Raw genomic sequence first — 107,509 nt, 5'->3', positions numbered from 1 at the left:
CGAGATCGGCGACGGCACCGTGTGCAAGGGGGCGGATGACTGGGAGGTGCGGGGGCGTTTTGCCCAGCATCTGTTTGGATTCGTGCCCGATACAGACGGTTTTCCCGCTGCTTTTGTTGACCGTGATGCAGGTCGGCTCGTTGAAGATAATTCCCCGTGACGGTTCATAGACGATGGTATTGTCCGTACCGAGATCGATGGCGTAGCGCCTTCGTGCAAACATGTTCTTCCCCCCAAGGTTTGAAGACATTGTACTGCACGCCCGTAAATGCTTGGCCATGAGGTCGGAAGCGATGCGTCTAGACGGAAAATTTAGATTTTGGGAGATACTCCCGTACGGGGGAGCATTGGAAAGGATTACGCTTCGGCGCTCTCTTTTTCCTCTTTTTTGAAGGTGTAGATCGGTTCGGTCATCGGGTCGCTGACGACTCCCTCGGTGATCGTGACGCTCTCGAGGTCTTCGCGGGAAGGGCAGCTGTACTGCAGCGGCAGCATCACCTCTTCGATGATACCGCGCAGACCGCGGGCACCGACGCCTTTGTCGATCGCCTGCTGGGCGATCGCCTCAAGGGCTTTGGCCTCGAATTCAAGGGAAATGCCGTCCATCTCGAAGAGCGCCTGGAACTGCTTGATCAGGGCGTTGTCAGGTTCCTGGAGAATCTGGACCATCTGGTCTTTGGTCAGTTCGCGCAGCTGGGCGATGACCGGGATACGGCCGATGAACTCGGGGATGATACCGTAGTGGACCAGGGCGCGCTGGTCGACTTTGAAATCAGCCGCCATCTCGCTTTTCTGGACCTTTGCGAAGCCGACCTTGTTGGTGCGCTTGGTGTGCTTGTCCGGGACGAGGCCGACAAAGGCGCCCCCACAGACGAAGAGGACATGCGTGGTATCGAAAAGGACGGTCTCCGTCGTGGAGTTCTTGCGGCTCCCTTTGACCGGGACGTAGACTTCGCTGCCCTCCAGGATCTTGAGCAGACCCTGCTGGACCCCTTCACCGGAGACGTCTCTGCCCATCGTGGCGCTCTCGCTTTTGCGGGCGATCTTGTCGATCTCGTCGATGTAGATGATGCCGCGCTGGGCCGCTTCGATGTCGTAGTTGGCCGCGGCGAGGAGGCGGGAGAGGATACTCTCGACGTCTTCGCCGACGTAGCCGGCTTCGGTCAGTGCTGTCGCATCGGCGACGGCAAATGGCACGTTCATGATTTTCGCCAGGGATTTGGCGAGCAGGGTCTTACCGCTCCCTGTCGGTCCGAGCAGCATAATGTTCGATTTTTCCAGCTCGACATTATTGTAGATCGGGTTTTCGATCCGTTTGTAGTGGTTGTAAAGGGCGACGGCGAGAACCTTTTTCGCGTCCTCCTGTCCGATGATGTATTTGTCGAGGAACTCGACGATCTTCGAGGGCTTCGGCAGCTCCTGGTGCATCTTCTCCTGCTGCTCGTAACGGACCTCCTTCTGGAGGATGTTTGAACAGGTCGTGACACACTCGTTACAGATATTGGTGTTCTCGGAGGAGAACATTTTTTTCACTTCGCTCTGCTTACGCCCGCAGAACGAACATGTTTTTTCTTCTTTGGTACTCATCAGACTTCCTTTTTCGTAATAGCATTGAGGATCTGGTCCGCCAGACCGAACTTGATGGCGTCTTCGGCGACAAAATAGTTGTCGCGGTCGCTGGCTTTCTCAATGGTTTTGACCGGTGCACCGGTGGCTTCGGAGAGGATCTTGTAGAGGCGCTTTTTGAGGCTGATAATGTGGTTGGCCTGGATCTCGATATCACTGGCCTGGCCCTGTGCGCCGCCGAGCGGCTGGTGGATCATCACTTCGGCGTTGGGGAGCACGTAGCGGTGTCCCGGCTCGCCGCAGGTGAAGAGGACGGCGGCCATTGATGCGACCATGCCCAGACCGTAGGTGTAGACCGGGGCGCTGATCAGCTGCATGGTGTCCAGGATGGCGAGACCCGCCATCACCGAACCGCCCGGAGAACTGATATACATATGGATCGGCTCTTCGGAATCTTCGGCTTCGAGATAAAGCAGCTGGGAGACGATGATCCCCATCATGTGGTCGTCGATCGGTTCGGTGATCATGATGACACGGTCACCCATCAGTTTGGAAAAAAGGTCAAAATAGCGTTCGCCCCGTGGGGTTCTGTCTTTTACGGTAGGTATGTATGGCATAAGTTTCCTTTGTGTGGCTTCGCCGCGTCATCCCGCTAAGCGATCGCTCAAGATTGCGTATCGTTTGCCCCGATTGGGGCAGGTGTATTGGGTTTTAGATAAACGCCTCGGTGAAGGCTTCGAGCGACATCTTGATCAGTTCGAGATTGTGCTTCTCGACGAATTTCTTCTCTTTTTTACCGAGTTCCTGGTCGGTGATGAAGTAACCCCCTTCGAGGTCGTGCGTCAGTTCGTTGGCGACCATACGGTCGGTATCGCGGTCGAAATAGGTCCCCATGAAGAGGTACTTTTTCGTCTTGCGGTAGGTTTTGAGGACGGACGGGACGGCATAGCCGCCCATCGCTTCGGTCAGCCAGTCGACATAGTCGGCGTCGGAGATAACGAAGCTCGGGTCCGGCAGCGGGGAACCCATTGGTTTGAAGAGAATCTTCTGGGCGTCGTCGAGGGCCTCTTCGTCGACCTGGAAGTACTTCTTGTTCTCGACATCCCACTCGTAGATCTCGTAGCGGTAGTCATTGTCGAGGATGCGCGACTTGCCGATGATAAACGTATGCGGTTCGAAGGCGAGCATCTCCTGCAGCTTGGCATCGCGGTTGGTGTCGATGATGTAGCGCGGCGACATGTTCAGGATCGCCTTGTGCAGCGGCGTCGGTTCGAACTCCTTGGTGTAGATCCAGTTGGTCATCTGCTGGATGTAGTCCACGCCGCGGCGCTGCTCGAGGTGCATGGCGGCCCGGGAGTATTCGAACATCAGGCGCGGGCTCATGGCACGGCCGTTGTTCATCATCAAAATCATCGAATCCGAGTCAAAAGGCATCTGTTCGCCCTCTTTGGTCGTAATCCCTTTGAAGATTCCCAGCCCGAAGTAGGGGACGGTCGTCTGGTTGCGGATCTCTTTCTTGATCGTTTCGATCAGTTCACTGTAGTCTTTGGTCTCTGTTGTCGTCATTGTTTCACTCATTAGTGGCATCCTTTCCCGGTATAGCATTCTTGCGCAGCGTAGACTTTCCGTACGGCCGTTTCGGCGTTGAACGGATCATGCAGGTTCCTGGCAAATTCATCATAGTAGAGTGCACCATCCTTGGAGATGATGAACAGGGCCTTGGTCAGCTCCCCGTCAAGGGGCTCACCGCTGAGGCGCACACCGTACCAGTCGGCGAACTCTTCGTCGCTGTCAAGCAGGAAGCGGAACCCTTCGACTTTGGGGTCCTCGTGGGAGGTCGCGGCGACGATCAGTGACGCGGTGACATCGTCGGCTTTCGGAAGGGCCTTGCCGATGGCTTGCAGTTCGGCGATGCAGTTGTCATCTATAAAAGGGACGGTAACGATCAGATGGGTCTTACCGTCCTGTCCCCCGACACTCTGTGACGTACCGTCCGGGGCTTTGAGCGTGACCTTTTCGGAAGCGTATCCGATGTCAAGCGGCTGCTCTTCAAGACGCATAGTAGACGTGTTCAACTGTATTTGCAAGCGAAGCTCCTATGATGAAATTTTTGATGGCATTCTCCGTCGTGCGGATGACGGAGGGGAATTTGAACAGATGGATGCCGCCGTTGGTCAGTGCGCGTTTGGTGTTGTCGCAGAAACGGTCGGCCAGCAGGTAGCTGCAGCCGGCGAGCACTTCAAGCAGGGCATAGTGCTCGGTGATGTGGCGGATGTCTTTTTGACGCTCTTCGTCGCAGGTGCAGGTGGTCGAGGAGGTGTCAAAGAGACCGCACGCCGTTTTGCACCAGGGGTTCATCTCAACGCTCAGCAGTGAGATACCGACCCGGCTCTTTTCCATAACAATTTCATAAATGCCGAATTTCGGGGCGGTCGAAGGGTTATCGCGATAGAGCTCGAGCTGTTGACTGAACGGGACAGCGATCTTCATAGAGTTTCCTTTACCGTCGCCCGGAATCAGGCGTACTTGACGGCTAAAATGCAAGATGCGTTCCAGTGAAGAGCTGCCCGACTGTCGGGCGTTGGCGGAGAATGGGAGGTTTTACATGAGATACTAATTAATAATGTTGCCGTGGTCTCAAAGAGGTCATCGGGGGACAAAATTGTAAGAATTGTCGGAGGTGGTAGCGCTCTGGGCCGGAAAATGGCTGGAATGGGGTTTGCATCATTGGCAGCAGAATATGATTGTAGCTACATGATGCAAGGTCAGGTTCGTCAAACCTATACATCTATTAAAGGAGCTAAAATGAGCTGCGGTTCAAGCCCAACAGAATCAGCATTGCCAGCTGATATTGCAGAAAAGGTCCACGATCACCCATGTTACTCTGAAGGAGCCCACCACCACTACGCACGTATCCACGTTGCGGTTGCACCTGCATGTAATATCCAGTGTAACTACTGTAACCGTAAATACGACTGTTCCAACGAGAGCCGTCCGGGGGTTACCAGCGAACGCCTGACACCGGAAGAATCCGTCAAGAAGGTCATGTTCGTCGGCGGTGAAGTTCAGCGTATGAGTGTTCTTGGTATTGCCGGACCGGGAGATGCCCTCGCCAACCCGGAAAAAACATTCAAGACATTTGCAATGGTCCGCGAAAAAGCGCCAGACCTGAAACTCTGTCTCTCTACGAACGGCCTTGCACTGCCGAACTTCGTTGATGAAATGGTGAAATACGACATCGACCACATTACGGTCACGATCAACTCTGTAGACGAAACAGGCGAGATCGGTTCGAAAATCTATCCGTGGATCTACCACAACAACAAACGCATCTACGGTAAAGAGGCGTCCCGTATCCTCCTCGAGAACCAGCTCGAAGGGATGAAGAAGTGTGTCGAGCACGGTATCCTGATCAAAGCGAACTCCGTTCTGATCCCGGGCATCAACGACAAGCACCTGCCGGAAGTTTCCAAGAAACTCAAAGAGATCGGTGTCTTCCTCCACAACATCATGCCGATCATCTCCGAGCCGGAGTTCGGTACGAAATTCGCCCTTGACGGTGTACCGTCTGCGACGGATCAGCAGCAGATGGAAGTCCAGGAAGCATGCGGTATGGATATGAAACTGATGCAGCACTGCCGCCAGTGCCGCGCCGACGCCGTCGGTCTGATCGGTGAGGACCGCGGTGCGGAATTCACGAAAGACCGCTTCAAAGAGATGAGTTTCGATGCCCTCGAAGCACACTACAATGTTGAAGGCCGTAAAGAAGCGCATGCGAAGATCGAAGAGTTCCGTTTCTTCCTCGACCGTGCAAACGAGCGTGTCCGCAAAGAGAAGGCAGACCTCAGCTCCGACGGTCAGACCATCCTTGTCGCGGTAACGACGGCGGGCGAAGGGATGATCAACCAGCACTTCGGTTCGGTCAAAGAGTTCCTTATCTACGAAGCAGGCGACCGCGGTATCCGCTTCATCCACCACCGTAAACTCGACTACGAGTACTGTGCGGGACCGGACGGCACGAACCCGATCGATGCGATCCTTGAGAAACTCAAAGACTGCAAGCTGATCCTGACAGCGAAGATCGGCGGCTGTCCGCAGGACGACCTCGCGAAAGCGGGACTGATTGCAGACATGAGCTATGCGTATCAGCCGATGGAGGCTTCCGTCCTCAAGGCGACACGCAAATACTTCAATCTCCCCGAGGAGATGGAAGCGAACTAAGATCGGTACGCTCCGGGATCTCCCGGAACTTCCGGAAGGCCGCTAAACAGCAGACAAATGCTTTCGCATTTTGCGTCAGATGAGACGAATTGACGAAGGTGAAGGATGGAAATGGCTTTGATCAACGACACGACGTTACGTGACGGTGAACAGGCGCCCTATGTGGCGTTCAACACCGGTGAAAAAATAGCGATCGCCCGCGCGCTTGATGCCTGCGGTGCCGATGAACTCGAGATCGGCATTCCCGCAATGGGAACGCGCGAACAGGATGACATCCGCGAACTGCTGGCCCTCGGGCTGGAGGCGCGGATGATGACCTGGAACCGTGCGACGATGCGCGATCTCGAGGCGTCGCTTGAGTGTGGCGTGAAAGCCGTTGACCTTTCCATCCCCGTTTCGGATATTCTGATTGACGTTAAATTCGGCGGTGATAAAAGCCGGATGCTTTCGCAGCTCGAGGCAGTCATTATGGCCGCGAAACGCGAAGGACTCTATGTCTGTATCGGGGCCGAAGACAGCTCCCGTGCCGATCTTGGCTTTATTGCCGACGTAATGCAGCTGGGCCACACGCTCGGCGCTGACCGTTTCCGCTACTGCGATACCGTCGGGATTCTGACACCGACACGAACCTACGAAGCCATCAAGGCATTGGTTTCCCTCAATCTCCTTCCGATCGAAATGCATACGCACAATGATTTCGGTCTTGCCAATGCCAATGCGCTCAGCGGGTTGGATGCAGGTGCGCTCAGCGTCAATACGACGGTCATTGGTCTGGGCGAACGGGCGGGCAACGCTTCGTTCGAACAGATCTCCATGGCGCTCAAACACCTCTACGGCGACACGCGCCGCATCGATGCGATGCAGATGCGTTCGCTCATTGCCATCGTCGCCGAGGCGGCGGGCGTAACGATTGCGCCGAACGCCCCTATTGTCGGGGAGCGTCTTTTTGCCCACGAGAGCGGTATCCATGCTGACGGTATGATGAAGAACAGCCGCGCCTACGAACCCTTCGATGCCGAAGAGGTCGGGGGGCTGCGCGCTTTCCCTATCGGCAAGCATTCGGGAACCGGAACGGTCATGTACCATCTCAAACAGCTCGGCATCAGCGCCGAAAAAAGTGCACTGCAGTCTCTGCTGCCGCGCATTCGCGAAATCGTGACCTCGCGTAAGCAGGTCCTAGACGACATGGAGCTCGTATCTCTTTACAGGCAGAGCCTATGTTCATAGGATGGCTTAAATTTGCAGACGTCGCTGAACTGGTCAAGATTGCTGATACGGTGGGCTGGCTTGCCGACGGTTACCATATCAAGCTGATGATGATGCACTCGCCCAACCTCTGCTACGGTGCGTACGAAGACGGCAAACTGGTGGGCGCGATCATGTCGATCGGCTTTACCGAAACGGCACAGATGAAATATTTTATGGTACGACCGGAGTACCAGAAGAAGGGAATAGGCAAACGCCTTTTCCAAACGCTTCTGGGGGTACTGGAGAACGATTTCCGCAAAATTTACCTCCATGCCAACCCGGACCTCGTACCGTTTTTCGAAGCCCACGGTTTTGAATCCAACATGGAAGTGGGCCGTTTCATCAATGTCGGCAAAGTGCCGCCGTTCAATTTTACCAATGCGCATGCCAAAGAACTGGACGGCGGGAACTTCGAATCCGCCATCCATGCCATCGATCATGAAACGTTCGGCGAGAACCGCCTTGCGTTCCTGCTCGATGAGATGGAACGCACCAGTTCGCTCAAATTCACGCTGCCCAATGCCTTTCAGCACTCCAGCGTCGTGAATGCCCGCCATGTCTATCTGGGCCCCTGGCAGGTACGCGAGGGGCATGAGGACGAAGCGGAGAAGATGATGAAAGGGGTCCTCTATTTCCGGGGGCTCAAAAAGGTTTTCGCCGACGTCCCCCTCGGGGTGAAGCCGGTTGTCGATCTTTACGAGAAGTACCACTTCAAACAGCAGCAGAAGTTCGTCCACATGAGCAAGGGCGGCAATTCGATTAAGTTCGAAAACATTTACGCATTTTCACTTTAAAGGAGCCCGAAATGTGTTTATTGCAGATGAAAGTCGGTGAAATAGCAGCGGTGGACGCCATCAATGTCCACGGTGCGCTTCGCGCACGCCTGCTGGCGATGGGCCTGATGCCGAATGCACAGATCAGCATTAAGCATTTCGGCTGGTTCAAAAGTACCGTCCAGGTGATGATCAACCGTACCCTGGTAGGCCTCCGCAAAGAGGAAGCCGCCCTCATCGAGGTGCATAAAGTGGCCTGAGGGCCTCTTTGCAAAGACGATTTCGGTCGTGTTTGCAGAGGGGCCTGAACCACCTCGAACAAGGAGATAGAATGTCAGCTGATGCAAAAGAACTGAAAAAAGAGTTGGCCAAGCGCAAACGTCTGGCGGTCGAGATCGCTTCGGAGATCCACGACATCGTCGAAGACACACTCTGGACCGACTACGTCAAAATGCCGGAACTGAGTGAAAAACTTCGCGCTGCAGTCGAAGACGCCAACACGTTCAAGACTGATAACGGCCTTTGATCCTCCCCGCCATGGACGCCCGTCCTGCGGAGGCTAATCATGCGCAGTAAAGAAGAGATTCTCCAGATGGAGATCTGCGAATGCGGCGAAAAAAATGTCGCCGAGGCTATCGACATCTTTCAAAACACCTCCCTCCCATTTAAAAAAGCGAAAAAACTGGTGACCGAATGCAATAAGAGCTGCTGCCGTGCGGCACTGGTAAAATTGTACGACATGAACCAGTTCGGTACGTACGATTTTGAAGAGATTGAACACCTGATCGAACAGCGCCTCGAGCGGCTACGCCGTCTGGCGGAAGGAGAGTAACTATGTCCGAACCGCAATGGGAGTCCCTGCGTGCCTGGCTGATGGCGCAGCGGGCCATCGTACCGGAAGTCAAAACGCCTGCCGAGGTGAAACGTCTCGATCTGAGCAACCGCGCGCTGCAGAGTCTGCCCGAGAGTTTCGGCCTGCTCACCGAACTGGTCGCGCTCAACCTGGGCAACAACAAACTTTCCGTGCTGCCCGAGTCCATGGCGTCGATGATGAGACTGAGCAACGTGGACCTTCGTCGTAACGCCTTCACGGCCGTCCCGGCACTGTTGGGGGCACTGCCGATCCGTTCACTCAACCTCAGCGGCAACCGTATCAGCGCCGTCAGTGAGCTGGTCCGTTTCACGATGCTGCGTGTGCTTGATCTCAGCGGCAACGTGCTCGAGGGCTTCGACAACTGCCTGAGCGTTCCCAATGAGCTGCGCACCCTCAACCTCGCCGGCAATTACATTAAAGATATTGCCGCCATGCTGGCCCAGCTCACGTCGGTCGAGCGGCTGAACCTGGAGGGGAACCTGATCACAAGGATCCCCCCGGAGGCGACATACCTCAGTTCGCTGTTGGAACTGGAGCTCTCGGACAACCGTATCGAAACGATCGACAAAGCCTTTTTCACCCTCGGGGTCGAATCGGTCAACCTCGCCTCGAACCGCATCAAGGAGGTGACGCTGCACGGGTTGGAGGAGCTTGAAGTGCTGACGCTGGACGACAACGCGCTTTCATCACTGCAAATTGCGGATGATTTCGCCCCCTATCTTCGCGCCTTCTCCTGTGACGGCTGCGGGCTGACGGCGTTTCCGATGCTGCCATCGACCTCCCTGGGGTCACTGTGCTACTCCTCCAACGCGATTGCCGACGTGCCGGAGACGATCAGCCGCTATACGGAGCTGTACGAACTCGATATCGACGGCAACGCCATTGTCGACCTGCCGGAGGAGCTGGCGAACATGAAGAGCCTGAACTCCCTCTATATCGGTGACAACCCGCTCAATGAGCATGCGAAACTGGTCATCGAAGTGCTCCACCCGGAGATCTGCGACATCAATATGAAGACAGGCATCACTATCGAGGCTGCCACGGAGGAGGATCTGCCGCACATGGCCGGACTGCTGGGGGTGCTCTTCGCCATCGAGCAGGATTTCGAGATCGACTTCGACAAGCAGCTCTCCGGGATTACGAAACTCTACGGCCATGAGGGTACCGACCTGCTCGTCGCGCGGCACGAGGGGAAAGTGGTCGGGATGCTGACGATGCAGCGCCTCATCTCCAGTGCCGAAGGCGACTATGTCGGCCAGATCGAAGACCTGGTCGTCCGCCAGGAGTACCGCAAGATGGGGGTGGGCAGCCGGCTCATCAACAAAATGCGCTTTATGGCACAGTCATACGGCTACAAACGGATTCAGCTTGCCGCGGATATCGACAATGAAAACGCCCATAACTTCTACACCCGCCGCGGCTTCCGCCGCACCAATCTCACCGTCTTTCATTTTAAAAATAATTTTTAAGCTTCAAAGCCCCTGTTTTGGGGCCTTTCATGCTTTTTGTCGCACCTGCGACAATTTTTATCCTATTTGCGACAATTTTGAAGCCCGTATCTCCTTCCTGATTTTGAGAATTCCTTTCAGTAGTAAATCCCCTCAAAGCCCCATGAATAGGTGCTTTGCAGCGTTTTGCGACAAAATGTCGGGGCTGCTGCAAATCCTATTCTTACAAATTTGTACATTTTTCCGATTGTTGTCAGACTTTTTTAGAAATGTCAGGAATTGTCACTCAAAAAACCGGGAACGCATCATGCATCAACTACGGCGAAGTACATCTACAAGGAGAAAAAAATGGCTGAACTTCGTCAAATCGCATTCTATGGTAAAGGTGGGATTGGTAAATCTACTACTTCCCAAAACACGCTGGCTTCTATGGCTCACTACTTTGATAAGAACATCCTGATCGTTGGTTGTGACCCGAAAGCGGACTCAACTCGTCTGATCCTGCACGAGAAAGCACAGTCTACTATTCTGCAGCTTGCTGCTGAAATGGGTACTGTTGAGGACCTCGAACTCGAAGATGCAATGAAACCGGGTGCAGGTATTTTTGCTCCTGATGCACCGGGCGGCTGGATTAACTGTACTGAGTCTGGCGGACCAGAGCCGGGTGTTGGATGTGCAGGTCGCGGTGTTATTACTGCAATTAACTTCCTTGAGGAAGAAGGCGCTTACGAAGAAGAAGGTCTCGACTTCGTTTCTTACGACGTTCTCGGTGACGTTGTTTGTGGTGGTTTCGCTATGCCGATCCGCGAAGGTAAAGCTCAGGAAATCTACATCGTTATGTCTGGTGAGATGATGGCAATGTACGCTGCCAACAACATCTCCAAAGGTATTCTGAAGTATGCAAACACTGGTGGGGTTCGCCTTGCAGGTCTGGTTTGTAATGCACGTATGACTGACAAAGAGTATGACCTGGCGATCGCGCTGGCAAAAGACCTCGGCACTCAGATGATCCACTTCGTACCGCGTAACAACATCGTTCAGCACGCTGAACTTCGCCGTATGACAGTTGTTGAGTACAGCCCGTCTTCTGACCAGGCTCTCGAGTACAAAGAACTTGCTCGCAAGATCATCAGCAACGACATGAAAATCATCCCGACTCCGCTCGAGATGGACGACCTCGAAGACCTTCTCATGAAGTACGGTCTTGAAGACGAGGCTGACGAAGACAACATCGGTAAGGCTGCAGAAGCGTAATTGCCCTTGCTTTCCCTTGGTTGAAAGATGCGTTTTCCCCTTCGGGGGAATAAAAATTCTCATAATGAAAAGAAAAAAACAGACAAAGAAGGAGAATTATTATGTTTATTCTTGGTTTCCACTTCCCGGCAGATATGGGGAATACAATCCCGGACGAAAAAGTTGTTGAAAAACTGGAAAATGCAGGCGTCGATTTCGACAGCGTCAGCGAAATTAAAATGCTCATGGAAAGCCGCGAAGGCCAAAAAGAAGAGCTTTCTTATACGAACAAAGATACGTTCATGTTCAAAGCGCTTGTGCACTATGCCAAGACGGCTGAGTCTGATTACATGATCTATACAAACCGCTATCAAATTGCAGAGCTCTCCAAGCGTCTCGATGCTGCAGACGACGAGACTATGGCCCTTTGTAAGAAATTCGACTCTATGGCTCAGTTCCGCATTACGGCAGCGTAAGCAAACTAAAAATTATAGATTCTTTAATAAGACATAGAGGAGGATATTATGGGTCCAGAATCATTGGAAGCAAAACAAAAAGCAGCGATCGAAGAGGTACTCAAAGCGTACCCGGCAAAAGCTGCGAAAAACCGTGCTAAGCACCTCGGTGTAGGTTCACCAGAGGATGAAAGCCAAAAAACGTGCGGTAACGTCCGTTCGAATAAGAAAACTGTTCCGGGTGTCATGAGCCAGCGCGGCTGTGCCTATGCCGGTTCAAAAGGTGTTGTCTGGGGTCCGGTCAAAGATATGGTTCATATCTCTCACGGTCCGATCGGCTGTGGTCAGTATTCACGTGCCGGCCGTCGTAACTACTACATCGGTACAACCGGTGTCGATACATTCGTTACGATGAACTTCTCTTCAGATTTCCAGGAAAAAGACATCGTCTTCGGCGGTGACAAGAAACTGGCTGTCTGTTTCGAAGAGATCGACGCGCTGTTCCCGCTGAACAACGGTATCACTGTCCAGTCTGAGTGTCCGATCGGTCTGATCGGTGACGACATCAACGCGACTTCTAAAGTGTATGCGAAGAAAACTGGTAACACGATCGTTCCGGTTAACTGTGAAGGTTTCCGCGGTGTTTCTCAGTCTCTGGGTCACCACATCGCGAACGACACTGTCCGTGACTACGTCTTCGACGGTAACGTTGAGACTCTGGGTGACGCTATCGAGCCGACTGAGTACGACGTTGCGATCATCGGTGACTACAACATCGGTGGTGACGCATGGTCAAGCCGTATCCTTCTCGAAGAGATGGGTCTGCGTGTAACGGCTCAGTGGTCAGGCGATGCTACGCTCAAAGAAATGGCACAGACGCCGAAGGTTAAACTGAACCTCCTGCACTGCTACCGTTCTATGAACTACATCTCCCGTCACATGGAGAAAGAGTTCGGTATCCCTTGGGTTGAATACAACTTCTTCGGACCGTCTCAGACTTACAAATCTCTGCGCAAGATCGCTGCATTCTTCGACGAGAAGATCCAGGCGAAATGTGAAGAGGTTATCGCGAAATACGAGCCGATGATCAATGCGGTTGTCGACAAGTACAAGCCGCGCCTCGAAGGCAAGCAAGTAATGCTGTTCGTCGGTGGTCTCCGCCCGCGTCACGTTATCGGTGCCTACGAAGACCTCGGTATGGAAGTTATCGGTACGGGTTACGAATTCGCACACGACGACGACTACAAACGTACGAAAGACGAGATCATGCGTTCTACTGTCATCTACGATGACGTCAACGAATACGAGCTCGAAGCGTTCGTCAAGAAACTTGAGCCGGACCTCGTTGCTTCTGGTATCAAAGAGAAATACGTCTTCCAGAAAATGGGTCTGCCGTATCGCCAGATGCACTCTTGGGACTACAGCGGTCCGTACCACGGATTCGACGGTTTCGCGATCTTCGCAGCCGACATGGACCTCGCGATCAACTCTCCGGTATGGGGATATAGCAAAGCACCTTGGGAAACGGAAGGAGAAGCGTAATGCAGAACGTAGATAAAATCGACAACGGTAAAAACCTCTTCCAGCATCCTGAGTACCGGGATGTCCTGGCAAACAAAAAACAGTTCGAGGGTGCCTGGGGCGCCATCGACAAAGAAAAAGTCGCTGAAATCGCTGAGTGGACGACGACGTGGGATTACCGCGAAAAGAACCTGGCTCGTGAAGCGATCACTGTCAACCCGGCAAAAGCATGTCAGCCCCTCGGTGCTGTCATGGTCGCTCTCGGTTTCGAGAACTGTATGCCGTACGTTCACGGTTCACACGGTTGTGTTGCTTACTTCCGTTCTTACTTTACGCGCCACTTCAAAGAGCCGACACCTTGTGTATCCGACTCTATGACAGAAGACGCGGCGGTATTCGGTGGTCTGACCAACATGAAAGACGGTCTGAAAAACTGTGCAGCAGTCTACAAGCCGGACATGATCATGGTTTCCACTACTTGTATGGCGGAAGTCATCGGTGACGACCTCTATGCGTTCATTACAGCTGCGAAAGAGGAAGACGGTGGTGTTGACCTTCCGGAATCTTTCCCGATCCCGTATGCACACACTCCGTCATTCGTCGGTAGCCACATCACTGGTTACGACAACATGATGCACGGTACGATGCAGCAGCTCACTGAAGACCAAAAAGGTGAGACGAAAGAGCGCATCAACATCATCCCGGGCTTCGAAACCTACATCGGTTCACTCCGTGCGGTTAAGACGATCGTTGAGAAGATGGGTGCAGACTACATCATGCTCGGCGACCACTCTGACCAGTGGGATATGCCTGCAGGTGAATACAACATGTTCGCCGGCGGTACGAAGCTTGAAGACGCTAAAGACTGTATCAACTCTAAAGCGACGATCTCTCTGCAGAAATACGCTACACCGAAAACCATGAAAATGGTCGAGAAGCGCTGGAAGCAGAAAGGCAGCACAACGTGTAACCCGATCGGTCTGAAAGGCACTGACGAGTTCATCATGAAGCTTGCCGAACTGACTGGTAACGAGATCCCGAAAGAGCTGAAAGTAGAGCGCCAGCGCCTGGTCGATGCTATGCAGGACTCCTACCCGTACATGCACGGTAAGAAATTCGCGATCTGGGGCGACCCTGACTTCCTGATCGGTGTTGTTTCCTTCCTGCTCGAAATGGGTGCGGAACCGACACACGTACTGTGCCACAATGCACCGCGCGGCTGGGAAGACGAGATGCGTGCGCTTCTCGACACGTCACCGGCAAAAGACACACTGAACGTCTGGGCAGGTAAAGACCTGTGGCACATGCGTTCATTCCTCTTTACTGAGCCTGTCGATTTCATGATCGGTAACTCTTACGGTAAAGAGCTGATGCGTGATACGGGTACTCCGCTCATCTACATGGGCTTCCCGATCTTTGACCGTCACCACCTGCACCGCTACTCTCTGAGCGGTTACGAAGGTGCGCTCAACATGCTCACTCAGATCACGAACAAAGTTCTTGATCAGCTCGACGAAGAGACGAAGGGTATCGCTACGACGGACTACTTCTTCGACCTTATCCGCTAAATCTCTTCCCCCGGGGAGAGGGATACCTGTTTTTTTTGAGTTTCGCCGCGGCCCCACGGCCGGTTCGGACCGCTGGGGCGGCACCGGGGCGTCTTCTTCGGACCCCCGACTTTCTCTCTCCTCAATTCATGTTGTCCCCTTCGGGGGGCACTCCCTTTCACGACTTTCAAGCACGGTTTTTGCAATAGATGCGGAAAAAAGGACAATACCCATGGCCGTTTCCGACAAGATCAAGGAAAATCTGATGAAAGAGATCTACACCAACATCGATAAACTCTACGATTTTATGGAGCAGCACTACGCGCTCAGCGAAGAACACCACGATCTTGTTATCCGCGAACTCAACAAACTCAAAGACCAGTTCTACCTGATCTCCAGCAACAGCAAACTCTCCTAAGGCTTCCCATGCCGTCGCAATACCACGTCGTCGTCGAAAAACTGTGCGGCTGTGCACAAAAAAGGGGCCTGGAGCAGATCCGTACCTTTTACAGCCGTGATGAGGCCGAAGAGCACGCCTACGAGTGGGCCGATACGCTCAACAACAGTTTCTGCGGCAAACACGGGTTTGATGTGAAAGAGGTGGACGACAACTTCGTCATCTCCGTCGAAGAGGGCGGGTTCGTCGAGGCGTGCGAACTTTACTAGCCCGGTCAATTTTCGTGTACCGCATTTTCACGATTTTAAATGCTTTTTCGATACGATAGGGCGCTTGTAACGTTGCGTAGTCATTGTACGAGCAGAGATTATCCAGGAGCCCACCAGTATGGAAAACCACCCGAATACGCAGGCGTCAGAAACGGCAGAGCCGTCCGATACTGCCGAAAACACCGCGGAAGTGCAGACGCAATACGAGGACGCGATGCTCGACGCGTTTGTACAGAAACCCGAGAAGTTTTCGTGGTACAAGCGTACCTTTGCAAAGTTCAGCCAGAACGGTGTCGACAGTTTCGCCTGGAGCTGGTCCTGGTGGGCTTTCTTTGTGACGTTCTGGTTCCTGCTCTACCGCAAATCCTATCTGGCGGCGCTGGGCTATTTCGGTGCGGCGGTCGTCTTCTCGCTTCTGCCGCTCGGGCTCATCGGTTCGCTGATCTTCATGGTCCTGGCGGGCGGTACCGCGCCTTATTTCGTCTACAAGACCTACAAAGAGCTGAAGCAAAAGGCGGAAGCCGCTTCGACGGATGACGAGATGCGTATTGCGACAATGAAACAGCTCGGCGGCTACCATACCTGGGTCGTGGTCGTCGCCGCGATCATCAATGTATTGATGCTCATCGGCGTCGTGATCGGTTTCCTGGCACTCGGCGTCGTCCTCAGCCAGCATCAGTAACGACGCTTAAAACGATTTTTATATCAAAGTCCCCGTTGGGCGAAGAGGGGGATCGCCATCTGCTGTGCAGCGAGGATCGCGCCCTGAACGGCGGCGATATTGATGTTCATCGACTGCTGTGTGGATACGATCTGGTCGGCCTGCAGCCCGATATTGTCCGCCATCGCGAGGATGACGTCCGCCTCTTCGAGGATACGGTTCGCCATGACGCCGATATCGGCGGAGAGCTGCAGCATGCTTTTGAGCGAGGCATAGAGTGTCGGGTCGGAGGTCATGGACGCCATGCCGCCGATCGCGGTGACATAGCCGTCGACAGCCGTCGAAAGCGAACGGAGCATCACGGCTAGGTTGCCGAGATCCGTCAGCGTATCGGCACTGATGTAAAGGCTGTTATGCACCGTATTTGCCGTGACGTTGGCGTAGACGGATTCGACTTCGCCCCGGTATTGATGCACATCCCAGGAGACCGCTTCGAGTTCCATGGACATCGTCCACGGCGTCAGGCTGACGGCCTCCATACGCTGCGCCAGGAAGTCACCGCTCGATTTCAGCCCCTCCAGTTCGTTGTTGAAACTGTCGGATTGCATCACCGAGACGAGTGCGAGCATATTCTTCTGTGTCTGCAGGAGGGTGGACTGGGTGAGCGCGACGTTGTCGTTTTGCAGCTGCTGGGTCTCGAGGATGCGGTCGGCCATCAGGCCGATGTTGTCCGACATGATCAGAATCTTGTCCGCCATCTCGCCGATGCGGTCCGCCATCGTCCCGATATCGTCCGAGAGCCTGAGCATCGCCGTGATGCCGTCACCGAGGGTCGCAGCGTTCATGGATGAAGAGAGCATCTGGAGGTCTGTGGAGAGGTGCAGTGCTTCATTGGCGAGGCCCAGGACCGTCAGGGTGTACTGATCCAGCGCCGTCAGCACGTCTGCATCCACCTGCAGCGGGGCGGCAAGGCTTGCGTCGATACGGCTGATTTCGTTGACGAGGTCACGCGCCGCATTGTTTGCCTGCAGCAGCGGTGCGCAGACGCTGTCGCTGCCGAGGTTGATCGCTTCAAGCTGGCTCTTGAAGCTTCCGGCATTCGTGTTGGCGGTCTGCAGGTCGGTCAGCAGCGCCGCATGGAGCGGGAGCGATACGGCAAGCAGGGCGCCGAGGAGCATCAGGGGTTTAAACGGGTTTTTGAATGTCTTCACGGTGCCTCCTTAGGGATTCATGGACTGGAAAAGGGTGATCATGGAACTCTGTGCGCTGAACATGGAGTGAAACATCGTCTCAAAACTCCCCTGCTGCAGCTCCTGGGTCTGACGGATACGGTCGCTCATGATACCGATGTTGTCGGCCATCACGATGATCTTGTCCGACATCTCCATGATACGGTTTGACATGGTGCCGATGTCGTAGCTGAGCTTCAGCATGCTGGCGATCGCCGCTTTCAGAACGTCCGAATCGGTCTGATCGGAGAGGTTTTCGATGGAAGCGGCGAACGTCTGAAGACTGCTGCCCATGTTCTGGTGGATCTGGGAGAGGTCGCCGAACATCGTCAGGGTCTCTGCGCTGGGTTCGATCACCGCGACCTGGTTGTTCTTGGCGGACCATTCGTAGAGGTTCTTTGTAGAGATCATGAGCCTGGAGGCGTTGACTTCAAGCTGTTGCAGCTGGACGTCCATCGTCGACTCCGTCAGGGTCGTTCCGGCCATGGCATCCGCCAGGACCTGGCTCTTCGTGATCAGTTCGGAAAGCTTGGCGTCATAGAGGTCCGGTGCGAGTGCATCACTGAGACCGACCATATTGTTCTGTGTCTGCAGCACGGACTCCTGTGTCAGGAGGACATTGCTGTTCTGCAGCTGCTGGGTAATGAGGATACGGTCCGCCATCATGCCGATATTGTCAGCCATGACGAGGATGCGGTCGGCCATCTCGAGGATGCGGTCGGCCATCGTCCCGATATCGTCGGAGAGGCGCAGCATCGCCGCCATCAGGACTTCGTAGTTGGAACGGTCATAACAGCTGCCGGTCGTTTGGAGACCCGTGGAGATGCGGAAGGTGTTCCTTGCCATCTGAAGGGCAATCGCGGAAAGGCTGTCGAGTGAGTCGAGGTCGTCAACACTGACAGAGTAGGGAGAGGGGATATGGGTGTACACCATCTGAATCGAGGCGATATACTCCTTGATAGAGGTATTGAGTGTTCCGAGCTCGCTGCAGGATCCTTCCTGGGCAAAGCTGAACGCCGCAAGTTCGCCGTTGAGGGTTTGGCCCTGCGTGACGAGTCCCTGCAGGTCTGTTGTCGTCGACGCCTGGGCGCCCTGCCATAACAGGAAAAAAATCATAAGAAGAGTGTTGCGAATCAAACGTATTCCTTTAAAAGATGGTTTTTAGGGGCGGAATATTACCAAACATTATATTACTTATACATATCACTCCCGGACTAAATCATATATTCAAGAATAGAGTGTTACCGGAAGAAGATATTTCTCCCCAAAAAGGCCTTCTGGAACGGGGTATGCAGAACAACGGGAGCTCTAAAAAAGGATTGCAGATGGAATACCATGTTGTAGTAGAAAAAATGTGTAAATGTGCCAGACGTCAGAACATGCCGCAGATCAAAACCTTTGATGACAAGGAGAATGCTCTGATGGTTGCCCGCGCCTGGGCGCAGCAGCTCAACGAATCTTTCTGCGGCAGTCATGAGTTCAATGTCGTGCCTGTCGATGACAACTTTGTCATTACCGTCGGCGAAGGCAGCTTCTGATGGAAGAGGAGACTTTCTTCTACTGCCAGGAGTGCAACGGGAAGATCACCCTGGATCAGCTGGCACTTCTCAATGAGGGCAAATGCCCCCACTGCGGCTCGCTCGCAGGTTTTTCCACCAATCCCAAAGGGACCGAGGACGGCTTCGAGAAAGCGAGAGTCCTCAACGATTCGGATTTTCTCAACGGGAACTTCTGATACGGCGGTTCGGGAGTGTGGTACCCGTTAGGGGCGGGCACGCTCCCATCCGCCCCCCAAGGCTTTGTAGAGTGAGATCTGGTTCGTGATCCTTGCGGCACTCAGCTGCACCAGGTTCAACCGCGACGCAAGCAGGAGGCGCTTGGCGTCGATGACTTCCAGATAGGTTCCGTACCCGCTGTCAAAACGGCGCTGCGAGAGGCTCAGGACTTTCTCCAGTGCCGTATTCGCTTCCTCCTGCGCGGTGAGCTTCTCATCGGCCGCGCGGATCTTCGCCAACGCATCATACACCTCTTTGAACGCCACTTTTACCGTCTTAGCATAGACCGTGACGGCCTCATCCTTCTTCGCTTCCGCCTCCCTGACGCTGTTCTCGATCCGCCCGAAATCGAACAGGGGAACATAGAGCGCGGCGCCGAGGCCCCACATCTGGGCCGAGGCATTGAGGAGGTTGTCCAGCTCGCTGCTGCTGTAGCCGGCGGTGCCGGTCAGTGAAATGGTCGGGAAGTAGGCGGCCTTCGCCACGCCGATCGTCGCGTTGGCCGTGCGCAGGCGCGATTCGGCGGCCAGGATGTCGGGGCGGCGCTCAAGCAGGCGCGAGGTGAGGTCGGCCGGAACAGACTGCGGTTCGGGCAGCGCGTTCACTGTCTCATAGGCCGCTTCGAGCAGGGCTTTGGGCGAACGCCCCAGCAGGATGCCCATCGCGTTTTCGGCGAGGGCATGCTCCTCGCGCAGCGAAGCAAGGGCGACCTTTGCCGTCGCATAGAGAGCATGGGACTGCTGCAAAGTGAGTTCGTCGATCGCACCGTGCTGGAACTGGCGCGCACGGTACTCGTAACTCTCCTTGTAAGCCTGGACCGTCTCCTCGGTGACCGTGATCTGACGCCGCAGGGAGACGAGGTTGAAGTAGAGCTCCGCGACACCGGCAATAAGACCGATCCGCACGGTTTCCCGGTCGGCATCGGTCGCGATCAGCTGGCCGCGCGCCGCCGCTTCGAGGTTTTTGTATTTGCCCCAGAAGTCCAGCTCGTAGGCCGCCGTGACGGAGAGGTCGTAACTGTTGTAGATAAACCCGGAGAAGGGAGAGAGCGTCTCCCCGCTCGTCTTCTGGCGGTTTGCCGATGCCCCGCCGTCCAGTGTCGGGTAGCGTTCGGCACGGCTGAAGCCGAGCGACGCCGCCGCCTGGGCGACACGGCTCGCGGCGATTTTCAGGTCGTCATTGTTTTGCAGCGCCTCTTCGACGAGGGCATCGAGCGTCGCGTCGTTGAAGGCTTTCCACCACGTCGCACCGATCGTGCTGGCATTGGTGTCGGCCGAAGCCGTGCTTTGGTCCGGCAGTTCGGGCGGCGTAACGGTGAGCTTCGGCGCCATGGAACATCCGCCGAGCAGCCAGAGGGCCGCCGCGAGGGAGAGGAGCTTATGCGCGTTCATCTTCGCCTCCTTTGTCGGTGTAGAATTTGGCCCGCAGGCGCATGATCAGGTAGTAAAAGAGCGGGATGAAAAAGATCGCGACCACGGTCAGCATCACCATCCCGCCGACGACGGTCGTCCCGATGATATGGCGGCTGTTCGCCCCGGCACCGGTGCTCAGCGCCAACGGCAGCGTCCCGCCGATAAAGGCGAGCGACGTCATGACGATGGGGCGGAAACGGATCCGCGCCCCTTCCAAAGTCGCCTGGTAGAGGTCGAGCCCCTCGCGCAGTTTCTGCTGCGCGAACTCGACGATCAGGATCGCGTTTTTCGCGGTGAGGCCGACCAGGGTGACGAGCCCGACCTGGAAATAGATGTCGTTCTCGAGCCCGCGGAAGTAGACCGCCAGCGTCGCGCCGAGCAGGGCGAACGGGACCGTCATCAGGATCGTGAACGGGATCATCCAGCTCTCGTAAAGCGCCGCCAGGATCAGGAAGATAAAGACGATGGCAAAGATGAAGGCGTTGTTGCCTTTGCCAGCCACCTGCTGCTCCTGGTAGGAAGTACCGGCCCAGGCGATGGTATAGCCCTCGGGCAGGACCTCTGACGCCACTTCCTGGATGGCGCGCATCGCGTCGCCCGAACTGTGGCCCGGGGAGGGCTGTCCGGAGAGCTGTGCCGCCGTAAACATGTTGAAGCGCTGCACGACGCTCGGCCCCACGATGCGTTTGGCCTCGACGAGGGAACTGATCGGGATCAGCGCACCGCTGGTTGAACGGACGAACACGTCGCGGTAATCCTCGACGCTCTCCCGGTAGGAGGGCTCGAGCTGGACATTGACGTGGTAGGTACGCCCGTAGAGGTTGAAGTCATTGGCGTACCCGGTACCGAAGGTCGAGCCCAGCGTCGTATAGATGTCGGAGATCTGGACCCCCAGCGCCTTGGCCTTGTCCTCGTCGACGGTGATGTGGTACTGCGGCACACCGGCGTTGAAGGTCGTACGGACCCGGGTAAGTTCCGGCCGCGCGTTGGCTTTCTCGACCAGCTGTTTCATCAGCCCGTCAAAGGCCAGCAGGTCGCCGCCGGTGCGGTCCTGGACATAGAGCTCAAAACCGCCCGTGGCGCTCATACCGCGGATCGGCGGCGGGTTGACCGGGATGATCATCGCCTCTTTGTTCTGCATCATCTGCATCATGAACTTGCCGGCCATCGCGTCGGCGCTCTGGCTCGGGTCGGGGCGTTCGGACCAGTCGGTAAGGTGCGCAAAGGCGACCCCCGCGTCGGACTTGAACGCGAAGGTAGCGAGGTCGATCCCGCTCATGGCTCCCAGCGACTCGATCAGCGGGTCGGCGAGCAGCGCGTCGGCCACCTGGCTCTGGACCTCGACGGTACGCTCAAGCGACGCACCCGGCATAAGGTAGGTGAGGACCATCAGGACCCCTTTGTCCTCACCGGGGACCAGGCCCGTCGGCAGTTTCTGCGACATCCAGGCACCGGCCCCGATAAGGACACCGAAGATCAGCAGGTTCATGACCGCCAGTTTGATCGTCATGCGTACCCCGCGGTTAAAGCCGGAGGTGAGGCGCTCGAAGAAGGCGTTGAAGATCCGGATCGGGAGGATCGGGCGCGGTTCCTCGCGGCGCAGGAAGACTTTACAGAGCGCCGGCGTCAGGCTGAGCGCGACGATCCCCGAGATGACGACGGAGATGACGATGGTCATCGCGAACTGCTGGTACATCACCCCGCTGAAACCGCCCATGAGCGAGGCGGGGATGAAGACGGCCGAGAGAACGAAAACGATCGCGATGACCGGTCCCGTGATCTCGCGCATCGCCTCGATCGTCGCTTCGCGAACCGTGAGCTCCTTACGCTCGTGCAGCAGGCGTTCGACGTTCTCGATGACGATGATGGCGTCGTCGACGACGAGCCCGATCGCGAGGATCAGGGCAAAGAGCGTCAGCAGGTTGATGGAGAAACCGGCAATGTAGAGCCCGGCGAAGGTCCCCACGATGGAGACCGGGATCGCCAGGACCGGGATGATCGTCGCACGGACGTTGCCGAGGAAGAAGTAGATGATCAATACGACCATCACGATCGCCTCGGCCAGGGTCATCAGTACCTCTTCGATGGAGGTCTTGACGAAGGTCGTCGTGTCATAGAGCGTATGGTAGCGGACATCCTCGGGGAACTTCTGCGAGACCTCCGCGAGCACCTTTGTCAGTGCGGCATCGACCTCGAGCGCGTTGGCACCGGGGGCCAGGAAGACCCCGGCCACGGCCATCGGCTCCTTGTTGCGGGTGCCCTTGAGCATATAGCGTTCGGCGCCGAGTTCGACACGGGCGACGTCTTTGAGGCGCAGCGAAGAGCCGTCGGGGTTGGTGCGCACAAGGATGTTGCCGAATTCATCGGCGGTCTTGAGGCGGCCCGGAGTCGTGACCGTGTAGGTATAGGCCATCTTCTCCACGGCAGGCTCGCCGCCGATCTGTCCCGCAGCGAGCTGGACGTTCTGGCTGCGGATGACGCCCAGCACATCGCTCACGGTCAGGTCGTAGGCCGCGAGGCTGTCGGGTTTGAGCCAGACGCGCAGGGCGTACTCTTTCGACCCGAACAAAAAGGCATCCCCGACGCCGGGAATACGCTTGATGTCGTCGATGACGTTGATGAGGGCGTAGTTGTTCAGCCACAGGGCGTCATGGACGCGCTCTTCCGAGGTGAAGGCGATGACGCGCAGCATGTCCGGGGAGCGTTCGCGTACGCTGACCCCCTGGCGGCGTACCTCTTCGGGCAGTTTGTTCAGGGCCACCTGGACGCGGTTGTTGACGTCGACGTTGGCGGCGGAAGGGTCCGTGCCCGTGGCGAAGGTGATGCTCATGGTCAGGATCCCGCTCGGTGAAGCGGTCGAGGTCATGTAGATCATATCCTTCGCACCGTTGATGGCATCTTCGAGCGGGGCCGCGACGGTGTTGGCGAGGGTTTCGGCATCTGCGCCCGGGTAGACCGCCTGGACGTTGATCTGCGGCGGCACGATGCTGGGGTACTCCTGGACCGGCAGTCCCTTGATCGCTACGACCCCCGCCAGAATGACAATGATGGAGAGGACCGAGGCAAAGATGGGCCGGTCGATGAAAAATTTCGAAAACATAGACGTTTACCTTTATTTGCCTTCCGCATCGACGGTTTTGTCGATGATGACAGGGGCGCCGGGTTTGACACGGAAGAAGTTGTTCACGATGACCTTATCCCCTTCGGCAAGCCCTTTGCGTACGACGAAACTGTTGCCGACGGGGTCGCCGAGAACGACGGGACGGACGGCGGCCTGCCCCTCCTGCTCAACAAAGACGATGGTGCCCATCGGGTTCTGCAAAACGGCCTTCTGCGGGATCATGATGACGTTTTCGCGGCGGATACCCTCGATCGTGATGCGCCCGAAGGCACCCGGCAGCAGGAGGTTGTCGCTGTTTTTGAAACGTGCCCGGGCGCTGACGCTGCCCGTCTGCGTATCCGCGTCCGGAGCGATATAGTCGATCTCGCCGCTCACCTTGATGCCGTCGACGTCCAGCGTCGCCTTGAGATTGCCCGTTTTGGCCCAGCTCCAGCGCCCCTCTTTGTTGGAAACACGTGCTTTTTGCAGGTCACCCGAAGGGATGGAAAAGAGGGCGTAAATCGGGTCGGTCTGGGTGATGGTCACGAGCGGCGTTCCGGCGTTGACGACGTTACCGACGTCGGTCTGCTTGATGCCGGCGATCCCGCTGATGGGGGCGGTGACGTCGGTATAGCCCAGCTCCAGCTCCCTGGTCTGCAGCTGCGCCTTTGCCGCGTTCACCTGCGCGCGTGCCGTTTCAAAGGCCGAGAGCGCGGCATCGTGCTCCTGGACGCTGATGGCGTTGTCCTTGTAGAGGGACTGTGCCCGTGCCCAGTCGCGTTCGGCTTTCGTATAGAGCGCCTCCTGGAGGATGACGGAGGCTTTCTGCTCGTTGACCGCCGCCTGGTAAAGGTCAGGTTCGATCTGGTAGAGGCGGGTGCCTTTCTTGACGTAGTCGCCCTCTTTGAAGCGCTTCTCCAGTAGTACGCCCGTCACACGGGAGACGACGGTGGCACTGCGGATGCTCTTGAGCCGGGCAGGGTAGCTCAGGACGACGTCGCTGGTCGCGAGTGCCTTGACGACATAGGCATCGGCGTGCGGTGCCGGGTTAGCGGGAGCTGCCGATTCGGCCAAAAGGCTGTTTCCGAACAGCAGTGATGCCGCGAAAACGAGCGGGGCGTAGGGGTGTCGTTTCATAGGGATGCTCCTAGTTGCTTGGTATGGGTTTCGGAGGTGTCGACGATGGTATCGAGGACACGGTAAAAAGTTTTGATCTCATCCGGGGTGAGTTGGGCTTTGATGGCATTGTTGAACGTCAGGGCTTTGGGGATGACCAGGTCAAGGATCTCCTGCCCCCTGTCGGTGAGACGGATCGGTTTGATGCGCCGGTCTTCGCTTTTGCGCTCGCGGACGATCAACCCCTTTTTTTCGAGGGCGTCAAGGGCCCGGCTCACGGTCGGTTTTCCCTTCGCAAGCATCTCGGCGATCTCGGACTGCGTGATCTCGCCGTCCTCGCTGATGATCTTCAGTGTCGCGAACTGTTCGGGTGCGATCCCGAAGAGTTCGATACATTTTGAAAATCCGGCGTGAATGATGTTTGCCGTGCGGTTGAGACGAAAACCGATTGAATCATCCAGAAGATATTCCATGGGGCTCCTTTAATTACCTATGCAACTATTGCATAGACAATCTTTTTATTTGCTTAGGCAAAAAAGCAGATCGGATTTAAAAAGATCGGGACGGTTTCCGGGAGGGTAGGAAGCGGCGGGCCGGGAGAGCCCGGGGGGGTTAAATCAGCGCAACTGCGCTTTGGAGGGAGGGGGCGAAGTCGACGTTCTCGAACCGTTTTTCGTGGTTGAAGCGCATCAGTTTTCCGGCAAACGCTTCGGGCGCGGCGATAATGACCCTGACCTCGTCCGTTTTGAGCTTTTCGATGAGGTCTTTGAGGGTGAAAATCGCCGTAATATCCATAAACGGTACATTCATAATGTCGATGATGACCGTTTTCGTATCGAGCAGGTTGTTCGCCTGGCGCTCGAAAAAGGTACTGGAGCCGAAGAAGAAAGCGCCGTTGATCCGGATGATGCGCGCATTTTTTGCTTCCAGGTCAGGCTGCTGTGTACCGGCACCGGCAGTCTCGAGCACGATCTGCGTCTCCTTGGTGATGCGGTAGACGATAAGCAGCGACGCCAGGACAATGCCGAGGCCCACGGCGGTGATGAGGTCGACGAAGACGGTGACGAAGAAGACGGTCAGCATCGTCATGAGGTCGCTGCGGGGGCTCTCCTTCCAGACCTTCAGGAAACGGTAGTCCAGGATGTCGACACCGACCTTGATAAGGATACCGGCCAGTACCGCCAGCGGGATCTTGGAGGCGAGCGGTGCGAGAAAGAGGACGATGAGCAGCAGCACCACGGCATGGGTCATACCCGATAGGTTGCTGGTACCGCCGCTCTTGACGTTGATGACGGTCCGCATCGTCGCCCCGGCACCCGGGACGGCCCCGACGAGGGCGCACAGCGTATTGCCCAGCCCCTGGCCGAAGAGTTCACGGTCGGGGTTGTGCTTGGTACGGGTGATGGAGTCGGCGACGATGGAGGTCAGCAGGGTGTCAATGGTCCCCAGGACGGCCAGCGTGAAGGCCAGCGAAATGATGACCGTATAGTGTTCCAGTTTGAAGTCCGGCAGGACAAGGGCCGGGAGCTCGGCGGGGATCGTGCCGATCGTCTCGACGGGCAGCTGCAGGAGTGCGGAGAACGGGGTGAGTACGACGAGGGCGATCAGCGGGGAGGGGACGACCCTGGCCAGCCGCGCCGGCGTGAAAAAGACAATGGCCAGGGCGGCGAGTGCCAGCAGAAGCGCCCAGAAGTTGGTCTGGGGCAGCAGCGAGGGCAGGGTCACAAGCAGGTGCAGCACCGCGGCGTCCGAGGGGAGCCCCAGCAGGGGGTTGAGCTGCAGCAGGATGATGATGACGCCGATCCCGCTCATAAAGCCCGAGATGACCGGGTAGGGGATAAAGCGGACGAAGCGGCCGACACGGGTGAAACCGAAAACGAGCTGGAAGATCCCCGCCAGGAGGACGACGGTGGCGACCAGGCCGATATCGCCGCCGAGCGTTGCGACGGCCGCAGCCACGACGACGGTCATCGGACCGGTCGGGCCGGAGATCTGCGTGGGGGTGCCGCCGAACAGTGCGGCGAAGAAACCGAGGATGATGGCGCCGTAGAGCCCTGCCGCCGCGCCGAGACCGCTGGCGACACCGAAGGCAAGCGCGAGCGGCAGCGCGATGACGGCGGCCGTCAGACCGCCGAAAAGATTGCCGCGAAAGTTGGAAAAGAGTGACACTGGGGGCCTTTGCATGGCGGCCCCGGGGCCGCCGGTAGATTACGTGGCATTGTATAGCAGATCGGGAAAAAAGCAGTTGACAATTTTGTCGGGCTCTTGGAGGGGAGCGGCGGACCGACCGGAACGATCAGCCTTTGAACGCCTTGACGGGGAACTCTTTGACGCCAACGTAGGGGGGCGTGGCTGTTGGGTAGATGACGACGTCGTAAACGCCCCCGTTCTGCGGCAGGTCGACCGTGTAGGTTTGCCCGTCGACGTCGACACTGATACTGCTCTGATCAGAAAGCGCTGCACCGTCAAACTCTCTGACGGCACAGGCACCGAAGTACTGCTGACCCGTCGTGCCGCCGAAGTCTATGTTGAAATTGGTATTGGTCGTATTAACGACATTGAGCGAACCGGGGTTGGGGGTGTGATAGAGATGGTTGTGATAACCTGAAACGTCATCCGTACAGTCGGTGGCGATGTAGGCGTTGATGAGGTGGCCCTGGGAGATGGTTACTTTGCCCACTTTCGTGTCAGGGGCAGCGGGCAGCGTGTACCAGATGCTGGGGGCTTCGGAGACGTCTTCGAAGTCGTCGTCGAGGGATGTCTTGGGCGCCAGCGGCGTGATGTCGCCGTAGAAGTGGTGGGCGGAGATATTGCCGTCGAGGGCATTGATCATCGTCAGCAGGTGGACGCGCAGTTCGGTGGAGCTGTCCTCGCCGCAGCCGGAAAACGACAGCGCGGCCGCGGCCGATGCCGCCAAAAGCAGTGGGCGTATTTTCATATTCTTCCTTCGTCAAAGCAATCGGTTTGGGCCATTGTACTGTATGGGGACAAACGGGTCAACATCCCCGTTCAGGGACGTTTGTCCGCCTCGAGCCAGTGGACGAACTCGTCGCGGCTGTTGTAACCGGCGACCGTGTGGTAGGCTTTTTGCGTCGCGGGGTCGACAAAGTGGACGACGGGGGTGAAGGAGATGTTGAATGCCGGCGGGAAGGCGTCTTTCTCCTTGTTGAGGATCACCGGGACGTATTTGCTGTGCACGAGGGCGTTGACATCCTCCTTGCGCAACACGAGCTCTTCGAACTTCCGGCACCAGGGACAGTAGTTCGCGACGAGGACGAGCATGACGTTTTTGTGCTCTTTTTTGGCCCGTGCAACGGCCGTTTTGTAGTCCGTTTCATACCCCAGCGACGCCGCGAGCGATCCTTTTTCCTTGACACGTTTGAGCGTGCCGCGCTCCTGGGCGTACTGGTCGGCAAATTTGGCCAGCAGCTCGTCGACACTGTCTTCGAGCTTCTCTTCGACGCTCTCCTTGTCATAGGCAAAGGCGAGTGCGTTCTGGTAGGTCAGTGCAAAGACTTTATCGTCGGAGCCCATGCGCTTCACCTGCTCGCCGATGACGAGGCGGACGTTGATCAGCACGGTTTTCCCGACATACTCTTCTGCGACAAGGATGGCGAGGGAACGGTCGCTGTAGCCGGCAGTATCGATGCCCAGTTCACTGATGGTGGCATCAAGGGCCTCGCGGATGGCGGGTTTGCTGCTCTTGGGGACCTTCTCGCCCGAGATGTCGACGACAGGGTAGACCTTGTCGACGCCGCGCAGGGTAAAGATCGATTCGGCGCAGAGGGTGGCCGCCGCGAAGAAGAGGAGTAAAAGGATTCGGTACATTGTTGTTGTCTCCATGGGTTAAACTGAACGCCATTCTAGGCGCTTTTTGCTCTGATGCAGATAAGAGGCGGGTGGGAAGGGCGCGCCGGTGCGGCTTATGCGAGTTTGCGGCACTCCTGGCTGATCTCCCGGGTATCGCCTTTTTTCAGATCGGACGGCGGGATCCCGAAATGGTGCTTGAATTCGCGGCTGAACTGGGCCGGACTCTCATAACCGACCTTCGTGGCGGCATCCACGATTTTCATCTTGTCGAAGAGGATATATTGTCTGGCCTTGTTGAGGCGTATTTTTTTGATGTACTGCAGCGGCGAATCGTTGAAGATCTCCTTGAATTTCTTGTGGAAATTGGCCTTGCTCATTTTCGCTTTTTTGGCCAGTTCATCGATATTGATCTCTTCGTCCAGTTGGTTCTGGATTTCGTCGACGATGTGGGAGATGCGTGCAAAATGGGTCAGCTGGCAGCAGAGCTGGATCAGGTGTTCCCCCGCCGTGCTTTTGATGATCCGGTAGTAGATCTCGTCGAGGACCTGGTCCCCCAGTATCTTGGAATCCTCCGGGTTGAGCAGGATCTTCATCAAACGGTTGAACGCTTCGTCGAGATCCTCGTTCATATTGCCGGTGACGATGTTGGTGGGGGTTTTGAAGGCGTGGGGCGGCGCCTTCTTGTCCAGCAGGGCGCTGATGCGTTGCAGCCGTTGCATGTTCAGATTGATATAGACCCCCTTGATGCCCGTTTCGCAGACGAACGTTTCGCACTCTACGGGCTGTATGGTCGCGACGATGACGTAGTTGCTGCTGCCGACCGTCACCTGTTTGTCATCGATATAGCCGCGCTGCCGGCCGCTCGCGATCAGGACGATCCCGCGGTTGTAAAGCAGGGACTTTCCCTGCTCATGGTGATTGATCTGCAGCAGTTTGACTTCATCGAGGTAGGTGTCTTTGAACCCCTGGGTGTTCTCGAAATCATAGGTTTTAAAAAGTTCTTGTATAAGGGTTTCTTTTTCCACCAAAATCTCCATTTGATACAAATAGACAATTTTTTCATAGAAATGCCCATTCAAATCCGTTTCTTAATAGACTATTATACATAAGGTGAAATTCCAGGGCTATGAAAACCGTAGTCTATCAACAAAACTTTAGGAGAACGTAGATGATAAAAGGCCTTTTGACGGGTGTATTTGCAGTCGCCCTCGCACTGACAATGAGCGGATGTTCAACGATGCATATGGGATGGACGGCCGTAACGGGTCAGCACAAACTGGACGACAAGGCGATGGACGCCTATGACAACATGTTTACAAAGGTTGTCGAGTACGGCGATCCTGCCAGAGCAATGATGCAGGAGTGGCAGGTCAAAGACGATATCGCGAACGAAGATGTCGCCGAGACGATCAAATCGCTTGCGGAAGAGTACAACATGCGCGTCACGGGCGACATCAAGATGTACACCAAAGACGACGCGGCGCCGGAAGAGGTCAAGCATGCGCGCATCTTTTCGCTGTGCAGCCTTCCGATCGCGAAAGTCTTCCTGAACTACTCCCGCTACTACGGCGGTTTCATGCCGTGCCGCATCATGCTGGTCGAATACGGCAGCGGCGTACGCTACCTTGTTTCAATGGACATGACTCTGGCGATCCACGGCGGTTACGAGCTCCCGGCTGAAATGCTCAAAATGGCACTCAGCGTCAAAAAAGCGATGGACGAGATCCCGGCGCGTGCAGCGATCGGCGATTTCTAATTTCACCTTTCCCTCTGCCGCAGTCTCCTTGCGTTGCTGCGGCGTTCACAATCAGTTCACATTTGTACGATAAACTCGACACTGTGATTGACAAAGTGCTCCGTAAGAGCCGTTAGATCTCAAACCAAAGGATAACCCAATGCAAAGAAGAACATTCCTCTCCATGGCGGCTGGCGCCTGTGCTCTGGCTGCCGTACCGGCAAGCGTCCTGGCGGAAGATTTCCGTAAATCCAAGCCGACAGTATGGACGGCTAAAACTGTTGACGATGCCCTCAAAGCAATGTACGGCACGACTGCGACTGTCGCACAGGGCGTCACTGTCGTCGCTCCGGACGTTGCAAGCAACGGCGGTGCAGTACCGGTCGATGTCAAATCCGACATCGCTGCGAAATCCATGATCATCGTCCAGAACGTCAACCCGGAAGCAGCGGTTATCGTTTACGACCTCAACGAGTACAGCATCATCGACTTCTCCATCAAGATCAAGATGAAGGCTTCCGGTACGATCACAGCAGTCGTACAGGGTACAGACGGCAAGCTCTACAGCGGCTCCAAAACACTCGACGTTGCACTCGGTGGTTGTGAGGGCTGATCGCCTTCGCCTATAGAACAAAGAAATAGAAAGGTTATATCATGAGAATCAAAGCAAAACTCAAAGGTAATGTTGTTTCTGTAAAAGCGATGGCGAAGCACGACATGTGGACATACGATATCGCTGAGAAGAAAACCGGCGACCGCAACAACGCGAACTTCATCACGCACATCGACGCAAAAGTCGGCGCTGCAACCGTTATGGACGCGTCTGTCAGCCAGTTCCTCTCCAAGAACCCGATCTTCAAGTTCGCGTTCAAAGGCGACTTCAAAGCGGGTGACGAACTCGTCATGACATGGGTTGACCTCAAGGGCAACACCAAGACTTCCAAAGCCAAAATTAAATAATCTTCCGGCGGACGCCCCGGCGTCCCGCCATTACTTCCCGTTTTATTCACCACGCTTTATATTACAGACTTGCCCGCAGACGACAAATGACACGGTGCGTTTGTCTCACGCTTCGGGGCGCTGCTCCTCCTGCCGATCCGTATCGGGTGTTGTGTCGCGCAGATGATCATAAATGGCAGGGATCGAACCGGTATGCGGATAGTGCAGGTAGTAACGCTGCAGCAGCTGGTTGAGCTTGTTCTGGTTGAAACGCCAGTAGTGCTCCTTGTCGAAGGCTTCGTGCCGGACGATCTGCTCAAAGAGCTCCTGTGCGGTGAGCGGTGCCTCATGACGGTGCTCCTTTTCGATCACCTCGAGCATCAGGGTGGTCAGCTCCTCCTTGGAGGCTTCGTTGCTGTCGTCATCGGGCAGCGGCTTGTTGGGCAGAAAGGCGTAAAGCTTCCAGGCGGCTAGTATGGTGGCGGCGGTAAAGGCGATGATCATAATCGTTTGGACGGACATTTTGGACTACTCGCGACAAAAAAATTGTCGTTTATTGTAGCCCCGTGGGGCTGAAGGCTAGGAGTTGAAGATGACCAGCCCGCGCCCGAAGGGGACTTTGGCCGGTCTTGAAAGGGCCCAGAGCACCTCGTACGGCGGCGGGATGCGCGGGAACCAGCCGTCACCGTCGGTGAAGTAGAGCAGCATCGTCGTCATCGGCAGCTCCGCCTCGATGTAGTCGAAGACGGGGCGGTAGTCTGTCCCGCCGCCTCCTTTGAGCGGGAAGTCCAGCTTCTCGCCGCCCTGGAAGGTGTAGTGGCCGTGCACCTTCGCGTCGGCGATGATCAGCTCGATCCGGATGGCGGGGAAGATCGTCATGATGCTTTTGAACTCCTCGGTAAAGGCACCCAGCAGTGCCTCGTTGATGGAGCCGGAGGTATCGACGGCGACGCAGAGGCTGAGCGTATCGCTGGCCAAGGAGGGCAGCGCGACACCGCGGTAGAGGTGCTTCTTGTTCGGCGGCATAAAGGCGTAGTTGTTGCGCATATGCTTGTTGACGGCGTTGTAGAGTTCGAAACGCCAGTCGACGTCGGCGGCCTTGACCTTCTTGCCCAGCCGGTCCATGCCCGAAGGCATCGCGCTTTTACGCTGCGCGACCTCCTGGGCGACGGAGGAGGCGTACTGCCACTCCGACTCGTTCTGGGCGTCGAGCTCCTCTTCGATATTGCCGAGGTTGGAGAACGCGCCGCTGTCCTCCTCGCCTTCACCGCCTTCAGCCGATCCGCCCGGCATGCCCGGCGGGGGCGGCACGTCGTCCTCGCCGCCGAAGGCGTCATCAATGTCGCTGTAGTAGCTCTCTTTGAGGGCGTCGTAGATCTCCTCGGCGTACATCCCTTCGAACTCTTCGTTATAGTTGGCGCCCTGGGGGATCTCCAGGCCGTTTTTGTGCAGGAGGTTGTTGATGGCGTAGTCGGTTGCCAGCTGCCAGAGTCCCCCTTTGCGTCCGAGCTGGCGCTGCTGGTGCGAGAGGACGTGGTGCATGACGCAGTTGGTGAGGATGAACATCACCTCTTCGATGCTGCGGCGTTGCATGAACTCCGGGTCGTACAAAAAGCGCTTGCCGTTGCTGGCATAGCCGCGCAGTCCCTCTTTGGGCTCCTGCTTCAGGCGGGAGGCGAGCATCCCGAAGTAGGGGTGCTTCATCGTCAGCTGGGACTTGGCTTTGGTCAGTAATTGCTCTGGGGTCAAAGCGGGCCCTTAGCGCAGAAGGTTGTTGAACTGGCGCATCCAGAGCGTCCAGCTGTCGACGTGATCGAGCTCGATCTTGCGTTCGCGCAGGTCCTGGATGATCATGACGGCGAATTCGCCCGGCATCTTGAGGGTGTAGGCGATGAGATTGTTGAGCTTCTTGCTGCTGGTCCCTTCGCCCACGCGCATGGCCAGGGCGGTACTGAGCATATGCAGGGCTGCCGGTTCGGATGGGACGGCGGAGACGCTTCCGTCAAAGATGCCGTCGAGGTCGGGGAGCTCGCCCGCGACGACTTTGAAGCCGAGGAAGGCCGCGGCGAGGTCTTCGCCGATAGCCCCGGCGACCAGGGGCATGATCAGGTCGGGGTCGGGTTCGGAGGCGACGATTTCGTTAACATATTCCCAGGTCCGCGGCGTTGCGAAGGAGCGGCTGTCGTCCTTGCCCTGTCCGAAGGTGAAGAGCGCGTCGGGGCGGTAGGAGATAAAGGCGATGATGGCGGGATCGATCCCCGCACCGACGGCCCACTGTTTCCAGTCTTCGACGCTTGCTTCCATCTCCAGGTGCACAAAGCGGTTGGCCAGCGGCGCGGCCATACGGAAGACGACACCGCGGTCGCTTTCGCGGTTACCGGCGGCGACGATCGCCCAGCCGTCGGGGAGCTTGTACTCGCCGATCTTGCGGTCGAGGATGAGCTGGTAGGCCGAGGCCTGCACCATCGGGGCGGCGGTGTTGAGCTCGTCGAGGAAGAGGATCCCCTCTTTCTCGCTGCCATCGGGCAGGAAGGAGGCGGGGGCCCAGACGGCTTCGCCGGAATCGGCATTGAAGAAAGGGATACCCCGCAGGTCGGTCGGGTCGAGCAGGGAGAGACGCAGGTCGATGTAGGAGATCTTCTTCTCCTTGGCGATCTGGGCGACGATGGAGGATTTGCCGATGCCCGGAGGCCCCCAGAGGAAGACGGGTACCTTGCGGTCGGTGAGGTGGGTAAGGGAGCGTTTCGTGCTTATCGGGTTCATGGCGGTCCTTGCAATACTATATAGTTATCGCCGACGCCTTTGCAATTTTGATACGAACGGGTTAAAAGAGATAAAAAGAGTCTGTTTAATGACAAATATCCGGGTTTTTCTGACAAATATGACAAAATTGTCGTAATATTTTAATTTTAGTATGAAAATTGCATATATCTGGAGTGAAAAACGGGAACACGAATTGTATCAGTAGGGGTAAATCTAGGAGCCCGAGAGACTCCGCCTAAAGGATACAAAATGTTTGAATGTGAAATGATTGAACTGGAAGATTTTAGTTTTAACCACCTGCTGCACCACTATGATGACTGCAACTGTGAAAGCATGCACTTCAACGAAGAGTTTGACTGCATTGATGCCCTGGCGGACTGCTGCGAAGAGATCCTCTGGGACTGAAATCTTCTGTGAGGGTACCCCTGAAGCCCCTTGCGCCAACGGCCTGAGGGGTGCCCTTTTAAGACCTCGGTATTTAGCACCACCCCCGGCGGCACATTCTCCTCCATACAACCTGCCGCCGCTTGCCTATGTTTAAAATACGTACCGGTTCTCCCCGGTACGCTCCTCCTAAAAGATCGACAATCCCGTTTTACTGGTAAAGAGTTCCAGCGCTTTCGTGCCCGCCAGGGAGTTGCCCTGTTCGTTCAGCGCCGGCGACCAGACGCAGAGGCTCAGCTTTTTCGGGATGACGGCAACGATGCCCCCGCCGACACCGCTTTTGCCGGGCAGACCGACATGAAAGGCAAAATCGCCCGAGGCGTCGTAGTGGCCGCAGGTAAGCATAACGGCGTTGATCCGCTTGGCCTGTTGCGGGGTGATGAACTTTTTGCCCGTAATAGGGTCTTCGCCGTGGTTGGCGAGGTAGAGCATGGCGCGGGAGAGGGTACGGGTGTTCATCGCGATGGCGCAGTGCTCGAAATAGGTATGCACGACTTCCAGGACGTCATTGTCGAGGTTGCCGAAACTCTTCATCAGGTTTGCCAGCGCGCGGTTGCGGAAACCGTGCTGCATCTCCGACTCCGTGACGACCTTGTCGCTCTCGATTATCCCGTTGCCGGCAATCTCCCGGATAAACCCGAGGATCTCTTTGGAGGTGAGGGCGACGGAACCGTAGTGCGAGATCAGTGCGTCGGTAACGTTGATGGCCCCGGCATTGATAAAGGGGTTGCGGGGGATGCCGTGTTCGTATTCGAGCTGCACGAGGGAGTTGAAGGGGTTGCCCGAGGGTTCGCGGCCGACGCGGCGGTAGAGGTCGTAGCCGTAGGCGTCGAGCGCCAGCGTGAAGGTAAAGACCTTGGAGATACTCTGGATCGAGAAGAGGGTATCGGCGTCCCCGACGCTGTACTGTGTCCCGTCAAAGAGGGTCAGCGTCATCCCGAACTGGTGCGGGTCGACTTCCGCCAGGGCGGGGATGTAGTCGGCGACTTTCCCCTCACCGACATAGGGCCTGATCTCTTCGGCGATCTCGTTGAGTACGGCCTGGTAGTCCATAATGCGTCCTTGTACGCGCAAGATATTAGTGTAGTGTATCAAAATTGGAAAAATAGCGCTTGCGGTCGCCAAAGACGCAGCAGTGCATGTCGAAAGAGTAGAAGAAAACGGCCGTTCCCCGGAAAGTTGATGCCAAACTGTCAATTTTCTTTGGTTTTGAGAAAAATTATCCTCTACGGGAACCATTCATGCACCATGATTGTAGAATATACACATATTGACATTATCGATGACAGGGGGTTTCCCATGAAGATCGGCGTACCCAAAGAGGTCAAAACGGAAGAGTACCGGGTGGCGGTGACGCCTTCGGGGGTCAAGGAGCTGGTCAAAAACGGCCATACGGTCTATGTACAGTCCAGTGCGGGCGAGGGGAGCGGCTTCAGCGACGATGATTATGCCGCGGCCGGCGCCGAGCTGCTGGAAGGGGCTGCGGCCGTCTTCGACGCGGCGGAGCTTATTGTCAAGGTCAAAGAGCCGATCGCACAGGAGTACCCTCTGTTCAAGGAGGGGCAGACCCTCTTTACCTACCTGCACCTTGCCGCGGATGAAGCGCAGACGAAATTCCTGCTGGAAAAGAAGATCAAAGCCTACGCCTACGAGACGCTCAAGGTTGACCGTCGTCTGCCGCTGCTCGAACCGATGAGCGAGGTCGCCGGGAAGATGGCGGCGATCATGGGCGGCTTCTACCTGGGGCGTTACCAGGGTGGCCGCGGTATCCTGCCCGGCGGGGTCGTCGGGACCGAAAAGGCCAACGTGATGATCCTCGGCGGCGGTGTCGCCGGGATCTCCGCGGCGCAGGTTGCAGCGGGGATGGGGGCGAAGGTGACGATCCTCGACATCAATCTGGCACGCCTGCACTACCTCAACGACGTGCTCCCGGCCAATGTCAGTACTCTGTACAGTACAACCGACGCCATCGAATCGCTGCTGCCGACGACGGACGTCATCATCGGTACGGTGCTCATCCCCGGGGCAAAAGCGCCGAAGCTGATTACCAAGGCGATGCTCTCCCAAATGCGCGAAGGAAGTGTCCTGATCGACGTCTCCATCGACCAGGGCGGCTGTTTCGAAACCTCCAGGGCGACGACGCACACCGAACCGACCTACGTTGTCGACGGGGTCGTACACTACTGTGTCGCCAATATGCCGGGGGCGTACCCGCGCACCTCGACGATGGCGCTCACGAACGCGACGCTGCCGTATCTGCTGAAACTGGCGGAGTTCGGCGGCGAGGAAGCGTACGCGAAATTCCCGCTGCTGCACAGTGCGCTCAATACCTACGACGGCAAGCTCACCAACCTGGCCGTCGCCGAAGCGCACGGGCTCGAATACTGCGAGCTGTAAAGGCCTTCGGGCCTGAACCAACGGCAAGCACGTATTTCAGCGCGCCAGCTTCTCTGCAATCTCCCCGACAGTGTAAAACATCACTTCAGGGGCGTGCTCCATCAGTGCATCCCCTTTCGTATACCCCCATGCGACGGCACCGAAATCCATATTGACGGCCCGCGCGGCGTTCAGGTCCCTGATCTCGTCACCAATATAGATGGCATCTTCCGCGTTGACGCCGCTTTTTCGCAGGATGGATTTCAGCTTGGACGCTTTTCCGAACAGGCTTGTGCCGTATTGCGGGTAGCGCAGCAGCCCCGTATTCTCCTCTCCCAGGATTTTCAGGACATTGTCGTGCGAGTTGCTCGTGACGAGGCTGAGCATGATACCCCGTTCCGAGAGGGCGCACAGCATCTCCGTGACCGCGGGGAACATGGGGATGTCGCCGACGTTCCGTGCCATCTTCTTCCTGAAAACGGCGGCGACGATCGGCACTTTCCATAAGGGGATGCGGAGCTGTCTGATGATGCGTTTCGCATCATAGTGCCGCAGGGTCTCGATCTGTTCCGGGTCTATTTTTCTGAAATGGTGTTTTTCCGCCAGGGCGTTGACGGCGTGCAGGAAGAAGGGAAAAGAGTCGGCAAGGGTACCGTCGAAATCGAAAATGACGAGCTTGTATTTCACGGCTTCTCCCCTAAGGTTTTTTTACACTTATTATCACCTATTATACAGTGAGGGACGTATCTGTCAGTAGTACGGATGAAGAGATGGAAAGCAAGTCGCCGGAAGGGAAGCCCGTCCGGATTTATTTTTTCCGCAGCAGGCGGAGGATCTTCGGGGTGACGGCGAGGTCGAGGGCCGTGAAGTCGTCGGGGTTCTTGATAGCGACGTCGGCGCCCGCGTCCACGAGCATCTTGACCATCGCCTCCTTGCCGCTGGACGCGGCGTACATCAGCGAGGTGACGCCGTTGACGTTCGCCGTGTCAAGCTCGATGCCCGCGTCGATGAGCATGGAGACGACCTCGGGGTTCTCGCCGAAGCAGGAGAGCCACAGCGCCGTGTTGCCGTCGACGTTTTTGAGCATGATGTCCGCACCGGCATCGAGCAGCTCGCGCACGATTGCGGCATTGCCTTCGCGGGCGGCCTTCATCAGGGCCGTGTTGCCGTAGCTGCCCTGAAGGTCAAGGTTCCCGGCGTCGTAGTCGTTTGCTTCCAGCCATGTCAGTGTGGTTTCGGTCACGGTCGTCTCCTTGGACTATTTTTTCAGGCCCGCAAGGGCGAGGGCGTGCTTGGTCGCCCGGGCGATAATGCTGTGCTCGGGGCGGAACATCGCGTCCGAGATCGTTTTGACCGCCGGGAAGATCTCGTCGAAACCGTGCTCGGGGAAGCCGCTTTGCAGCATGATCTTGTCCATGGAGAGTCCGGCGAGGACCTCGTGGTCGAAGGCGCCGACATTGGAGGGGCCGATGGCCACGAAGAACTGTTCGAGGTCGTCGTGCGCCTGCGTGGCGTTGAGGATGACCCCCTGGTCGCCGCGTTCAATCAGCAGGCTGCGGAGGGCATCGTCCAGCGCGGTCTCATCCACAAAGAGCGGCTTGTCCGCAATGGAAGACGCACGCAGCTCGTCGGCACTGCTGACGCGGTAGCCGACGCATTTCGTATCCGACTGCTCACCCAGGGCAATGGGGGCAGTGTAGAAGAGGGCCGTATACTCCTCGGCATCCTCCTTGGCCTTTTCCAGGGCCGCTTCGTCTTCGGGCTGCAGAAAAAAGATCTGCACCATCGTATCTTCGATGATCTCGTCGATCTCGTCGAGAAAATCCTCATTGGTTGCTTTAACGTTGACATCAATCGTCATATATAGAAACTCCTCCTCGTTAGTGCAAGGAGGATATGCAAGTCCGGTTCCGGGGTTTTTAGAGGGTGACCGCGGCGAGGGAGGGGAAAACGGCGTCGGGGGTGATACCGCGTGCGAGATCGGACGGGGTGTATTTGCCCGTTTCGACGAGGATGCCCTGAAGGCCCGCCGCCTGTGCGCCGCCGACATCGCTTTCGACGTCGTCGCCGATCATGACCGCCGCTTCGGGCGCCACGCCCATCCGGGCGCAGGCGAGGCGGTAGAAGTCCGTGCTCGGTTTCCCGATGACCGTCGCGGTTTTGCCCGAGGCGTATTCCAGGGCCGCGACGAAGCCGCCGGCATCCATGCTGAGACGCCCGCCATGGTCTTTGAAATAGCGGTTCTTCGCGGCGGCGAGAAGCTCGCCGCCCTCCATCAGGGTCCGGAAGGCTTCATTGAGACGCGTATAGGTGAAGTTCTCCTGGGCATCGCCGATGACGACGCAGCGGCAGGGGGCGTCGGGCAGGTCCTCGAAAAACGCTTCGGCGGCGTCCGTGAGCAGGAAGGTTGCCCGGCTTCGGCGCTCGATGAGGTACGCTTTGGTGACGTCCAGGGCCGTGATCACTTCCGAGGCTTCGATGCCGAAACCCATCTTCTGCAGCTTTGCCACGACCTCCGCACCCGTCTTTTGAGTCGTATTGGTCAGGAAGCGGACGGGATAGCCTGCTTTGAGCCGCGCGACCGCTTCGATGGCACCGGGATAGGGGGTGTCGCCTTCGTAAAGCACACCGCCGATGTCGCACAGGACGCCTTTGATGATCGAAGTGTTCATAAAATGTCCTCTTTTCCCGGGATATTTTTGAAGTATACCCCAGGGGGCCCTTAAGGTGTGCCTAAAAAGGAGGCAGGCATCCAGCGTATAACGGCGGCAGTGATGTTACAATGGGGACATGACAAACATGCAAGGCCAAGCGAATGTCTGATTCGCCGCACTACATCGTTTTCACTGACCTAGATGCCACACTGCTTGATCACGAAACCTACTCGCATTCGGCGGCCCAGCCCGCGATCGACTACCTGATACGTGAAGAGATACCGCTGGTTTTCGTCACCAGCAAAACGCAGCCTGAAGCCGTCAAACTCCAGGAGAAGATGGGACTCTGCGCCCCCTTCATCGTGGAGAACGGCGGGGCGATCTTCATCCCGCGCTGCTGCAGCCGCTTTTACGGTGCGGACCATGAGGCCGACTACGAAGTGATCACCCTGGGTGCCGCCTATGACGCCTGTACGAACCTGCTGGACAACCTGAAAACCCGCTTCCGTCTGAGAGGCTTCTCGCATATGCACCATGACGAGGTGGCCGAACGCACGGGGCTGCAGAGCGAAGGCGCCGTGATGGCGAAGACGCGCTACTGCTCCGAACCCTTTATTATGGAAGACGAAAGCCTGCTTGACGACCTGGTCGCAGCCGTATCGGCCGAGGGGTTCATGATTACGAAAGGGGGGCGTTTCTACCATCTCATCGGGCGGAACCAGAGCAAAGGGAGTGCGGTCGAAGCACTGCTCGAGCGCGCCGAAGCGTCGACGGGGATCCGTTTCAGATCCATCGCGCTGGGGGACAGCGAGAACGACTTCTCGATGCTGCAGAGCGTCGACATCCCCGTGTTGATTCCCAAACACGACGGCAGCTATGCCGCCATCAACCTGCCCAATCTCATCAAGGCACCCTATCCTGGGCCCAGAGGCTGGAATGCCGTGCTGCAGGAGCTCTTCGGTGTTGCCTGAGCTCCCAGCCCTCTTCGAGGCTGCCGTCGATGCGGTGATGCCGCAGCAGATGCTCCCGGAGCGGATGCAGCTTCATGACGGAATCCTCTCCATCGATGACAAGCGGTATGACCTCGAGCGCTACGGCCGCCTTTACCTCTGCGGCGCGGGGAAAGCGGCACTCCCGATGGCCGAGGCGTGCGAAGGCATTCTGGGGGCGCGCATCGCCGGCGGGGTGATCGTCACGCCCGAAGCCGAACGCCCGCTGCGCTACTGCCGCTACGTGCACGGTACGCACCCCATCCCCTCCGAAGAGAGCATCGCGGCGGCCGAGCAGCTGATGGCACAGTTTGGGGCGGCTGAAGAGGGTGAGCTGATCCTTTTCCTGCTCAGCGGCGGCACCTCCGCGCTGATTGAGAAACCGCAGCCGCCGGTAACGCTCGACGCGATGGCGGAGACCACCAGGCTGCTCTTGGAGAACGGCTGCAGCATCGGGGAGACGAACAGCGTGCGAAAACATCTCTCCATGATCAAAGGGGGGCGGCTGGCACAGATGACAAAGGCGACCGTGGTCGTGCTGGTCGTCTCCGACGTCATCGGGGATGACCTCGAGACCATCGGGTCGGCCCCGCTCTACTGCGACCGCAGTACCTATGCCGGTGTCACGGCGATGCTGAAGGAGAAAGGGCTTTTTGAGAGACTCCCTGCCACGGCACGCGGCGTCCTGGCGGCGGGCGAAGCCGGTACCATGCCCGAAACGCCGACGGCACCGCTGCCGCACGTGACACATCTGATGATCGGCAGCAACAAGCAGGCGCTGGAAGCCGCGGCGGCCTGCGGCGTCGAGCACGGCCGGGACGTCCGGATCATCGAAACCCCCATCCAGGGAGACGTGGCCGAAGCGGCGGAGGCATTCTGCCGCCGCTTCGAGATGCTGCCGCCGGGCACCCTGCTGCTGCAGGGCGGCGAAACAACGGTGACGGTCTCCGGCAACGGAAAAGGGGGGCGGAACCAGCATTTTGCCCTTCATTGTTTGAAACGTTTAAAAACAAATATCGGTTACGATATCATATGTGCCGGTACCGACGGGATCGACGGCAATTCGGATGCGGCCGGGGCACGCATCTCCGATGCCCTCTATCGGCAGTGCACTCCGGAGGAGATCGACGACGCCCTGGTGCGTTTCGACTCCAACACCTTTTTCTCGGGCAAAGAGGCCCTTATCAAGACCGGCTACACCGGCACCAACGTCATGGATGTTGTCATAGCTTACAAAGGAGAGGATAATGGCTGACTTTTTTCAAAACGGGGTGATCACGTCACTGCAACGGGTAGGGGACAGAAGCCTCGAAGCGATGGAGAAGGACCTGGAACGCATGTCCGAACGCCGGAAGATGGTCCTGCTGCTTCCCGCACTCTACAGCGAGTTCGAGACTCCGGCAATGCATACGATCATCGAAGAGCTCAAGCATGTCCGCTACCTGCACCGCATCATCCTGGGCCTTGACCGTGCGACCCGCGAACAGTTCCTCGAAGTCAAGAAGCTGATGGTCCAGCTCCCCTGCGAAGTGGAGGTCCTCTGGAACGACGGCCCCCGCATCCAGGAGCTCTACGCGGAGCTGACCCGCGAAGGGTTCCCCTGCCTGAAAGACCCCGGCAAGGGGCGCAACGTCTGGACGATGATCGGGTACGGCCTGACGGGGGAGGAAAACTACGCCTTTGCCCTGCATGACTGCGATATCGTCAACTACTCGCGCGAGATCGTCGCCCGCCTTTTCTACCCCATCGTCCACCCGGCGCTGGACTACGAGTTCAACAAAGGGTACTACTCCCGGGTGACGAACAAGCTTCACGGCCGGGTGACGCGCCTTTTCTACACCCCGCTGATCCATGCCCTGGAGAAGGTGATGGGCACGAACCGCTACCTTGAATACATGGACAGCTTCCGCTACGCGCTTTCGGGGGAGTTCGCCTTTATCCGTTCGCTGGGGCGCGGTATCGCGATTTCACCGACCTGGGGGCTGGAGGTCTCGACGCTGAGCGAAGTCTACAAGAACACCTCAAACCGCCGTATCTGCCAGACGGAGATTATGGATACCTACGAGCACAAGCACCAGGACCTCGGCAACAAGGCAGAGGGCGGCGGCGTCTACAAGATGGCCGGCGACATCGCCAAGGCGCTCTTCCGGGTGATGGCGCAGGAGGGGATCGTCTTTACGGAGTCGCACTTCAAGACCCTGCTGGCGACATACTTCCAGGAGTCGCGTTTCGAGATCTCCAAGTACGTGGCGCTCTCCAAGCTCAACGGCCTCGAGTATAACCGTGAAAAGGAGATCAGCGCCGTCGAAGCCTTCCAGGACGCCATCGAGGAAGCGGCCAAGGAGTTTTTCGAGAATCCGCTCGGGGTGCCGTCGATGTCCCCGTGGATTACCGTCCGATCGGTACTGCCGGAGTTCTCGGAAAAGTTTGCCCGTGCCGTCGCCCTGGATGCGCAGGAGGCGTAGCGCATGATCCAGTACGAACCGCATTCGATACGGGAGCGTTTGACGGTCCTCTACGCGCCCGAAGACGCGGAGCGCGCCTACGAGGGCATCCGGGAGCTGATCAACACCTACTGCGACCGGATTGCGTCCCATCCCTACCAGCTCAGCGAGAAAGATGCCATTCTCATTACCTACGGCGACCAGGTGCAGAGTCCGCCCGAACCGCCGCTCAAAGAGCTCAACGACTTCCTGGTGTCGCATATCGACGGGCTCGTCAACGCGGTACACCTGCTGCCGTTTTACCCCTACTCCTCCGATGACGGCTTTTCCGTCGTCGACTACAAGGCGGTCGACCCGCACTGCGGCTCCTGGAGCGAAGTGGAGCAGCTGGGTACCCATTTCCGCCTGATGTTCGATGCGGTCATCAACCATGTCTCCCAGTTTTCCGACTGGTTCAAGAAGTACCTTGAAGGCGATCCCGACTACGCGAACTTTTTTATCGACGCCGACCCCTCCCTGGACCTGAGCTCGGTCGTACGGCCGCGCACCTCGCCGCTGCTGCACGAGTTCAAAGACGCCGAGGGGCGCATCCGCTATATCTGGACGACGTTCAGCCGGGACCAGGTCGACCTCAATTACGCCAACTACAAGGTACTGCTGGCCGTCCTGGACGCGCTCTTCTTCTACATCGAGAAGGGGGCGACGCTGCTGCGGCTGGATGCGATCGCTTTTGTCTGGAAGCAGATCGGTACGACCAGCGTCCACCTTCCGCAGACCCACGAACTGATCCAGCTGATGCGGGAGGTGCTGCACAAGGTCGCCCCCGAAGTCATCATCATTACCGAGACGAACGTACCGCACCAGGAGAACATCTCCTATTTCGGCAGCGGCGACGACGAGGCGCAGATGGTCTACAACTTCGCGCTCCCCCCGCTGCTGGCGTATTCGGTCCTGACGGGGAACCCGGCCAAACTGCTCTCCTGGGCGCGTACACTGACGCTGCCCAGCGACAAGGTCTGCTTCTTCAACTTTACCGCCTCGCATGACGGGGTGGGGCTGCGTCCTGTCAGCGAGATCCTTGACATCGAGGATATCGCGACCTTGGAGGCGGCGGCGAAACGTTCGGGCGGCCTAGTGTCGTACCGGGCGAATGCCGACGGGACGCAGAGCCCCTACGAACTCAACTGCAGCTATATCGATCTGCTCACGCCGCCCGAAGAAGACGATGCCGTCCGGGCGAAACGGATGCTGCTGACCCAGGCCGTGGCCCTTGCGATGCCGGGGGTGCCGGGGATCTATTTCCATTCGCTGTTCGGATCGCGCAACTACCTCCAGGGCGTCAAGATGACGGGGATCAACCGCTCCATCAACCGCGAGAAGTTCAATTCCAACTGGCTCGATGCGCAGCTGCAGAAAGAGGGGAGCCTGGAGCGCCGGGTCTACCTGGCCTACAAGCGGCTGCTCTCCATCCGGATCAACGAAACGGCCTTCGACCCCTTCGGTCCGTTCATCTTCCTGGACCTGCACCCGTCGCTTTTCTGTCTCCAGCGCGAGAGCCGCGAACTGGACAGCCATATCCTGGCCGTGCACAACTTCAGCGACGAGACGGTCGAGTTCCGTCTGCCCGATTATCTTGAGCTGCCATCGACGGAGTGCATCAGTAATATCTATGTAACGTCGGAGACGCTGCAGATTGAAAGTTACGGGGTGATGTGGCTAAAATGCCGTATCGATGTCGAGGCGTTCGAGGCGTGCTGCAACCAGGCACTGCCCATCATCAATGAAAAGGAGTTTGAATGATTACAAAATGTCTATTTCCCGCTGCCGGGTACGGTACGCGCTTTCTGCCCGCGACCAAGGCGATGCCCAAGGAGATGCTGCCCATCCTTACCAAGCCGCTGATCCAGTACGGGGTGGAAGAGGCCAACGAGGCCGGCTGTGACGTCATGGCCGTCATTACGGGGCGCGGCAAGCGGGCCATTACCGACCACTTCGACATCAGCTACGAACTGGAACATCAGATCAAGGGTTCCTCGAAAGAGTCGCTGCTCAAGGATATCCGCCGCCTCATCGACAGCTGCACCTTCACCTATACGCGCCAGAACGAGATGAAGGGGCTGGGCGACGCCATCTACAAAGGCAGAGTCCTGGTCGGCGAGAGCGACCCTTTTGCCGTTATTCTCGCCGACGACCTGTGCATCAACCCCAAGGGCGACGGGGTGCTCAAGCAGATGGTGGAGCTGTACAACAAGTACAAGTGCTGCATCGTCGCCATCATGGAGGTCCCGAAGGACCAGGTCTATAAATACGGCGTTATCGCGGGGCGCGAGATCGAAGAGGGTGTTTTCATGGTCGACGACATGGTCGAAAAACCGGACAATGACAAAGCGCCGTCCAATCTCGCTATTATCGGCCGCTATATCCTCACCCCGGATATCTTCGAGGTGATCAAAAACACCAAGCCGGGCAAGAACGGCGAACTGCAGATCACCGACGCCCTGCTGACGCAGGCGAAAAAGGGGATGGTCCTGGGCTACAAGTTCAAGGGCAAGCGCTTCGACTGCGGCAGCGTCGACGGTTTCGTCGAAGCGACGAACTACTTCTACGAACTCGAAAAGAAAGCCGAAGCGAAAGCGCAGAAGCAGTAACCTTCCCCCCCCCGCGGAACCCCCTCCATACCGCTGCGGCGTGACGGCCGGTTCGGTCGCACGGTTTTACCGTCCATCCTGATGTATGAACCGAATGTATTGTTGTGATGTAAGGGTGAAAGGCTCGCGGTGTCAGCAGCACCGCGAATGCAAGGGAGTAGAAGAACAAAAACGTAATGGCTCGACTTTCCAGTGAAAGTCTGATACAAATCAATCGCATCGGAATGCTTACCCTTTTACGGGTACACACAGTATAGAATATTTGTCAGGCACCCTATGCAATTTTATGATTAACTTTTAACCAATTGCCTTTTGGGGCTGTACAAAAGGTAGCGCAGGTGCCAAAATGCGCTTGGGGCTCATGAGAGGATCAGCCGGTCGATCGCCGCAATCTCGTCGGGTGCCAGGCGGATCTCCGAGACGTGCAGGTCTTCTTGCATGTGCACGGATGAGGTTGTGCCGTCTAGGGGGGTGATCCCTTTGGCGATGAGGTACGCATAAAAGATCTGCGGGGTGCCGATGCGCCGGGCCATCGCGGCGCGGATGACCGGCTCGCTGCCGAGCAGGTGGGGGTTGGCGGTCAGGCTCCAGAAGCTCTGGTAGCGGATGGCGTTGGCGTCGCAGAAAGCGCGCAGCTCCACATCGTAGCCGGAATCGGCGTAGAAGCGGTTCTGGAGCACCGCCGGCTTGATCTCCACCTCGTCAAAGAGGCGCTGCAGGGTGCGCAGATCGTAGCAGTTGCTGATCCCGAGCTGCCGCGCATTGCCCTCTTTTGCGATCGTCTCCATGGCGCGCCAGACGGCAAGCAGCTGCGCAAAGGGGAAGAGCGGCGAGTGCAGGACATACGAATCGACGTAATCGGTACGCAGATTGTCCTGCGAAACGCGGAAGGATTGGCGGACCTGCTCCGCAAGCGGGGCTTTCCGGTCGTAGGGGGTGTTTTCGGGGTCCTGCCCATCTACGGGGGTGAACTTGGTCTGCAGGAAGAGCGCTTCGCGTTCGATCCCCTCGGCGCGCATCACTTCAAGGGCCTCGCCGACGCCGGCCTCATGGTAGTGGCGGGGCTGGCAGGCGGTGTCGATGCCGCGGAACCCGCAACGCAGCGCCGCTTCGACCAGGGGGGCCGTCTGCTCTTTTTTCCAGGCCGTCCCGTAGATGAGTGTCGGCATCTCGATGCCGGCGCGCGTGTGAAGCGTCTTAACCATAAACTTTCTCCGTTTCGACTGTCTTGAGGAACATCGCCAGCTGCGAGTCGATATTGATAATGTGGCGCCGGAATTTTTCATAGGCGTAGTCATCAATATAGGAGCGCCCGAAGGGGGGAAGCTTTCGTGCTTTTTGGAGGAAGTAGCGCATTTCGGAGAGCAGGGTCTCATGCTCGTCCAGGTGCTCCTGCAGACCGTAGAACCCGAGGCTCCGCATCATCTCTTCCTCCATGGCGAAGTGGGCTTCCGTATGCTCGACAAGCGCGGAGAACCCCTCGACAAAGTCACTGCCCGAAGCCGCTTTGACAAGGGTGAGCTGCTGCAGAAAGTCTGCGTGGGTCTGGTCCATCACCTCTATGCCGAGTGTCAGCTCTTCCATTCGATGCTCCTTTGCACTGCCGTGGCTTTAACGCGCCCTATGCAACTTTCATGCGATGCCCCTGTATCGCACGGAATATGCAGTACTCTATCCAAAACGCCTGAAACCGGGCGAAGAGGAGATAACGATGTTATCGACGTTCAATGCACTCAAAGCCGTCTACGCTTCGCGCGAAATTACGATGGATGATCTTGAAGTCCTGCAGCAGTACGATTTTATCCACTTCGAAAACCGGGGCATCAGCCGTTCGGAAACGGATTGCCTGCTCTGTGAGGTGCGTTGCGAACCCTTTGCGGCTTTTCTGACGGCGATCACCGCGGCCGCTTTCGAGTCGGCGGAAGTGCTGCGCGACATGATCACAAAGACGGGCCTCGGGCTTTTCGAGGAGAAGAGCGAGGATGTGGCACTGCTCAGTTTTATGAGTGAGGACAAGGCGGTGGAGATTATCGCCAGCGTTGCGCAGGACGGCAGTGTCAGTATCGACGCGGATGATATCGAAGTGCTGCCCTTTTTCCAGGTCTATCTGCGCGTGCAGCACTGAGGCGCGCGGGCCTAGTGGTGCTCGTGGCTGCCGCAGCCGCAGCCGCCCTGGAGCATCCCGATGACGAAGTGGTCGTCGACTTCGGTGACATCGAAATGGTGTTTGCCGCAGAAGCTGTTCTTCATAAAGGAGAGTTGCGCTTCCGCAGCGCTTTTGGCGCTCTCTTTGTTATCGTAGGAGACGATCTGGTCGAGGCCGTTTCTTTTGGCGCAGCTGCAGAGTTTTTCAATGATGACATGGTGTTCCATAACAGGTTCCTTGAGTGGTTTGGTACAAAATGCAACCGCCGTTCCTGCCGGGCACGGGGACTCCCCTCTCTGCTGCACTCTTTGGCTGTTTGCCGTCTCTGTGTATGATCGTTTTACTCTTGTTTCGCGCAGGGTGTGCAGACACGTCAAACCGGTGTGTTGATCATTGCCGGCGGTTTCACCTGGCAAGCGGAAAAGCGCTGATATTTCGGTACGATTCCCGTTTCACGATTACTGCATGGTTTCACTGTACAGTTGTCTTATTCATTGACAAAGGAGCGATTATGAAACGAATGACAGCATTGATTTCGGCGGCGTTCGTCGCCGGGACCGTTTTTGCGTCCGTCCCGACGGAATCACGTCCGCTGCAGGTGCGTAAAGTGGTTCACCTCCAGAGTGCCCCGGAGGCTGTTGAAAAGCCCGACGCGCTGCCGCCGGCTGCCAAACCGGCCAAGGATTTCGGCAAACTGAACGACCGGAAACTTCCCAATGTCTTTTATCTTCCGAAACCGGAGGTGTCCGATGAAGCGCAGTAAAGTCATGCTCAGGCTCGCCGTACTGTTGATGCCGCTGTGGCTGTTGTCGGGCTGTTTTATCTATGTCGAGGATAACGATCCCCATGTCCCCTTTGTGCCGGCGACACTCGTGATCCATAATGATATAGACTCCTGGGGCGATATCTGGTACGCCTATGTCGCTCCTTCCACGGCGTCGAGCTGGGGGAACGAGCTGCTGGGCGCGGATGTACTCTACCCGGGGGACGATCTGGTCATAGATATCTATGAATGCGACCAGAATTACGATATCAGCGTGGAGTATGATGACGGTACCGTCATTGAAGACTGGGGCGTATGGGTACCGTGCGGTGTGACGACGTACGTCACATACTTACACTAAATACGGCTCAGCCCTCGATAAGCTGTCCGCGGAAGTAGAGCTTCTGTTTTGACGCATGCGCTTCGGGTTCGGCGGCGACGACCGTCACCGGTTCCGGTGCGACCATCAGTTCATCGAACTTCGTCTGCGGCGTTGCCAGCATGACGCTCTCAAAGGCGCGCAGCCGTTTGAGCAGCGCATCCGAGACGGTTAAGAGCTCCTCGTAGTAGTTCTGGGCCAGTTTCAGGTCGCTGGCGCTCGCCTTTTTCGATCCGAACACCCCCATCAGTCCCCCCGATTTTCCGGCAAACAGCGTGGCATAGATCTTCAGATAGATATCGTAACACTCGGTATGGAGTGTGATCATTTCATCAATGACACTTTTGGCGTTGGAGGTGGAAAAGACCATCGCATCGTCATAGAGCCAGCGGCTGAAGTCGCTGTCGGACTGGTTGACGGGGACGGCATCCTTCTCCTGGCTGACCCCGGAGACCATCAGTTTGATCTGGTTGATCCATTTGAGTTGGTATGTTCGTGCATTTCGAATATTCTGAATATAGTTTTCTTTTGATGCCATAATGACCTCCGAGAATAATACCGAAGTGTACGACACGGCCGAAAGATTTTCGGCGATAATATGGATAAAAAATAATCAGGTATCAGATTAATGTGATCATCAAAAAGTCACATTAATCCACCGGCAGTTTTCGCTGCAGCGCGTCATGCCGCAGGATGAGTGAACGTGCGTCCATGCCGACCTTCAAGAAGAGCAGGACGATCAGTCCGGCGACGGGCTGGCCCAGGGCCGCGACGAGAAAGCCTCCGCCGATCAGGCCGATGTGCAGGACGGCCACGCGCCCGTAGGGTGCGCCCATCCAGTCGGAGAGGGTGGTGCGCTCATAGTCGCCGCTGCGGACATAATCGACGTAGAAGGAGACGGCATGGCTGACGATGAGCAGCGTCAGGGCGGTGAGCATGCCGTTGCCGAACAGGGTGTCGCGGTGGTAGAGGTAATCGGCGAGGCCGAAGACGTTCAGGTGCAGCTCCTCCGGCGCGAACAGCGCGATGACGAAGATGCCGTGCACGTAGGTGAACATGCCGTAGTGGAAAATAAAAAAGGGTACGAGGAAGAGCTTGCCGAGATTGCCGGCAAGCTCTTCGGGACGGTTGGTGATCATCTTGAAGACATTGAAGAGGCCGATCACGATGTTTTCCATCCAGTAGAGAAAGATCAGTTCGAAGACGCCCCATCCCCGTTCCAGGACGCCGTAGAGCGGGTAGAGGTTGGCGGCCAGCAGGACGATGAGCGGTAGCGAAACGTAGCGCCGGAGCACGGAAAGCGCTGCCATCAGAGCGTTTTGGAATCGATCAGGATGGTCACCGGCCCGTCGTTCGCGATGCGTACATCCATGTGGGCACCGAAGATACCGTGCGAGACCGGGACGCTCCCGGATGCCCGGTCAATGAAGTAACGGTAAAGGGTTTCGGCGTGTTCCGGCCGGGCGGCGGCATCGAAAGAGGGACGCCTCCCCTTTTTGACGTCGGCGGCCAGGGTAAACTGGGAGATGACGAGGAGCTCGCCCCCGACGTCGAGCAGGGAACGGTTCATTTTGCCTGCCTCGTCGGCGAAGATGCGCAGCGTCAGGATTTTGGAGAGCAGCTTGTCGGCGTCCGCCTCCGTATCGCCCTCCAGGACCCCCAGAAGGAGGTTGAGCCCCATCCCGATCGCGGCGACTTCACGCCCCTCCACGTGGACGGAAGAGCTGCCGACGCGTTGCAGTACGGCCAGCATCAGTGGTGATGATGCTCGTGTTCGAGGATCTCATGGACGGCGGCATCGTCGAGCGGCTCGACTGCCGTGACCGTTCCGTCGAAGACGAGGCTGCGGCCGGCCAGCGGGTGGTTGCCGTCAAGAACCGCTTCGTCGCCGCGGATCTCCTTGACGGTGTAGATGATGACGTCCTCGGGGTGCGATTCGAGGTGCCCTTCGATCTCCATGCCCGCCTCTAGGTCGTCGGGGAGTTCGGAAAGCGCCTCTTCGACGAGGAGGGAACCGTCGTACTCTCCGAACGCTTCGGCAGGCGAGAGGGTGACATGGATGTCATCCCCGGTCCGTTTCCCCTCCAGTTCCGTTTCCAGCTTGGCAAAGATCTGCCCGTAGCCGCCGTGGAGATACATCAGTTCGGAGTCGTCGGGGTTGAGCAGCTCGCCGTCGGAGGTGGAGAGTTCATAGTTCAGGGTGACGAGGCTGTTTTTCGTGATCTGCATGGTGAGGCCTTGGGAATTGGGATAGCACAATTCTACAATGAAAGGGGGGAAATCGACAAACGTCCGGGCCTATGCCTCCAACAGGGCGGCGAGGCTGTAGCGCCAGCCGTAACGGTTGACGGTAGTGGAAAAACCGCGCTCCCGAAGCAGCGAAGCCAGCGTCTCCGGCGGATAGAAATGCCCCGGCTCCCCCAGCAGTTTCTCCGCCCGCCGCAGCAGGTTGCCAAGGAGGGTGGAGGGGTCGAAATCGTAGACGAACAGGAGTCCGCCGGGGCGGAGGACGCGGGCAATCTCGTCGAGCGCCTCTTCGGGAACGGTGAAATGGTGCAGCGCCTCGCCCACGAGGATGCCGTCAAAGCGGTCGGCGTCGAAGGGAAGGGCTTCGGCCCTGGCGATGACACGCCCGACCGTCTCGGGGACATAGCGCAGCATCCCTTCGGCCGGGTCGGCGGCGACGGGTCTTAAATCGTTGCGGCAGCCGAGGGCGTAGTTGGCGAGGGTGCCCGTTCCCGCGCCGAGGTCGAGGATATCGGCGTCGGGGGGGAGGGCGTGCAGGCAGATGCAGAGCTGCGCGACGGCAGTCTCGGGGTAGACGGCCGCCCCGAAGCGGCTGAAGGCCCAACCGAGATGGTTGAAGGGGATCATCGGTGCCGTCTTACGGCGTGACGACGATATAGACGATACGGTCCCCCTGGATCGCCTGCATGAAGTAGGTGTCCGCATAGCGGTAGTACTGCGCCCCGTTGATCGTGACGCTGTAGGCACCGTCGGGGAGGCTGTCGAGTACCTGGCCGGGAGCGAATTCGACATCATAATAGGCCACCGGCGGCTTGACGACGCGGTAGGCGTTGCGGTAGTTGTCCCAGGTATAGTAGACGTCCGCATAGTAGTAGTACGTGCGTCCGCTGTGTACGAAGACGGTGTAGCCCACCGGAAGGGTACGGACCACGAGGCCTACCGGCGGAACGGTGACGATAAACCCGCCGTCGTGATGGCGGTAATAGAGACCGTCGGCATAGTAGAACGAGAGCGCGCCGAGGCTCAGGGAGATCGCCAGACGCGGCAGACTGTGTACCACATAGCCCGGGCGCTGATAATAGGTCAGAGGACGGGCCCCCGGCGGGCGGTAATAGCGCTTGTGCTTGTCGATACGGACGATGTCACCCTTGGCAGGCGGATAGATCCGTTTGCCGTCGCGGTAGTCCACCTTCGGCGGGCGGACCGTACGCTGCTCGGTGTGCCTGTACTCTTCACGCTGTTGCGGGCGGACGACCGGCGCGGGTTTGACCGGATGGGGTGTGTACTTTTGAGGTTCGGAACGGCGTACCTCTTCACGGCGGATCTCACCTTTGGAAGGCTGGTTATGGTCACGGCGTATCTCCTGCCCCAGGGCGTTACCCTGGTTACCGGAACGGCTCTGGTTGTAGGAACGATCCTGCTTATTATAGGAACGGTCCTGTTTCTCATAAGAGCGCTCCTGCTTCGAACCGCCTCTGTCGTTATCCTTCCTGTTGTCATGGTCGGGGGCCGCATAAAGCCCGGCCGAGCCGATGAGCAGTGCGGCTGCGACGGATATGAAGTTGCTGTATCGCATCGTATCCTCCTTAATTGATAGCTTCAGTATAACGGGAAATCGTTAAATAATTGTGAGATACAGCGCTTAGCGGGTACGTTCGTTTTTGAGTGCCGTCAGCGTTTTGAAAAAGCAGCCTACGGTGAAACGGTACTGCTCCCCTTTTTTTTCAAGGGCAGGACTGTTTTGCTGCACGAGGAGGATATCTTCGGGTCGGACCCGGTAGCTTTTGTCGCAGTGAAGGCAGTAGAGTGTTTCCATGGCTGTACCTGTGCAAGATAGATTCATACCGCTGCACGCTCAGCGGCATTTCGGGCAGGGGGTTCGGCGTTCAGTTCGGGCGCTGTCTGAAAAAAAGCATCAGTGCGGCGCCGCCGAGCAGCAGTTCGGCGAGCAGGAGGGTGATGACGGAGGAGAGCATGGACTCGTCCGAGACTTCGGACGCATCCGAGATCTCGAACGGTGTCGTGCGTTCAAACTCCTGCGTTGCCGGGATATGTTTGGCGGCCGGCGTCTGCTGCAGTACGGGCGCTTCGGCGTCGTTCTCGATCACCGTGGTTTTGGTACTTTCAGGCAGGGCCGCGGGGAGGGTCTCCGGTTCCGGTTCCGGGGCAGCGGCGGCGCGGGCGGCGGCCTCGATCTCCGGCGCGGGCGTTTTGATGGTCGTGTGGGCCTGCGGTTCGAGCGGCTGGGTGACAAAGGGTTTCAGGCTGTTGAGGTCGTTCTCGACATAAGCGTTGGGGTGCAGTTTCCGGATACTGCCGAGGATCGTCTGGATATCCCGCTTGTGGTGGAACTGCTCCAGGACGGTCAGGTAGTTCTTGCTCCCGCCGCTGACGGCATAGGCGAAAGCGTTTTCATTCTGAAGACGGCTGGTGTCCGGGTTGTGTTGGAGGTACCACTGCAGCGCTTCATTGCGCTGCTGTGCCTCGCGTTTGCTTTTGAAGACGCCGGCGATGATCTCCCCGCCGTTGGTCGTGAACGCATCCGGATGCAGTTTCTGGATGGTGCGCAGCACGGTGCGGCGCTCCTCGGTTGTGCGGAAGTGGTGGAGGACGGCCAGGTAGTCCGGCACGGCGCTGCGCACGCTGTAGGTAAAGACGCCCGCGGCCTGGAGGGAACTGGTCTCCGGGTCCTGCTGGAGGTACCACTGCAGCGCCTCGATGCGCTGTTTTGCATCCTGTTCCGTTTGGAACGCCCCTGCGATAATGGCTTCTGACGTTGCGGCTGCGAGCGGGAGCACCAACAGAGACAGAAAGAACGATAGGGTGGCCAGACGCATGGAACTCCTTTGACGAATATGGTGCCGAACGCACCAATGAAAGAAGACAATTTTAGCACTCGGAACTTTGTCTAACTTTTTTCTGTTGCAAAAATCGGTGTGTTTTGCCGTTTTTTAACATTTTAGAAGATTTAACAATAAAAACATCATTTTTGTAACCCTGCTGTAGTGCAAAGGGGGTAAAGTGGCGGCCAACGAAGATCTGCGCAGGAAAACACGATGACCATGATACCGACATCCCGAAAACCCCTGCAGCGCCACGGCGCTGCAATGGCATCTGCGGCGGCACGCTGCGAAAACGGCTTCTGCACTGCACATGCGCAGCGGCAGCCCGGACAGGGTGGCGGCATCCATACTGCCGTGACACGCTACATCCGGAAACGTCTGAGAGTACCGGACAGCTTCGAGCCCCTCTGCAGCTGCAGCGAAGGCGAGGGAAACAACGTGCGCGTCGTGACCGTGTTTACGGCACAGAATTACCGGGGGGAGTGCTGCACGGTGCAGCTTGCGGTAGAGATCGACCCGTCAGGATCGATCCTCAGTGTGAAGCAGATCTAAGCGGGTTAGGCTTGCACCGGCTGGCGTCTTCCTGCAAAGAGCATAATGAACGCCGCCCCGCCGAGCAGTTCGGCGATCAGCAGCGGCAGGAAGGACGGTCCCGTCGTTTCCGGGGAAAGGGAAGCCGATGAGAGTGCCGCGGGAGTGGTCACCGCCGTCACTTCTGTCCCCGGTACCGTAGCGACGACGGTCGTGTCCGTCGCCGTTGCGACGCTTTCCGCCATGACCTCGGCAGAGACGGCCGCCGGAGCGAATGCCGCGCTCTCATCGGCCGCCATGCGTTCAGCAGCGGCACCGAACGGGCGCGTAAAATCCATGTTGTTCTTCAGGTAGGCGTCGGGGTAGATCTTCTTGATGCTGTTGCGCACGGTCAGCACTTCGTCGAAATTGCGGAAATTGTACAGTACCGCGACGTAGTAGGGCGCTGCACTTCGCACGCCGTAGGTGTAGTATCCGGCGCGCTGCAGGGCGTAGCTCTCCGGTTCATAGCGCAGATACCCTTTGAGGGTGTCGACGCGCTGCTGCGCCTGTTCGGGGGTATGGAACGCCCCGACGACGATGACCTTGGTGGTGGCAGCCGCGAGGGACGCCGCCGTGATAAACAGTAGTAGTGTCGCGATGATCGGTCGCATGGTTCTCCTTCTCGGCGGCACCGGAATTGGTGCCGGGGAAAATAATTGTAACATTAATAACTTTATTAAACATATTTTTAAAAAAATTTAAAAGCTTCTGGAGAGAAAGAGCGGACTGGGCGTGACCGGCAGAGAGGGGTGTGCCTTACTCCTTCGCTTTGCGGAGTTCGGCATCGAGGGTGTCGAAGAAGGCTTTCGCCTCTTTCTCAAACTGTTCGCGCCACTCGATCCACTGCGCTTTGTAGCGCTCCAGCGTCTTTTCATCAAGCTGCAGCAGCATCCCCTGGGCCTCGAGGGCTTTTTCAGTCCCTTCGGTCACGTTGTCCGCGTCCGGTTCGGAGAGGGTGTCGCTTTGGTGTTCCATCTCCCCGGCGACGTCGTTCAGGGTCTGCTGCTCCTGCGGTGTGAGCTGCTCCCCGTGTTCGTCGAGTGCGTCGCGGGCCGATGCGCCCAGTGCGTCGATCTGTTCGCGCAGGACGCTGCCGTAGCGTTCGATGGAGTCCGACATCTGCCGGTTCAGCGTCTCGGCGTAGGCGTCCATCTGCTGCCGCATCGTCCCGAGCTGCTGCTGCAGGTCGTCGGAGGTGGCGCTGAGCTGTCCCGTCAGCTCCCGGGTGAACTTGGTCAGTTCCGAAAAGAGGGCGGAGAGGGCGTTGCCGCGCAATCCCTCCGCCGTACGCTCGTAGTCGACGAACCAGGTCTCGTCGCGCTGGACGAGGTAGGTCGTCACGGTGGCGGGCAGTTCACGCCCTTCCGGTGCACTGATGCGAGACACGATCTGCGCTCTTCGCCCTTCGATGAGGACCTGTTCGACCGTCGCTTCGGCCCCTTCCCATACGTGTCCGAAGGCGTCGAACGCCGCCTCGTCTTCCAGGGTGGAGTAGCGGACCGCATCGCCTGCATCGTTCTGCTCAACTGCCTTCCAGAACGCTGCCGCAGCCTCCTGGGGGGTCTTGGGCTCAAAACAGCCGCCAAATGCCGCAACGATCAAAAGGAGTGCCGCCAGGCGGGAAAAAAACATCTTCATTGGTTGCCTTTATAAAGGGTATGGAAAGGCGCCATTATAGCGTGCAGGGGAAAACGCGGTGCGGGGTCAGTAGAGTTTCCCGGCGTGCTCCAGGTGGGTCAGGTAGAGACGCAGGTCGAACTCCAGCTGGTGGTAGCCGGGGGCCATGTGCTCGCAGAGGTTGTAAAAGGCCTTGTTGTGGTCGCGCTCTTTGAGGTGGGCCAGTTCGTGGGCGACGATCATCTGCAAGAAGGGCTCGGGCACCCGCTTGAAAAGGGAGGCGATGCGGATCTCCCGCCGGGAGCGCACCCGGCCTCCGTGCACCTTCGAGATGCGGGTGTGCATCCCCAGGGCGTCGTCGACGACACTGATCTTCGTGTCATAGACGACCTTGTGCAGGGGCTGGGAGTTGCGCATGTGCGCACTGCGCATGGCGTCGGCGTAGTCGTAGAGCGCGCCGTCGGTGGAGAGGGTGTGCGCTTCGGGGTACTTCTGCAGCAGGAAATCGCCGAGCTTCCCGCTTTCGATCAGGCGGCGCACCTGGGCCTGGAGCGTCTCGGGGTAATGGGCAAGATAGCGCAGCTCCTTCATACCGCCCTCCCTGTTTTGTTTGCGCCATTGTAGCATCTGTCCGCCCAACACGGCCATGGGCGTTTTTGAACTATTTATGCGCCGGGCGTATAGTAATAGTAAAGGTAAAACGCCCGAAAAGGAGCGACCATGCAACGCACGCGATACGAAAACCGGCCGCTGCGCGAAGCCGACGTGACGGAAGAGGCACTCTTCGACGAACGCAGGAAATTCCTGAAGCTGGGGGCGGCGAGCCTGGTGAGCACGGCGGCGGTGCTGGAGCTGGCCGCGAAAGAGCATCTGCCCGCCGTCAACCTCGACTATGCCAAAGACCCCAACGCGGGAGGACTCGAACTCAACACCTACGAGCAGATCACCTCATACAACAACTTCTACGAGTTCACGACGAGCAAAAAGGGGGTCAAGCCCCTTTCAAAGCGCTTCAAAAGCGAGCCGTGGAAACTGACCGTCGACGGGATGGTCGAGCAACCGCTCGAGCTGGACGTCTGGGAGCTGATGAAGCAGATGCCGCTGGAGGAGCGGATCTACCGCTTCCGCTGCGTGGAGGGGTGGTCGATGGTTGTGCCGTGGATCGGGTTCGAACTCTCGAGGCTTATCGCCATGGCCAAGCCCCTCGCGTCGGCGAAGTACGTCCGTTTCGAGACCCTGTACGACCCCGAGCAGTTCCCCGACCAGGGCCGCGGCCTCCTGGCGACCCTGGACTACCCCTACGTCGAGGGGCTGCGCATGGACGAGGCGATGCACCCGCTGACCCTGATGGCCGTCGGCCTCTACGGCCACACCCTCCCGCCGCAGAACGGCGCGCCGATCCGCCTCATCGTGCCGTGGAAGTACGGCTTCAAAAGCATCAAGTCGGTCGTGAGGATCACCTTCACCGACACCCAGCCGCAGAACACATGGAACGTCTACGCCCCCCGCGAATACGGCTTTTACGCGAACGTCAACCCCGACGTCGACCACCCCCGCTGGTCCCAGGCACGTGAACGGGTACTGGGGCACTTCTTCAAACAGCCGACGCAGCTGTTCAACGGCTACGCGAAAGAGGTCGCCCACCTCTACAAGGGCATGGACCTGAGGAAACAGTTTTGAAAAGAGCGCTCCTCTTTCTCCTCTGCCTCTCCCCGCTGATCTTCCTGCTCTACCGCCTCTTCGCCGGCGGGGCGGAAGACCCCATCAAGGCCATCTACAGCGTGACCGGCTACAGCGCTTTGACGCTGCTCTACGCGGCGACCACCATCTCATTGGTGCGAAAAAAGATCCGGCTGCTGCGCTACCGGCGGATGGTAGGGCTCTTCGCCTTTTTCTACGCCCTGCTGCACTTTTCCAACTTTCTTATCCTCGATATGGAGCTCGATCCCGCCAGCGTTCTCGACGAGACGCTGAAAAAGCCTTTCATCTATCTCGGGGTGACGGCCTTCGCCATTTTGCTTTTCATGGCCGTCACCTCCCTGCCGAAGCTTTTCGCCAGGTTCTACGGGTACCACCAGCTCATCTACGTCGCCCTGCTGCTGGTAACGGTCCACTTCGTCATGGCGCAGAAGGCGCTCGCCTACTGGCAGTGGGAGATCCTGGCGGTGATGGCCGTCATCGGCGTGCTGAAGGTGGTACAGAAAACGGGGCTCGCGAAGTTCTGAACAGCGCCACGCTGCGGGTGGCGGAAAGGCCATCCTTTGAAATTGCCGCAACCCTCACTTGGCACTCCTGCCATCTTTTTATTGCCGCGCCCGGTGAAGCGCTATAATCGCGTCATGGATACCATCAACGCGGGCGAAGTCCTCGCCCTTCTCAACGCCGTCACCGCCGACGAAGCCCTGCTCGAAGAGCAGCCCGACAACCCCTTCATCCCCCGCCGCCTGACACGGCGTCGCAAACAATTGTGCGACTACTGCAGCGGGGGCGACGACGAAGGCTTTGTCCGGCAGGCCTACGCGGATATGACCCCGCGCCAGCGCCGGGACCGTGACCACAAGAGCTTCCTCGCCAAGTACCGCAAGCTCCGGCCCGCCCCGGCGTCGAACGAGGCCGAACTGCGCGAGGCCGCCGAAACCTTCCTGCGCGAACGCTACGGGGAGGGGACAAAGGTCATCCACGAGTTCACGCAGTGGACCATCAGCGTCCGTCCTGACCTTTACGCTCTGACGGAAGAAGAGACGCTCGTCGCCGTCGAGATCAAGAGCGACAAAGACAACCTCGACCGCCTCTACCGTCAGCTTGACAGCTACTCCCGCTTCAGCAACCATGTCTACGTCGCCCTCGACGAGCGGTTCCTCACCAAGTACCTCCAGACCTTCGGCAACCGTTTCGAGCATGTGGGCATTCTGCTTTACGGCGAAGCGGGCCTGGGGCTTTATAAGGAGCCCGAACCGCTACTCCCCGATACGCTCGTCGCCATGCTCCGCGCCCCGGAGCTGAAGCACTTCTTCTCTATGCTGAACAACCGGAGCCGCCTTCCCGGCAGCGACTACAACACCTACCGTGACGTCATCGACGCCGTCTACACCCAGCGCGAACGCGAATTGGTCGCGCGGCAGCTCTTTGTGACCCGCCTGCGGGGCGGCAGGCCCGATGATGTTAAGATGGTGGATTACGTCGACCCGCTGGAGAAGCAGCTGCTTTTCGACGAACTGCTCAAACCCTCCTACTGGGAGGCGGGGCGGATGCGCAGGGCGGTGAAGCTGCCAGGTGTATTGGAGCTCTACCGGCAGCTGCGGCAGCCGACGCTCTTTTGACGCGGGGTCGAACAGAAATTGCTTTACCGTCTAAAAGGCGTGAACGCAGAGAGGGGAGCAGTACAGTGAAAGTAGGGCCGATGCCGGCGGGAAACCATTGGTTCGAGTACGAAAACTACGCTCAGCACCCCCGCTACCTCGGCCTCTCCGGGGAGGAGCGGGCGATTGTCGAGCAGTTCAACACGGACGGCTGCTACCTCTACAGGGGTGCCATCGGCGACGACACGGTCGAAAAGGTCAACGACGCCCTGGACGACTGGACGGTTGCCAACGTCAAAGCCCTGGCGGCGAACAAGAAAGCCGACGGCACCTACCCGCGCCTGATCGGGCTGCACGAAGAAATTCCCGAGATCAATGCGCTCTTCACAGAACCTACGATCGTCAAATTGCAGGAGCTGCTGTTCGGCCTGGGACCGTCGCTGCGGACTTCGATCACCTTTTTGCAGGGGAGCCAGCAGCCGCTGCACCGGGACATCCCCGTCTTTCACGTCATGCCGGGGGAGCCCTATTTCAGGATCTGGATCGCTCTGGAAGATACGACGCCGGAAAACGGTACGCTGACGGGGGTCAAAGGCGCTCACCGGGTTGCGGCGGAACGCTACCGTCTGCCGCACCGATTCTACGAAGGTTTCGATACAATGCCGCCACAGGATCCGGGCGCATGGCGCCGCTACCAGGAGACGCTGAAGCGGCGGTACGAAGCGGCCGGATTGAAAGAGGAGGCATTCGCCTTCCGCAGCGGCGACGCCCTTATCTGGCACCCGCTTTTCCCCCACGGCGGCAGCGTCATCGAGAACAGACGCTCCAGCAGGCGCTCCGTCGTCCTGCACGTCTCGGCCCTCCCGCCGCGTTAACACTCATCTTAACCATTGCCGCACCGATAGCGGATGCAGGCAGGAAGCAACTTTGAATGAACCCGAACCCGATCCGCTCCGTATTGACGTCCCTGCGGCCCAAGGCGCGCCTGCGCGAGGTGCTGCGGCTGGCGCTGCCCGCGGCCTTTAAACACCTCCTCGACGTCGTGCAGATCCTTACGGACATGCTGATGGTCGGCTTCCTCAGTGTCGCTGCCCTGGCGGCGGTGGGGATGAGCCTGCAGTTCATGATGATCATCAACGTCGTCATCACCCTTTATGTCGTGGGGGGCAATGCCGTCACCGCACGGCTCATCGGCGCCCGGCGGCGTAAAAGGGCCTACACGCTGCTCTTTACGCTGGGACTGCTCGCGCTGCTGCTCTCGCTGCCTTTTGCCGCGGCGGGGTACCTGTTCGCCGGCGACTTCTACCTGCTGATGGGTACCGGGGAGGATGTCGCGCACTACGGCCACGTCTATTTCGGTATTCTCGCCGCCGGTTTCCCCCTCATCTTCCTCGATTCGCTCTTTTACAACCAGCTCAGTGCGGCGGGGGACACGAAAAGCTCGCTGTACATCAAGCTCGCCTCGGCCGGGGTCAACGCCCTGCTTGACTACCTGCTTATCTTCGGCCACGGGGGATTTCCGGCATTGGGCGTTGCCGGGGCGGCCTACGCGACCATTGCCGCTTATGCCCTCAACATCCTGCTCTACCTGCTCTTGCTGCGCTCTCATGATGCCCGTCTTCACCTACTGCCGCGCCTGAACCTGCCGGACCTCCGGCGCGTACTCTCCATCGGCAGCCATGCCGCCCTGGAGCGGCTCATCACCTCGGCGTCTTTCCTGCTCTTCATCTGGGTCATCGCGTCGTACGGGACGGCAGCGCTGGCGGGCTACCAGGTGGGGCTGCGCGTGGAGGGGCTGGCCTTTATGCCGGGGTTCGGTTTCGCCGTCGCGGCGATGGCTATCGCCGGGCAGCAGCTGGGGGCGAAGCGCCCCGAGGAGGCCTACGAGGGAGGGCTCTACAGCCTGAAAGTCGCCGCAACGTTCATGGGCCTGCTCGGCCTCATCATGGTCATCTGGCCCGAGCTCTTCGTGCGCCTTTTCACCCAGGACCCCGAGACGGTGGAGCAGGCGTCGCTCTACCTGCGCCTCGTCGGCCTCTCCCAGGTGCCGCTGGCGGTGCTTTTCGTACTCAGCAACGTCCTGCGCGGCGCGGGGGACACCCGCACGCCGCTCAAAATCAACATCGCCGCGCTGTGGCTGCTGCGGGTCATCCCCTCCTACATTGCCATGAAACTGGGCTTCGGCATCATCGCCGTCTACATCATCATGACGGTGGAGACCTTTATAAAAGGGTTTATCTTCTGGAAGATCTTCCGCAGACGTGCGTGGTTGAAGACGAAGATATAAGCTGCGTTTCTCATCAGTCAAACTGAAGACTGAATAGTAATCTCTTTGCCACTTTTTTAGAAAAAGTAGCGCAAAAAGCGGCCTTTCGCGAATCGCTCATCCCTCCCGGCTTGAGGGTATATCTATAACCCTTGTACAGATTCAGAGGGTTTTGGAAGCGTGAGGTTGTCTTTGTTTTTTGTGAAGGCCTGGCTGTAGCCAAGTCGAGCGGAAAAAGGAGGGAAAGTCGCGTTTCCAAAGTCCTCCCGCAGGGCGAAACAGAGAAAAGCCATACTCTACGTTGCCGCTTCTCGACTTGGCTATGGCCAGGCCTTCAAAACGCCGCCTTGATTATGTCTTTCTCTGCTTCGCTGAAACTGCACAGGGGCTATATAGATATACCCTTACCTCCGGGATGGCTTACAAAGAGCGCTCAAGGCCAATTCCCAATTTGATTGAATGCGCTTCGACGTATCGAAGCTCTCTTGTTTTTGTTGGCTTCGGTTCCCGAAGCGCATAAATCGATAGGCAACCTGTCGTTAAGCGTGCCTTGAAAGCCGCCCTGAAGGCACAAAGCCGGGAGCAGCGTGCGATTCGCGCAACGACGATTTTCTTTTGTTTCTTTTCTTTGTAAAAAGAAAAGATAGAGAAGAGGGTTTCTTAGCCACTTTTTTAGAAAAAGTAGCACAAAAAGCGGCCTTTCGCGAATCGCTCATCCCTCCCGGCTTTATGCCTCCGGGATGGCTTATAAGGATCGCGCTCAAGGCCAAGGGTCTATTTTATTGATGCGCTTCGACGTGTCGAAGCTCTCTTCTGTTTCTTTAGATCATGACGCCGGAGAGCTTCATCATCTGGCAGATCGTTGCGCTGCGGACGCCCGCCGCTCCGCTGTTGTTTCTTTTGGTTAGCCATGCTAAGATGATAACCACATATAATTTACCCCAAAGGAAAAAAAAGAATGAAGATTAAAACGGTAACGGCATCACTCCTGCTCGCCGGCGGGTGCATCTTCGCAGCCGATACGGGCTACACGGTGGGTGCGGGGGCGGACAGCAGCGGGAACTGGGGCGTCAACGTCAATGTGGGCAGCGGCGGCACCGCGGCCCCGGCACCCCGCGTTGAGCACTACGAGCGCGTCGAGCGGGAGGATGACGGCGACAAGCGCTGGAAAGAGGAGAAGAAGGCACGCAAAGCGAGCGAAAAACGCTACAAAGAGGAGCGCAAGCACCGCGAAGAGATGGAGCGGGAGCGGCGCAAGGCGGACGAGGAATACTACCGGGAGCGGAACAAAGCAGACGAGGAGTATTACCGCGAAGAGCGTAAACATCGTGAAGAGATGGAGCGCGAAGAGCGTAAACGCTACGAGGAGCACCGGAAAGAGCGCAACAAATAAGTCCTGGTATCCCAAAGCACTATTCTTGAAATGCGCTTCGGTTCCTGAAACGCATAACGATTAATAGTCAGAATATTTATGCCACTTTTTTAGAAAAAGTAGCGCAAAAAGCGGCCTTTCGCGAATCGCTCACCCCTCCCGGCTTTGTGCCTCCGGGATGGCTTATAAGGATCGCGCTCAAGGCCCAAGGGTCTATTTTATTGATGCGCTTCGACGTGTCGAAGCTCTCTTCCTTTTACTAGCTTCGATCCATCGAAGCGCATTGATCAATAGGCAAACGGTCGTTAAGCGTGCCATGAAAGCCGCCCTGAAGGCATAAAGCCGAGAAAGGGCGAGCGATTCGCGCAACGACGATTTTCTTTTGGTTCTTTTCTTATGAAAAAGAAAAGAATGAGCAGTGTATTTGATTACCACTCTTTGATTGGATGAATGCGCTTCGACGTGTCGAAGCTCACTTGCGTTTATGAGCTTTGGTTCCCGAAGTTCACTGATTATGAAAAGATGTTGGCTAGAATAGTTTTACTATTTGTGGGTGTATAGAGTCAAAAGGATCAGCGTATGAAAAAGAGCATATTTGCAGCGGCTTTCCTGCTTTATGGCAGCATGGCTTCCGCCATCAGCGTCGGCGTTATCGTTCCTTACGAAGAGGAGGAGAAGCCCGCTCCGAAAAAAGAGCTGACCGCCGAGCAGAAAAAGCAGGAAGCGGTTTTCAAAGAGCGGCTGCGGCAGCGTGACGCGGAGCGGGAGAGGGCGAAAGAGGCGCAGGAGAAGTTCCGGCGGGAGCTGCAGGAGAAGCGCCTGAAGGATTAGCAGCTCTCCCGGCTGCAGCGTTTCAGTGCATCGATGTCACCGCCGGTAATGACGTCGATGTATTTCTCGATCTTCGCCGTCGGCCACTCCCACCAGCGGATGGCAAGCAGCGCCGCCGTCACCTCGTCGTCGAAGCGTTTGCGGACGGGGCGTGCCGGGTTGCCCGCCACGACGGTGTAGGGCGCCACGTCTGCTGCGACAACGGCATGGCTGCCGATGATCGCCCCGTCGCCGATGGTCACCCCCGGCATGATCGTGGCCCCGAGCCCGATCCAGACGTCGTTGCCGACGACGGTGTCGCCGCGGTTGCCGGACTTTTCGAACATGGCGACGATGTCTGCGCCCGTCGTCTCCGCGTTCATCGTGAAGTTGTCGAAGGGGTAGGTGGAGAATCCGCCCATGGCGTGGTTGGCCGAACTGGTAATAAAGCGCACCCCGTGGGCGATCTGGACGAACTTCCCGATGATGAGCCTGTCGAGGCTGAGGGGGAAGAGATAGGGGGCGAGATAGCCCGCGTAATCCTCCAACGTTTCAAAATTGTGGTAGTAGATGAATTCGCCCACCTCAATGCGGGGGTGGTCTATGACCGCCCTCAGGTGGACGACCTGCTCGACAGCGGTGCCGTCGGGCATCACCATGGGGTGTTTTTTTGCCGGGTCCAGCATAGTCTTCTCCTTAGCTGAGTTTCGCCGCGATCGCCATACAGGCGTCGATGTCGCCCGCTTCCAGCGGCGCGAGCAGGGTGTCGAGGGTAGAGTGCACCGTCGCCAGGGCGTCGGCGCAATACTGCACCCCGGCCTCGGAGAGCTTGACGAGGCTCACCCGCGCGTCCCTGGGGTTTTTCTCTTTCTGCACCAGCCCCAGCTTCTCCAGCGGGTTCAGCGCCCGGGTGATCCCCGAGGCGCTCATCCCGACCTCTTCGGCCAGGTCGATGCGCCGCATGGCTCGCCCCGGAGCGTTCCGGAGCCGGTGCAGGATGTAAAACTCCGAGAAGCTGATGCCGTGGACGCTAAGCGCCCGGTCGACCTGCTTGAAGAGCTTCGCATGCGCGGAGGAGAAGGCGAAGAGCCATTCCAGTTTCGTAGCCATAGATTATCCTTGCAATATATTTGAGTAAACAAGTATATTGCAAATATCTGCGATAGTCAAGAGGGGAGATTGGGAGTAACACTTGTGTAGCCTATGGTGGGAAGAGGGGCGGGGCCGCCGCTTAGCAGCACTCCAGTTCGGCGCGCTTCAGGGCATTGAGCCCCTCCTCGTCCTCTTCGTTCTCGAAGAGCTCTTCGAGGTAGAAGACGTTGGAGCAGACGAGGTAGAGCAGGGCCTCTTTCTCGTCCGCTTTCGGGTCGCGGTCGTAGTAGGCCTGGGGGATCGTCGGGATGATCTTTTTCCAGTAGAGGTTGACGTGCTCGGCCTGCCCGGTCACATACAGCAGGCGGTCGATGACGAGACAGGCGTTCTCGAAGCAGTCGATGTTTGCAAAGGAGACGTAACGTTCGTCTATCCGGATTTCACTGTTCATGGGGCGTGCTTTTTGTAGGGAAGAGGGGCTCAGGTGTGCGGAGGGACATTCTATTCCTTAAAAAATATTTACAATGATTATACTGTTTATAATTTAAGGTAAAAGGGTTGAAAAAGACGGGTTTGGCTGGGCGAGCCTGCCGCTTTCATTAGGATGATGCTAAATATTTGGCCAGCATCAGCAGACAGATGGTTATGACAAAGGCACGCAGGTACTGCGGGTTGATCTTGTAAAGCAGATGCACCCCCAGCCAGGCGCCGATGGCCTGGCCCAGCATCATCACGAGGCCCACGTGCCAGACGACGTTGCCGAAGAGGATGAAGACCAAGAGGGATGAAACGTTGGTGGCGAAGTTGAGCGGCTTGGCCGTGGCGGTAGCCGCCACCAGTTTCGCGCGCCGAAGAAGCACGTTCGCAAAGCCAAAGAACGAGCCCGTCCCGGGGCCGAACATGCCGTCGTAAAAGCCAATGCCTGGCACGACGAGCCAGGTGAACTTTTTCGCACCCACCTTGATGCTGAAGTTTTTTGTTCTGCTTGGGTTGTAGAGCAGAAAGTAGCCGATGATCACCACGAGCACGACGGGGATGACCAGTGACAGCGAATGCTGACTCATGAACTGCACGGCCACGGTACCGATGACCGAACCGACAAAGGCGGCAATAAAGAGGGGCTTGATGTGACGCCATCTTATTTTGGACTTTCTGAGCAGCAAAAAAGTGGCCGTCCCCGTGCCGACGCACCCCTGCAGCTTGTTTGTCCCCAGTGCGTTGATGGGTGAGAGTCCAGTGAGCATCAGCGAGGGCAGGGTAATAAGCCCGCCGCCTCCGACCATCGTATCCATCGTGCCCGCGACGATGGATGCGGCAAAGAGGAACGTGAGCATTTCGATTGATATTTCCATGGGCGTTAGCGATGCTTTTTTTATTCTATAAAAGCCTTCCTTACCTATAGTAGTATAGCTTTTGAGGCATTTATCATGTTGTATTTTTTTAAATAGGTATTGTTTTGTATATCCATATGAAAGCTTGTTGCAATGGCACAGAGAGCGTATATTCCCTCAAAAAATTGTGGCTTGAAGCATATTCAATTGTTGATAGGAGTAAAAATATTAAAAATAAACAAATACAATTTATAGTTGTAGTATACTTTTTCAAATTCAAGTTATTAGGTTTGTAATTATGCAACAAAAATTATCCAACGATCTTGTTCTACTCCTAATTATGTATGCCGATGAACAAGGTAAAATCGTAGGAAAAACAAGGCTTCAAAAAATGATTTTTCTTTATGAAAAAGAATGTCAAAATAAGATCAATCAAATTCGTGAAAAAAATTTGTTTGATTTTTTTGCTCATCATTATGGCCCATTTTCTAAAGACCTTTATAAACATTTGAAAAATTTGAAAACATTTGGAATGATAACGATTGAAAATGAGACTGATTCTGAAGATGAAAATTTGGTAGAAAAGGAAACCGAATACTGCATTACAGAAGATGGCATTACAACGGTGCATGAAGAGATATTTCAGAAAGAAAGAATAAATCCATTTGAAATGGAAACTTTGGACGCATTTAAAAAAGAATACAATAGTATGAATCTGAATGAACTCATAAAGCTTGTATATACAAAGTATCCAGAATATACAAAAAACTCAAAAATAAAAGAAAAAGTATTAGGATGATCTATTGACAGAAAAAGAATTAGTTGAAAATGTTCTTCCATTTTTCAAGAAGCATTCTATTTATTGCGAAGTGAAAATATTTACTCGTTCAATAGATGTTGTGCTAAAAAGACCTGACAATAAACTCATTGCTATTGAATTTAAATTGAAAAATTATCAAAAGGCATTTGAGCAAATTTCTGACTATCAAATAGTTTCAGATTATTCTTATTTATGTATCCCGAAAAGAAATATAAGTCATCAAATATTACAGACCTTGACTGATAGAGGTATTGGCCTATATATGTATGATCATGAAAAACATTCGTTAGAGGAAATAATAAAACCTAAGAAAAGTCATCTGCATATTCCATTTTATAGAGATTATTTATTTCAAAAACTAGAAGAAAAAGAAAGGAACTTATAGAATGAGTACTCTCCAGCATTTATTAAGATATGGAACTTCGACTGATAAAAAATATTTTCAAGAGTATCAGAAATATGCATCCACTATAGTATTTAATGCCAATACTATTTGCCACCAATCAAGAGATAATGCAGAACTATTGCATGTTGACTTGCATGAGAAAGAATACATAATTGATCCAAGAACATATGCTTTTCAAATGGACATCGAGTACTTGGCAAAAAAAGATGGCAAAGGGGTGAGACAGACTTACCAAAGTTTACTTTCTGAATATAAGTTACCCTCAAATTTGCTTGATAATAAAAATCCCATAAATCCTACAAATATCAATGTTTTAAAAGAAAATAATTTTGTCCACAGTGTTCTAAGTTTCCAAGAAAATTACTTATTCGACAACTTAGAAGACGATTTAAAAATTTTAGTAAGACGAAGCAAAAAAAATAAAACACCAAAATTCCTTATTGCTCCATATTTTTTACTAAAAGATAATATAGATTTTTGGCTAGGCGTCAATGAAGACTTCATAAAACAGAGTCTTCTACAAAAAGACATATATAACAAAAGTATATATGCAGTACTTCTAATTACTAAAGAAGTGCTTTTAAATGATTCATTAATAAGAAAGATTCTTGATGTATATTCAAAATCTGATGGTCTTGTCTTTTGGGTGAATGACTTTAATGAACAAAACGTAAGTGGAAAAGAAATAGAGTCATTGATCAAATTAGTACATCACTACAAAGAGCGGAATCCTCAAAAAGAAATTATTTCATTATATGGAGGGTATTTTTCACAGCTTTTATATCATATTGGATTAGACGGAGTTTGCCATAATCTAGTATATGGTGAGCATAGAAGCTTGAATCCTATTGGATCGCAACCTACACATAAATATTATCTTCCCACAATAAAACAGAAAATCAATCCATTTGATATGATCAACATTCTTAAGAATCATAAACTAAAAACAAAAGAAGAATTTTACGAAAAAATATGCAATTGCAAAGTATGCAAAAAAAATATTGACACAGATAAAATAGAAGAAAAGTTTATAGTATATTTACATGATAAAGATCCAGATAAAATGACTGAGTTAAGCAGAAATAATTGTATCCGCCATTATTTAGAGTGTAAAGTAAAAGAGTTCGACGAAATACCCAATCAAAATGTCAGAGAGATCATAGAATCTTTAAGACAGACATATGATACGTACAAAGATAAGTCATATCTTGTAAATACGAATAAAGTAAGTATTGACTATATAAAAAGATGGTGTGATACCCTTCAAAATTATTTTGATGGCCTTAAGTGATTTCGAGGTCATTACCGAGATTGACTAAAAGATAGAAAGAATTAGTTCTTGTATTTTTTTCAAACAATGTAAATATTTTCCTAGATATTCATTTTGGAATTGTATTGTGTGTCGTTACTGCTCTTCAACCGAGCAGCGCATGGGGAAGCCCTCTTTGCGGGCCTGCTCCCGAACCATGAAAGCCTTTGTCTCTGCGATCTCGTAGGTGTAGATGCCGCACAGTCCCTTGCCCTTGGTGTGGATGTCATGGGTGATGGCGTCCGCTTCCGCAATGGTTTTGTGGAAGACGGTGTTGATGATCTTGATGCAGAACTCCCAGGTCGTATAGTCGTCATTGAGCATGAAAACGGCGAACATTTTCGGTTCGCTGGTGGCGAGTTCGGTCTTGCTTTCGAGTTGTGTTGACATGGCGGAAGTCTAGCATATTAAAAGATGCAAAGGAATTTCATCTCCTTAAAATAGCTTCGGGAATCGAAGCGCATTCAATCAAATTGGAAGTTGGCCTTGAGCGCTCTTTGTAAGCCGCCCTGGAGGCATAAAGCCGGGAAGGGCGAGCGATTCGCGAAAGGCCGCTTTTTGCGCTACTTTTTCTAAAAAAGTGGCAAAGAGTTCTTCCTTTTCCTTTCTTTTTACAAAGAAACGAAACCAAAGAAAATCGTCGTTGCGCGAATCGCACGCTGCTCCCGGCTTTGGGCCTCCGCAGCGGCTTTCAAGGCACGCTTAACGACACTTTGTCTATTGATTTTATGCGCTTCGACGAGTCGAAGCTATGATGGGGGAGGGCATAGAGGCTTTTTGCCGGGCTACGCTATTCCGATAGATGCTCATATGAATCCCCATAAGAGGCTCCGTTCACCTGCTTTTAAATGTGTCCCGCATGTCATGTGACACGCTATAATGAAAATCTTGTGGGATAGGGGTGCAGCACTACTTGTCACACTGTGAAGGATCGTCATGTGGTTACACGCATCTTGTTTTCTTGAATTCAGTATTCCGGTTCCGACACCTTTTCTGCTGATGCTGCGCCCCCGGAGCGGATGGCAGCAGTGGGTTGCCAGCGAACATTACGTTCTGTCGCCCAATGTGCCGGTGATGGAGTTTACGGATATGTTCGGCAACCTCTGCCAGCGGCTGGTCGCACCGTCGGGCTACTTTACCGTTCACACCTCCGTCGACATTGAAACTGCCGAGGCCTGCGATATGGCCCCGGGTGCTCCTTTTGTCGAAGTGCAGCAACTGCCCGACGAGACGCTCCCTTACCTCTACCCCAGCCGCTACTGCGAATCGGACCGTTTTACGGAAATGGCCAGGTCGATCACGGCGGGCCGGGCCGCGGGCTACGACCAGTGCGCCGCTATTGTCGAGTATATCCGCAATACGGTCCGGTACGCGCCCGGCATGGGGCAGCAGATCATCAGCGCCTCCGAGCTCAACCAGAGCGGCTTCGGTGTTTGCCGCGACATGGCCCACCTGGGCATCGCCTGCTGCCGGGCGCTGTCGATACCGGCGCGCATGGTTGTCGGTTACCTGGAGACCCTTGAACCGATGGACCTTCACGCCTGGTTCGAAGCCTATGTAGGCGGCCGGTGGTACACGTTCGACCCGACACAAAATGACCTGTGGGGCGGGCGCATCGCGATCGCCTTCGGACGGGATGCCGCCGACGTCGCCATCTACACGCAGTTCGGCGACCCCGTGGAGCTGCTGTATATGTCTGTCAATGTCGAACGGATGGTCTCGCCTCCCTCCGACAGTGCGTTATGAAAACAGATTTCTATTTGAATGAAGGCGCTTTGTCGCGACAAAGCTCTTTTTACTGATACTAGCTTCGGTTCCTGAAGCGCATTGATCGATAGGCTCAGGGTCGTTAAGCGTGCCTTGAAAGCCGCTCTGAGGGCATAAAGCCGAGATAGGGTGAGCGATTCGCGCAACGACGATTTTCTTTTGGTTCTTTTCTTATGAAAAAGAAAAGAATGAAGATAATAGTTCTTTGCCACTTTTTTAGAAAAAGTAGCGCAAAAAGCGGCCTTTCGCGAATCGCTCACCCCTCCCGGCTTTGTGCCTCCGGGATGGCTTATAAGGATCGCGCTCAAGGCCCAAGGGTCTATTTTATTAATGCGCTTCGACGTGTCGAAGCTAATCAGCCTTCTTGCTGCGCTGCCGCTTCCTGCTCTGCAATTTTTGCGCGGACCATGTCCATATCGAGCGCCTGCGCCTTTTCCGCGATGTCCAGCAGCTTCTCGTGGAAAAGAACCCCCTCCTGCTGGAACACGATGATCTCGTCTTTCATGACCACCGTCGTCGGGATGGAACGGATATGGAACTGGGCGGCCAGTTGCTGCTGCTCGTCGGTATTGATCTTGGCGAAGGTGATGTCTGAAACGTTCTCCGCGACACGTTCAAAGATGGGGCCGTACTGCTTGCATGGCCCGCACCATGTCGCCCAGAAATCGATGATGACGATCTCGTTGTCCGCTATTGTTTTGTCAAAGTTCTCCGCTGTCAGTGCTACTGGTGCCATTCTTTCTCCTTGGTTGTTTTTATGGCCCTATGCAAATTAGATTCAAGGGGTGATTTTGAGGGAGTTTTTGTTGTACAAAACCAGCTTCATGCATAAATTTTGCAACTCGCCTGGCAGCTAACGGATAAAGCAGACTTTTCGTTGATAGCATATTTTTTTCTAAACGGGGTGAATGATGATAGTACACGTTGAAATGTATAAGTTCAAACTCGAACTGAACAAGATGGCCAACATGGTCAAGGCCAAAGAGATGCTCGAAGCGCTGCCCGAAAAGGTGGAGTGGCTGCAGACGATGCAGGTGGGGATGGACTTCAACCACGGGGCGCACTCTTACGACCTCTGTCTCTACGCGACGTTCAAGACCAAGGAACACCTGATGTGGTACAAGGTCGAGCAGGAGAGCCTGGAAGTGCTCAATTTCATCAAAGACAAGACGGAAGAGATGCACGTTGTCGATTACGAGGTGGATGAAGAGGGGTAGAGCATTCTCTTTGCTCTATAACTCACATTAGCTTCGGTTCCCGAAGCGCATAAATCAATAGGCGACCTGTCGTTAAGCGTGCCTTGAAAGCCGCTGCGGAGGCACAAAGCCGGGAGCAGCGAGCGATTCGCGCAACGACGATTTTCTTTTGGTTCTTTTCTTGGTAAAAAGAAAAGAATGAACTGGATTCTTCTTTGCCACTTTTTTAGAAAAAGTAGCGCAAAAAGCGGCCTTTCGCGAATCGCTCATCCCTCCCGGCTTTATGCCTCCGGGATGGCTTATAAGGATCGCGCTCAAGGCCCAAGAGTCTATTTTATTTATGCGCTTCGACGTGTCGAAGCTCTCTTTCTTTTACTAGCTTCGATCCATCGAAGCGCATTGATCAATAGGCAAACGGTCGTTAAGCGTGCTTTGAAAGCCGCCCTGAAGGCATAAAGCCGAGAAGGGCGTGCGATTCGCGCAACGACGATTTTCTTTTGTTTCTTTTCTTTGTAAAAAGAAAAGATAGAGAAGAATATTTATGTAACTTTTTTAGAAATAGTAGTGTCAAAAGATTGTTCAAGGCTATCTCCCTATCGATTTGACGCGCTTCGACGTGTCGAAGCTCCCTTCATTTTTGTAAACAGGCATGATATTTGTATATACCCTCAAAAACACCCGGCGCAGGGTAGCGCCATCAGGAGGGAAAACAATGCTAGATTTCGGGCCGTTCAAGTCGCTTTCGACGAAGGAGTTCCAGAAGAAGCTGGAGGAAGGTTTCACTGTCATCGACATCAGAAGAGCCGATGAGTGGGAGTACGACGGCATCATCGAAGGGAGCCACAAGATCACCTTTTTTGACGCGATGGGCAGCTTTGATATCGACAAGTTCCTGGAGGACTTTTCAAAGGTCGTGACCTCGAAAGAGCAGCCTTTCGTCCTGGTATGCGCCCATGCGAGCCGGACGAAAGTCGCCTGCGACATCATGGGCGACAAACTCGGCTACAAAAATGTCTACGAGCTCGACGGCGGGATCAACTGGGGCTGGATCGACAAGGGTCTGGAAACTGTCAAGTAAGTAAAAGCAAAAGCAGGAGAAAAAATAGATGCTCGAACTGACAAAAGAGAATTACGATAATACCGTCGACGGCAGCGAGATCGTGGCCATAGATTGCTGGCAACAATTCTGTGCTCCGTGTGCACAGTACGCCCCTATCTTTGAAAAGACGTCTGAAAAATACCCCGAGATCACCTTCACCAAGCTCAACTCCCAGGTGGAAACGAGTATTTCAGATCATTTCTTTATCTCAAGCACGCCGACAACGGTGATTATGAAGGAGAAAACGGTCGTTTTCAAAAAACCGGGCGTATTTTCGGAGGAGGAGCTTGTCGAAATTATCGAAGAGATAAAAGCGATGGATATGGAAGAGTTCCGCGCTGCAAAAGCGGCGGAAAAAGCAGCCAGAAGGGCAGCACGCCAGCAAAAATAGCTGCGTGTCCCAATCAAACACACTTTCTACTCTCACATTAGCTTCGGTTCCCGAAGCGCATTCAAATAAATCGGGCCTTGGCCTTGAGCGCTCCTTGAAAGCCGCCCTGGAGGCCTAAAGCCGGGAAGGGCGAGCGATTCGCGAAAGGCCGCTTTTTGCGCTACTTTTTCTAAAAAAGTGGCATAAACATTCTTCTCTATCTTTTCTTTTTACAAAGAAAAGAACCAAAAGAAAATCGTCGTTGCGCGAATCGCTCGCTGCTCCCGGCTTTGGGCCTCCACAGCGGCTTTCAAGGCACGCTTAACGACACTCTGCCTATTGATTGGACGCGCTTCGACGTGTCGAAGCTCTATAGGTTCCTACTAGCGTTGACTTACTTTCATACGAGCCTTGCGCTCACCGAAGCGCACCGTCCATGCGGTTCAAAATTTCCAGTGTCTTCGTGACGTCGTAGATGGCGCTGTGGTACTGCTCCTCGTCGAAGTCGATGCCGTAAAAGGCGCAGGTCTCCGCGAGCTTCGGGTTTTTCAGCCCGCCCCTGACATTTTTGGCGTTGACGATGCGCTTGTTCGCCTGCATGGTACAGAAGTGGTTTTGAAACGCGACTATGTCGCCGAGATGACGCAGTTCGAAAGCGATGTTGTGCGCCACCAGCGTCGTCGCGCCATTGCAGAAATCGGCAAACTCCCGATCCTCGTCGAAATGCTCCGGGTACGTCGCGTCTTCCCGCAGCGCGATCAGGCGCGAGGGGGAGAGCTTGTGGACGGCGAGGGCGTGCGGGTTGACCGGGTAGCGTGAGAGGTAGTAGCGGTGGAAGGTCTCGGTGACGACGTACCCCGTCGCAGTCTTCGAAACGCGCAGTGCGGCAACTTCGATGACGTCGTGGACGTTGTGCGAGTTCGTCTCGAAGTCGAGGAGGATCACCCCTCCAGCTCCGCGAAGCGCTTCTCATAGCTTGCCATGAGCTCGTCGAGCTTCTCCTGCGCTTCGGCGAGGCGTTCGAAGTCCGCCTCGACCGCCTTCTCCTCTTTGGCAACGGTCTGGTGAAGTTCCATCACCCTGGAGTTGTCCCCGCTGTTCGAGGCGCTCACGAGCTCCGCGTGGAGCGTTTTGATGCGAGATTCGCCCTCCATGATCGCCTTCTCCAGCTTCTCTACCGCTTTGCGCAGCGGCGCGGTCGCCTTGGAGCGTTCGCGGGTGAGGGCGTTGATCTCTTTTTTGTTCGCCTTGTAGTTGTTCTTGGGGGCGGTTTTGACCTTTTCTACCTGGTCCTCCTCGCCCCAGCCGATCTTCGCCAAAAAGTCGTCATAGCCGCCGTCGAAGTACTCGGCCCCGTTTTTGGAGAAGATGATGAGCCGGTCGGCGACGCGGCGGAGCATCTCCTCGGAGTGGGTGACGATGATGCAGGAGCCCTGGAAATTCTCGATGGCGACCATCAGCGCCTCGATGGAGTCGATGTCGAGGTGGTGGGTCGGTTCGTCGAGGAAGAGCAGGTTCGCCGGGCGCGCGAGGATCTGGCCGAGCATGACGCGGCTCTTCTCGCCGCCCGAGAGCAGGGAGACCTTCTTCTCGGCAAGGTCCCCGCTGAACATCATGCCGCCGCAGATGCCGCGCACGACGGAGGCGGAGAGTTTCGGGTTGGCCTCGTAGATCTCCTCCATGATGGTTTGGCCCGGGTTGAGGCGCGAGATGTTCGTCTGTCCGAAATGGCCGAAGGAGGTCGAGGGGTGGAACGCTACCTCGCCGCCGAGAGGGGTGAGCTCGCCGGCGATGTTGTTGAGCAGGGTCGATTTACCCGTACCGTTCTTACCGATGATGGCGAGGCACTGCCCCTTCTCCAGGGTGAAGGAGACGTCTTTGAAAAGGAGGTGCTCCGGCGTATAGCCGAAACTGAGCTCTTTGACTTCCAGCAGCACCTTGGCCGGGGTCTCCTTGAAGTTGAAGTCGAACTTCAGCGTGGGGTCGAAGCCGAGGTCGTCCATCTCCCCCATCTTCTCGAGCTGCTTGACCTTGGACTGGGCCAGCGCCGCGGTGGAGGCGCGCGCCTTGTTGCGGGCGATGAAGTCCTCCAGCTCCTTGCGCTTCTTGTCGTCGGCGGCCTTCTGCTTCTCGTAGAGCTCGTCGTTGGCCTTGAGCTGGTCGTAGAACTTGTGGGTGTCGCCGGGGATGACAAAGAGGCTGCGGCGCACGAGGCCCATGGTGTGGGTGACGATGGAGTCCATGAAGTCGCGGTCGTGGGTGATGAGGATCACCTCGCCCTTGAAACTGCGCAAAAATGCCTTGAGCCAGCGCAGGGAGAGGATGTCGAGGTAGTTGGTCGGTTCGTCGAGCAGCAGCAGGTTCGGTTCTGTTACCAGCAGTTTGGCGAGATTGATGCGGATCTGGTAGCCGCCGGAGAAGGAGCCGGGAGCCTTGTCGAGGTCCTCCTGGTCGAAGCCGAGGCCGAAGAGGATCTTCTCCACGCGGTAGACGTCGTACTTCATCTCTTCGCCGAGGGCCAGTGCCGCCTCTTCGCGCAGGGTCGGTTCGGTGAAGTGCAGGTACTGCTTGAGCGCGCCGATGCGGTAGCCCTTGGGGGTGAGGACCTCACCGCTGTCCGGGCTCTCCTCGCCGAGGATGATCTTGAAAAGCGTGGACTTGCCGCTGCCGTTGCGGCCGACGAGTCCGACCTTGTTGCCCGGGTTGAGCTGGAAATTGAGGTTACTGAAAAGCTCCTGGCTGCCGAAGCTTTTGGAGAGGTTTGAAAACTGTATCATGGGACTCTTTGGACGGATGAAGAATTTTTCGTATTATAACAGGTTGCACCCGCCGCGCCGTCACAGAGAAAAAAGGGAAGAGGCCACTTTCATATTAGCTTCGGTTCCCGAAGCGCATTAATCAATAGGCTAAGTGTCGTTAAGCGTGCCTTGAAAGCCGCTGCTGAGGCCCAAAGCCGGGAGCAGCGAGCGATTCGCGCAACGACGATTTTCTTTTGTTTCTTTTCTTATGAAAAAGAAAAGATAGAGAAGTGTATTTCTTTGCTACTTTTTTAGAAAAAGTAGCGCAAAAAGCGGCCTCTCACGAATCGCTCATCCCCTCCCGGCTTTATGCCTCCGGGATGGCTTTCAAGGAGCGTTCGAGGCCAATTCCTAATTGATTGAATGCGCTTTGTCGCGACAAAGCTCTTTATTCTCAATATAAGCTTCGACACGTCGAAGCGCATAAAATCGATAGGCTAACGGTCGTTAAGCGTGCCTTGGAAGCCGCTGCGGAGGCCCAAAGCCGGGAGCAGCGTGCGATTCGCGCAACGACGATTTTCTTTTGTTTCTTTTCTTTGTAAAAAGAAAAGATAGAGAAGAATGTTTATGCCACTTTTTTAGAAAAAGTAGCACAAAAAGCGGCCTTTCGCGAATCGCTCATCCCTCCCGGCTTTATGCCTCCGGGATGGCTTACAAGGAGCGCTCAAGGCCAATTCTTCATTTGATTGGATGCGCTTCGACGGGGCGAAGCTGATATGTAGTGTGACGTGTGTACTGTGGGTTTTTACGCAGAATTTATACTTATGGATTATCCTTGTCTGAAAAAAGGATACATTCATGCACCGTCTGCTGCTGACCGCTCTTGTTCCCCTCTCCCTGCTGGCCGTTTCGCTGCCCGAAAAAGCCCTCTACCTCGAAGGCAGTAGCGACAAAGGCATCATTCTCGCGCACGGCAAGGGGATGCACCCCGATTTCAAAGTCGTCGGGCCGTTGAGAAGGGCGCTGAACGAGGACCTGGAGTTCCATACCCTCTCGCTGCAGATGCCGACGAACCACGAGGATTACGAAGGGTACGAGGCGGAACAGCCGCGTGTGGACGCCATGATCGACAGGGCCATCGTCTACCTGAAAGAGCACGGGGTGAAGACGATCTACTTTATGGGGCACTCGCTGGGGGCGGGGATGACCTCGAGCTACCTCGTTTCGCATCCCGAAGCATCCGTGGAAGGCTACATCGCCGTGGGGTGCCGCGGCAACGGCAGCAAGGTCGTCTCCTGCAACGACAATATGCCGAAGATCAGAGTGAACGTGCTGGACGTCTGGGGCAGAGCGAACGGGGAGGACGAAGGGTTTGCCGCGACGCGGGCCAAACTTGTCGGACCCACCTACAAACAGTACGGCATCGACGGTGCGAACCATGTGCTCGACGGCGCCGAGGGGTTCTTTGTCGATGAAGTCGAGACGTGGCTGGAAGCACAGGAAACGGAATGATTTTATTGTGAAGGAGTAAGGCAGGCCCGGCGCAGTGCGCCGGGGGATTAATAGATCCCCGACTTGCCCGGCGCCAGGATCCCCTTGGGGTCGAGGGCGCGTTTGATTTTCTGGAAGACGTTGTGGATCTCCGGGCCGTACGTCTCGGCGACGAGGTCCATAAACCCGCTGCTGGTGCGGTAGACGCCGTAGCCCTGGGCGGCAAACTCCCGGACCAGCTCCGCGTAACAGTCATGGGCGCGCTGCATCTCCTCGGGATCGTTGCGGTTATAGAGCAGGTCGACGATATGGTGCATGTCCCGCCACCCCACGATAAACTCGGCGACGTAGTCGAATTCGTATTTGTTCAGGATCTTTTTGGCCAGGGCGGACTGGTTCAGCGTATGTTTGCCCTCGGCAGGCGCCACCGGTGCGAACCACATGCTGCCCCCGCCGCCGCGCCAGTTGTAGAGGCCGAACTCCTGGAGGGTCATGTAGCCCCGCATCAGGTCGGCGCGGTATGTGAAGATGGGGTCGTCCCCCATCTCGGCCGCGGTCAGGAAGGCGACATTTTTGAAGTTGGCGGAGACGGCCGACTGGATGATCTTCCAGTTGAGCTCGTTGGCCTCTTCGGTCCCGTACAGCCCCGCATAGACGTTCCACGTCCCCATGCCGGTATCTTTTTTGATCTTTTCGATCTCCGCGTCGGTAATGGCGCGGTTCCCCTCGACATAGTCCGCGCGGCTGACGACGCCGGCCGCCTCGTAGAGCGTGCTGGCGATGGTAAAGGCGTTGGGGATGATGTTGGCGATGCGCAGCGGGCGCAGGACCTCCACGATCTTCTCGACGTCCTCGACCTTGTCGAAGGTGATGCAGAAGGGTTTGTACGCCGGCGGCTCGGGCATCAGCCACATCCCCATTTTCGTACAGATGCCGTAGTTGCTCTGCGTAAAGATGCCGTCGAGGTAGGGGCCGTAGCCCCATTTGAAGACGCCCCAGCTCGTGGAGTTTTCGATCCCGCCCATCCCGGTCCGGAACTCCGAGCCGTCGGCCAGGACGATCTCCATGCCGCACTGCATCATAAAGTGTTCGCCGTAGGGCGTATAGCCGACGCCGCGGTCCATCGTGTTGCCCAGGGGGCTGGCGATGGCGCTGGGCGCCGGGCACGAGAGCCACAGTTTGTACCCTTTTTCATGGATGTAGTCGAAGAGCTGCTGGTAGGTGACGCCCGGCTCGACGATGGCGTAGCACAGATCGGGGTTCACCTCGATGATGCGGTTCATCTTGTGCAGGTCGAGGATGACCGCCCCGCGCTGCGCGGGCGCGGCGGTACCGTACCCCATGTTCTTGCCCGTCGAGAAGGTCCAGAGCGGGATGACGTATTTGTCGCACACCTTGACGATCTCCACGACCTGCTCTTTGGTTGACGCCTGGACGGCGAGCGCCGGCATATGCTCTTCGATGGGCACGGCCATCATGATCTTCTCGTAGGGGAGCATCTCCTCGTCGCCGATGAGCACGTTCTCCTTGCCCACGATTTTGACAAACGCCTTGATGGCTTTCTGCATCGTTTCATGCGAAACGTTTTTCGGCATGGCCGTCAGTTTTTTACTCATGTAATCTTCCTTATGCTTTGAATACGAATGAGACAAATGCGTTCTGCGCGAAATGTCCGGTGGTAAAGTCGTGTCGTTTGGCGACGGCCGCCGCATTGAGCCCGACGACGGTGTGGTAGGCCGAGACCGCCATGCCGTACCGGTCGGTCGGGACCGTATCGATATGATCGAAAACCTTTTTCATCGTCGTGGCGGAGAGGGTCGATTCCGTATGGTTCATCCCCGATGCGGAGGGCATATGGGTGATCTCGGAAACGAAAGAGACCCGCGCCGGCATGGCCGCCTGCTGCAGCAGGGCGTAATCGCTCGGCGCCACCAGGCCGCAGAACGTCGCTCCTTTGTTTTCGGCGATGGCCGCGGCAAGCAGGCGGAAGTTTGCCAGCCTGTCGCTGCCCAGCCGGATGAGGTCGCCCGCATCCGGGGCGCCCGCATAGCCGGTTTCGTCGGCACAGGCGGAAACGACGGTGATGAGTTTGCCGCCTTCGCTGCCCCCGGCGCCCGCTGCGGCGAGCGGGGTGGAGAGCGCCGCCGCGGCCGCGGCCAGCGCGGCGTGTTTCATGAAAGCTCTACGATACATCGCCGCGCCTCACTTTGCCGTGGGATCGGCAATCGTGCCGTCGGCCAGGCTCGTCGCCAGATCCATCAGCGTCGCGTCGTCTATTTCCGATTTCCGGAAGGCGGGCATGGCGTTGCTGCCGTGTCTCACCGTCTGGAAAATCCCTTCCGCTCTCGCTTTTACACCCGTGGCGTCGTCCATTTTGGTAAAAATGGAGTGCGGTGCGGTTTTCAGCGTATGGCAGTGCGCGCATACTTTTTGAAATGCCTCTTTCCCGTCCGCAAACTTGTATGGCTTGCCAAGTTCGACCGCGAACATGGAACTGCCAGCAAACAGAAGCGTAATAGCCAATCGTGTCATATGACCCCCTATTTTGATGTGTTCAGCCGGAAATATAGGGAAAAAAAATCGCATAAAAATCGCAACGGGAAATTTGTTTGTTTCCCCGCCGAGCACTTGACATCCTGTGCGGAATGTGGGGTAGAATATCGCTTCACATCATGCATGCAAGGTTGGTTTTGAACCGCACTCATCTTGAATTTTCCGATCGGAACAAAGCGAAGCTCCAGGCCGCAGGGTTTGCTTTCGCCGGTGTCATCGGGGTCGCGATCGTTGACAGGATTTCGATCGGCCTGACGCAGATCAAAGCGGATACCTATGGTCTCCCTTTCCTGATCGGCGTCCTTTTTTTCCTGTTAAGCGCCACGTTTCTCTACTCTTTGCTGCGCAAAACGGCCATGGTCGCCGAAAAGGCACAGGCGACGCTGGCGGCCTGCCAGCGCGAGGAGAAAGAGGAGCTCCAGCTCTTCAACTTTGCCCTGGACAACAGCGCGGACGCCATCTACTGGTTCACCTTCGACACCCGATTTTTCTATGTCAACGACGCCGCCTGCAAGATGCTGGGGTATTCGAAAGAGGAGCTGCTGCAGAAGAAACTGTGCGAGATCGATCCCAACAGCAATCTCAACAGCAGGGCGTTTCTCGAAGAGATCAAAGCGCGCGGCTTCGTCTGCTTCGAGAGCATCCAGATCCGCAAGGACGGCAGCCGCTTCCCCGCGTCGGTATCGACGAACTATTTTTGCAACGGGACGCACGAGTTCGTCTGCGCGTTCGGCCGGGACATCACCGAGCAGAAAGCAAAAGAGAAGATCATCATCGAACAGAACAGCGCGCTGAAGCACTCCCTGGAGGAGAAGGAGGCCCTGATCAAGGAGATCCACCACAGGGTGAAGAACAACCTTGAAGTCATCTCCTCGCTGCTGCAGATGCAGAACCGCCGTGAAACGGATCGGCATGTCAAAGAGGCGCTCTCCAAGAGCCAAAGCCGTATTTTCGCCATTGCGCTCGTCCATGAAATGCTCTACAAGAACTCCGGGCTTGCGACGATCGACATGAAACAGCACCTCGAGCGCCTCTCCGGGGCGATGATGGAGCTTTACGACCCGAGTGGACACATCGCCGTGCATGTCGAAGCGGAAAACGTCAGCCTCTCGATGGACAACGCCGTGCTGGTTGCCCTGATCGTGCATGAGCTTTTTCTCAATGCGATCAAACATGCTTTCAAAGGGGCCGGCCGCGGAGAGATCCGCATCTTCATCCGTCATGCGGAGGACGGTAGCATCCATTTCGGCGTACGCGACAACGGCGTCGGCTTTGACCCGAAAACGACGGACATGACCAATACCCTGGGGTGCCAGCTGATCAACTCCATCACTGAGTTCCAGCTCAACGGAACGATCGAGGTCGTCAACGACAACGGCTTCTGCTGCACCATCCGTTTCACCCCCAGCGAGCAGGGAAGCAAATGAAGCCGGGCATCATGATCGTCGAAGATGAGAGCATCATCGCCCTGAATATCAAGGAGATCCTGCTGATGCAGGGGTATGAGGTGACGGGGATCGCCCCGGACAGCGCAAGCGCATTCGCCCTCCTGGAGCGCAGGAAGCCGGACCTGATCCTGATGGACATCACGCTTAAAAACCGTGAAGACGGCATTGAACTGGCCCGGAACATTACGGCGGATCTGGAGATCCCCATCGTCTTCCTGACGGCGAACGACAAAGAGAGAACGATCGAGCGGGCGATCGACATCACGCCGTACGGCTACATCCTCAAGCCGTTCAAAGAAGCGGTGCTGAAAACGACGATCGAGATCGCTTTGAAGAATTTTGCGGCCAACCGGAATCTCTCGACGACAATCGATACGATCAACCATGAGTACACCACCATCCAGAACCGGCTCCTGCTGGAAGAGAATGCGAAAAGCCATTTTGTCAGGTTGAAGTACGGCTATCTCTACGATACGCAGGAGGATGTGCTGCTGCTGTCGGGAAAAGAGGTGCCGCTGAACGATAAAGAGAAGAAGTTCATGCGACTCGTGGTGAAAAATTTCGGCAAAGTCGTCAGTGTCGAACAGATCGAAAATTATGTCTGGGACGGGGAACTGGTCGGGGAGGGGGCCCTGCGTTCCTTGATCTTTCGTATTCGGCAGAAGATTCCCAAGGACCTCATTACCTGCTACTCCAAAATCGGCTACAAGGTCACCCTCGGGTGAGAGGGGCGCCCAAAGCGCGGAGAATCCGGCCTAGTTGTACCCGATGATGGGGTCGTCCTCTTTGGCGGCGTAGTTGTCGGAAACGAATTTCCAGTTAACGAGCTTCCACCAGTTTTCCAGGTAGGCTGCGCGGTTGTTGCGCTGGTCGATGTAGTAGGCGTGTTCCCAGACGTCGCAGACGAGCAGCGGTTTAAGGCCGTCTTTCACGGGCGTTTCGGCATTGCTGTACTTCTTGATGGCGAGGCTGCCGTCCTGAACGACCAGCCAGCACCATCCCGAACCGAAGAGGCTTGCGGCGGCGTTGAGGAAGGCGTCTTTGAAGTCCTCCATGGAGCCGTGGTCGTGCTCGATCTTGTCCATGAGCACGCTGGAAGGAGAGGTCTTCTCCGTGCTCAGGCCGTACCAGTAGAAATCATGGTTGAAGACCTGCGCGGCATTGTTGAACGTCGGCCCCTTGGATTTGCGGATGATCTCCAGCAGTGACGCGTTTTCGTACTTACCGCCCGCGATCAGCCCGTTCAGGTTGTTGACGTAGCCCTGGTGGTGCTTGCCGTAGTGGTACTGGATCGTCTCCGCGGAGATCATCGGTTCAAGTGCCGCCTCTTCAAAAGGCAGTTTCATCAGTTCGAATGCCATTACTTTTGCTCCTTGTTGCATGGAAGTTCTTCTGTGTTTGTTGCATAAGCGCTTTTAATGTGCAAAAACGAATCCCACCGCACGGCCTGGCGTCTTTTCGTGTAATAAGAATGCCGGCATGGAACCGGTAATTCCTTTCATACACGCTTGCTTCCTTTGAATATTTCAGGTATAATTAAGGCATTGAAAGATGATCTAGAGTTTCATCTTGGTTTGTGATTATTGAAGACTTCCTCAGTATTTTCTATGCCTCGTTTTACTCCGCATTATATTTTGACAACACTCCAACAAGAAGGTTTTGCAATGGCAGATCTTAAACACGGAACCGTTAAATGGTTCAACAGCGAAAAAGGTTTTGGGTTTATCGCCCCTAAAGAAGGCGGCGACGACGTATTTGTACACTTCCGCCAGGTCAACAGAAGCGGCTACGGCCGTGTCGAACTCCAGGAAGGTCAGGAAGTGACTTACGAGATCGGCCAGGGGCAGAAAGGCCCGCAGGCGGAGAACGTTACCGCGCTGTAACTCCTTGCGGCGGAGCTTTCCGCCGTTTTAGGCGTTTGATTAAGAGAGCACTGCTCTCTTATAGAGCGACTTAAAGGACCCACGATGGACACGAAGGAAGAGACACTCAAGGCACTGAGTGAAGGCAAAGAGCTGACCAGTACCGTCACCGGTCTGAAGTACAAACTTATCGAGGGGCTCCTCCACTCCAGGGACAGTGAACGCGCCCAGTGGCAGCGCAGCGGTCTGGATTTTCACAACCCCATTTCCTGGCAGAACCTGCGGCACTGAATACCCACAGTACCGCCTTCCCCAGACACCCGCACTCCCGTACGAATACAATAAGGTTTTTAGAATGATGCAAGAAAGATATGAAGGGACGGTCATCTGGTACGATGCCGAAAACGGTTACGGCATTATCCGGCTCCGTGCCGAACACAAGACGGTCTCCATCGCGGAGTGCCAGATCCACCACCGCCGTTCCGAGGGCATCCGTGCGCTGCGTGTCGGCCACGATGTCTCTTTCGAGATCGTCGATACCGAAGCCCACAACCTCTACTTTCTCTAAGCTATTACGTTTCCCCAACCCCCGGCACGCACCGATCCTACGGCAGCAGTTCGTGCAGTGCGATGATGTAGAAGGGGACCTTTTCCCGCTGCGTCATGTCGGTAAACTGCTCGCAGGCGGCCTGGACGGCGGCGGCGATGACCATGTAGTACTCCTCGATGATGGAGTGGTCCAGCTCGAGGATGTCAGCGATCTCGTTGTAGGCCATCCGTTCGTCGTCCTCATCCATGTTGGGCGCCCAGGTTCGGTCAGGGTCGCGAAGGCAGACGTAGCCGTGATCGTCGATGAGGTAGTAGAGTTCGGCGATCTTCTCTTGGTCGAACCCGAGGATCTTTTTCTCGAAAAAAATCTCCTGTACTTCCTGCAGCGTAATGATCGTCCCTTTTGGCACATTGCCTCCTTTTTTGGTGCTTTCATTTACCGCTGAATGCAGGAAACGGGCGCGACATTTGGCGCCGGATGGCGTGCGGAAGAACAAAAAATGTAGGTCCGGGGAAAACCACAAAGGAACCGACTTATGATTTTCAACCATGAATTACCGGCGGAAGTACAACAAGCCATCCTCGCCATGGACCCGGGCGATGCCATCCCATTGGGAGTCGAAAACGATGAACCCATGATCCTTCTGCGCCTCAGCGACGGGGCGGAGGCGCTGCTCGACGCCCCCGAGCTGGAGTGCGACTTCAAGCCGACATTTCTGCTGATGCCCTTTGACGGCAAGACCATAGGGGTCTGTATTGTCCAGTTCCGTCTGAACAAAGACGACAACTACATCTTTACGACACACTACGACATTACCGACCCAAAAATGTACGAATCCCTGAAGGCATTGCTGAAAATGGACAAGTACAACGTCATTATTGCCACCGTCGCGAATCATACGGGGATGCCCGTCGAGACGAAATTCGTCAGAACGTTCGACCCCCTGGAGGTACTGGAGAAGACAAAGAGTGAGGCGCAGAATGAAGCCGGAGACGGCATGGCCTACCACATCTTCAACGGGATGATCGCGCAGATCGGCGACTACCCCACCGTCTGGCACACGCTCGAGGCGCTCGCCCCGGCGCGCAAAGAGTGGCTGCTGCAGGCGTAGACGAAGCGCCTAGCACTGCTTGGCGGCACGGATAAAGGCCCGCATCTTTTCGCGGTCCTTCTTACCCGGTTCGCGCTCGACCGCGGTGCTGACGTCGACGCCGTAAAAACCGTAGGGGAGGGCCTGTTCGACGTTTTCGGGCGTCAGGTTGCCCGAGAGGATAATCTTCGAGCAGTCCTTGCCCTCGAACCACGACAGGTCCAGGCTGCCGTCCGCTTTGAGCGTGTTCGCGCCGAAGACGTCGACGATGCGGTAGCGGTCGCCAAGGTAGCCGATGTCGGCCCCGCGCTGGGCGCGCACGACGCGCAGGTGCGGCGCGACGAGCGAACCGTACAAAGCGTCCGTCGCCTCGAAGTGGATCTGGGCGAGAGTGATGCCGCTGAGCGCGATCGCCTTGTTGATGTACTTGGCATCGCTGTCGACGAAGATGCCGACCTTCTCGACGAAGGGGGGCAGATGCTCGACAATCTTGAACGCCGCCTCGGGGGTGATGAAGCGCCGCGAGCCCTGGAAAAAGATAAAGTCGATGGCATCGGCGCCCTCTTCTACGGCGGCCAGCGCGTCCTCGAGATTGGTGATGCCGGTGATTTTTACACGCATCGATCCTCCTGTCATATATTAAAGATGGTGCGGCCTCCGACGCGTGCCGCAGACCCGTTGCCTCTCTATAATGCAATGCCCGTTCAAGCTGCCGTTCCCCGCTACTGTTTTCTAAGATGTCCTCCGCTAGAATCGGTGGAGATTATCAGAAGGAGCAGTAATGCAAATGCAAAAACCGTATCTGGAGACCATGCCCGACGCGAACGGCTTTTTCGGCAAGTTCGGCGGTGCGTTCATCCCGCCCCAGCTCGAGGAACCTTTCCGGGAGATCCGCGAGGCCTATGACAAACTCTCGAAATCCTACGAGTACCTGCATGAGCTGCGCAAGATCCGCAAGCACTACCAGGGGCGGCCGACCCCGGTCTACTATGCGAAGAACCTGAGCGAGTTCTGCGGCGGCGGGCAGATCTACCTCAAGCGCGAGGACCTCAACCACACCGGCGCGCACAAGCTCAACCACTGCATGGCCGAAGCGCTGCTGGCCAAGTACCTGGGCAAGAAGAAGCTCATCGCCGAGACCGGGGCGGGGCAGCACGGCGTGGCGTTGGCGACGGCGGCGGCGTACTTCGGGCTGGAGTGCGAGATCCACATGGGCGAGGTGGACATCGCCAAGGAGCACCCCAACGTCGTGCGGATGAAGATCCTCGGCGCCAAGGTCGTCCCGGCGACGCACGGGCTCAAGACGCTGAAAGAGGCGGTCGACTCCGCGTTCGAGGCCTACCTGGCCGATACGGAGACCCAGATGTTCGCCATCGGCTCTGTCGTGGGGCCGCACCCCTTCCCTCGGATGGTGCGCGACTTCCAGTCCGTCGTCGGCATCGAGGCCAAAGAGCAGTTCATGGAGATGACGGGCAAACTCCCCGACCATGCCGTGGCCTGTGTCGGCGGCGGTTCCAACGCGATGGGGCTCTTTTCGGGCTTCATCGATGACCCGGTGAAGCTGCACGGCGTCGAACCGATGGGCAAGGGTGACAAGCTCGGGGAACACGCCGCGACGCTCACCTACGGCGAAGAGGGGGTGATGCACGGCTTCAACTCCATCATGCTCAAAGACGCCGAGGGCAACCCGGCACCGGTGCACTCCATCGGTTCGGGCATCGACTACCCCTCCGTCGGGCCGGAACACGCCTACCTGCGCGAGATCGGGCGTACCATCGTCGGTACGGCGACGGACGACGAAGCCGTGGATGCCTTCTACAAACTCTCGCAGTACGAGGGGATCATCCCGGCGCTCGAATCGGCCCACGCCGTCGCCTATGCGATGAAGCTGGCGCGTTCCAACCCCAAAGACGCCATCCTCATCAACCTCAGCGGGCGCGGCGACAAGGACATCGACTACGTCATCGAGCACTACCCCATCCCGCCGAAGAGGTGAGGAGTGGCGGCATTTCGGCCGCCAAACACTTCACGCTTTTCCCGTCACTTTTAACAGCCAGAACCCACTTTTCTGCCATTTATACGATAAAAATTGTCCGTTGAGAATAAAAATTGTAGTGCGGCACTAAACGACGGTTTTGCCGCAACCGTCTCCCGGGAATTGTCCGGCCGGTTCGGGAGCCCCTTGGCGCTTTGGCGTTCGCTCGGACAGACCGTCCCGCCGCCCGAAAAGCGGCTGCTGAAAGCCTGGGAAGGTTCAAACACAAAAAGGAGTTCACCATGACACTGCAAGACCTGTTGCTCAAGCTCGCCCGCGCATCCATCGAAGAGAAATTCGGAAAACCTTTTCCCTACTCAAAAGAGATTCTGCTCGAGCAGTTCCCGCAGCTCTCGGAAGCGCGTGCGACGTTTGTGACCATCAACATCGACGGGGACTCCCTGCGCGGCTGTATCGGGTCGCTGCTGCCGCACAAGACGCTCTTCGACGACGTCGTCTACAACGCCCAGGCCGCGGCCTTCAGCGACCGGCGCTTCTTCCCGCTGAGCGAAAGCGAGTACCCCTATTGCAGCATCGAGATCTCCATTCTGACCCTGCCCGAGGAGGTGGAGTACGGCGATACGGAGGAGCTCAAAGCGAAACTACGGCCCGGCATCGACGGGGTGATCCTGCAGCAGGGCAGACACAGCGCGACCTTCCTGCCGCAGGTGTGGGAGGAGTTCCCTTCGTTTGACCAGTTTTTCGGCCAGCTCGGCGTCAAGGCGGGGATCAGGGGGTTTGCGCTCGACGAACACCCTGCCATCTTTATCTACCAGGTCGAGCGGTTCGCAGACGTCGCGCCGGAGGAGGAGTACGAGGTGGCAACCGACACCCCTTTCCCCACCCCTCAGGCTGCAGAGGCGGGCTTTTACGGCGCCCTGGAACGCGGGGACCTGGAGGCGATGCTCTCGGTGTGGGCCGATGACGAGGCGGTCGTCTGCATTCACCCCGGCGGCGAACGCCTGCAGGGCAGGGAGGCGGTAGCCGGGAGCTGGCGCGCGATGCTGGCGGGGCAGCAGGGTGTCCATTTCGAGCTCGAAGAGGTACAGACGACGCGCGAGGGGACAATAAGCATCCACAGCCTCAGAGAGTGTGTCTACGTCGACGGCCAGCTGGCCGGGATGGCCCTGGCGACGAACGTCTACCGGCAGACGCCGGAGGGGTGGCGCCTCTTCATGCACCACACCTCCCCCGACCCCAAGGTCATGGGGACGAGCGCGGTGGTCATGCACTGAGCGGCGCGGCTGCGTCGTGTATCAGGCGACGAATTCGGTGATGTTCATCCGGTAGAGGAAGACGCCGTCGATGACCTGGCCCAGGATCTCTTCGTTGGTGAAGCTGATGCCCAGGATCTCATCGCCGGTATTGACGACGGAATCGAGCAGTTCGAGGATGGGGGCGTTCTCCTGTGCCAGGCCGATATCGGTCATGTTCAGCCCTGGCAGCTGCTCCCGGTTCGACGCGTAGAGCGCACCGACCGTTTCATTGAATTTCGCGTCGTCGTCGTTGATACCTTTGACATGCCCAAACAGCAGGATCCACTCATCGAGCTCCGGGTTGTAGATCCAGAATGCGGCTTTGGGTTTGCGCCCGCTGTCGTCGAGAAGCTCTACAAACGTTTTGCCGCTCTCCATCATGGTCTGGGTTAATGCTTTCATCGGATTCCTTTGGTACTTTTTCCCGCCTTATGCACTTTACGGTCCAAACGCGGTGCGGGGTTGTTCATTCGCGGCGAATTACTGTAAAATCCGCTAAATGCTCTAAAGGCCCACAATCATGCAAGCTTTCGGAAAATTCGCCACCGAACACGACCTGGAATACCTCGTCGAACACTACCTCTATTTCAACGCGCCGGACGAGGAGCTCTCTGCCCTCGATCTGCCGCAGCTGCTCAAGAAGAAGAACAAAACCGTCGCGGGGACGCTCTTCCTCTACAACCCGGCCATGGCCCCGGCGGGGTACAACACCGACAAACCGCTCGCCGAACAGGGGTACGAATTTGACGGCCGCTACACGGCGCTGCAGTTCAACAAGCTGATGGACATCTTTCAGTCCCGCATCCACGGCTTCGAGGGCAAACTGATCGAGGTGAAGTACCTCTTCAACTACAACCGCCCCGACATCGAACCGACTATGGTGCTGGAGACCTTCAACGAGGACATCGAGAAACTTCCCTCCTTCCAGCAGACCCGTTTCAGCCGTGAACTCAACTACCATGATGTCAAGAACATCCGCCTCAGCGGCAAGTTTGTCTTTTTCGCCTGGGGGAACCGCTTCGACCGTCACCACCCCAACATCCTCGCCTACGCCAAGTCGATCTTCGAGCAGAGCGAAAAGATCGGGAAGGCACGGGCCTACATCTACGACCCGGGCCTGCGGCAGCAGATGAGCGAGGAGGGGGTGCGCTTCTTACACCCCGTCGCCGCCGGGAAACTCAAGACCAAAGTCACCGAGGCGATCGCCCGGGCCTTCGGTACGAACCCGCCGCTCCCGACACCGTACGAGGTATAATCAAGGGTACTCATACTTCGCTCATAGTGGGGGCGTACCATTTGAGTATCCCACCTCTATAAGGAGCACGTCATGAAAAAGGTAATGACAGTAGCCGCAGCGGTATCGCTGCTGGCGGCAACGGCGCTGTTGGCGCAGGGCCAGGGCAGTACGACGATGCAGAAGTCCCAGTCGCAGATGCAGACGCAGCAGATGCAGATGAAGCAGAACCGCATGATGATCCAGAACCAGACCTATCTGCAGACGCAGGACCGTACGAAAGATCAGCTCCAGGATCAGACCAAAGACCAGGACAAGGATCAGACGCGCGACCGTCTGCAGGACAGGGTGGATGAACCCGATCAGGACCGTCTGCAAGACCGGCTGCAGGACCGGGTCGATGAGCCCGCCCAGGATCGTGACAGGGACCGCATCCACGTCGACGACGAGTAATCAATTCGGGTGAACCTTCGCCCGTTTCCCTTCCTCCTCAGTGATCCGCCCCGAGCCGGGGCCGGGTTATGATTCCGCTTTCTCTTTTACCGCACGTTCAAACGGATGATCACCGTCTTCGATGAGGGCATCATCGACGATGACCATGTTCCGGCCCGATGATTTTGCCTCGTAGAGGGCCTTGTCGCTGCGTGCGACGGTGTTTTTGAGGTTGTCGCCGTCGCGGTAGATGGTCACGCCGAAGCTTGCCGTGATCTGTCCGACCTCGTCGAACGTCGCTTTTTCGATACGCTCGCGTACCCCCTCCGCAATGGCCGTAAGGCTGTGCAGGCTGTCGACCATCATCAGCAGCAGGAACTCCTCCCCGCCCCAGCGGATGATGAAGTCCTCCTGACGGATGGCATGGCGGATGATGCTGACGAACATTTTGAGGACCTCGTCGCCCCGGTTATGGCCGTAGGTGTCGTTGATCCGCTTGAAGTGGTCGAGGTCGACCATGATAACACCCAGCAGTTTCTGCTGCGCGTTGGCCGAGTGGCAGAGTTTGTGGAAGGAGGCATCGAGGAATTCGCGGTTGTAGGCGCGGGTCAGTTTGTCCCGTGATGCCCGTTGTTCCAGCTCCCGCTGGTTCAGGATGGTCAGGCTGATGTCGGTGAAGACGACGATGTAGCGGTGGCCGGGAATGGGGTTGACGCTGACGGTATAGACGCGCGGGGTTCCTTCGCGGTCGAGCATCTTGACGATCCGGCGCGTCGCCGGGGTCTCCATCAGCGTTTTGACCCACTGCTTGCCCTCGGGGACCTTGCCGAGGTGGAAAAAGCGCTCGTCTTCGATGAAGAGGTCACAGATGCAATCATGTTCCTCGCGGAACTGTTCGAGCGAATCGTAGTTGAACGACTCGTAGAAGAAGCGGTTGGCGAACTTCAGCACATGGCCGTCGGTCAGGATGACGACGTTCTTTTGGAGGTCGATGAGCGACTGCAGCTGGCGTTTGTCGATTTCGATTGCGTTGCGCTGCAGGTTGGCACGGTAAAGCAGGTAGAAGAGCAGGGCCAGGAGCGCGATGATGACAAAGGCCATGATCTTGTACTGGTTGAAGCGGGTCTGGAGGTCCTCGTGCTTGCGGTCGATGATGAGGTAGGCCACGGTCTTGTGCGAAATCGCATTGACGACGGGCACGAAGGTGATGGCATGGAGGGTTTGCTCATCGAATTCGAAGAAATTGAAAGCGTTCCCCCTCGCCAGGGCACTGTCCAGTGAGCCGTTCTCCCGGATATGGTTGCGGATCAGTGCCGCCGTTTCGGGGGTATGGTTCGGCCCCAGCGCCTTTTCGTGCATGTAGTCGCCGAACAGCTCCGAAGGGGCGTAATAGTTCTGTTCGTCGGGGAAGACCTTCGATTTGACGGTGTCAGCGAGGATGATAAAGTGGGCATCGGCATGGATGTCGTCACGGATGCGTTCGAGAATGGTCTGCATGGCGATGGAGAGTTCGACGCTGCCGAGGTAATTGTTTCCGTCAAAGAGGGGATAGACAAAGCGGTAGCCGTTGAAGATGCGCCCCTCCTCGAAGCCGGACACGGGCTTGTGCGTCCGGTTGACATAGGCGACGCTGTCCCGCACCCCGGTCAGGTCGTCCCCGAAGCGCTCGGGGCGGTGAAAGCGCAGAAAGCTTTCGTTGTTGCTCAGATGGAAGTGCATCTGCTTGAGGTGGTAGAGACTGATGTTCCGGTAAACGGGGAGCAGCAGGCTGTAGAGCTGTTTGCGGATCGCGGCACGTTCCGCTTCCGATGCGTCCGGTACCCTTTTGTAGAGGTCGATGACGTCTTTGACATTGATGCGGTTATAGTAGATGATGTCGGCCTGGGACTGGAACCCGCGGATGATGCTGCGGTAGGTCGAGACCGTCAGCTCCTTTTCCGCGGCAAGATGCCCCTTGACGCGGTCGGTCAGAATGTCATTGCTGAAGATGAGGATCAAGACGGCACTCAACACAAAAAATATCAGATATTTCAGTGCCGGTTCAAAATGCAGTTTTTTGTGATAGATGTTCATAATTGCAGTATATAAAAGTGATTATTAATTTTTTCCTTCATGCGCAGGCCGGCGTTTGCCGTTACCTGCCGATATCGAACACCCTGAGCACGAGTTTGTACAGCAGGAACAAAAAGAGCAGCGGGAAGACGACCGTCTGGAAGACGAAGGCGATGATAAGCCGGACGATGCGGTCGCCGGCCGCATTGGCCTCGGCCTTGTAGTGCTCAACCTGCTCGGTATAGTACGACGTACTGAAAACACTGTAGGAACTCTTTTTGAACTGTTCGATATCGTCCGCAATCGCCGTGACCCCCCGGTCGAGTTCGACAATATTGTATTCGGGCTGGACAAATTGGGTGTAGACGAGGTCGTTCGCGATGGCCATGAGCGGTACGCTGAAGCGCAGGAAGACCATGATGACCGTGATCTTGAAAAAGAGGGTCCGGGATTTCTCGTCGCGCGTGAAGCGGAAAAAAAGCCAGAGGTTGTAGGCGATGACAAGGAAGAGCAGCAGGTAGTTGAAAAAGGCGTCCGTCACGATATTCATGAAGATGGTCTGGATTCCCAGGGAGGTGATACTGGCGAGCATGATCCAGGAGAAGCGTTCGATGAGGTCGTTGACGGGGTCGAGCACTTCGCCGACGGCAAGAGTGACGCCGGGCGGCCCGACCTCGGTACCCTGCACGACGGAGATGACGGCGTTAAGCGCCTTGGCCGTGCCGAAGACGACGAGGGCCTGCTTGAAGGCATCGTCCACGACCGTGCGGCCGGATTTGTCGAGGGTCCCGGCAAAGGAGAGGGCCAGGATCAGCAACGAGAGCGCGACGATAAGCAGCCGGTTCCAGTGGCGGCGGAGAAAGGAAGCAGATACGGTCTCGGGCATGACGGCTCCTTGGGTGATGCCATATCTTAGCGAAAAGCGCAGCGTATCCCTCACACTCCGCTCACCCTCCTGTTCTACAATTTCCGCATCCCAACGAAAAAAAGGACACAGGATGAAAAAGACAATGATTGCAATGACGGCAGCGGCACTGGTCGCTTCAACGGCGGCGATGGCACAGCAGGGGCCGGGTGCAGGTGCAGGTGCCGGTACGGCGACGATGCAGCGCAGCGCGGCGATGATGCAGCAGCAGATGCAGAGCCAGATGCGCTACCAGCACCAGATCCAGAACATGACGCAGGCAAAATACCAGCACCAGCACCAAAACGGTGTCGAGGAGACGGTCACGGAGCCGGAAGTCGTCGAGACGACCGACACGGTCACGGAGTAACCCCTCCGTACGCCGGGTATGCCCGGCATCTGCTTACCCTTTCCCCCCTTTAACTGATAACCGCTCCCAACAACCCTCCGCAGGTACACATATTGCATATCGCCCTACAAGAAAAATCAATAGCGTAAAGCAGGCGGATGAGCAGCTTTGCTGACTATGAAAATCCAAAAGAAGGATGACATTATGGCAATGGTAAACCGCGCAAAGATCAAAGAACTGTTGAACGAGAGTGCCTGTTCGCACAGCAAGGACAAAAAACCCGGCGAGGGGTGCGACAAGCCCAAACCGGGAATGGCGGCCGGCGGCTGTGCCTTCGACGGCGCACAGATCTCGCTCTTTCCCTATGCGGACGCCGTCCACCTGGTGCACGGCCCGCAGACCTGTCTCGGCGCCTCGTGGGAGACCCGGGAGAGCCTCAGCTCCTACAAGGGGCGCAACCATACTTTTATGGGCTTCACGACGGGGATCACGACGAACGACGTCATCTTCGGCGGCGACAAGCGCCTGGAAGACTCCATCGACTACGTCATGGAACACTACAAGCCCGAGGCGATCTTCGTCTACTCCACCTGTGTCACGGCGCTGGTGGGCGACGACATCGACATGACCTGCAAACTCGGCAGCCAGAAGCACGGCGTGCCGGTCGTCCCGGTGCATGCGCCGGGCTTCGTCGGCGGTAAGAACCTCGGTTCGCGCCTGGCGGGCGAAGCGGTGCTCGAGCACCTGATCGGGACCAAAGAGCCCGAATTCACGACCAAGTACGACATCAACCTGATCGGCGACTACAACGTCACGGGCGACATGTGGCAGTACCTGCCGATGTTCGAAAAACTCGGCATCCGCGTGCTCGCCTCCATGAGCGGAGACGGCCGCGTCGGCGATATCCGCACGGCACACCGCGCCAAGCTCAACGTCATCGTCTGTGCGAAATCGCTCGTGACGCTGGTGCGCAAGATGAACGAGAAGTGGGATATCCCCTGGGTCTCCGTCTCCTTCTACGGCAAGCGCGATACGACCTTTGCGATCCGCGAGATCGTCAAGGCGCTGGGCGACCCGGAACTGATCGAGAGGGCCGAACGCCTCATCGACGAGGAGGAGGCGAAACTCGACCTGGCGCTCGAGCCGTACCGCCGTCTCTTCAAGGGCAAAAAAGCGGTCCTCAACACCGGGGGGAACAAGGCGTGGTCCATCGCCTCGGGCCTGCAGGACCTCGGCATCGAGGTCGTCGCGACCTCCATCAAAAAGTCAACGGCGGACGACATTGAAAAAGCCCGCGAGTATCTGGGGGAAGACGGGGTCCTGATGGACAAACCGGCCGCCCAGCAGTCCAAGGTTATCGACGAAAGAGGGGCCCATATCCTCCTCGCCGGGGGGCGCAGCCTCTATACGGCGATCAAGAAGAAGATCTCCTTTATCGACGTCAACCAGGAGAAGAAGACTTCCTACGGCGGTTACAACGGTCTCATCAACCTCGCCGAGGACCTCAAGGCCGCCTTCGCCAACCCCGTTTTCGCCAATGTTTCGGCAAAGGCCCCCTGGGAAGTCGGCTAGTCCGAAAACACGGACCGGAACGGCACTGCCGTCCGGCATCATCGGCATCTGCCGCCTCTCTTTACACATCTAATTACAATTATTTTATTTAACTATACATGTTTCCCGAAAGCTGTTATAATCGTGATAAAAAGGTTAAGGGCAGAAGGGAATGATGCGATGAGACATTTTGACACGCTTGTCAGAAAGCATTACTATATTTACGAACGATACGGGGTCGATGCGACCTTCGCGCTGCTCTATCACGCCCGCCCCCTTGACGTGGAGGAACTGGGCAATTTCGTACGCCTCTCCGACCACCTGCATCAGATTGACGACAACCACTACATCATCATCTTTACCTTCACAGACTACAGCGGCGCCTACAAAGCCTGCCAGAACCTGCTCTGCCGTCTTGACGACCACTTCCGCGATACCGAAAGCCGTGTGGCGCTCGACAGCTTCGATACGACACTCCACTCGGGGATGGTGCTGAACCGTCTCCAGCGGATCATGGACGAGGTGCGCAAGCGCCCCCGTGTCCGCATCGACAACGAAACGATCCTCGACGGCCGTATGTAAACGGCATTTTTATCCTTTTATCGGGCAGTGAGAAGCGCGGCTACGCCGCGATCCCGGCGAGGGCTTTGAGGCCTTTGGGGGTCAGGTAGGGGCGCATCGCCCCCTGGACGTGCTGAAACATCCCTTCAAGATGGTACTCGTCCAGGGGGTTGCCCAGGGTCTCGAGGAAGGGGATCCAGAACTGCGTCGCGAGCAGGGTCGTGTCGGCCAGATGCTCCAGGACGTTGTCATAAGGGACCTGCAAATAGCCGTTGTCAACGAGACCGGCGAGCACCATGACGATGCGCCCGCGGTGGGCGAGGTTGTCGCGGATATAGCGGGCCTTGAGTTCCGGGTCGCGCGAAAGCAGAAAGAGCAGCTCGCGGTGGAAAAAACGGTACGTCCAGTAGACGTGCGCCAGGTGCGACATGTGCGCATGGAGCGCCTCGATGGAGTCGGGCCGCTCCTGCGGTTCCAGCTCCGTCTGCGCCTGCATCTCTTCGTAGAGCCGCAGAATGATCGCCTCGCGGTTTTTGTAATGATAGTGGAGGTTGCCGGGGCTCATCCCCAGCGCCGCGGCGATATGGTTCGTCGTCGCGGCCTGGGTATTGCCTTCGTTGAAGAGCTTCAGCGCCCCCGCAAGAATCTTCTTTTTCGTTCCCATGACGGCATTATAGCGGTTTGGCGATCCCCTCGAGCTCGATCGTCAGTTTCACGTCGTCGCCGACGGCAACCCCGCCCGCTTCGAGGACCTGGTTATAGGTCAGCCCGAAATCGCTGCGCTTGATCTTGCCCTCCAGAAGGACACTGCTGCGCGTCATCCCCCAGGGGTCCTTGATGGTCCCGGAGACTTCCGCATCAAAGGTGACGCTGCGGGTAACACCGTGCAGCGTCAGCTCCCCGGTGATCGACTCCCCGTCAAACTTCGTCATCGTAAACGTAATGTCCGGATACTTCGCCGCATCGAAAAAATCGGCGCTTTTGAGGTGGTCGTCGCGCTTGACGATCCCCGTATCGACGCTGGCGGTCTTGACGCTGCCCGTAAAGGATTTGAGGACATTGCCCTCCAGGTCGTAACTGCCGCTGAAGTCGGCAAAGTGGCCGTTGACGTTGCTGATCATCATGTGGCGCACCTTGAAGCCCACGGTGGAGTGGGTCGGATCGACGTCGTACACGGCGCCGAAGAGCAGGGAAGACGAGAGGGAGATCGCCGCAGCGGTTCCCAGAATGCGTGTGGAAAGTTTCATTTCGAATCCTTTTAGTGTAAATACTCTAGAACTTTACTCCTTTTTTCGAAACATGTCAAGAGTAATTACACTAATTTGATAATTTCTATCGAAAAAGGCCTGCAAGAACGCGAAATGCAGATGTCCTCCTATATTAAGGAGGTGCCATGTCTCACGAAGCCGACTTCGAACTGAACAGGAAAGAGCACAAACCGCTGCAGGTCAACCCCATCAAACATTCGCAGCCCATGGGGGCGGCCCTGGCGTTTATGGGCATCCGCAACTGCCTGCCGCTGATGCACGCCTCGCAGGGGTGCGCGTCCTACACCAAAGTCTTCTATACCAAGCACTTCAATGAACCGATTCCCATGTACAACACCTCGGTCAGCGACATTACCGCGGTGCTCGACGGCGGGGACTACTCCATTCTGCTGGCCATCGAAAACATCACCAAGAAGAACAAGGGGATGAAACCCGAGATCATCGGGCTGCATACGACGGGGCTGACGGAGACGAAAGGCGACGACGTGCGCGGCGTGGGGATGCATATCGAGATCCCCTACTGCTACGTCAACACACCCGACTTCGAAGGGGGCATGGAGAGCGGCTGGGCCCTCACCGTGAAGGCACTGATCGACCAGCATACCGCACCGGCGACGGAGTGCAAGCCGAACAAACTCGTGCTGATGCCGCATGTCGGCATCCAGCCCGGCGAGATCGAGAAGATCAAGGCGATGTGCGAGGATTTCGGTTTCGAGACCCTGGCAATGCCGGACCTCTCCACCTCCCTGGACGGTTTCCTCAGCGAGGGGCAGGGCAAGCTGGCGACGGGATCGATCGGCATCGATGATATCGTGGCGCTTGGCGACACGGAGACCGTCATCACGATCGGACACTCCATGAAGGTCGGCGCGGAGGCGCTTCAGAAGAAGAACCCCGCCGTGCGCCACGTGCACTTCGACCACCTCATGGGGCTGGAAAATAACGACAATTTTGTCGCGGAACTGATGAAGATCCGCCAGATCGATCCCCCGCCACTCGTCAAGCGCTGGCGCGGCCGCCTGCAGGACGTTATGCTCGACAGCCACTTCCTGGTCGGATCGGCCCGCTACGTCATCACGGGCGAGCCGGATGCGTGCATCGGCATCTGCGAACTGCTGCAAAGTGTCGGCGGGACGATCGATACGGTCGTGGCAACGACGTACAGCCCGGTGCTGGAGAAAATCACGGCCGAGCATGTCTTCGTCGGGGACCTCGAAGACGCGGCCGCGCACTTCAAAGACGCCGATCTGGTGATCAGCAACTTCCATGCGGAACGATTATTGCATATGGATGACAAATGCCATGCCGGATTGATGCTGCGCGGCTTCCCGAATTACGAGGAGCTCGGCAACCAGCTCAAGAGTGACCAGCTCTACGAAGGGAGCTGTTTCTTCCTCTTTGAAGCGGCGAATACGTTGCGGCATGTCATGCACGGTGAACACTAAATCTGAATTGAAGGGGTCATGATGGGAGAAAGTACGAAGATCAGCGTCGAGACGTCCGGGAAACTGGAAAACGCGATGAAGGTCGCTTTTGCATCAAAAGATATGGAGACGGTCAACGCGCACTTCGGAGGGGCGAAGGAGTTCGTCGTCTACAACGTCTCCAAGGACGGCTATGAGCTTAACGGCGTGATCAAGTCGGATACGTCCGGGCTGACGGGCGACGACAAGACCGATTTCAAGGTGCAGTGCCTCGAAGGGATCAACATCATGTACGTCGAATCCATCGGCGGTACGGCAGCGGCCAAGGTGATCCGTGCGGGCATCAACCCGATGAAGGTCCCCGACCCGCGCCGGATCGAAGAGATCCTGGGGGAACTGGTCGAGATGATCAACGGCAACCCGCCGCCATGGGTCAAGCGGATCATCAACATGGAAACCAAAGAGGACCCGCGCCTGGCGCGCTGGGCCGTCGAATAACCGTCGCAAGACGCAAGCAACATCAAAAGAAGGAAAACAATGAGCGATACGGCACTTGAAATCAATGCATTCACCGAGGAGCTGATCCGTCAGCTGCGCGCAACGGACCAGTTCGGTAACTGGTCGAAAATGAGCGACGAAGAGCTTCTGACGAAAAAATACGTCAAAACGAAAGAGCAGCTCAAGGAGATCCCGATCATCGCGGATATCGATGAGATGCTCATCGGCGAGATCAAGATGATCTACAAGGCGATCGCCCTGCAGTTCGAACGCAAAACGGGCGTCATGTGTAACGTCGTTATGGAGATGAGCCACGAAGGGTTCGGACGCTGTATCGTCATCGCGGACAAGATCGTTCTGGTGGACAAGTATTTCAAAGACGCACACCGCTTCAGCTTCCGTACCCTCGACAAACTATACGAGGACGGTCAGAAACTGCTCGACAGAGCGTTCGAGATCTACGAACAGTACAAACCCTGCAAAGACAAAGCTTAATTACAACAAGGAGAGAGACACATATGGCAAACGTAGGTATTTTCGTCGGTAGCAGTACCGGTGCGACACAGGAAGTAGCGGAACTGCTCGAAGAGCAGTTCGAAGGCGCAGAAGTGATCAATATGGAAGAAGATTTCGACGATCTCGAACAATTCGACGATTTCGACGTACTGCTGATCGGCTCCTCCACGTGGGGTCAGGGCGACCCGCAGCGTGACTGGGTCGATCCGATGATGGAACTTGAGAGCGAAACCCCCGATTTCAGCGGCAAGAAAGTCGCATTTTTCGGTGCCGGTGACCAGGATACGCACGGCGAGGAGTTCGTCAGTGCCCTGGTGAAGTTCAAAAACCTCTTTACCCAGCTCGGTGCGGATACCGAATACGGCTACTGGCCGACGGAGGGGTACACCTATAAGTTCTCCGCCGCAGAGAAAGACGGCAAATTCGTCGGTCTCGCGATCGATAAAGTCAACCAGGAAGACCTGACCGAAGAGCGCGTGAGCAGCTGGGCTGGCCAGCTTAAACAGGAGATGGGACTGTAAGACAAATTTGTCACCTTTTCAGTCCCTTAAATGATTCTTTCGACAGAAAACTAAAGAATCAAAATTGCAAATCACTTAGAAAGGATAGATGATGGGTACACTCACAGAGTTTCAATCGCTGACCGATGCCGAAGACTATTTTGATTTCTTCGATCTCGATTATGATGAGCGTCTGGTCTATGTCAAACGGTTTCACATTTTGAAGGAGTTTGGTGCGATGATGGATCGCGCCATCGGGAGCGATCTCGAAGGTGATGACAAACTGCTTGAATACTACAAGTTTGCACTCATCACCGTGTACAAGAATTTCGAGAACGGCTATGCCCCGTCCGCGGCGGACGTCTGGGATATGTTCGGAAAAGAGAGCGCCTGCGGGACCTGCTCGACATCGGAGAGCTGCAGCGACGTCGAAGAAGTGAGCAACGGCGTTCACGCCTGTACAAGCCAGGCGGATCTCAGCTTCAACTAAAGATGCGATGCTCCCGGGATTCCGGATAGGCCAAACGAATAAAATACAGGAGGTATGCAATGGATGAAAATCAAATGTCGACTGCTGACAGCAAAATGATATCCCCCTCAAAGAAAGATGCCATTCTCCCGGTCTTCCGGATCGGCCAGCGGGTCAAAATCACGAAGGCGATCCGCAATGACGGGACCAACCCGTTCCACCCGCGTGACGGCATTCTGATCGAACCGGGTGCCGAGGGGTATGTGACGAATATCGGTGACTTCCTGCAGGTGATCCGCGTCTACGACGTCAAGTTCATCGAGGAGGGCTCCACCTTCGGCTGCCGCGAAGGCGAGCTTGTCGCCGTCGAGGAGGAAGACGGCTACGACGAGGTGGAGGACGAGCTGCGCTGGATCCGCGAACACCGTGCCAAGCGCGAAGCGGAAAAGCTCGCCAAAGCCGCCGCAGAAAAAGAGGCTGCCGAACTCGCCGCAAAAGGGGCGCAATCCCAAGATGAAGGAGACATCGCCTGAATTTTGGGTATTGACGAACTTGATGCATCTGCCATGATGCAGCGAGGGATTAAATAGAAGGAGAACGACATGGCAAACGTCATTTTTTGCGGATTTGGCGATGGCATGGACAAGCGTGTACAGGCCCGTACCGGCGACGTGCTTCTGCGTGTAGCGGAGAGCAACGGCGTGAAAATTCCGACTGAGTGCAAGGACGGGACGTGCGGTAGCTGTGCGGTAAAGATCGAAGATCTCAGCGTCGAAGAGCCAATGAACTCTATGACCGAAGACTATGATGCGCATGCGCAGTCTTACTATATGGAAGACAAAGAGCTCGACACCCTGGTCGAAATGGGTGCGATTACGAAAAAAGAGGCGGAAGTTGCCCAGCAATTCAACCGCCAGACACCGATTCGTCTCGCATGCCAGTGCATTGTAAGAAGCGATATTATCGTTAAACCATTCGAGTAAAAAAAGGAGATAAAGATGACAACACGTGTAGAAATTATGAACGACTTCCTGGCGATCAACGTTAAGCCGGGTAAAACGATTCAGGACATTGTTGAAGCGTCAGGTTCTGCCCTGCCGTTCGGTTGCCGTGACGGCGAATGCGGGACCTGCGTGGTCTTCGTTGAGTCCGGTATGGACTTCCTCAGCGACATGACGGACAAAGAAAAAGCGGTCATGAAAACACTGAACGAATCCAACCCGAAAGCACGTCTGGCCTGTCAGATGAAAATTGCTCAGCCGAACGGTCTGGTCCGCCTGAAGTACTAATCTTCCCGAAGGGTTTTCCCCTTCGGACTCCTTTTCCCCCTACATTTTCGAAACCCTTAGAACAAAACTTGCAATTTGTGCAATAAATGCACAAAATATATCCACATTACCGTATCACAATATTTGCAGCAGGGGTATGATTAGACGATGAAACAAGCTTTAAACCTCAAACAGAAACAGCTGCCGCGCCTCTCCATGCAGACATGGCTGCCGCTGCTACAGTGTTCACTTTCGGACCTGGACAAACACCTGCAGGTCATTTCGAGTGAAAACCCCTGTCTTGAAGTTTCGTCGGGATTCGAAGTCTCGGAGAGCTCTTCGGAACGATCGCATCGCGCCTACATGGAGTACCAGAACCATGTCTCCAACGCGTCCAGCGACGAGATCGAGTGGCTGAGCGTCTCGAGCCAGTCTCTGTATGAAAGACTCGACGAGCAGATCGCCGCGCCGCTCTTCCCGACGCCGATCTCGCAGAAGATTGCACGGCAGATCATCTACTACATCAGCGACGAGGGGTACTTTGAAGGCTCCGTTGAAGAGATTGCCGAACAGTGCGATACCGATGCGCAGCAGGTCGAGAAGGTGCGCCAGCGTTTTGCCTACCTGGAGCCTTCGGGCGTCGGGGCCAAGGATTACAAGGAGTCTTTTCTCTTCCAGCTCAACGAGGTCGACATGGACGATGAGCTGAGCATCCTCGTCAGTGCGATGATCACCCGTTTTGAGTCGATGGAGAAGTTCGTCAACCACCCGCGGCTTCACGACGCGAAAGAGGTGATCAGTCACCTCAAGAACCCGCCTGCGCTGGAGTACATGGAGAGCGAACCGCCGGTACTGCCGGACCTCTACGTTGCCTTCCAGGGGGGCGAGTTCACCATCAAGATGAACAACGCCTTCTACCCCGACCTCAAAGTGACGCAGATAGACAAGTACGACAATTTTGCCAAACAGAAGTTCAAAGAGGCACGCGAGCTCGTCAAGCTGCTCGACCTGCGCAAGGCGACGCTTTACAACGTGACCCTGGTGCTGCTGGAGAAGCAGTACGCCTTCTTCATGGGCGGGGAGCTGCAGCCGCTGAAACTGCAGGACGTGGCGGACGAACTCGGCTTTAACGAATCGACGATCTCACGCGCCATCAGCGACAAGTACCTGGAAACGGAGCGGGGGGTGTTCGCCTTCAAGGATTTCTTCTCCAACGCGATCGGGAACGTCTCCACGGCGGAGATCAAACACTTCCTGGAGCGGCTGGTCAAAAGCGAGGATCATGACAAGCCCTTCAGCGATAAGATCCTGCATGAGAAGATCGAAGCGCGCTTCGGGATATCCATGGTGCGGCGCTCCATCGCGAAGTACCGCCAGGAGCTGGAGATTCCGCCCTTCAAAGAGCGGCGTTTTCTTTATAAGCTGGCCGAGCGCTGAGGCTCAGCTCGCCGGGGTGTCGATCGCGGTGTAGTAGCTGTCAAAGTGCAGCGCGCGCTCGTCGTTGTCGCTGTGGCGCAGCGCCGCTTCGTTGATTTCGCCGGTACGGATGCGTTCGACTTCCAGGACCGGCGTCACCCACATTTTGCCGCTTCCCTTGCCGAGATCGCGGGTATTGCAACGGATCGCCTCTTTGGCCGCCTCTTTGAAGAGTTCGTTCGAAACGACGATGTCGAGGCGGATGTTCTCATCGAGTTCGACGGGGCCGGCGTCGTCAAACGCCAGCCCGCCCTTACCGATGACCTCGCTGATGGTGACGCCTTCGATAGCGTGCTCTTTGAGCTCCAGTAACACATCACTGAGGCAACTGCGGTTGAAGATGGCAGTCAGTTGGTACATGGCTGATCCTTTCATTGGATTACCATAGATACTGCATAAGGCATTCCCGATGTCGGAGGGTGACAATTTTGTCATCGCAACGTTCTTTTACCGGGGGGGCTCGACTGGAACACCATTTGCATTATGGCCGGTAGAAATCTTTTTTAAAAGGGGTCACAAAATGGCTAGAGATGATTTGATCGGCGGAGCGCTCTGGGAGGAGTACTCAACCGAAGTACAGCGTAGAATGAACGATCCTATCAATATGGGAGAACTCACTGAAGCCGATGCCGGCGATGATAAACTCGTTATCGCCGATTTCGGTGCAGAGAGCTGCGGTGACGCCGTACGCCTTTACTGGCTGATCGATCCGTCAACGGACACGATCAAGGTCAGCAAATTCAAAAGTTTCGGTTGCGGTACGGCGATCGCCAGTTCCGATATGATGGCCGAACTCTGTATGGGTAAGACCGTCGACGATGCGCTGAAAATTACGAACATCGACGTCGAAAAAGCGCTGCGCGACGATCCGGATGTTCCGGCGGTTCCGGGCCAGAAGATGCACTGTTCCGTTATGGCCTACGACGTCATCAAAAAAGCGGCTTCCATCTACAAGGGTGTCGATATGGAGAGCTTCGAGGATGAGTTCATCATCTGTGAATGTGCCCGTGTCTCCCAGGATACGATCCTGGAAGTCATCAAGCTCAACAAGCTCAAATCCATCGAAGAGATCACCGACTACACCAAGGCGGGCGGTTTCTGTAAATCCTGTATCAAACCGGGCGGCCACGAGAAGAAAGACGTCTACCTCGTCGACCTGCTCTCCCAGGCGCTCGAGGAGCTCGCTGCCGAAGAGAAGAGCCGCAAAATCATCGAAGCGAAGGGCGACGGTACCTTCGAATCCATGGGCCTCGTTCAGAAGATCAAAGCGGTCGAGTCCATCCTCGAAGAGTATATCCGCCCGACCCTCAAGGCCGACGGCGGTGACGTCGAACTGCTTGACATCGTTGCGAACGAAGGCAAGTGGGATGTCCTCATCAAGTACCAGGGCGAGTGTATGAGCTGTTCCATGAATACGACGACGACGCTGGCGGGTATCGAGGATATGCTCAACTTCAAACTCAAAGCTCCGATCAAGGTAATCGTTACTTAATGGCCACGTACGCGACCAAAGAAGGCACATTCGGCTACCTGAAACAGTTCCCGAAATTCAGTCGGGACTTCTACCGCTTCAACGGCGAGGCATTCCTCTCGTCGATGGGGCTCGGGACCTTCCGCAAAGAGCCCTACCGCGAAGAGAACTATGTTCTCAACTATAAAGACGCGGTGAAGATGGCGGTGCAAAACGGCATCAACGTCATCGATACGGCGATCAACTACCGCTACCAGATGAGCGAGCGTGAGATCGGCGAGGCACTTGCCGAGCTTTTTGCAGAGGGCAAAGCAACCCGCGAACAACTGTTTATCACCTCCAAGGCGGGATTCATCCCCCTGGATTTCCCCTTCCCGGACCCTTACGAGTGGATCAAAGCGAATATGCTCGATGCGGGGCTCGCAAGCAAGGACGACATTGTCGTCGACCAGCACTGCATGAATCCGAAATTCCTGCGCTGGAGCGTGGAGACGTCGCTCAAGAACCTGGGCATCGAGACGCTCGACGCACTCTTCCTCCACAACCCGGAGACCCAGCTGGGCTATGTGGATTACATGACGCTCCGCCTGCGTATCGCCGAGGCGTTCAAACTCTTCGAAGCGCTGGTGGCCGAAGGCAAGATCCGCCACTACGGGATCGCGGCATGGAACGGCTTTTTGTACGAGGCAGGGCACACCGAGTATCTCAGCCTCAAGGATATCGTCGCCATCGCCGAAGAGGTCGGGGGGCCGGAACACCACCTGCGCTATCTCGAAATCCCGTTCAACCTCGCCAAAACGCATGCCTATACCTATGCCAACCAGAAGGGACCGGACGGCCGCTATTACACGCTGCTCCAGGCGGCGTACGGCTACGGCCTGCAGTGCTTCGCGGCGTCGTCGCTGCTGCAGATGAACCTCTTCAAGGGCAGGTTCGACACCCGCCTGGCCGAGCTGATGGGTACCGGCGAACTGACCGACATTATCAGCGCACTGCAGTTCGCCCGCTCCGGCGGGATCCTGAGCGCGCTCTTCGGTGCCGTCGACCCGCAGCACGTCGAGGACAACCTGCTGCTGGCCTACGTACCGCAGCTCCCCCAGGAGACGATGAACAAGGTCGTAAAGGGCGAGTATGCTGTATGATGTGATCGTCGTCGGAAGCGGGATCGCAGGTTTGCATGCAGCACTTTTTGCCAAACGCGCGGGCTGCCACGTCGCGGTCCTCACCAAAAGCAATCCTTTCCGTTCCAACTCGGCCGTAGCCTCGGGCGGGATCAACGCCGTCATCAACGTCAGCGAATACGATTCCGTCGAGCGTCACGTCAACGATACCTTCGACGGTTCGGACGGACTGGCCAATCTCGGCAACATCCGCAAAATGTGTGCCCAGGCCCCCGAGATCGTGCATGAACTCCGGGATATGGGAGTCGGGTTCGATACCGACGACAAAGGGGAGATTGCCCAGCGCCCCTTCGGCGGTGCGAGCGCGAACCGTACCTGTTACATTGCCGACCGGACGGGCTCGGCCATCGTACAGACCCTTCTGATGCAGTGCCGCAATGAAGGCGTGCATATCCTCGCGAACCACAAGTTCCTCAACATCTGCAGTTTCAAGGAGAAGCTCTCCGGTGTGACCGTGCTGCGACGCCGCGATTCGCAGGTGATCGCCTTTGCCTGTAAATCGCTCATCCTGGCCGGCGGCGGGTATGCGGGGATCTTCCGCGGCCACTCCACCAATGCACAGGAGAGCTCCGGCGATGTCATCGCGGCGGCGCTGCGGGCGGGGCTGCGGCTCTCCAACATGGAGTTCGTGCAGTTCCACCCGACGACGCTCGCGACGAACGGCTCGCTCATCAGCGAAGCGGCGCGGGGCGAAGGGGCCTACCTTGTCGACGAGACGGGGACGCGTTTCACCGACGAGCTGCAGACGCGCGACAAGCTTTCGCGCGCCGTTACCGAGCATATGCGCGAGGGCCACACGGTCTACCTGGACTTCCGCCATCTGGGCGAAGCCCTCATCGACGCCAAGCTCCCTTCCGCGCGGAAGATGGCCCTTAACGGTGCGGGCATCGACATCACCACCGAGCTGCTGCCGATCACGCCCTCGGCGCACTACACCATCGGCGGGATCTGGACGCGCGACGACACGTCGACGGACATGCCCGGGGTCTTCGCCTGCGGCGAATGTGCCGTGACCGGCGTACACGGCGCCAACCGCCTCGGCGGAAACTCCCTGCTGGAAGGGGCCTATTTCGGCCGCCAGGCGGGCATCGAAGCGGCGCGCTATGCCCGCCGCCGCGAGTTCCGTCCCATCGACTACCGGGACGTGGACAAGGAGAGCCGTCGTGTCGAGCTGATTCTCGACGGGGACAACCTCTACAACATCAACGCCATGCGCAAGAACCTCGGCGAATCGCTCTTCCGTGACGCCGGGGTGTTCCGAAACGAAGAGACGCTCTCGAGCGCGCTGGAGTACTCGCACTACCTCATGGGCAGAAAGCACGGGCTGCACTGTATCCACAAGGAGCGGGACAACAACGTCGAACTGGCGTCGATCCTCGAGTTCGAGAATGCCCTGACCATTGCCGAGGCGATGATCCTCTCGGCGCTCAAGCGCAAAGAGAGCAGGGGGGTGCACTACCGCGTGGATTATCCCGAGCGCGACGACCGCTATTTCAATGCCGCCTCCTACATCAAACTGATGGGGCGCGACTACCTGAAAATCTCGTTCGAGCGGGTCGTGCGCGGCGGTTTGTGGCACCACACCAAAAAAGTCCTGGCTTCCATCAAAGTCTGAGATCCATCTAACAACAAAGGAAAAACAATGGCAAAAGTAATGTTAAGAGACAATGGGGACGGACAGATCCTCTTCTACGTGGCAAAGAAGGACATGGAGGAGATCATCAAGGAGCTGGAGTTTGACAGCGAAGAGAAGTGGGGCGGAAACGTCAGCCTGACCAACGGGGACGTCTGGTACATCAAGCCGGGGCCGAAAAACCTCCCCGACGAAGTCGACGCCAAGATCATTACCCGCGGCGACGACTGATCGCGCATTAGCGCGGTTACGGGCCTAGCGCCCGCCGAACGCCTTCTTCATGCGTTTGATACTGGACTGCTTTTTCTTCAGCAGGTCCACCGTACACCCTACCTCACCGGCATCCG

The 107,509-nt window shown here is 56.5% G+C and carries 131 protein-coding genes and 1 pseudogene (2 of these 132 only partly in view); 72 read left to right on the top strand and 60 right to left on the bottom strand.

All coding sequences use genetic code 11. From position 1 onward, the window contains the following. The 6 genes from WCX49_RS08285 to WCX49_RS08260 all read right to left on the bottom strand — a co-directional run. Positions 1 to 223 carry the start of a rod shape-determining protein gene (locus WCX49_RS08285; protein ID WP_345984627.1) on the bottom strand. Its footprint begins 773 nt before the window's first position, so 223 of the gene's 996 nt are visible here — the first part of the coding sequence; the start codon lies at positions 221 to 223; its stop codon lies beyond the left edge, outside the window. A 134-nt stretch (positions 224 to 357) separates the two neighbouring features. After that, a complete protein-coding gene (gene clpX, locus WCX49_RS08280; RefSeq protein ID WP_345984626.1) occupies positions 358 to 1,587 on the bottom strand; it encodes an ATP-dependent Clp protease ATP-binding subunit ClpX in 1,230 nt (409 codons plus the stop codon). Beyond that, positions 1,587 to 2,183 carry an ATP-dependent Clp protease proteolytic subunit gene (locus WCX49_RS08275; protein WP_345984625.1) on the bottom strand — a complete coding sequence of 199 codons (597 nt, stop codon included), beginning with the start codon at positions 2,181 to 2,183 and terminating at the stop codon, positions 1,587 to 1,589. Before WCX49_RS08275 ends, clpX begins: the two co-directional genes overlap by 1 nt. Positions 2,184 to 2,277: 94 nt before the next feature. Further along, positions 2,278 to 3,144, bottom strand: coding sequence for a hypothetical protein (locus WCX49_RS08270; protein ID WP_345984624.1), 867 nt, complete (start codon positions 3,142 to 3,144; stop codon positions 2,278 to 2,280). Next, positions 3,144 to 3,626, bottom strand: coding sequence for a redoxin family protein (locus WCX49_RS08265; protein ID WP_345984623.1), 483 nt, complete (start codon positions 3,624 to 3,626; stop codon positions 3,144 to 3,146). The genes WCX49_RS08270 and WCX49_RS08265 overlap by 1 nt, the downstream gene beginning before the upstream one ends. Beyond that, complete coding sequence (locus WCX49_RS08260) at positions 3,616 to 4,056, bottom strand: hypothetical protein (RefSeq protein ID WP_231018413.1); 441 nt, start codon at positions 4,054 to 4,056, stop codon at positions 3,616 to 3,618. The genes WCX49_RS08265 and WCX49_RS08260 overlap by 11 nt, the downstream gene beginning before the upstream one ends. Before the next feature lie 348 nt (positions 4,057 to 4,404). On the opposite strand from WCX49_RS08260, the gene nifB reads away from it, so the two are divergent. From nifB to WCX49_RS08225, 7 genes are all read left to right on the top strand, one after another. Continuing rightward, positions 4,405 to 5,787 (top strand): nitrogenase cofactor biosynthesis protein NifB, encoded by a 1,383-nt coding sequence (nifB, locus tag WCX49_RS08255; protein WP_345984622.1) that lies wholly within the window; start codon positions 4,405 to 4,407, stop codon positions 5,785 to 5,787. Positions 5,788 to 5,892: 105 nt separating this feature from the next. Beyond that, positions 5,893 to 7,014 carry a homocitrate synthase gene (nifV, locus tag WCX49_RS08250; protein ID WP_345984621.1) on the top strand — a complete coding sequence of 374 codons (1,122 nt, stop codon included), beginning with the start codon at positions 5,893 to 5,895 and terminating at the stop codon, positions 7,012 to 7,014. Continuing rightward, on the top strand, positions 7,005 to 7,829 hold the full coding sequence (locus WCX49_RS08245) for a GNAT family N-acetyltransferase (RefSeq protein WP_345984620.1): 825 nt from the start codon (positions 7,005 to 7,007) through the stop codon (positions 7,827 to 7,829). Before nifV ends, WCX49_RS08245 begins: the two co-directional genes overlap by 10 nt. Before the next feature lie 11 nt (positions 7,830 to 7,840). After that, entirely contained in the window at positions 7,841 to 8,068 is a 228-nt protein-coding gene (locus WCX49_RS08240; protein ID WP_231018409.1) for a FeoA family protein, read from the top strand. A gap of 71 nt (positions 8,069 to 8,139) precedes the next feature. Beyond that, on the top strand, positions 8,140 to 8,334 hold the full coding sequence (locus WCX49_RS08235) for a CCE_0567 family metalloprotein (RefSeq protein ID WP_345984619.1): 195 nt from the start codon (positions 8,140 to 8,142) through the stop codon (positions 8,332 to 8,334). A gap of 39 nt (positions 8,335 to 8,373) precedes the next feature. Continuing rightward, positions 8,374 to 8,640 (top strand): hypothetical protein, encoded by a 267-nt coding sequence (locus WCX49_RS08230; RefSeq protein WP_345984618.1) that lies wholly within the window; start codon positions 8,374 to 8,376, stop codon positions 8,638 to 8,640. Between the two features lie 2 nt (positions 8,641 to 8,642). Then, positions 8,643 to 10,151 carry a GNAT family N-acetyltransferase gene (locus tag WCX49_RS08225; RefSeq protein WP_345984617.1) on the top strand — a complete coding sequence of 503 codons (1,509 nt, stop codon included), beginning with the start codon at positions 8,643 to 8,645 and terminating at the stop codon, positions 10,149 to 10,151. Here the strand turns inward: WCX49_RS08225 and WCX49_RS08220 are convergent. Then, a complete protein-coding gene (locus WCX49_RS08220; RefSeq protein ID WP_345984616.1) occupies positions 10,135 to 10,344 on the bottom strand; it encodes a hypothetical protein in 210 nt (69 codons plus the stop codon). The genes WCX49_RS08225 and WCX49_RS08220 overlap by 17 nt on opposite strands. Positions 10,345 to 10,478: 134 nt before the next feature. Between WCX49_RS08220 and nifH the strand changes: the two genes are divergently transcribed. From nifH to WCX49_RS08185, 7 genes are all read left to right on the top strand, one after another. Then, on the top strand, positions 10,479 to 11,384 hold the full coding sequence (gene nifH, locus WCX49_RS08215; RefSeq protein ID WP_345984615.1) for a nitrogenase iron protein: 906 nt from the start codon (positions 10,479 to 10,481) through the stop codon (positions 11,382 to 11,384). Between the two features lie 101 nt (positions 11,385 to 11,485). Next, positions 11,486 to 11,839: a hypothetical protein gene (locus WCX49_RS08210; protein WP_345984614.1), complete on the top strand. Its 354-nt coding sequence runs from the start codon at positions 11,486 to 11,488 to the stop codon at positions 11,837 to 11,839. A gap of 48 nt (positions 11,840 to 11,887) precedes the next feature. Next, positions 11,888 to 13,360 (top strand): nitrogenase molybdenum-iron protein alpha chain, encoded by a 1,473-nt coding sequence (nifD, locus tag WCX49_RS08205; RefSeq protein WP_345984613.1) that lies wholly within the window; start codon positions 11,888 to 11,890, stop codon positions 13,358 to 13,360. Further along, positions 13,360 to 14,907: a nitrogenase molybdenum-iron protein subunit beta gene (gene nifK, locus WCX49_RS08200; RefSeq protein WP_345984612.1), complete on the top strand. Its 1,548-nt coding sequence runs from the start codon at positions 13,360 to 13,362 to the stop codon at positions 14,905 to 14,907. Before nifD ends, nifK begins: the two co-directional genes overlap by 1 nt. Positions 14,908 to 15,151: 244 nt before the next feature. Continuing rightward, positions 15,152 to 15,304 carry a hypothetical protein gene (locus WCX49_RS08195; RefSeq protein ID WP_345984611.1) on the top strand — a complete coding sequence of 51 codons (153 nt, stop codon included), beginning with the start codon at positions 15,152 to 15,154 and terminating at the stop codon, positions 15,302 to 15,304. Positions 15,305 to 15,312: 8 nt separating this feature from the next. Further along, a complete protein-coding gene (locus WCX49_RS08190) occupies positions 15,313 to 15,552 on the top strand; it encodes a hypothetical protein (RefSeq protein WP_345984610.1) in 240 nt (79 codons plus the stop codon). A 118-nt stretch (positions 15,553 to 15,670) separates the two neighbouring features. After that, positions 15,671 to 16,234, top strand: coding sequence for a DUF2628 domain-containing protein (locus WCX49_RS08185; RefSeq protein ID WP_345984609.1), 564 nt, complete (start codon positions 15,671 to 15,673; stop codon positions 16,232 to 16,234). Between the two features lie 23 nt (positions 16,235 to 16,257). Here WCX49_RS08185 and WCX49_RS08180 read toward each other — a convergent pair whose 3' ends face one another. After that, the gene (locus WCX49_RS08180) at positions 16,258 to 17,424 is read right to left on the bottom strand and encodes a hypothetical protein (protein ID WP_345984608.1); all 1,167 of its coding nucleotides are present in this window, start codon (positions 17,422 to 17,424) and stop codon (positions 16,258 to 16,260) included. A gap of 9 nt (positions 17,425 to 17,433) precedes the next feature. Beyond that, positions 17,434 to 18,558 carry a hypothetical protein gene (locus tag WCX49_RS08175; protein ID WP_345984607.1) on the bottom strand — a complete coding sequence of 375 codons (1,125 nt, stop codon included), beginning with the start codon at positions 18,556 to 18,558 and terminating at the stop codon, positions 17,434 to 17,436. Positions 18,559 to 18,767: 209 nt separating this feature from the next. On the opposite strand from WCX49_RS08175, the gene WCX49_RS08170 reads away from it, so the two are divergent. Continuing rightward, positions 18,768 to 18,980 carry a hypothetical protein gene (locus tag WCX49_RS08170; RefSeq protein ID WP_345984606.1) on the top strand — a complete coding sequence of 71 codons (213 nt, stop codon included), beginning with the start codon at positions 18,768 to 18,770 and terminating at the stop codon, positions 18,978 to 18,980. Continuing rightward, positions 18,980 to 19,177, top strand: a complete 198-nt coding sequence (locus WCX49_RS08165) for a hypothetical protein (protein WP_231018395.1) — start codon at positions 18,980 to 18,982, stop codon at positions 19,175 to 19,177. Before WCX49_RS08170 ends, WCX49_RS08165 begins: the two co-directional genes overlap by 1 nt. 27 nt (positions 19,178 to 19,204) lie before the next feature. Here the strand turns inward: WCX49_RS08165 and WCX49_RS08160 are convergent, their stop codons facing one another. The 8 genes from WCX49_RS08160 to WCX49_RS08125 form a co-directional block, all read right to left on the bottom strand. After that, positions 19,205 to 20,608 carry an efflux transporter outer membrane subunit gene (locus WCX49_RS08160; protein WP_345984605.1) on the bottom strand — a complete coding sequence of 468 codons (1,404 nt, stop codon included), beginning with the start codon at positions 20,606 to 20,608 and terminating at the stop codon, positions 19,205 to 19,207. After that, positions 20,595 to 23,729 (bottom strand): multidrug efflux RND transporter permease subunit, encoded by a 3,135-nt coding sequence (locus WCX49_RS08155; RefSeq protein ID WP_345984604.1) that lies wholly within the window; start codon positions 23,727 to 23,729, stop codon positions 20,595 to 20,597. Before WCX49_RS08155 ends, WCX49_RS08160 begins: the two co-directional genes overlap by 14 nt. Positions 23,730 to 23,741: 12 nt before the next feature. Continuing rightward, entirely contained in the window at positions 23,742 to 24,866 is a 1,125-nt protein-coding gene (locus tag WCX49_RS08150; protein ID WP_345984603.1) for an efflux RND transporter periplasmic adaptor subunit, read from the bottom strand. Continuing rightward, entirely contained in the window at positions 24,863 to 25,318 is a 456-nt protein-coding gene (locus tag WCX49_RS08145) for a MarR family transcriptional regulator (protein ID WP_345984602.1), read from the bottom strand. The genes WCX49_RS08150 and WCX49_RS08145 overlap by 4 nt, the downstream gene beginning before the upstream one ends. A 139-nt stretch (positions 25,319 to 25,457) precedes the next feature. Continuing rightward, on the bottom strand, positions 25,458 to 27,029 hold the full coding sequence (locus tag WCX49_RS08140; protein ID WP_345984601.1) for a SulP family inorganic anion transporter: 1,572 nt from the start codon (positions 27,027 to 27,029) through the stop codon (positions 25,458 to 25,460). A gap of 112 nt (positions 27,030 to 27,141) precedes the next feature. Further along, positions 27,142 to 27,783 carry a hypothetical protein gene (locus tag WCX49_RS08135; protein WP_345984600.1) on the bottom strand — a complete coding sequence of 214 codons (642 nt, stop codon included), beginning with the start codon at positions 27,781 to 27,783 and terminating at the stop codon, positions 27,142 to 27,144. Positions 27,784 to 27,854: 71 nt separating this feature from the next. Continuing rightward, positions 27,855 to 28,673, bottom strand: a complete 819-nt coding sequence (locus WCX49_RS08130) for a thioredoxin family protein (protein ID WP_345984599.1) — start codon at positions 28,671 to 28,673, stop codon at positions 27,855 to 27,857. 95 nt (positions 28,674 to 28,768) lie between these two features. Beyond that, positions 28,769 to 29,680 carry an AraC family transcriptional regulator gene (locus WCX49_RS08125; protein WP_345984598.1) on the bottom strand — a complete coding sequence of 304 codons (912 nt, stop codon included), beginning with the start codon at positions 29,678 to 29,680 and terminating at the stop codon, positions 28,769 to 28,771. 143 nt (positions 29,681 to 29,823) lie between these two features. Between WCX49_RS08125 and WCX49_RS08120 the strand changes: the two genes are divergently transcribed. The 3 genes from WCX49_RS08120 to soxZ all read left to right on the top strand — a co-directional run bounded on the left by WCX49_RS08120 (position 29,824) and on the right by soxZ (position 31,350). Next, positions 29,824 to 30,411: a DUF302 domain-containing protein gene (locus WCX49_RS08120; RefSeq protein WP_345984597.1), complete on the top strand. Its 588-nt coding sequence runs from the start codon at positions 29,824 to 29,826 to the stop codon at positions 30,409 to 30,411. 139 nt (positions 30,412 to 30,550) lie between these two features. Then, on the top strand, positions 30,551 to 31,003 hold the full coding sequence (locus tag WCX49_RS08115) for a thiosulfate oxidation carrier protein SoxY (protein WP_345984596.1): 453 nt from the start codon (positions 30,551 to 30,553) through the stop codon (positions 31,001 to 31,003). A gap of 41 nt (positions 31,004 to 31,044) precedes the next feature. Further along, positions 31,045 to 31,350, top strand: a complete 306-nt coding sequence (soxZ, locus tag WCX49_RS08110; protein WP_231019449.1) for a thiosulfate oxidation carrier complex protein SoxZ — start codon at positions 31,045 to 31,047, stop codon at positions 31,348 to 31,350. Between the two features lie 105 nt (positions 31,351 to 31,455). Here soxZ and WCX49_RS08105 read toward each other — a convergent pair whose 3' ends face one another. From WCX49_RS08105 to WCX49_RS08095, 3 genes are read right to left on the bottom strand one after another with little or no spacing between them, the layout of a single operon-like run. Continuing rightward, complete coding sequence (locus tag WCX49_RS08105; RefSeq protein ID WP_345984595.1) at positions 31,456 to 31,851, bottom strand: hypothetical protein; 396 nt, start codon at positions 31,849 to 31,851, stop codon at positions 31,456 to 31,458. A 57-nt stretch (positions 31,852 to 31,908) separates the two neighbouring features. After that, complete coding sequence (locus tag WCX49_RS08100) at positions 31,909 to 33,078, bottom strand: VWA-like domain-containing protein (protein ID WP_345984594.1); 1,170 nt, start codon at positions 33,076 to 33,078, stop codon at positions 31,909 to 31,911. A 9-nt stretch (positions 33,079 to 33,087) separates the two neighbouring features. Then, positions 33,088 to 34,092, bottom strand: a complete 1,005-nt coding sequence (locus WCX49_RS08095) for a MoxR family ATPase (protein WP_345984593.1) — start codon at positions 34,090 to 34,092, stop codon at positions 33,088 to 33,090. Between the two features lie 249 nt (positions 34,093 to 34,341). Here WCX49_RS08095 and WCX49_RS08090 point away from each other — a divergent pair, with 249 nt between their 5' ends. Further along, entirely contained in the window at positions 34,342 to 34,497 is a 156-nt protein-coding gene (locus WCX49_RS08090) for a hypothetical protein (protein WP_345984592.1), read from the top strand. Positions 34,498 to 34,665: 168 nt separating this feature from the next. Here the strand turns inward: WCX49_RS08090 and WCX49_RS08085 are convergent, their stop codons facing one another. Further along, positions 34,666 to 35,589: a glutaminase gene (locus WCX49_RS08085; protein ID WP_345984591.1), complete on the bottom strand. Its 924-nt coding sequence runs from the start codon at positions 35,587 to 35,589 to the stop codon at positions 34,666 to 34,668. Positions 35,590 to 35,835: 246 nt separating this feature from the next. Between WCX49_RS08085 and ald the strand changes: the two genes are divergently transcribed. Beyond that, positions 35,836 to 36,933 carry an alanine dehydrogenase gene (gene ald, locus WCX49_RS08080; RefSeq protein ID WP_345984590.1) on the top strand — a complete coding sequence of 366 codons (1,098 nt, stop codon included), beginning with the start codon at positions 35,836 to 35,838 and terminating at the stop codon, positions 36,931 to 36,933. 36 nt (positions 36,934 to 36,969) lie between these two features. On the opposite strand, the gene WCX49_RS08075 is transcribed toward ald, so the two are convergent. The 4 genes from WCX49_RS08075 to WCX49_RS08060 form a co-directional block, all read right to left on the bottom strand. Next, entirely contained in the window at positions 36,970 to 37,599 is a 630-nt protein-coding gene (locus tag WCX49_RS08075) for an HAD hydrolase-like protein (protein ID WP_345984589.1), read from the bottom strand. Positions 37,600 to 37,720: 121 nt separating this feature from the next. Then, positions 37,721 to 38,155, bottom strand: coding sequence for an ankyrin repeat domain-containing protein (locus WCX49_RS08070; protein WP_345984588.1), 435 nt, complete (start codon positions 38,153 to 38,155; stop codon positions 37,721 to 37,723). 15 nt (positions 38,156 to 38,170) lie between these two features. Then, positions 38,171 to 38,773, bottom strand: coding sequence for a hypothetical protein (locus WCX49_RS08065; RefSeq protein ID WP_345984587.1), 603 nt, complete (start codon positions 38,771 to 38,773; stop codon positions 38,171 to 38,173). A 58-nt stretch (positions 38,774 to 38,831) separates the two neighbouring features. Continuing rightward, positions 38,832 to 39,584 (bottom strand): TIGR01458 family HAD-type hydrolase, encoded by a 753-nt coding sequence (locus WCX49_RS08060; protein WP_345984586.1) that lies wholly within the window; start codon positions 39,582 to 39,584, stop codon positions 38,832 to 38,834. A gap of 143 nt (positions 39,585 to 39,727) precedes the next feature. On the opposite strand from WCX49_RS08060, the gene WCX49_RS08055 reads away from it, so the two are divergent. From WCX49_RS08055 to galU, 5 genes are read left to right on the top strand one after another with little or no spacing between them, the layout of a single operon-like run. Continuing rightward, positions 39,728 to 40,537, top strand: coding sequence for an HAD-IIB family hydrolase (locus WCX49_RS08055; protein ID WP_345984585.1), 810 nt, complete (start codon positions 39,728 to 39,730; stop codon positions 40,535 to 40,537). Continuing rightward, complete coding sequence (locus tag WCX49_RS08050) at positions 40,530 to 41,810, top strand: DUF4147 domain-containing protein (RefSeq protein WP_345984584.1); 1,281 nt, start codon at positions 40,530 to 40,532, stop codon at positions 41,808 to 41,810. Before WCX49_RS08055 ends, WCX49_RS08050 begins: the two co-directional genes overlap by 8 nt. Further along, positions 41,803 to 43,020 carry a glycosyl transferase gene (locus WCX49_RS08045; RefSeq protein WP_345984583.1) on the top strand — a complete coding sequence of 406 codons (1,218 nt, stop codon included), beginning with the start codon at positions 41,803 to 41,805 and terminating at the stop codon, positions 43,018 to 43,020. Before WCX49_RS08050 ends, WCX49_RS08045 begins: the two co-directional genes overlap by 8 nt. A 3-nt stretch (positions 43,021 to 43,023) precedes the next feature. After that, entirely contained in the window at positions 43,024 to 44,799 is a 1,776-nt protein-coding gene (locus tag WCX49_RS08040; protein ID WP_345984582.1) for a sugar phosphorylase, read from the top strand. After that, a complete protein-coding gene (galU, locus tag WCX49_RS08035) occupies positions 44,796 to 45,647 on the top strand; it encodes a UTP--glucose-1-phosphate uridylyltransferase GalU (protein ID WP_345984581.1) in 852 nt (283 codons plus the stop codon). Before WCX49_RS08040 ends, galU begins: the two co-directional genes overlap by 4 nt. A gap of 359 nt (positions 45,648 to 46,006) precedes the next feature. Here galU and WCX49_RS08030 read toward each other — a convergent pair whose 3' ends face one another. Next, complete coding sequence (locus WCX49_RS08030; RefSeq protein ID WP_345984580.1) at positions 46,007 to 46,852, bottom strand: aldo/keto reductase; 846 nt, start codon at positions 46,850 to 46,852, stop codon at positions 46,007 to 46,009. Beyond that, entirely contained in the window at positions 46,845 to 47,231 is a 387-nt protein-coding gene (locus WCX49_RS08025; RefSeq protein ID WP_345984579.1) for a hemerythrin domain-containing protein, read from the bottom strand. The genes WCX49_RS08030 and WCX49_RS08025 overlap by 8 nt, the downstream gene beginning before the upstream one ends. Before the next feature lie 127 nt (positions 47,232 to 47,358). Here WCX49_RS08025 and WCX49_RS08020 point away from each other — a divergent pair, with 127 nt between their 5' ends. Then, positions 47,359 to 47,772: a hypothetical protein gene (locus tag WCX49_RS08020; protein WP_345984578.1), complete on the top strand. Its 414-nt coding sequence runs from the start codon at positions 47,359 to 47,361 to the stop codon at positions 47,770 to 47,772. 11 nt (positions 47,773 to 47,783) lie between these two features. Here the strand turns inward: WCX49_RS08020 and WCX49_RS08015 are convergent, their stop codons facing one another. Beyond that, positions 47,784 to 48,020, bottom strand: coding sequence for a hypothetical protein (locus WCX49_RS08015; protein ID WP_345984577.1), 237 nt, complete (start codon positions 48,018 to 48,020; stop codon positions 47,784 to 47,786). Positions 48,021 to 48,304: 284 nt separating this feature from the next. Between WCX49_RS08015 and WCX49_RS08010 the strand changes: the two genes are divergently transcribed. Continuing rightward, positions 48,305 to 48,556, top strand: coding sequence for a hypothetical protein (locus tag WCX49_RS08010; RefSeq protein WP_345984576.1), 252 nt, complete (start codon positions 48,305 to 48,307; stop codon positions 48,554 to 48,556). Next, a complete protein-coding gene (locus tag WCX49_RS08005) occupies positions 48,543 to 48,917 on the top strand; it encodes a hypothetical protein (protein ID WP_345984575.1) in 375 nt (124 codons plus the stop codon). The genes WCX49_RS08010 and WCX49_RS08005 overlap by 14 nt, the downstream gene beginning before the upstream one ends. A 7-nt stretch (positions 48,918 to 48,924) precedes the next feature. Here the strand turns inward: WCX49_RS08005 and WCX49_RS08000 are convergent, their stop codons facing one another. The 8 genes from WCX49_RS08000 to WCX49_RS07965 all read right to left on the bottom strand — a co-directional run bounded on the left by WCX49_RS08000 (position 48,925) and on the right by WCX49_RS07965 (position 54,019). Then, complete coding sequence (locus WCX49_RS08000; protein ID WP_345984574.1) at positions 48,925 to 49,473, bottom strand: hypothetical protein; 549 nt, start codon at positions 49,471 to 49,473, stop codon at positions 48,925 to 48,927. Positions 49,474 to 49,585: 112 nt separating this feature from the next. After that, on the bottom strand, positions 49,586 to 50,245 hold the full coding sequence (locus tag WCX49_RS07995; RefSeq protein ID WP_345984573.1) for a DUF6498-containing protein: 660 nt from the start codon (positions 50,243 to 50,245) through the stop codon (positions 49,586 to 49,588). Continuing rightward, complete coding sequence (dtd, locus tag WCX49_RS07990; protein WP_345984572.1) at positions 50,245 to 50,688, bottom strand: D-aminoacyl-tRNA deacylase; 444 nt, start codon at positions 50,686 to 50,688, stop codon at positions 50,245 to 50,247. The genes WCX49_RS07995 and dtd overlap by 1 nt, the downstream gene beginning before the upstream one ends. After that, positions 50,688 to 51,164 (bottom strand): peptidylprolyl isomerase, encoded by a 477-nt coding sequence (locus WCX49_RS07985; protein WP_345984571.1) that lies wholly within the window; start codon positions 51,162 to 51,164, stop codon positions 50,688 to 50,690. The genes dtd and WCX49_RS07985 overlap by 1 nt, the downstream gene beginning before the upstream one ends. 69 nt (positions 51,165 to 51,233) lie before the next feature. Further along, entirely contained in the window at positions 51,234 to 51,809 is a 576-nt protein-coding gene (locus WCX49_RS07980) for a class I SAM-dependent methyltransferase (protein WP_345984570.1), read from the bottom strand. Positions 51,810 to 51,819: 10 nt separating this feature from the next. After that, positions 51,820 to 52,758: a DUF6515 family protein gene (locus WCX49_RS07975; RefSeq protein WP_345984569.1), complete on the bottom strand. Its 939-nt coding sequence runs from the start codon at positions 52,756 to 52,758 to the stop codon at positions 51,820 to 51,822. 66 nt (positions 52,759 to 52,824) lie between these two features. Continuing rightward, positions 52,825 to 52,998 (bottom strand): hypothetical protein, encoded by a 174-nt coding sequence (locus tag WCX49_RS07970; RefSeq protein WP_345984568.1) that lies wholly within the window; start codon positions 52,996 to 52,998, stop codon positions 52,825 to 52,827. 70 nt (positions 52,999 to 53,068) lie between these two features. Then, on the bottom strand, positions 53,069 to 54,019 hold the full coding sequence (locus tag WCX49_RS07965; RefSeq protein WP_345984567.1) for a hypothetical protein: 951 nt from the start codon (positions 54,017 to 54,019) through the stop codon (positions 53,069 to 53,071). Between the two features lie 219 nt (positions 54,020 to 54,238). Between WCX49_RS07965 and WCX49_RS07960 the strand changes: the two genes are divergently transcribed. After that, entirely contained in the window at positions 54,239 to 54,577 is a 339-nt protein-coding gene (locus WCX49_RS07960) for a hypothetical protein (RefSeq protein ID WP_345984566.1), read from the top strand. A 5-nt stretch (positions 54,578 to 54,582) separates the two neighbouring features. Here the strand turns inward: WCX49_RS07960 and WCX49_RS07955 are convergent, their stop codons facing one another. The 3 genes from WCX49_RS07955 to WCX49_RS07945 all read right to left on the bottom strand — a co-directional run bounded on the left by WCX49_RS07955 (position 54,583) and on the right by WCX49_RS07945 (position 56,806). After that, positions 54,583 to 55,209 carry a hypothetical protein gene (locus tag WCX49_RS07955; protein ID WP_345984565.1) on the bottom strand — a complete coding sequence of 209 codons (627 nt, stop codon included), beginning with the start codon at positions 55,207 to 55,209 and terminating at the stop codon, positions 54,583 to 54,585. 145 nt (positions 55,210 to 55,354) lie between these two features. Further along, positions 55,355 to 56,236: a hypothetical protein gene (locus WCX49_RS07950; RefSeq protein ID WP_345984564.1), complete on the bottom strand. Its 882-nt coding sequence runs from the start codon at positions 56,234 to 56,236 to the stop codon at positions 55,355 to 55,357. A 66-nt stretch (positions 56,237 to 56,302) separates the two neighbouring features. Further along, positions 56,303 to 56,806 carry a YgjP-like metallopeptidase domain-containing protein gene (locus WCX49_RS07945; protein ID WP_345984563.1) on the bottom strand — a complete coding sequence of 168 codons (504 nt, stop codon included), beginning with the start codon at positions 56,804 to 56,806 and terminating at the stop codon, positions 56,303 to 56,305. Positions 56,807 to 56,935: 129 nt separating this feature from the next. On the opposite strand from WCX49_RS07945, the gene msrP reads away from it, so the two are divergent. The 7 genes from msrP (at position 56,936) to WCX49_RS07910 (ending at position 63,983) form a co-directional block, all read left to right on the top strand. Beyond that, the gene (gene msrP / locus WCX49_RS07940; RefSeq protein WP_345984562.1) at positions 56,936 to 57,895 is read left to right on the top strand and encodes a protein-methionine-sulfoxide reductase catalytic subunit MsrP; all 960 of its coding nucleotides are present in this window, start codon (positions 56,936 to 56,938) and stop codon (positions 57,893 to 57,895) included. Then, entirely contained in the window at positions 57,892 to 58,440 is a 549-nt protein-coding gene (locus WCX49_RS07935) for a ferric reductase-like transmembrane domain-containing protein (protein ID WP_345984561.1), read from the top strand. Before msrP ends, WCX49_RS07935 begins: the two co-directional genes overlap by 4 nt. 114 nt (positions 58,441 to 58,554) lie before the next feature. Then, positions 58,555 to 59,535: a sce7726 family protein gene (locus WCX49_RS07930; protein ID WP_345984560.1), complete on the top strand. Its 981-nt coding sequence runs from the start codon at positions 58,555 to 58,557 to the stop codon at positions 59,533 to 59,535. Between the two features lie 80 nt (positions 59,536 to 59,615). Beyond that, positions 59,616 to 60,389: a phytanoyl-CoA dioxygenase family protein gene (locus tag WCX49_RS07925; RefSeq protein WP_345984559.1), complete on the top strand. Its 774-nt coding sequence runs from the start codon at positions 59,616 to 59,618 to the stop codon at positions 60,387 to 60,389. Between the two features lie 56 nt (positions 60,390 to 60,445). Then, positions 60,446 to 61,801 carry an MATE family efflux transporter gene (locus tag WCX49_RS07920; protein WP_345984558.1) on the top strand — a complete coding sequence of 452 codons (1,356 nt, stop codon included), beginning with the start codon at positions 60,446 to 60,448 and terminating at the stop codon, positions 61,799 to 61,801. Between the two features lie 937 nt (positions 61,802 to 62,738). Next, entirely contained in the window at positions 62,739 to 63,173 is a 435-nt protein-coding gene (locus WCX49_RS07915) for a hypothetical protein (protein ID WP_345984557.1), read from the top strand. Between the two features lie 558 nt (positions 63,174 to 63,731). Further along, positions 63,732 to 63,983, top strand: coding sequence for a hypothetical protein (locus WCX49_RS07910; RefSeq protein ID WP_345984556.1), 252 nt, complete (start codon positions 63,732 to 63,734; stop codon positions 63,981 to 63,983). Here WCX49_RS07910 and WCX49_RS07905 read toward each other — a convergent pair. The 4 genes and pseudogenes from WCX49_RS07905 to WCX49_RS07890 form a co-directional block, all read right to left on the bottom strand. Next, positions 63,980 to 64,285, bottom strand: a pseudogene (locus WCX49_RS07905) (CatB-related O-acetyltransferase); the annotation flags it as partial. The gene WCX49_RS07910 and the pseudogene WCX49_RS07905 sit on opposite strands and share 4 nt — an antisense overlap. A gap of 373 nt (positions 64,286 to 64,658) precedes the next feature. Then, positions 64,659 to 65,072 carry a MarR family transcriptional regulator gene (locus WCX49_RS07900; protein WP_345984555.1) on the bottom strand — a complete coding sequence of 138 codons (414 nt, stop codon included), beginning with the start codon at positions 65,070 to 65,072 and terminating at the stop codon, positions 64,659 to 64,661. A gap of 121 nt (positions 65,073 to 65,193) precedes the next feature. After that, complete coding sequence (gene cowN, locus WCX49_RS07895; RefSeq protein ID WP_345984554.1) at positions 65,194 to 65,505, bottom strand: N(2)-fixation sustaining protein CowN; 312 nt, start codon at positions 65,503 to 65,505, stop codon at positions 65,194 to 65,196. Positions 65,506 to 65,653: 148 nt separating this feature from the next. Beyond that, complete coding sequence (locus tag WCX49_RS07890) at positions 65,654 to 66,406, bottom strand: TSUP family transporter (protein ID WP_345984553.1); 753 nt, start codon at positions 66,404 to 66,406, stop codon at positions 65,654 to 65,656. A gap of 319 nt (positions 66,407 to 66,725) precedes the next feature. Here WCX49_RS07890 and WCX49_RS07885 point away from each other — a divergent pair, with 319 nt between their 5' ends. The 3 genes from WCX49_RS07885 to WCX49_RS07875 are packed head-to-tail and all read left to right on the top strand — an operon-like array spanning position 66,726 to position 68,902. Further along, positions 66,726 to 67,184 (top strand): type II toxin-antitoxin system antitoxin SocA domain-containing protein, encoded by a 459-nt coding sequence (locus WCX49_RS07885; protein WP_345984552.1) that lies wholly within the window; start codon positions 66,726 to 66,728, stop codon positions 67,182 to 67,184. Between the two features lie 4 nt (positions 67,185 to 67,188). Then, on the top strand, positions 67,189 to 67,590 hold the full coding sequence (locus WCX49_RS07880) for a hypothetical protein (RefSeq protein ID WP_345984551.1): 402 nt from the start codon (positions 67,189 to 67,191) through the stop codon (positions 67,588 to 67,590). A 1-nt stretch (position 67,591) separates the two neighbouring features. After that, entirely contained in the window at positions 67,592 to 68,902 is a 1,311-nt protein-coding gene (locus tag WCX49_RS07875) for a hypothetical protein (protein ID WP_345984550.1), read from the top strand. A 114-nt stretch (positions 68,903 to 69,016) separates the two neighbouring features. Here the strand turns inward: WCX49_RS07875 and WCX49_RS07870 are convergent, their stop codons facing one another. Then, positions 69,017 to 69,310 carry an ATP-dependent Clp protease adaptor ClpS gene (locus WCX49_RS07870; protein WP_345969228.1) on the bottom strand — a complete coding sequence of 98 codons (294 nt, stop codon included), beginning with the start codon at positions 69,308 to 69,310 and terminating at the stop codon, positions 69,017 to 69,019. A 546-nt stretch (positions 69,311 to 69,856) separates the two neighbouring features. Here WCX49_RS07870 and WCX49_RS07865 point away from each other — a divergent pair. After that, entirely contained in the window at positions 69,857 to 70,666 is an 810-nt protein-coding gene (locus WCX49_RS07865) for a transglutaminase family protein (protein WP_345984549.1), read from the top strand. Between the two features lie 376 nt (positions 70,667 to 71,042). On the opposite strand, the gene trxA is transcribed toward WCX49_RS07865, so the two are convergent. Continuing rightward, entirely contained in the window at positions 71,043 to 71,423 is a 381-nt protein-coding gene (gene trxA / locus WCX49_RS07860) for a thioredoxin (RefSeq protein WP_345984548.1), read from the bottom strand. Between the two features lie 172 nt (positions 71,424 to 71,595). On the opposite strand from trxA, the gene WCX49_RS07855 reads away from it, so the two are divergent. From WCX49_RS07855 to WCX49_RS07840, 4 genes are all read left to right on the top strand, one after another. Beyond that, on the top strand, positions 71,596 to 71,904 hold the full coding sequence (locus tag WCX49_RS07855) for a Dabb family protein (protein WP_345984547.1): 309 nt from the start codon (positions 71,596 to 71,598) through the stop codon (positions 71,902 to 71,904). 177 nt (positions 71,905 to 72,081) lie between these two features. Next, entirely contained in the window at positions 72,082 to 72,339 is a 258-nt protein-coding gene (locus WCX49_RS07850) for a hypothetical protein (protein WP_345984546.1), read from the top strand. A 256-nt stretch (positions 72,340 to 72,595) separates the two neighbouring features. Further along, positions 72,596 to 72,961 (top strand): rhodanese-like domain-containing protein, encoded by a 366-nt coding sequence (locus WCX49_RS07845; RefSeq protein ID WP_345984545.1) that lies wholly within the window; start codon positions 72,596 to 72,598, stop codon positions 72,959 to 72,961. Positions 72,962 to 72,989: 28 nt separating this feature from the next. Next, entirely contained in the window at positions 72,990 to 73,373 is a 384-nt protein-coding gene (locus tag WCX49_RS07840; RefSeq protein WP_345984544.1) for a thioredoxin family protein, read from the top strand. Between the two features lie 396 nt (positions 73,374 to 73,769). Here the strand turns inward: WCX49_RS07840 and WCX49_RS07835 are convergent, their stop codons facing one another. Continuing rightward, positions 73,770 to 74,297 carry a 3'-5' exonuclease gene (locus WCX49_RS07835; protein ID WP_345984543.1) on the bottom strand — a complete coding sequence of 176 codons (528 nt, stop codon included), beginning with the start codon at positions 74,295 to 74,297 and terminating at the stop codon, positions 73,770 to 73,772. Beyond that, the gene (locus WCX49_RS07830) at positions 74,294 to 76,129 is read right to left on the bottom strand and encodes an ABC-F family ATP-binding cassette domain-containing protein (protein WP_345984542.1); all 1,836 of its coding nucleotides are present in this window, start codon (positions 76,127 to 76,129) and stop codon (positions 74,294 to 74,296) included. Before WCX49_RS07830 ends, WCX49_RS07835 begins: the two co-directional genes overlap by 4 nt. A gap of 819 nt (positions 76,130 to 76,948) precedes the next feature. On the opposite strand from WCX49_RS07830, the gene WCX49_RS07825 reads away from it, so the two are divergent. Then, positions 76,949 to 77,602 carry a DUF3530 family protein gene (locus tag WCX49_RS07825; RefSeq protein ID WP_345984541.1) on the top strand — a complete coding sequence of 218 codons (654 nt, stop codon included), beginning with the start codon at positions 76,949 to 76,951 and terminating at the stop codon, positions 77,600 to 77,602. A 47-nt stretch (positions 77,603 to 77,649) separates the two neighbouring features. Here the strand turns inward: WCX49_RS07825 and WCX49_RS07820 are convergent, their stop codons facing one another. From WCX49_RS07820 to WCX49_RS07810, 3 genes are read right to left on the bottom strand one after another with little or no spacing between them, the layout of a single operon-like run. Further along, positions 77,650 to 79,197, bottom strand: coding sequence for an FAD-binding oxidoreductase (locus WCX49_RS07820; protein ID WP_345984540.1), 1,548 nt, complete (start codon positions 79,195 to 79,197; stop codon positions 77,650 to 77,652). Positions 79,198 to 79,207: 10 nt separating this feature from the next. Beyond that, complete coding sequence (locus WCX49_RS07815; RefSeq protein WP_345984539.1) at positions 79,208 to 79,774, bottom strand: hypothetical protein; 567 nt, start codon at positions 79,772 to 79,774, stop codon at positions 79,208 to 79,210. 9 nt (positions 79,775 to 79,783) lie between these two features. Next, complete coding sequence (locus WCX49_RS07810) at positions 79,784 to 80,113, bottom strand: cytochrome c (RefSeq protein ID WP_345984538.1); 330 nt, start codon at positions 80,111 to 80,113, stop codon at positions 79,784 to 79,786. A 158-nt stretch (positions 80,114 to 80,271) separates the two neighbouring features. On the opposite strand from WCX49_RS07810, the gene WCX49_RS07805 reads away from it, so the two are divergent. Together WCX49_RS07805 and WCX49_RS07800 are read left to right on the top strand one after the other, a co-directional pair. Further along, positions 80,272 to 81,561, top strand: coding sequence for a histidine kinase dimerization/phosphoacceptor domain -containing protein (locus WCX49_RS07805; RefSeq protein ID WP_345984537.1), 1,290 nt, complete (start codon positions 80,272 to 80,274; stop codon positions 81,559 to 81,561). After that, complete coding sequence (locus tag WCX49_RS07800) at positions 81,558 to 82,307, top strand: response regulator (RefSeq protein WP_345984536.1); 750 nt, start codon at positions 81,558 to 81,560, stop codon at positions 82,305 to 82,307. Before WCX49_RS07805 ends, WCX49_RS07800 begins: the two co-directional genes overlap by 4 nt. A 30-nt stretch (positions 82,308 to 82,337) precedes the next feature. Here WCX49_RS07800 and WCX49_RS07795 read toward each other — a convergent pair whose 3' ends face one another. Further along, positions 82,338 to 82,943 carry a superoxide dismutase gene (locus tag WCX49_RS07795; RefSeq protein WP_345984535.1) on the bottom strand — a complete coding sequence of 202 codons (606 nt, stop codon included), beginning with the start codon at positions 82,941 to 82,943 and terminating at the stop codon, positions 82,338 to 82,340. A 303-nt stretch (positions 82,944 to 83,246) separates the two neighbouring features. Here WCX49_RS07795 and WCX49_RS07790 point away from each other — a divergent pair, with 303 nt between their 5' ends. The 3 genes from WCX49_RS07790 (at position 83,247) to WCX49_RS07780 (ending at position 84,012) form a co-directional block, all read left to right on the top strand. Beyond that, on the top strand, positions 83,247 to 83,465 hold the full coding sequence (locus WCX49_RS07790; RefSeq protein WP_345984534.1) for a cold-shock protein: 219 nt from the start codon (positions 83,247 to 83,249) through the stop codon (positions 83,463 to 83,465). 84 nt (positions 83,466 to 83,549) lie between these two features. After that, positions 83,550 to 83,735 carry a hypothetical protein gene (locus WCX49_RS07785; RefSeq protein ID WP_345984533.1) on the top strand — a complete coding sequence of 62 codons (186 nt, stop codon included), beginning with the start codon at positions 83,550 to 83,552 and terminating at the stop codon, positions 83,733 to 83,735. A gap of 64 nt (positions 83,736 to 83,799) precedes the next feature. Further along, on the top strand, positions 83,800 to 84,012 hold the full coding sequence (locus WCX49_RS07780; protein WP_345984532.1) for a hypothetical protein: 213 nt from the start codon (positions 83,800 to 83,802) through the stop codon (positions 84,010 to 84,012). A 37-nt stretch (positions 84,013 to 84,049) separates the two neighbouring features. On the opposite strand, the gene WCX49_RS07775 is transcribed toward WCX49_RS07780, so the two are convergent. Continuing rightward, positions 84,050 to 84,403, bottom strand: coding sequence for a hypothetical protein (locus tag WCX49_RS07775; RefSeq protein WP_345984531.1), 354 nt, complete (start codon positions 84,401 to 84,403; stop codon positions 84,050 to 84,052). Positions 84,404 to 84,529: 126 nt separating this feature from the next. On the opposite strand from WCX49_RS07775, the gene WCX49_RS07770 reads away from it, so the two are divergent. Further along, positions 84,530 to 85,105 (top strand): hypothetical protein, encoded by a 576-nt coding sequence (locus tag WCX49_RS07770; protein ID WP_345984530.1) that lies wholly within the window; start codon positions 84,530 to 84,532, stop codon positions 85,103 to 85,105. A gap of 9 nt (positions 85,106 to 85,114) precedes the next feature. Here WCX49_RS07770 and WCX49_RS07765 read toward each other — a convergent pair whose 3' ends face one another. Continuing rightward, entirely contained in the window at positions 85,115 to 85,705 is a 591-nt protein-coding gene (locus tag WCX49_RS07765) for a phosphoribosylanthranilate isomerase (RefSeq protein ID WP_345984529.1), read from the bottom strand. A gap of 166 nt (positions 85,706 to 85,871) precedes the next feature. Here WCX49_RS07765 and trpB point away from each other — a divergent pair, with 166 nt between their 5' ends. Both trpB and amrA read left to right on the top strand, forming a co-directional pair. After that, the gene (gene trpB / locus WCX49_RS07760) at positions 85,872 to 87,080 is read left to right on the top strand and encodes a tryptophan synthase subunit beta (RefSeq protein ID WP_345984528.1); all 1,209 of its coding nucleotides are present in this window, start codon (positions 85,872 to 85,874) and stop codon (positions 87,078 to 87,080) included. A 281-nt stretch (positions 87,081 to 87,361) separates the two neighbouring features. Continuing rightward, the gene (amrA, locus tag WCX49_RS07755; RefSeq protein ID WP_345984527.1) at positions 87,362 to 88,354 is read left to right on the top strand and encodes an AmmeMemoRadiSam system protein A; all 993 of its coding nucleotides are present in this window, start codon (positions 87,362 to 87,364) and stop codon (positions 88,352 to 88,354) included. Positions 88,355 to 88,375: 21 nt separating this feature from the next. On the opposite strand, the gene WCX49_RS07750 is transcribed toward amrA, so the two are convergent. Then, entirely contained in the window at positions 88,376 to 88,777 is a 402-nt protein-coding gene (locus WCX49_RS07750; protein WP_345984526.1) for a hypothetical protein, read from the bottom strand. A gap of 118 nt (positions 88,778 to 88,895) precedes the next feature. On the opposite strand from WCX49_RS07750, the gene WCX49_RS07745 reads away from it, so the two are divergent. After that, positions 88,896 to 89,630, top strand: a complete 735-nt coding sequence (locus tag WCX49_RS07745) for a hypothetical protein (RefSeq protein ID WP_345984525.1) — start codon at positions 88,896 to 88,898, stop codon at positions 89,628 to 89,630. A gap of 72 nt (positions 89,631 to 89,702) precedes the next feature. Then, positions 89,703 to 90,062: a hypothetical protein gene (locus tag WCX49_RS07740; RefSeq protein ID WP_345984524.1), complete on the top strand. Its 360-nt coding sequence runs from the start codon at positions 89,703 to 89,705 to the stop codon at positions 90,060 to 90,062. A gap of 66 nt (positions 90,063 to 90,128) precedes the next feature. Here the strand turns inward: WCX49_RS07740 and WCX49_RS07735 are convergent, their stop codons facing one another. Both WCX49_RS07735 and WCX49_RS07730 read right to left on the bottom strand, forming a co-directional pair. Then, on the bottom strand, positions 90,129 to 92,114 hold the full coding sequence (locus WCX49_RS07735) for a diguanylate cyclase (RefSeq protein WP_345984523.1): 1,986 nt from the start codon (positions 92,112 to 92,114) through the stop codon (positions 90,129 to 90,131). Positions 92,115 to 92,175: 61 nt separating this feature from the next. Next, the gene (locus WCX49_RS07730) at positions 92,176 to 92,979 is read right to left on the bottom strand and encodes a hypothetical protein (protein ID WP_345984522.1); all 804 of its coding nucleotides are present in this window, start codon (positions 92,977 to 92,979) and stop codon (positions 92,176 to 92,178) included. A gap of 112 nt (positions 92,980 to 93,091) precedes the next feature. Here WCX49_RS07730 and WCX49_RS07725 point away from each other — a divergent pair, with 112 nt between their 5' ends. The 3 genes from WCX49_RS07725 (at position 93,092) to WCX49_RS07715 (ending at position 95,479) form a co-directional block, all read left to right on the top strand. Next, a complete protein-coding gene (locus WCX49_RS07725; RefSeq protein WP_345984521.1) occupies positions 93,092 to 93,367 on the top strand; it encodes a hypothetical protein in 276 nt (91 codons plus the stop codon). A gap of 183 nt (positions 93,368 to 93,550) precedes the next feature. Further along, positions 93,551 to 94,918: a nitrogenase iron-molybdenum cofactor biosynthesis protein NifE gene (gene nifE, locus WCX49_RS07720; protein ID WP_345984520.1), complete on the top strand. Its 1,368-nt coding sequence runs from the start codon at positions 93,551 to 93,553 to the stop codon at positions 94,916 to 94,918. Positions 94,919 to 95,077: 159 nt separating this feature from the next. Beyond that, positions 95,078 to 95,479, top strand: coding sequence for a hypothetical protein (locus tag WCX49_RS07715; protein ID WP_345984519.1), 402 nt, complete (start codon positions 95,078 to 95,080; stop codon positions 95,477 to 95,479). Positions 95,480 to 95,519: 40 nt separating this feature from the next. On the opposite strand, the gene WCX49_RS07710 is transcribed toward WCX49_RS07715, so the two are convergent. Then, positions 95,520 to 96,122 (bottom strand): TetR/AcrR family transcriptional regulator, encoded by a 603-nt coding sequence (locus WCX49_RS07710; protein WP_345984518.1) that lies wholly within the window; start codon positions 96,120 to 96,122, stop codon positions 95,520 to 95,522. 7 nt (positions 96,123 to 96,129) lie between these two features. After that, entirely contained in the window at positions 96,130 to 96,705 is a 576-nt protein-coding gene (locus WCX49_RS07705; protein ID WP_345984517.1) for a YceI family protein, read from the bottom strand. A 146-nt stretch (positions 96,706 to 96,851) separates the two neighbouring features. Between WCX49_RS07705 and nifN the strand changes: the two genes are divergently transcribed. The 9 genes from nifN (at position 96,852) to rpoN (ending at position 102,838) form a co-directional block, all read left to right on the top strand. Next, positions 96,852 to 98,171, top strand: a complete 1,320-nt coding sequence (gene nifN / locus WCX49_RS07700) for a nitrogenase iron-molybdenum cofactor biosynthesis protein NifN (protein ID WP_345984516.1) — start codon at positions 96,852 to 96,854, stop codon at positions 98,169 to 98,171. A gap of 18 nt (positions 98,172 to 98,189) precedes the next feature. Next, positions 98,190 to 98,648 carry a nitrogen fixation protein NifX gene (nifX, locus tag WCX49_RS07695; protein WP_345984515.1) on the top strand — a complete coding sequence of 153 codons (459 nt, stop codon included), beginning with the start codon at positions 98,190 to 98,192 and terminating at the stop codon, positions 98,646 to 98,648. Positions 98,649 to 98,687: 39 nt separating this feature from the next. Beyond that, positions 98,688 to 99,143, top strand: a complete 456-nt coding sequence (locus WCX49_RS07690; protein WP_345984514.1) for a NifX-associated nitrogen fixation protein — start codon at positions 98,688 to 98,690, stop codon at positions 99,141 to 99,143. Between the two features lie 23 nt (positions 99,144 to 99,166). Continuing rightward, on the top strand, positions 99,167 to 99,685 hold the full coding sequence (locus WCX49_RS07685) for a flavodoxin (RefSeq protein ID WP_345984513.1): 519 nt from the start codon (positions 99,167 to 99,169) through the stop codon (positions 99,683 to 99,685). A gap of 91 nt (positions 99,686 to 99,776) precedes the next feature. Beyond that, positions 99,777 to 100,154 (top strand): nitrogenase-stabilizing/protective protein NifW, encoded by a 378-nt coding sequence (locus WCX49_RS07680; RefSeq protein WP_345984512.1) that lies wholly within the window; start codon positions 99,777 to 99,779, stop codon positions 100,152 to 100,154. Between the two features lie 59 nt (positions 100,155 to 100,213). Continuing rightward, positions 100,214 to 100,666: a nitrogen fixation protein NifZ gene (locus WCX49_RS07675; protein ID WP_345984511.1), complete on the top strand. Its 453-nt coding sequence runs from the start codon at positions 100,214 to 100,216 to the stop codon at positions 100,664 to 100,666. A 69-nt stretch (positions 100,667 to 100,735) separates the two neighbouring features. Continuing rightward, on the top strand, positions 100,736 to 101,116 hold the full coding sequence (locus WCX49_RS07670) for a 2Fe-2S iron-sulfur cluster binding domain-containing protein (protein ID WP_345984510.1): 381 nt from the start codon (positions 100,736 to 100,738) through the stop codon (positions 101,114 to 101,116). Between the two features lie 15 nt (positions 101,117 to 101,131). Further along, positions 101,132 to 101,422, top strand: coding sequence for a 2Fe-2S iron-sulfur cluster binding domain-containing protein (locus tag WCX49_RS07665; protein WP_345984509.1), 291 nt, complete (start codon positions 101,132 to 101,134; stop codon positions 101,420 to 101,422). A gap of 147 nt (positions 101,423 to 101,569) precedes the next feature. Then, positions 101,570 to 102,838 (top strand): RNA polymerase factor sigma-54, encoded by a 1,269-nt coding sequence (gene rpoN, locus WCX49_RS07660; RefSeq protein ID WP_345984508.1) that lies wholly within the window; start codon positions 101,570 to 101,572, stop codon positions 102,836 to 102,838. 3 nt (positions 102,839 to 102,841) lie between these two features. Here the strand turns inward: rpoN and WCX49_RS07655 are convergent, their stop codons facing one another. Next, positions 102,842 to 103,237 (bottom strand): P-II family nitrogen regulator, encoded by a 396-nt coding sequence (locus tag WCX49_RS07655; RefSeq protein WP_345984507.1) that lies wholly within the window; start codon positions 103,235 to 103,237, stop codon positions 102,842 to 102,844. A 160-nt stretch (positions 103,238 to 103,397) separates the two neighbouring features. Between WCX49_RS07655 and WCX49_RS07650 the strand changes: the two genes are divergently transcribed. From WCX49_RS07650 to nifT, 4 genes are read left to right on the top strand one after another with little or no spacing between them, the layout of a single operon-like run. Continuing rightward, positions 103,398 to 104,369 carry an iron-sulfur cluster assembly scaffold protein gene (locus WCX49_RS07650; RefSeq protein ID WP_345984506.1) on the top strand — a complete coding sequence of 324 codons (972 nt, stop codon included), beginning with the start codon at positions 103,398 to 103,400 and terminating at the stop codon, positions 104,367 to 104,369. After that, the gene (locus WCX49_RS07645; protein ID WP_345984505.1) at positions 104,369 to 105,490 is read left to right on the top strand and encodes an aldo/keto reductase; all 1,122 of its coding nucleotides are present in this window, start codon (positions 104,369 to 104,371) and stop codon (positions 105,488 to 105,490) included. Before WCX49_RS07650 ends, WCX49_RS07645 begins: the two co-directional genes overlap by 1 nt. Continuing rightward, positions 105,480 to 107,144: an FAD-dependent oxidoreductase gene (locus WCX49_RS07640; protein WP_345984504.1), complete on the top strand. Its 1,665-nt coding sequence runs from the start codon at positions 105,480 to 105,482 to the stop codon at positions 107,142 to 107,144. Before WCX49_RS07645 ends, WCX49_RS07640 begins: the two co-directional genes overlap by 11 nt. A gap of 27 nt (positions 107,145 to 107,171) precedes the next feature. Next, positions 107,172 to 107,393 carry a putative nitrogen fixation protein NifT gene (gene nifT, locus WCX49_RS07635; protein ID WP_345984503.1) on the top strand — a complete coding sequence of 74 codons (222 nt, stop codon included), beginning with the start codon at positions 107,172 to 107,174 and terminating at the stop codon, positions 107,391 to 107,393. A 24-nt stretch (positions 107,394 to 107,417) separates the two neighbouring features. Here nifT and WCX49_RS07630 read toward each other — a convergent pair whose 3' ends face one another. Further along, positions 107,418 to 107,509 carry the end of a hypothetical protein gene (locus tag WCX49_RS07630; protein ID WP_345984502.1) on the bottom strand. 154 nt of this gene lie beyond the right edge of the window, so the window shows 92 of its 246 coding nt (coding positions 155-246); its start codon lies off the right edge, out of view — the gene reads right to left on this strand; the stop codon is at positions 107,418 to 107,420.

Source organism: Sulfurimonas sp. HSL-1656 (assembly GCF_039645585.1).
Lineage (GTDB): Bacteria > Campylobacterota > Campylobacteria > Campylobacterales > Sulfurimonadaceae > Thiomicrolovo > Thiomicrolovo subterrani.
This window is presented reverse-complemented; position numbering and strand designations above follow the sequence as displayed.

Bases quoted from the DNA above. Each gene is read 5' to 3' on its own strand.
- clpX (WP_345984626.1), bottom strand. From the start codon at position 1,587: ATGAGTACCAAAGAAGAAAAAACATGTTCGTTCTGCGGGCGTAAGCAG.
- WCX49_RS08275 (WP_345984625.1), bottom strand. From the start codon at position 2,183: ATGCCATACATACCTACCGTAAAAGACAGAACCCCACGGGGCGAACGC.
- WCX49_RS08270 (WP_345984624.1), bottom strand. From the start codon at position 3,144: ATGAGTGAAACAATGACGACAACAGAGACCAAAGACTACAGTGAACTG.
- WCX49_RS08265 (WP_345984623.1), bottom strand. From the start codon at position 3,626: ATGCGTCTTGAAGAGCAGCCGCTTGACATCGGATACGCTTCCGAAAAG.
- WCX49_RS08260 (WP_231018413.1), bottom strand. From the start codon at position 4,056: ATGAAGATCGCTGTCCCGTTCAGTCAACAGCTCGAGCTCTATCGCGAT.
- nifV (WP_345984621.1), top strand. From the start codon at position 5,893: ATGGAAATGGCTTTGATCAACGACACGACGTTACGTGACGGTGAACAG.
- WCX49_RS08245 (WP_345984620.1), top strand. From the start codon at position 7,005: ATGTTCATAGGATGGCTTAAATTTGCAGACGTCGCTGAACTGGTCAAG.
- WCX49_RS08240 (WP_231018409.1), top strand. From the start codon at position 7,841: ATGTGTTTATTGCAGATGAAAGTCGGTGAAATAGCAGCGGTGGACGCC.
- WCX49_RS08235 (WP_345984619.1), top strand. From the start codon at position 8,140: ATGTCAGCTGATGCAAAAGAACTGAAAAAAGAGTTGGCCAAGCGCAAA.
- WCX49_RS08230 (WP_345984618.1), top strand. From the start codon at position 8,374: ATGCGCAGTAAAGAAGAGATTCTCCAGATGGAGATCTGCGAATGCGGC.
- WCX49_RS08225 (WP_345984617.1), top strand. From the start codon at position 8,643: ATGTCCGAACCGCAATGGGAGTCCCTGCGTGCCTGGCTGATGGCGCAG.
- nifH (WP_345984615.1), top strand. From the start codon at position 10,479: ATGGCTGAACTTCGTCAAATCGCATTCTATGGTAAAGGTGGGATTGGT.
- WCX49_RS08210 (WP_345984614.1), top strand. From the start codon at position 11,486: ATGTTTATTCTTGGTTTCCACTTCCCGGCAGATATGGGGAATACAATC.
- nifD (WP_345984613.1), top strand. From the start codon at position 11,888: ATGGGTCCAGAATCATTGGAAGCAAAACAAAAAGCAGCGATCGAAGAG.
- nifK (WP_345984612.1), top strand. From the start codon at position 13,360: ATGCAGAACGTAGATAAAATCGACAACGGTAAAAACCTCTTCCAGCAT.
- WCX49_RS08195 (WP_345984611.1), top strand. From the start codon at position 15,152: ATGAAAGAGATCTACACCAACATCGATAAACTCTACGATTTTATGGAG.
- WCX49_RS08190 (WP_345984610.1), top strand. From the start codon at position 15,313: ATGCCGTCGCAATACCACGTCGTCGTCGAAAAACTGTGCGGCTGTGCA.
- WCX49_RS08185 (WP_345984609.1), top strand. From the start codon at position 15,671: ATGGAAAACCACCCGAATACGCAGGCGTCAGAAACGGCAGAGCCGTCC.
- WCX49_RS08175 (WP_345984607.1), bottom strand. From the start codon at position 18,558: ATGATTTTTTTCCTGTTATGGCAGGGCGCCCAGGCGTCGACGACAACA.
- WCX49_RS08170 (WP_345984606.1), top strand. From the start codon at position 18,768: ATGGAATACCATGTTGTAGTAGAAAAAATGTGTAAATGTGCCAGACGT.
- WCX49_RS08165 (WP_231018395.1), top strand. From the start codon at position 18,980: ATGGAAGAGGAGACTTTCTTCTACTGCCAGGAGTGCAACGGGAAGATC.
- WCX49_RS08160 (WP_345984605.1), bottom strand. From the start codon at position 20,608: ATGAACGCGCATAAGCTCCTCTCCCTCGCGGCGGCCCTCTGGCTGCTC.
- WCX49_RS08155 (WP_345984604.1), bottom strand. From the start codon at position 23,729: ATGTTTTCGAAATTTTTCATCGACCGGCCCATCTTTGCCTCGGTCCTC.
- WCX49_RS08150 (WP_345984603.1), bottom strand. From the start codon at position 24,866: ATGAAACGACACCCCTACGCCCCGCTCGTTTTCGCGGCATCACTGCTG.
- WCX49_RS08145 (WP_345984602.1), bottom strand. From the start codon at position 25,318: ATGGAATATCTTCTGGATGATTCAATCGGTTTTCGTCTCAACCGCACG.
- WCX49_RS08140 (WP_345984601.1), bottom strand. From the start codon at position 27,029: ATGCAAAGGCCCCCAGTGTCACTCTTTTCCAACTTTCGCGGCAATCTT.
- WCX49_RS08135 (WP_345984600.1), bottom strand. From the start codon at position 27,783: ATGAAAATACGCCCACTGCTTTTGGCGGCATCGGCCGCGGCCGCGCTG.
- WCX49_RS08130 (WP_345984599.1), bottom strand. From the start codon at position 28,673: ATGTACCGAATCCTTTTACTCCTCTTCTTCGCGGCGGCCACCCTCTGC.
- WCX49_RS08120 (WP_345984597.1), top strand. From the start codon at position 29,824: ATGATAAAAGGCCTTTTGACGGGTGTATTTGCAGTCGCCCTCGCACTG.
- WCX49_RS08115 (WP_345984596.1), top strand. From the start codon at position 30,551: ATGCAAAGAAGAACATTCCTCTCCATGGCGGCTGGCGCCTGTGCTCTG.
- soxZ (WP_231019449.1), top strand. From the start codon at position 31,045: ATGAGAATCAAAGCAAAACTCAAAGGTAATGTTGTTTCTGTAAAAGCG.
- WCX49_RS08105 (WP_345984595.1), bottom strand. From the start codon at position 31,851: ATGTCCGTCCAAACGATTATGATCATCGCCTTTACCGCCGCCACCATA.
- WCX49_RS08095 (WP_345984593.1), bottom strand. From the start codon at position 34,092: ATGAACCCGATAAGCACGAAACGCTCCCTTACCCACCTCACCGACCGC.
- WCX49_RS08090 (WP_345984592.1), top strand. From the start codon at position 34,342: ATGTTTGAATGTGAAATGATTGAACTGGAAGATTTTAGTTTTAACCAC.
- WCX49_RS08085 (WP_345984591.1), bottom strand. From the start codon at position 35,589: ATGGACTACCAGGCCGTACTCAACGAGATCGCCGAAGAGATCAGGCCC.
- ald (WP_345984590.1), top strand. From the start codon at position 35,836: ATGAAGATCGGCGTACCCAAAGAGGTCAAAACGGAAGAGTACCGGGTG.
- WCX49_RS08065 (WP_345984587.1), bottom strand. From the start codon at position 38,773: ATGACGATTGATGTCAACGTTAAAGCAACCAATGAGGATTTTCTCGAC.
- WCX49_RS08060 (WP_345984586.1), bottom strand. From the start codon at position 39,584: ATGAACACTTCGATCATCAAAGGCGTCCTGTGCGACATCGGCGGTGTG.
- WCX49_RS08055 (WP_345984585.1), top strand. From the start codon at position 39,728: ATGTCTGATTCGCCGCACTACATCGTTTTCACTGACCTAGATGCCACA.
- WCX49_RS08045 (WP_345984583.1), top strand. From the start codon at position 41,803: ATGGCTGACTTTTTTCAAAACGGGGTGATCACGTCACTGCAACGGGTA.
- WCX49_RS08040 (WP_345984582.1), top strand. From the start codon at position 43,024: ATGATCCAGTACGAACCGCATTCGATACGGGAGCGTTTGACGGTCCTC.
- galU (WP_345984581.1), top strand. From the start codon at position 44,796: ATGATTACAAAATGTCTATTTCCCGCTGCCGGGTACGGTACGCGCTTT.
- WCX49_RS08030 (WP_345984580.1), bottom strand. From the start codon at position 46,852: ATGGTTAAGACGCTTCACACGCGCGCCGGCATCGAGATGCCGACACTC.
- WCX49_RS08025 (WP_345984579.1), bottom strand. From the start codon at position 47,231: ATGGAAGAGCTGACACTCGGCATAGAGGTGATGGACCAGACCCACGCA.
- WCX49_RS08020 (WP_345984578.1), top strand. From the start codon at position 47,359: ATGTTATCGACGTTCAATGCACTCAAAGCCGTCTACGCTTCGCGCGAA.
- WCX49_RS08015 (WP_345984577.1), bottom strand. From the start codon at position 48,020: ATGGAACACCATGTCATCATTGAAAAACTCTGCAGCTGCGCCAAAAGA.
- WCX49_RS08010 (WP_345984576.1), top strand. From the start codon at position 48,305: ATGAAACGAATGACAGCATTGATTTCGGCGGCGTTCGTCGCCGGGACC.
- WCX49_RS08005 (WP_345984575.1), top strand. From the start codon at position 48,543: ATGAAGCGCAGTAAAGTCATGCTCAGGCTCGCCGTACTGTTGATGCCG.
- WCX49_RS08000 (WP_345984574.1), bottom strand. From the start codon at position 49,473: ATGGCATCAAAAGAAAACTATATTCAGAATATTCGAAATGCACGAACA.
- WCX49_RS07995 (WP_345984573.1), bottom strand. From the start codon at position 50,245: ATGGCAGCGCTTTCCGTGCTCCGGCGCTACGTTTCGCTACCGCTCATC.
- dtd (WP_345984572.1), bottom strand. From the start codon at position 50,688: ATGCTGGCCGTACTGCAACGCGTCGGCAGCTCTTCCGTCCACGTGGAG.
- WCX49_RS07985 (WP_345984571.1), bottom strand. From the start codon at position 51,164: ATGCAGATCACGAAAAACAGCCTCGTCACCCTGAACTATGAACTCTCC.
- WCX49_RS07980 (WP_345984570.1), bottom strand. From the start codon at position 51,809: ATGATCCCCTTCAACCATCTCGGTTGGGCCTTCAGCCGCTTCGGGGCG.
- WCX49_RS07975 (WP_345984569.1), bottom strand. From the start codon at position 52,758: ATGCGATACAGCAACTTCATATCCGTCGCAGCCGCACTGCTCATCGGC.
- WCX49_RS07970 (WP_345984568.1), bottom strand. From the start codon at position 52,998: ATGGAAACACTCTACTGCCTTCACTGCGACAAAAGCTACCGGGTCCGA.
- WCX49_RS07965 (WP_345984567.1), bottom strand. From the start codon at position 54,019: ATGCGTCTGGCCACCCTATCGTTCTTTCTGTCTCTGTTGGTGCTCCCG.
- WCX49_RS07960 (WP_345984566.1), top strand. From the start codon at position 54,239: ATGACCATGATACCGACATCCCGAAAACCCCTGCAGCGCCACGGCGCT.
- WCX49_RS07955 (WP_345984565.1), bottom strand. From the start codon at position 55,209: ATGCGACCGATCATCGCGACACTACTACTGTTTATCACGGCGGCGTCC.
- WCX49_RS07950 (WP_345984564.1), bottom strand. From the start codon at position 56,236: ATGAAGATGTTTTTTTCCCGCCTGGCGGCACTCCTTTTGATCGTTGCG.
- WCX49_RS07945 (WP_345984563.1), bottom strand. From the start codon at position 56,806: ATGAAGGAGCTGCGCTATCTTGCCCATTACCCCGAGACGCTCCAGGCC.
- msrP (WP_345984562.1), top strand. From the start codon at position 56,936: ATGCAACGCACGCGATACGAAAACCGGCCGCTGCGCGAAGCCGACGTG.
- WCX49_RS07930 (WP_345984560.1), top strand. From the start codon at position 58,555: ATGGATACCATCAACGCGGGCGAAGTCCTCGCCCTTCTCAACGCCGTC.
- WCX49_RS07925 (WP_345984559.1), top strand. From the start codon at position 59,616: ATGCCGGCGGGAAACCATTGGTTCGAGTACGAAAACTACGCTCAGCAC.
- WCX49_RS07920 (WP_345984558.1), top strand. From the start codon at position 60,446: ATGAACCCGAACCCGATCCGCTCCGTATTGACGTCCCTGCGGCCCAAG.
- WCX49_RS07915 (WP_345984557.1), top strand. From the start codon at position 62,739: ATGAAGATTAAAACGGTAACGGCATCACTCCTGCTCGCCGGCGGGTGC.
- WCX49_RS07910 (WP_345984556.1), top strand. From the start codon at position 63,732: ATGAAAAAGAGCATATTTGCAGCGGCTTTCCTGCTTTATGGCAGCATG.
- WCX49_RS07900 (WP_345984555.1), bottom strand. From the start codon at position 65,072: ATGGCTACGAAACTGGAATGGCTCTTCGCCTTCTCCTCCGCGCATGCG.
- cowN (WP_345984554.1), bottom strand. From the start codon at position 65,505: ATGAACAGTGAAATCCGGATAGACGAACGTTACGTCTCCTTTGCAAAC.
- WCX49_RS07890 (WP_345984553.1), bottom strand. From the start codon at position 66,406: ATGGAAATATCAATCGAAATGCTCACGTTCCTCTTTGCCGCATCCATC.
- WCX49_RS07885 (WP_345984552.1), top strand. From the start codon at position 66,726: ATGTATGCCGATGAACAAGGTAAAATCGTAGGAAAAACAAGGCTTCAA.
- WCX49_RS07875 (WP_345984550.1), top strand. From the start codon at position 67,592: ATGAGTACTCTCCAGCATTTATTAAGATATGGAACTTCGACTGATAAA.
- WCX49_RS07870 (WP_345969228.1), bottom strand. From the start codon at position 69,310: ATGTCAACACAACTCGAAAGCAAGACCGAACTCGCCACCAGCGAACCG.
- WCX49_RS07865 (WP_345984549.1), top strand. From the start codon at position 69,857: ATGTGGTTACACGCATCTTGTTTTCTTGAATTCAGTATTCCGGTTCCG.
- trxA (WP_345984548.1), bottom strand. From the start codon at position 71,423: ATGGCACCAGTAGCACTGACAGCGGAGAACTTTGACAAAACAATAGCG.
- WCX49_RS07855 (WP_345984547.1), top strand. From the start codon at position 71,596: ATGATGATAGTACACGTTGAAATGTATAAGTTCAAACTCGAACTGAAC.
- WCX49_RS07850 (WP_345984546.1), top strand. From the start codon at position 72,082: ATGAACTGGATTCTTCTTTGCCACTTTTTTAGAAAAAGTAGCGCAAAA.
- WCX49_RS07845 (WP_345984545.1), top strand. From the start codon at position 72,596: ATGCTAGATTTCGGGCCGTTCAAGTCGCTTTCGACGAAGGAGTTCCAG.
- WCX49_RS07840 (WP_345984544.1), top strand. From the start codon at position 72,990: ATGCTCGAACTGACAAAAGAGAATTACGATAATACCGTCGACGGCAGC.
- WCX49_RS07830 (WP_345984542.1), bottom strand. From the start codon at position 76,129: ATGATACAGTTTTCAAACCTCTCCAAAAGCTTCGGCAGCCAGGAGCTT.
- WCX49_RS07825 (WP_345984541.1), top strand. From the start codon at position 76,949: ATGCACCGTCTGCTGCTGACCGCTCTTGTTCCCCTCTCCCTGCTGGCC.
- WCX49_RS07820 (WP_345984540.1), bottom strand. From the start codon at position 79,197: ATGAGTAAAAAACTGACGGCCATGCCGAAAAACGTTTCGCATGAAACG.
- WCX49_RS07815 (WP_345984539.1), bottom strand. From the start codon at position 79,774: ATGTATCGTAGAGCTTTCATGAAACACGCCGCGCTGGCCGCGGCCGCG.
- WCX49_RS07810 (WP_345984538.1), bottom strand. From the start codon at position 80,113: ATGACACGATTGGCTATTACGCTTCTGTTTGCTGGCAGTTCCATGTTC.
- WCX49_RS07800 (WP_345984536.1), top strand. From the start codon at position 81,558: ATGAAGCCGGGCATCATGATCGTCGAAGATGAGAGCATCATCGCCCTG.
- WCX49_RS07795 (WP_345984535.1), bottom strand. From the start codon at position 82,943: ATGGCATTCGAACTGATGAAACTGCCTTTTGAAGAGGCGGCACTTGAA.
- WCX49_RS07790 (WP_345984534.1), top strand. From the start codon at position 83,247: ATGGCAGATCTTAAACACGGAACCGTTAAATGGTTCAACAGCGAAAAA.
- WCX49_RS07785 (WP_345984533.1), top strand. From the start codon at position 83,550: ATGGACACGAAGGAAGAGACACTCAAGGCACTGAGTGAAGGCAAAGAG.
- WCX49_RS07780 (WP_345984532.1), top strand. From the start codon at position 83,800: ATGATGCAAGAAAGATATGAAGGGACGGTCATCTGGTACGATGCCGAA.
- WCX49_RS07770 (WP_345984530.1), top strand. From the start codon at position 84,530: ATGATTTTCAACCATGAATTACCGGCGGAAGTACAACAAGCCATCCTC.
- WCX49_RS07765 (WP_345984529.1), bottom strand. From the start codon at position 85,705: ATGCGTGTAAAAATCACCGGCATCACCAATCTCGAGGACGCGCTGGCC.
- trpB (WP_345984528.1), top strand. From the start codon at position 85,872: ATGCAAAAACCGTATCTGGAGACCATGCCCGACGCGAACGGCTTTTTC.
- amrA (WP_345984527.1), top strand. From the start codon at position 87,362: ATGACACTGCAAGACCTGTTGCTCAAGCTCGCCCGCGCATCCATCGAA.
- WCX49_RS07750 (WP_345984526.1), bottom strand. From the start codon at position 88,777: ATGAAAGCATTAACCCAGACCATGATGGAGAGCGGCAAAACGTTTGTA.
- WCX49_RS07745 (WP_345984525.1), top strand. From the start codon at position 88,896: ATGCAAGCTTTCGGAAAATTCGCCACCGAACACGACCTGGAATACCTC.
- WCX49_RS07740 (WP_345984524.1), top strand. From the start codon at position 89,703: ATGAAAAAGGTAATGACAGTAGCCGCAGCGGTATCGCTGCTGGCGGCA.
- WCX49_RS07735 (WP_345984523.1), bottom strand. From the start codon at position 92,114: ATGAACATCTATCACAAAAAACTGCATTTTGAACCGGCACTGAAATAT.
- WCX49_RS07730 (WP_345984522.1), bottom strand. From the start codon at position 92,979: ATGCCCGAGACCGTATCTGCTTCCTTTCTCCGCCGCCACTGGAACCGG.
- WCX49_RS07725 (WP_345984521.1), top strand. From the start codon at position 93,092: ATGAAAAAGACAATGATTGCAATGACGGCAGCGGCACTGGTCGCTTCA.
- nifE (WP_345984520.1), top strand. From the start codon at position 93,551: ATGGCAATGGTAAACCGCGCAAAGATCAAAGAACTGTTGAACGAGAGT.
- WCX49_RS07715 (WP_345984519.1), top strand. From the start codon at position 95,078: ATGAGACATTTTGACACGCTTGTCAGAAAGCATTACTATATTTACGAA.
- WCX49_RS07710 (WP_345984518.1), bottom strand. From the start codon at position 96,122: ATGGGAACGAAAAAGAAGATTCTTGCGGGGGCGCTGAAGCTCTTCAAC.
- WCX49_RS07705 (WP_345984517.1), bottom strand. From the start codon at position 96,705: ATGAAACTTTCCACACGCATTCTGGGAACCGCTGCGGCGATCTCCCTC.
- nifN (WP_345984516.1), top strand. From the start codon at position 96,852: ATGTCTCACGAAGCCGACTTCGAACTGAACAGGAAAGAGCACAAACCG.
- nifX (WP_345984515.1), top strand. From the start codon at position 98,190: ATGATGGGAGAAAGTACGAAGATCAGCGTCGAGACGTCCGGGAAACTG.
- WCX49_RS07690 (WP_345984514.1), top strand. From the start codon at position 98,688: ATGAGCGATACGGCACTTGAAATCAATGCATTCACCGAGGAGCTGATC.
- WCX49_RS07685 (WP_345984513.1), top strand. From the start codon at position 99,167: ATGGCAAACGTAGGTATTTTCGTCGGTAGCAGTACCGGTGCGACACAG.
- WCX49_RS07680 (WP_345984512.1), top strand. From the start codon at position 99,777: ATGGGTACACTCACAGAGTTTCAATCGCTGACCGATGCCGAAGACTAT.
- WCX49_RS07675 (WP_345984511.1), top strand. From the start codon at position 100,214: ATGGATGAAAATCAAATGTCGACTGCTGACAGCAAAATGATATCCCCC.
- WCX49_RS07670 (WP_345984510.1), top strand. From the start codon at position 100,736: ATGGCAAACGTCATTTTTTGCGGATTTGGCGATGGCATGGACAAGCGT.
- WCX49_RS07665 (WP_345984509.1), top strand. From the start codon at position 101,132: ATGACAACACGTGTAGAAATTATGAACGACTTCCTGGCGATCAACGTT.
- rpoN (WP_345984508.1), top strand. From the start codon at position 101,570: ATGAAACAAGCTTTAAACCTCAAACAGAAACAGCTGCCGCGCCTCTCC.
- WCX49_RS07655 (WP_345984507.1), bottom strand. From the start codon at position 103,237: ATGTACCAACTGACTGCCATCTTCAACCGCAGTTGCCTCAGTGATGTG.
- WCX49_RS07650 (WP_345984506.1), top strand. From the start codon at position 103,398: ATGGCTAGAGATGATTTGATCGGCGGAGCGCTCTGGGAGGAGTACTCA.
- WCX49_RS07645 (WP_345984505.1), top strand. From the start codon at position 104,369: ATGGCCACGTACGCGACCAAAGAAGGCACATTCGGCTACCTGAAACAG.
- WCX49_RS07640 (WP_345984504.1), top strand. From the start codon at position 105,480: ATGCTGTATGATGTGATCGTCGTCGGAAGCGGGATCGCAGGTTTGCAT.
- nifT (WP_345984503.1), top strand. From the start codon at position 107,172: ATGGCAAAAGTAATGTTAAGAGACAATGGGGACGGACAGATCCTCTTC.